This is a genomic window from Halorussus ruber (genome assembly GCF_004765785.1).
Classification (GTDB): Archaea; Halobacteriota; Halobacteria; order Halobacteriales; family Haladaptataceae; genus Halorussus; species Halorussus ruber.
On record NZ_SBIT01000001.1, the window covers coordinates 165,094 to 276,561 of the forward strand.

The following is a 111,468-nucleotide window of genomic DNA, read 5'->3' on the forward strand; positions in this document are numbered from 1 at the left end:
AAGCTACGTCAATCCGTGGACCGTCGTTCCAATTCGGCACGCCGATGTTCACGGTGAAGAAGGTCGATTAGTCGAGGCGACGACAGAAAAGGTAGCACAGGAGGCCGCCGGATATCTCGGCGTCGAATAAGTAACTACGGGGCCGCATACCCCCCGTCAACTTCCTCGGCCAATCCCAACAGCACCGCCCAGTCCAGCAGATACTCCACGCGCTCACCCCAAATCTCCTGCCACGAGTTCGGATTCTTGTGATGCTCCCACGTCGGGACCGCTCCTTTGAACTCCTCGAAGACCTCCTCGGCGGACAACGCCTCCTCGGCCTCCGCCAGAATCTCCAACAGCGCGGGAACCCCGAAGACGTTCTCCCGAAATTGCTCGCGCAGGTACGCCGGTTCGGGGTCACGGCGAATCCGGGCGGATCCCGACGATTTCTCCTCGGCAAGCCCCAGCGCCCGCAGGAAGGTCAGCCACGTCCGGGCTTGGTCCCGACTCTGGAGGTCGGTCCGGTCCAGCATCCGGGCACAGCAGTCGTCCTCGCTTCCGGGGACCAGCGGGACCGCGCGCTGGGCCTCCTCGACGAACGCCAGCGATTCCGGGGGTTCGGGAACCAGCTTGAATTGCATCGTATGTCACCTCGGTCGTAATCCGGCGGCTCAGATGCCGAAGCTCTCGGCCAGTAGCTCCTCGTCGCGCTCGCCGACGACGTAGGTGTCCCCGCCGACGACGTTGACGGTGGCCTGTGCGGGCGCGAAGACGCTCTCCTCGACCTCGTAGAAGTCCCAATCGACCGACTCGAAGATTTCGGCGAAGTGGGTGCCGTACTCGTCGTTCGCGGTCGAGACGATCTCGTCGAAGCGGTCGAACTCCTCGCGCACCGTGATGTGGACCTGCCCGCCGTAGGCAAGCGCGTCGTTGGTCCGGGCGATGGCGGCCTCCTCGTCGCCCGCCACGGGCGCGACCGGCGCAGAGCCGGTGACGCTCACGACGTCCAGCGGGTCGTAGCCCAGTTCCGAGAGGCGGAAGACGGCCATCTCGGCGGCGCGCGAGGCGATGCTCACGCTCCCCGCGAGGCTCGCGGTCGGGACGGAGGGCAGGAAGACGCTGCTCGGTTCGACGCCGGTCAGGTCCGCGACGTGGTCTGCGACGCTCGCGGTCGGGTAGTCGTCGCTCTCGACCGCCAGCACCGCGAACTCCGAGACGTCCTCGTAGCCCACGCGAGCGAACTCCTCTTCCTCGGCGACCAGCGCGCGTGCCGGACCGCTCCCGAGGCCCTCGAAGTCTTCGGTGGCGACCTCCCACCCGGCCTTCTGCGAGCAGAGGAGCGCCAGCGCGGGGTGGTCGCTGGTCAACTCGACGTGCTGGAGCGGTGCGCCCGCGACTTCGTCCATCCGGGACTGAACCGTGGCGAGGCCCGCGGTCTGCATCTCCACCAGCAGGAGTCCGGCCTCGACGCCGCCGTCGAACTCGTGCCCGAAGTCGAGGACGGTCGCCCCGTTCTCGAGTTCGCGCGCTCCGATGTCCAACTCCTCGGCGAAGTCGAGCGCCTCGTCGGCCAACTCCAACGCGTTCCGATTGAGACTGTCCATGGGCGTCGATTGGACGTCACCGCCTAAACCATTTATCAGTCAGTAGCGCGCGTCGTGGCGCGCGGTCCGAATCGCCGCTCCGTTCCCGACGAGATACGTAATCGGCGCGCCGACGTAATCGCCGTGCCGTCCGTCGTCGCCGTAGTAGGCCGCTCCCTGACGGAGTACCACGACGCGGTATCCGCCCCGAACAGATTCGACTTCCTGAACGCTACACTCGACGGTAATCTCGTCTACGGTCGTCCCGTACATCGAGTTGTACATCCGGCGCTCCTCGTAGGTAGCCGCGTATCGCTGGGCAGTCTCCTCGGTCCACGTCTCCGGCGGTTCCGGCGGTGATTTCGGACCGTCCGGTAGTTCGTGCTGTTTCTGCGGAAGGGGGTCGGAGTCGAGGCCGGTGTCGAGTTCGCACCGTCGGTAGTATTCGGTGATTTGGTCCGGTCTTCGCCGGTGCATCCGCCGAGGAGGACCGCGGCGGACCCGACCGCGATTCGCAGGAACTGTCGTCTGGCGGACTTCACGTTCGAGCGTTACTGCGAAGTAGTACGTGTCTTGTCGTCTTTCGAGTTACCGCTCCCGCTTTGCTTCCCGACCCAGCGCCTCCTCGACCGCGTCGACCTTCTCTTGCGCGCGTTGCTCGCGCGTGCGCTTATCATCTATTTTTAAGACGGTACTCACGCGGTCGCCGTCCACCGCCTCGTGGGCGGCCTGCGCGGCGGCGAACAACTCGTCCACCGAGTCGGCCTCGATGACGGTCCCCATCGGGTTCGTCTCGTAGGACACGTCGAACTCGTCGAGCGCGGCGACTGCCTTGGCGACCTCCTCGGCCATGCTCTCCTCGGTCACGGGCGCGACGCTGAGTAGTGCGATTACCGTCATGGTCGGACAGACGGGCCGAGCGCTCTAAGGCGTTGATGATGGACACATTGCTTCGACGGCGCGAGAAACAACTCGGTTGTATTATTGGATTTGATAATTGAAGACAGGATATAAATATCGGTGGTGATACCTCTCGCTCAGTAGCGATATGAAAGCCAGTCCGAGAGAAGTATTAGATAATCTAACTAAACGGGAAGCGGTGATGGCGCTCGCCCTTTCGATTTTACTCATCGGTGGTGCCGTCACGCCCGTTATCGCCGTCTCGACAACTACGGCCGGTGTTCCGGCAGTAGCGACCGAGACGACAGCAGTCGCACAGCAGTCGCAATCGAGTGAACATCCGGCGACGTTCTCGAACGCGGACGTAACGTCTGCGGACACGTCGTCAGCGACGGACCAACGTTTCCCCGCGAACGGAAGTGTCCGAAACGGGGCGATTCCGGAGAACGCGACGACGACGCAGGTGACGCTCGTCACGGGCCAGACCGTGACCGTCGCCGAAGTCGACAACCAGACCCGCTACCACGTCGACGCCGACGTGCCGATGCAGCGGATTTCGACCGACAACGAGACGTACATCTACCCCGAATCGGTCGATTTCGGCACGTTCGACCGAAGCCTCTTCGACATCGACTTCCTCGTCGAACAGAACCTCACCGACGAGAAGACCGACTCGATTCCGGTCATCGTGAGCGAGGCGGAGCGCGACCAGCGGAACGACGACGAGTACTTCGCCGCGAGCGCGGACGGAGCGGTCGACGTCCTGAGCGGCGCTCCCGCGGTTCGCCGAACCCGGACGTTGGCGAGCATCGGCGCGGCGGCCGGTGAGGTGCCGAAGTCGAGTGCGTCCACAGCCTACGCCCAACTCGCGTCGAGCGACGACGTGGGCAAGGTCATACTCGACGTGAAGTACAACGTCACTCTCGACGAGACGAACGACCGCGTCTCGGCCGGGCAGGCCCGAAGCGAGTACGGCGTCTCCGGCGAAGGGATTAGAGTCGCCGTCGTCGACACGGGAATCGACCAGAGCCACCCCGACCTCGAAGGGTCGGTCGTCGCGGAAAAGGAATTCGTGTACGACGGCACGTCGGCGGTCGCCGACGACCGGTGGGGGCACGGCACGCACGTCGCCGGTATCATCGCCGGTGACGGGACCGCCAGCGGCGGCAAGTACACGGGTATCGCACCGGAGGCGAGTCTCATCGACGCCAAAGTGTGTGATTTGAACGGCTGCCCGACATCGGCCATCGTCTCGGGGATGAACTACTCCGTGAACCAGAACGCCGACATCATCAGCATGAGCCTCGGCGGTCCCGCCGAGGCCGAGCGCTCGAACGACGCTTTCCTCGACGCAGTCGAACACGCCCGAGCGAACGGCGTGACGGTCGTCATCTCTGCCGGAAACGAGGGGCCGGGGTACGAGACTATCGGGTCGCCCGGCATCCACAAGAGCGCCATCACGGTCGGCGCGAGTGACAAGGACGGGAACATCGCCGGGTTCTCCTCGCGCGGCCCGACGCCCGTCGGGATGTACCTGAAACCCGACCTCGTCGCGCCCGGTGTGGGAGTGATGAGTACCGCGTCGGCAGAAGCCGGGTACGAGAGCGGCAGTTACGTCAGCTACAGCGGGACCAGCATGGCGGCCCCCGTGGTGAGCGGGACCGCGGCGCTGATGCTCCAAGAACACAAAGACTGGACGCCCTCGCGCGTCAAGAGCGCGCTGGTCAGCACGGCCGACCCGCTCGGTTCGCAGGACGTCTACACGCAAGGCGCAGGGCGACTGAACGCCGCGGACGCGATTGGGACAGACGTCGTGGTCGGCCCCGGAACGGTCGACTTCGGGACCTACGAGAGCGACAAAAACGACTCGAAAGTCATCACCGTCACGAACTTCGGTGAGGCGAAGACGACGCTCGACGCGACGGTAAGTGTCCAGAACATCGCTGGAGACACCTCCGCGAAGGTGACACTGAACAAGTCGAGTCTCACGCTCGCGCCGGACGAGAGCGCCGACGTGAAACTCAGCGTCGACACGGACGTCGCGGCTGGCGTCTACTCGGGTCGCGTCACGTTCGGCGGCGAGTACCACGCCATCTTCGGGTTCGTTCGCGCGAGCCAAGTCACGGTCGAGAAGACGCCGATAAGCGGCACCTCGACCGACGGCGACGACATCTGGCTGTTCGCAGATAACACCGGGCCGTTCAGCATGACGGGAACGGCCGGACTGAAGAACGTCTCGGATACCACCGCCACGTACACCATCGTCAGTCCGGGCGAGTACAACATCGTGTCCGACGGCGTGAACGAGAACACCGGACAGCCGATACTCCTCTCCCGCGATGTTACCCTCACCGGCGGCGAAACTGTCACGCTGGACGAGAGCAACACGGTCGAATACGACCTCGACACGACGGAAATCGAGGAGACGGTCCGAACTCGAATGGCCGACGTGATCGCTCGAAAACAGACTGCGTCTGGTGGCGGCTACACGCTGACTCGCAGTTCAGGCCCGTCAGAGACGACCGCGGTTCGGTTCTCGAAGGACGCCGACCTGAACGTCAGCGTCCACCGCCTCCTCACCGCGGGCGCGCCGAGTAGCGCCGAAGCCACCTCGCTCGACGCCCCGGCGCTGTACTACTTGGTGACCACCGACGCCAGCGTCACCGGGCCGAAAACGACCGACGTGGACGAGAGCCAGTTGGCGAGAAAGAACGTCACTTACTACCACAGTAACCGTTCCGCGACGTACAACGTCTCGATGACGACCGTGGGCGGGACGTGGTTCGACACGGCTTACGGCCACATCGTCGAAGGGAGCATCGGCGACACTCACGAGCAGACTATTTACCTCTCGCCGGAACACAACGAGGAGTCGGACTACGCGGCCGACGGCGACGGACGACTGCTCTACCACTCGATAGAGGCGAACGGAAACCGGAGTGCTGGCAACGAGTGGTACCTGAATTCCTCTTTCGGCCTCGGTCCCGTTCCCGAGGCTGGCGAGAGCATCTCGTTCGACTTCAATCGTCACCCGCTCTTCCCGCACGTCAACGCATTCTTCACCGATGCCTCGGACGGTGCGTGGCTGAACACAATCGTCAAACCCCAATCCGCGAGCGGCCCGGAGCTGTGGAACTACCGCGACACCACCGCCGACGAGATTCGGGTGTATCGAAACGGAGACCTCGCCTTTGAGACGTCTACGACGGACACAAGCTCCCTTGAGTTCGACACGGCGAAGCTCACCGACGGAGACGACGCGACCATCGAGGTCGTCTCGAACAACGACGCCACGCCGCTCTCGACCAAGTCGGTGACCGACTACAGCATCACCTACACCGACGGCGGCGACAACCGACCGCCGCTCCTCGACGGCGCGCGCGTCGAGTCGCTGAACGCGAACCACACGGTCACGCGCGACGAGGTCACCTTCCGGTTCCACACCTACTGGACGGACGACCCCGACATGACCGCCGACGTGTGGATGTCGCCCGGTAACGTCACGACCACGCCGTTCGAGGAGGAGAGCGACTGGAGGGAAGCCAGCGTCGAGCAGGTCGGACTGAACACCTACGAGGCCACGCTCCGGGTCGAGAACTACACCGGGCGGATGAACCTCGCGCTCCGGCTCGCCGACGAACACGGAAACGCGGTCGAGAACACGGTCTTCGACGCCTTCCGCGTCGAGAACACCAAGCCATCCGTGAGCGTGACGGGGGTCGGCGCGACCAAGAACCCCTCGACCGTCGAGTCGGTGGTCCGGACGACCGGACCGCTTCACGCGACGGCGACCGCGAGCGACTCGCCCATCGGACTCGACCGCGCCGCGTTCTTCCTCTCGGCGAACTTCACGAGCTACGGTACGTGGCTCCCGACGACCCAGCAGGACGGCACGTGGGTCACGTCGGCGGACCTCTCGTCGATTCCTGACGACGGGAACTACACGCTGTACGCGGTCGGTATCGACAAGGCGGGCAACTGGAAGATTCAGCGGGCCGATTCGACGGTCGTCGTGGACCGCCGCGCGCCGGACATCGGCGCGACGCTGAACCGGAAGAACACCAGCCACGGGTCGGTCACGATAACGTCTGACGAGGCGCTGGCCTCGAAACCGACCGCGACGGTCGAACTACCGGACGGCACGACGACGGACGTCGCTCTCCAGAAGAACGCCACGCGGCAATGGAACGGTACCTTCGAACTCGGCGAAGACGGCGGATACAACGTGACCGCGACTGGGTCCGACCTGACCGGAAATACCGGAACCGGAACTTCGTCGGCGAATATCACGACCGTCACCACGAAGGACAAGACTGTCACGGTGAAAGTCGAGGGGTCGGGGCTGTTCATCCAGTTCGAGACGGACACGGAGGTTAGCGACTCGTTCGTCACGATTACGGCGAGCCGGTCGAAGCTCGCGCCCCTCTCGCCGAACCTCAAGGGAATCAACTTCCTGAACGGGCAGTTGGGTCCGGAACTGAGCGACGCCCTCGACAACGCGATGATCGGGATTCCGGTCGAACAGTCCCGACTCCCCGAGGGCGTCTCGGCCGGACAGGCCAACATCAGCTACTACGACGAATCGACCGGCGACTGGAAGCTTCACAACACGACCGTCCGGAACGTCACGCTGTCGGACGGCACGAACGGAACCTACTGGACGACCAACGTCACGCACTTCTCGACCTACGGCGCAGTCGCCGACGACCAGACCGCGCCGACCCTCGAAACCAGCGTGACGCCGGGCGACACCGTGGACTACGGCACGTCGAACGCGACCGTCGAGTTCGACTACACCGACGACCTCACGGGCGTCAACGCGAGCGAGGTCGAACTCCGGTTCGAGGGCGAAGACGTTACCTCGACGGACGCCGCGACGATTACGAGCGAGTACGCCCGGTACAACGCCTCGCTCGACAACGGCGAGACCTACAACGCGACGGCCGTCGTCGTGGACGAAGCAGGCAACGAGGAGACGTTCACGACGCAGTTCTCGGTCGAAGGCGACACGGCACCGCCGACGGTGGTCGGCTCCATGCCGGGAGACGGCGCGAAGTTCGACAGCGACACCTCGTCGGTGGTTCTCAGCGTCATGTTCGATGACGAACGGAGCGGCGTCAACGTGTCCGCGCTCCGCGCGACGTTCGACGGGGCCGACGTCCTCGAAGCCGCGACCATCAACGACGGCACCGTCAGCTACGAGGCAACCGGACTGTCGAGTGGCGACCACGAGTTCTCGGTCTACCTCGAAGACGAGGCCGGAAACGGAAAGTGGCACACCGTCGAGTTCACCGTCGCCGAAGCGGAGAGTAGCGGCGGAGGCGGCGGTGGCGGCGGTGGTGGCGGCGGCGCGCCCCCGCCAGCGGTGCAGGATGAGGTTGTCGAGCAGAGCAGCACCTACGCCAAGGCGAAAATCACGAGCGCACGGTCCAACAATCCCGGCAAAGTCACCTTCGAGGGCGGCCTCGACGGCGGTGAAGCGACCTTCAGAGGGCTGACCGTTGAACCCAGCACCAACGACGCTCAGCCGCGGTTCTTCGTGGAAGCGGAGTCGAGCGAGTCCGCACCGGGTGTTCCGTCCTTCGAGCAGATGGGCCAGACGCTCGGCTACCTGACGGTGACGCCGACCTACATCAAGGACAACAAACTGAAGACCGTCGGGGTCACCTTCGGCGTGGACGCCGCGAAGACGGGGTCGCCGGAGAACGTCGCGCTCTACCACTACACCGAGGACACGTGGTCGCCGGTCGAGACGACGTTCCGCCAGAAGAAGGGCGGGTCCTACCGGTTCTACGCGCCCGCCGAATCCACCGGCACCTTCGCGGTCGGCCTCGACTCGGCGTCGTTCGAGGTCAGCGACGCGACGCTCAACGAGACCGACGTCGCGCCCGGCGACTCGGTCGCGGTGTCGGCGACCGTCGAGAACGTCGGGTCCGGCGAGGGCACCCACACGGTCGAGTTGACCGTGGACGGCGAAGTCGTCGCCACCGAGGAGGTGACGCTCTCCGCGGGCGAGTCCGCCTCCGTCGAGTTCGTCCGGACGTTCGGCGCGGGCGACCACGAGGTGGCCGTCGGGTCCGCCACCGCAGGGACGCTCTCGGTCTCGAAGGCGTCCGGCGAGAGCGGGATGAGCGACGACGAGAACTCCAAGACCAAGCAGGGCGGCAACTCCGGCACTTCCGGGTCCGGAATCCCCGGATTCGGACTGCCCGCGACGCTGGCGGCGCTGCTGGCGGCGCTCCTGTTCGCGCGACGGCGCGAGTAATCTCGCTCTCTTTTAGCGTCTTTTTCTGCTCGAAAATCCCGTCTCGATTAGGCGGGCGCGTCGGCGTCCTCGGGAAGCCACGTCTCGTGGAGGTGAACCCACTCGACGCCGTTGGGCGCGTCGTCCGCGGGCCGGAACAGCGCGCTACTCGTCCGACCCTCCCAGTCGCCGTCGCGGCGTTGCCACTCGTCGTAAGTCACGAGACGGCACTCCTCGCGCTCGACGCGCGTCCGGAGGTCGGTGACGCGAATCTCGAACGCCGGGTCGGAGTCGCCCGCCGCGCCGTGGCCCGCGCGCAAGTCGGCGCGAATCTTCTCGCCGTCGCGGCGCTCGCCCGACGGCGAGACGATTTCGAAGTCGTCGGGGAGGACGGCCTCCGCGCGGTCGTACTCGTCGCGGTCGGCGCGTCCGGCCAGCCACGCCTCGATGAACTCGTGAAACTCTCGGACCTCTCGCTCTGGGTCTGCTCGGTGGTTCACGAGGGTTCGTGCGCGCTCCTCGGCTTTAATCGTGGGTTCTCGGAGCGGGGCTGGTGAATGGGAGGGTTGGTCGAGGAGGCAGTAGGAATAGGTATAGATTTCTTAGGAAATTATAATTGTTTATCTTTGTACTACATATATTGCTCCGTGTTTCCAGAATACAATGGCAGTTACGTCTCACGACCGAATCGTCGAGGAGAACGCGGACGCCTCTGCGGGCAGTTACGGCGACAAAAGTCGAGCGATAGAAGCATCACTCGACAGTTAGCGTCTAAGAGAAGTGCGCTGTCGGGGATTTGAACTACGCCGAGACGGTCCTGCTCACCTCGTTGCGCGGGCGTGCGACTCGTCTACTTCAAATCCCCGTAGAACGATTTCACTTCGCGCGAGGGCGAGCGATATGAACGTCGCTCGCCAGCTTGCTTCAGTAGAAATGCGCTGGCGGGGATTTGAACCCCGGTTGCGACCATGGCAAGGTCACGTGATACCACTACACTACCAGCGCACGTGTTCGGTCTTCGTCTGCATTTCCAACAATGCCCGGCGAACAAATAAGGCTTCCGAAAGCAGACGGAATCGCCATACGGTGGCACGGTTCAATCCGCGGTTTCTGGAAAATCGGAGACGGGACGACGATCTCGTTTCGGCGGCGAGCGGCGGTCCGTGGCGGGGGACGACGGCCCGAGAGAGGGGCAGCCTCCTCGCACGCGCAAAGGAGGATATGACTCGACTCTCAGGAACTTGGAATGGGTCGGTCCTCCTCGCGGGCGGCGACTGGGAACGGATGGCACGTTTCAAGCTCCGATTTCCGCCGATACGAGCTTTGTGAGGCCATCGCAATCCCAGCGGAAAGCGGCACCCTTTTAAGACCTAAGCCGGTACGATTCGCTACAGTCTAGTGACGGGGCGTCGAAGCGGTATGGTATGACCGTCAGCGTACTCGTTCCGTCATCCCTCGTCCGGGAGGCCGAAGACAAGCGCGAGGCGACTCGCAAAATCGGCTACGTCGCCCGCGCGGCGACGGTGTTCCGGGCCGACCGCCTCGTGGTCTTTCCCGACCCCGACGGCGAACGGCGATGGGGTGGCGGGTTCGTAAGCACCGTACTGGAGTACGCCGCGACGCCGCCCTACCTCCGAAAGGAGGTATTCGGCAAGCGGGACGAACTGGAGTTCGCGGGCGTCCTACCGCCGCTCCGCGCTCCGTCACTGACCGGCTCCGAATCCGAGGGTTCGGGGTCGTTAAGACAGGGAATCGTGACCGAGGTCGGACCTGAAGGGCGCGTTCGGGTCAATTGCGGACTGCAACACCCGATTTCGCTCGTCGTGCCGCCAGAAATGGAGGTCGACGAGGGGAAGCGCGTAACCGTCAGGATCTCTTCGCGAAGTCCGGTCCGTGCGAAACTCGTAGACGAGCCCGTTTCGGGCTTGTCGGTGACGCGCATGGACCTTCCGGCGGCTCTCGACCGCGACGACGCGGGCGTTCGAATCGGAACGTCCCGCCACGGGGTCGAGTTGACGACCCGGCGGCTGACCGAACTGGTCGGCCGGACCGAGCGCGACGGTATGACCGTCGCGTTCGGTTCACCGGGTCGCGGCCTGCCGGAGATGCTCGACCTCCCCACGGACTCGCTGGCCGATACGTGGCCCGGCGACGGGGAGGACGAGGCGGACGCGGAGTCCGGAGTCGAACACGGCGCACCCAGCCGGTTCGACCTCTGGCTAAACGCGGTTCCGAATCAAGGCAGCGAGGTCGTGCGAACCGAAGAAGCGATGTTCGCCGCACTCGGCTGCCTGAACCTCAAAGAGAAGTGATACGATGCCAGAAACAAGCAGACCACGCAAAGGTTCGCTAGGGTTCGGCCCCCGCAAGCGCGCGACCAGTGAGGTTCCGCGCTTCAACTCGTGGCCCGAAGGAGACGGCAGTCCGTCCCTCCAGGGCTTCGCGGGTTACAAGGTCGGCATGACCCACGTGGTGATGGTCAACGACGAATCCGACTCCCCGCGAGAGGGGATGGAGGAGACCGTGCCCGTCACCATCGTGGAGACGCCGCCCATGCGAGCGGTCGCTCTGCGAGCCTACGAAGACACGCCGTACGGCAAGAAGCCGCTGACGGAAGTGTGGGGCGACGACTTCCACGACGACCTCTCGCGCACGCTCGACGTGCCGGAGGACTACGACGCAGACGCCGCCGAAGACGAACTTCGTGCGGCAGTCGAGGACGGCGACGTCGCCGACCTCCGCGTCGTCACCCACACCGTTCCGGACAACATCCCCAGCGTTCCGAAGAAGAAGCCCGACGTGATGGAAACTCGCGTCGGTGGCGGGTCGCTCGACGACCGCGTCGACTTCGCGCTGGACGTACTCGCGGACGGCGGGGAACACGACATGAACGAAGTGTTCCGCGCGGGCGAGTACATGGACGTGAGCGGCGTCACGAAAGGTAAAGGCACGCAGGGCCCCGTCAAGCGATGGGGCGTGCAGAAGCGAAAGGGCAAACACGCACGCCAGGGATGGCGGCGCCGAATCGGTAACCTCGGCCCGTGGAATCCGTCCCGCGTGCGTTCGACCGTGCCCCAGCAGGGTCAGACCGGCTACCACCAGCGCACCGAGCTGAACAAGCGTCTTATCGACCTCGGTGAGGGCGACGACATCAACGTCGACGGTGGTTTCGTCAACTACGGCGAAGTCGACGGCCAGTACGCGCTGGTCAAAGGCTCGGTCCCCGGCCCGGACAAGCGCCTCCTGCGCTTCCGCCCTGCCGTTCGACCGAAAGACCAGCCGCGCCTCGACCCCGAGGTGCGCTACGTAAGCACCGAATCCAACCAGGGATAAACTATGCAGGCAACAATCCGCAACCTCGACGGCGAGGAAGACGGCACGCTGGACCTGCCGGACGTCTTCGACAAGACCGTCCGGAAGGACCTCATCAAGCGCGCCGTCCTCGCCGCGCAGGCAAACCGCAAGCAGGACTACGGCGCGGACGACTACGCCGGGATGCGAACCTCGGCGGAGTCGCCCGGTAGCGGTCGCGGGATGGCCCACGTCCCCCGAACGAACGGTCAGGCCGCGCGAGTGCCACAGGCCGTCGGGGGTCGCAAGGCCCACCCGCCGAAAGAGGAGAAAGACCGAACGCTCGACATCAACACGAAGGAGCGCAAGAAGGCGATTCGGAGCGCCGTCGCGGCGACCACCGACGCCGACCTCGTCTCCGAGCGCGGCCACCAGTTCGACGACGACCTCGAACTGCCGCTGGTCGTCTCCGACGACTTCGAGGACCTCGTCAAGACCAAGGAGGTCGTCTCCTTCCTCGAAGCGGTCGGCATCGACGCCGACATCGAGCGCGCCGAGGAGAACAAGTCGATTCGCGCAGGACAGGGTACGACCCGTGGGCGCAAGTACAAGACGCCCAAGTCGGTCCTGTTCGTGACCAGCGACGAGCCGTCGAAGGCCGCCCGCAACCTCGCGGGTGCCGACGTGGCGACTGCTGGTGAGGTCAACGCAGAGGACCTCGCGCCCGGCGCGCATCCCGGCCGACTCACCGTCTGGACCGAGAGCGCAGTCGAGGAGGTGGCCGAGCGATGAGTTCGGTTATCGAGTACCCGTGGGTGACCGAGAAAGCGATGAACCAGATGGACTTCGACAACAAGCTCCAGTTCATCGTGGACCTCGACGCAGAGAAGCCCGAAATCCGCGAGGAAATCGAGAATCAGTACGAGGTCACCATCGAGAAGATCAACACGCAGGTCACCATGAACGGTGACAAGAAGGCCACGGTGACACTCTCGGAGGACGACGACGCGCAGGAAGTCGCCTCCCGAATCGGGGTGTTCTGACACATGGGACGACGAATTCAAGGACAGCGACGCGGGCGTGGCGGACCGACTTTCCGCGCTCCGTCGCACCGATACAAGGCGGACCTCACGCACAAGAAGCCCGAAGATGTCGACACCGTCTCCGGGACGGTCGTGGACATCGAACACGACCCGGCCCGAAGCGCGCCGGTCGCCGCCGTCGAGTTCGAGGACGGCGACCAGCGACTCATCCTCGTTCCCGAGGGTGTCGGCGTCGGCGAGACCATCCAAATCGGCGTCAGCGCCGAGATTAAGGAGGGCAACACCATGCCGCTGGCCGAGATTCCGGAAGGAGTCCCGGTCTGTAACGTCGAGCGCCAGCCCGGCGACGGCGGCAAGTTCGCTCGCGCCTCCGGCGTGAGCGCGAACCTCGTCACGCACGACCGCGACGCGGCCGTCGTGGAACTGCCCAGCGGCGAGGTCAAGCGCCTCTCGCCCGACTGTCGGGCGACCATCGGCGTGGTCGCAGGCGGCGGCCGAACCGAGAAGCCGATGGTCAAAGCGGGTAACAAGTACCACAAGATGAAGGCTCGCGGCACCAAGTGGCCGAACGTGCGCGGCGTGGCGATGAACGCCGTCGATCACCCGTTCGGTGGCGGTGGCCGCCAGCACCCCGGCAAACCGAAGTCCGTCTCGCGGAACGCACCGCCGGGACGGAAGGTCGGGGACATCTCGTCCCGACGAACCGGACGAGGAGGGAACTAACCCATGAGCGAAGGCGAATACCGAACCGGCCGTGAAGGTGAGTTCACCTACCGCGGCTACGACCTCGACGAGTTGCAGGACATGAGCGTCGACGAAGTCGCGGAACTGCTTCCCGCTCGCCAGCGGCGAACCATCGAGCGCGGTCTGTCTGCCCAGCAGGAGAAGCTGCTGGAGGAGGCCCGCGAGGCGACCGATGAGGGGTCGGCTAACGACCCGATTCGGACTCACCTCCGGAACATGCCGATTCTGCCGGAGTTCGTCGGCAAGACGTTCGAGGTGTACACCGGGCAGAGCTTCGAGCGCGTGTACGTCGAGCCCGAGATGCTCGGCCACTACCTCGGCGAGTTCCAGCTGACCCGCAAGTCGGTCGAACACGGACAGGCCGGTATCGGCGCGACCCGCTCCTCGAAGTTCGTGCCACTCAAGTAAACCATGGGAATCAGTTACAGCGTCGAGACCGACCCGGACACAACCGCCAAGGGGATGCTCCGGGAGCGGCACATGAGCCACAAGCACAGCAAAGCCATCGCCCGCCAAATCAAGGGCATGACCGCGGAGGACGCCCAAGAGTACCTTCAGGCGGTCATCGACGAGGAGAAGTCGGTGCCGTTCAAGTCCCACAACAGCGGCGTCGGCCACCGTAGCGACATCGACGGCTGGGACGCCGGTCGCTACCCCGAGAAGGCCAGTCAGGCGTTCCTCGACCTCATCGAGAACGTCGTCAACAACGCCGACGAGCAGGGCTTCGACGGCGAGTCGATGGAAATCATGCACGTCGCCGCCCACAAAGTCGGCGAGGTGCAGGGCCGCAAGCCCCGCGCGATGGGACGAGCCAGCGCGTGGAACACGATGGAAGTAGACGTCGAACTCGTACTCGAGGAGGTCGAAGAATAATGGCAGACGAACAAGAGTTCATTCACGACGGGCTTCAGCGGTCTCAGATCGACGAATTCTTCGCCGAGGAACTCGGCCGCGCGGGCTACGGTGGCATGGAAGTCGCCAAGACCCCGATGGGAACCCAAATCGTCCTCAAGGCCGAGAAGCCCGGTATGGTCATCGGTAAGGGCGGGAAGAACATCCGGAAGATCACCACGCAGCTCGAAGAGCGGTTCGACCTCGAAGACCCGCAAATCGACGTGCAGGAAGTGGACGAGCCGGACCTGAACGCCCGCATCGTCGCGGACCGACTCGCCAACGCGCTCGAACGCGGTTGGTACTTCCGGAAGGCCGGTCACACCACCATCGACCGCATCATGGACGCTGGCGCGCTGGGCGCCGAAATCGTCCTGTCCGGGAAGGTCACCGGGGCGCGTTCGCGCGTCGAGAAGTTCAACCGCGGCTACATCAAGCACAACGGCGAACCCGCCGAGGACATCGTCGACCACGGTCAGGGCGTCGCCGTCCTGAAGCTCGGCACCATCGGCGTGGACGTCAAGATCATCCCGCCGAACGCCAAGCTTCCCGACGACTTCGAAATCGAGGAGGGCGCGAGCCCCGAGGAAATCGTCCCGGAAGCCGTCGAGGCCAACGAGCAGGCTGGCGTCGAAGAACTCCTCGAAGAGCCGACCGACGAGGAACTCGAAGACCTCCGCGCCGAAGAGGAGGCGGGCGAGGAGCCTGCCGACGTCGGCGAGGAAGAAATCGACGAGGAGGTCGTCGAAGAGGTCATCGAGGACGAGACCGAAAGCGAAGAGTCGGCCGAGGAGGCCGAGTCCGACCAGTCGGTCGAAGAGGAACTCGACGAGCTCGAAGAGGAAGTCGAGCAGGAAGCCGAGGACCTCATGGACGAGATGGACAGCGAGGCCGACGAGGCCTCGGAAAGTTCGAGCGGCGACGAGCCGCGAGACGAGGAGGGTGAGGAATAATGGCGATTCTTCACACCGAGGAAATCCGCGACATGACGCCCGCAGAGCGGGAGTCTGAGCTGGAGGACCTCGAAACGGAACTCCTCAACGCGAAGGCAGTGAAGGCGGCCGGTGGTGCCCCCGAGGACCCCGGTCGATTCAAGGAACTGCGCCGGACCATCGCGCGAATCAAGACGATTCAGCGCGAGGAAGGCGACCTTGAAGACGAAGCAGCAGCAGAATAACTGAACCATGCCACTCACACCCGAGACGCTGACCCGACACGAACTCAACGGGCTTCCCGTCCGCGTCGTGGACGCGGCGAATCCGGACCTCGTCGGAATCGAGGGCCGGGTCGTCGCCGAGACGCAGGGAACCCTTAGTGTCGGGTCCGGCTCTCGGGTGCGGCAGGTGCCAAAGCAGGGCTCTACATTCGAGTTCGCGCTCACAGATGAATCCGCCGAGGCTGCGAAGGTCTCGGGGACCGCGTCCAAACGGGGGTCGGAAACTGCCGGAGTACGCTCCGGTCAGTCTGGCTCGTCCGGCGATACCCTATCGTCGGACTCCGGGGGATACCCCCGCGACTGCGAGGGCGTGGCCTACGTTACGGTGGATGGCGCGCGGCTGCTCTCACGACCCGAACTGCGCACCGAGAAGGCAGGTGACTCCACATGGCAACAGGACTGAACGTATCAGAACCGGAGGGAACCTGCTCCGACGAGAACTGTCCGTTCCACGGAACGCTTTCCGTGCGCGGCCAGACCCTCGAAGGAGAGGTTGCCTCCACCGACATGGACAAGACCGTGATCGTCGAGCGAGAGTACGACGTTCCGGTTCCGAAGTACGACCGGTACATGAAGCGCCGGTCCCGCGTTCCGGCACACGCGCCGGACTGTATGGAACTGGACGTCGGCGACACGGTTCGTATCGCAGAGACCCGACCGCTATCGAAAACGAAGAGCCACGTCGTCGTCGAGAAGTTCGAGACGACGCGGAGCTTCGGCGCGGGCGGCACCGAACAACAGGACGAAACGGAGGGCGAAGAATAATGGAAGCGCTCAAAGCCGACGTCACGCAGGGCCTCGAGAAGGGCTCGCTGCTGACCTGCGCCGACAACACTGGCGCACGCGAAGTCAAAGTCATCAGCGTCTCCGGCTACTCGGGCACCAAGAGCCGACACCCCAAGGCGGGTATCGGTGACAAAGTGACCGTCTCGGTCACGAAGGGTACCCCCGAGATGCGCCGTCAGGTGCTGGAGGCCGTCATCGTCCGCCAGCGCAAGCCCATCCGTCGTCCCGACGGCACCCGCGTCAAGTTCGAAGACAACGCGGCCGTCATCATCGACGACGTCGAGGAGCCGCGCGGGACCGAAATCAAGGGTCCCATCGCGCGGGAAGTCGCAGAGCGGTTCGGAAGCATCGCAAGCACCGCTACGATGATAGTATGACTAAGCAACCACGCAAACAGCGAAACAAGACCGAGCGCGCCTCGCTCCACGAGCGACACGAGCAGGTCAAGGCGACGCTCGCCGACGACCTCCGCGAGGAGTTCGACACCCGCAGCGTCCGCGTCAACGCGGGCGACACCGTCGAGGTCATGCGCGGGGACTTCGCCGGAGAGGAAGGCGAAGTGGCCAACGTCGACCTGCGAGATGCAGTCGTCCACGTCGAGGACGTGACCGTCGAGAAGGCAGACGGCGAAGAGGTCCCGCGACCGCTCGACGCGAGCAACCTTCGCGTGACCGACCTCGACCTCGAGGACGACCGACGCGAGGAGCGTCTCCGAGGTGAGAACGAATGACGAAGCACCAGAAACGACTCTCAGTTCCGAAGTCCTGGCCGGTCGAGCGAAAGACCGACACCTTCACCGTGAAGGCCGACTCCGGCCCGCACGGCGAAGACGGCGTCCCGCTGCTCATCATCCTGCGGGACGTGCTGGGATACGTCGATTCGCGGAAAGAGGCCCGCTACGCCCTCGAAGAGGGCACCGTCCTCGTCAACGGCGACGAGGGAGTGGCGGAGGACCGACCTATCGGCATGTTCGACATTCTCGCGTTCACCGAGCGCGAGGAGTACTACCGCGTCTTCCCCGACGAGGGCGGTCGGCTCGCGCTGACCGAAATCGACGCGGAGTCCGCCGACAGCAAGCTGGGCAAAATCGAGGACAAGACGATGGTCTCCGGCGGCAAGACGCAGCTCAACCTCCACGACGGGCAGAACCTCCTCGTCGAGGACGAGAGCGAGTACGGCTCCGGCGACTCCATCGTCATCGCCAACGAGGGCGACGACATCGTCGCTCACTTCCCCTACGAAGAGGGGAGCCTCGTGACCGCCGTTCGCGGTGCTCACGCCGGCGAAGTCGGCGAAATCACCGACATCACCGTCACGCCCGGTAGCGGGTCGAACAACGTCGAAGTCGAGACCGACGACGGCACCTTCGAGACGGTCGAGGAGTACGTCGTGGTCATCGACGAGAACTTCACGGGTGATGAGGAATGAGCGAAGCGGAAGCTGATTTCCACGAGATGCGAGAGCCGACCGTCGAGAAGGTCGTCGTCCACATGGGCGTCGGCGAAGGCGGCCGCGAACTCGCGGACGCCGAGGAAATCCTCGAAGACGTGACCGGCCAGCAGAGCGTGCGGACGCTGGCCAAGTCCACCAAGCCCGAGTTCGGCATCCGTCAGGGTGACCCCATCGGTGCGAAGGTGACGCTCCGCGACGAGGACGCCGAGGAGTTCCTCGAGAAGGCGCTGCCGCTCTCGGACATCGCGGCGCGCCAGTTCGACGACACCGGGAACTTCAGCTTCGGTGTCGAGGAACACACCGAGTTCCCGAGTCAGGAGTACGACCCGAACGTCGGCATCTACGGTCTCGACGTGACGGTCAACCTCGTCCGTCCGGGCTACCGAGTTAGCAAGCGCGACAAGGTCACGCGGTCGATTCCCTCGGGTCACAAGCTGACCCCCGAGGACGCCATCGCGTACCTCGAATCGAACTTCGACGTGGAGGTCAACGAATGAGTGAAAGCGAAACCGACTCCGAGGCGACCGGAGAACACGCCGGAAAGCGCACCGGCCAGACGGACGAGTGCCAGCGCTGCGGTCGAAAGCAGGGTCTCGTCGGCAAGTACGACATCAACCTGTGTCGGCAGTGTTTCCGCGAAATCGCCCGGAGCATGGGCTTCAAGAAGTATCGATAAACATGGCAGGAAACGATCCGCTGGCCAACGCGCTCTCGGGCGTCGACAACGCAGAGAGCGTCGGCCATCTGGACCACACGGTACAGCCCGCCTCGAACGAAATCGGCAGCGTACTCGAGGTCTTCTACGACCGCGGGTACATCGACGGCTTCGAGTTCGTCGACGACGGCAAGGCCGGTAAGTTCGAGGTCGAACTGAAAGGCGCTATCAACGAGTGTGGCGCGGTCAAGCCCCGGTATTCGGCCGGAGCAGACGAGTTCGAGAAGTGGGAGAAGCGGTTCCTCCCCGCCCGCGACTACGGGGCGCTCGTCGTCACGACCAGCCACGGCGTCATGAGCCACTACGAGGCCCGCGAACGGGGCGTCGGTGGGCAGGTCATCGCCTACGTCTACTAGAACAATGGCACGAACAGAACTAGAAATTCCGGACGACGTAACCGCGACCAAAGACCACCTCGACCTCAGCGTCGAGGGGCCCGAGGGTAGCGTCACGCGACGCCTCTGGTACCCCGACGTGTCGGTCGAAGTGGACGACGGTACCGTGGTTATCGAGAGCGAGGAGGAAGACGCCAAGACCAACGCGACCGTGGGCACGTTCGAGAGCCACGTTCGCAACATGTTCCACGGCGTGACCGAGGGCTGGGAGTACACGATGGAAGTCTTCTACTCCCACTTCCCGATGCAGGTCCGCGCCGAGAACGACGAGGTCGTCATCGAGAACTTCCTCGGTGAGAAGGCCCCGCGACGCACCGATATTCACGGCGACACGAGCGTCGAAGTGGACGACGAGGTTCTGCACCTGCGCGGACCCAGCATCGAGGACGTCGGCCAGACGGCCGCGGACATCGAGCAGCTGACCCGCGTTCAGGACAAGGACACCCGCGTCTTCCAGGACGGCGTCTACATCACCGAGAAGCCACAGACCGGAGGTGTCTAACGAATGGCAGACGACGAATCCCAGGAACTCGAAGACGTGAGCGGTGTCGGCCCGAGCAAGGCCGACGCGCTCCGCGACGCAGGCTTCGAATCCGTAGAGGACGTCAAGGCGGCGAGCCAGGACGAACTCGCGGAGGTCGAAGGCATCGGGAACGCCCTCGCGGCCCGCATCAAGGCCGACGTCGGCGGTCTCGAAGTCGAAGAGGAGACCGAAGCCGAAATCGAAGAGGAAGAGCCAGAAGAGCCGGAAGCCGAGGCCGAGGAGGTCGAGACCGAACTCCAGCCCCGCGGGCTGGTCGACAAGACCCCCGACCTCAGCGACCGAGAGGAAGAACTGCTGACCCAGCGCAAGCGCGTCGGCAAGCCGCAGTTCAACCGGCAGGACTACCACAAGAAGAAGCGGACCCCGACCTCGTGGCGACGCCCGCGCGGCCAGCTGTCGAAGCAGCGCCGCGGCGTCAAGGGCAAAGGCCCGACGGTCGAGGCAGGCTTCCGGACGCCCAAGGAAGTGCGCGGCAAGCACCCCAGCGGCTTCGAGGAAGTCCGCGTCCACAACACCGACGACCTCGAAGGCGTCGACGGCGACACGGAAGCGGTCCGCATCGCCTCGAAAGTCGGCGCTCGCAAGCGCGAGCGCATCGAGGAACAGGCCGAAGAACAGGGCATTCGCGTCCTGAACCCGACCTACGTCGAAGTGGAGGTTGAAGAATGAGCGACCTGAGCGCACAGAAGCGACTCGCCGCCGACGTGCTCGACGTGGGCCAGAACCGAGTCTGGTTCGACCCCGACGCGCAGGGTGCCATCGCGGAAGCGATTACCCGCGAGGACATCCGCGAGCTCGTCGAGGACGGCTCGATTCAGTCGAAGGAGAAGAAAGGCAACTCCCGCGGCCGCGCTCGCAAGCGGAAGGAAAAGCGCGACTACGGTCACCAGACCGGGGCCGGTACCCGGAAAGGGAAGTCGGGCGGCCGACAGCAGCGCAAAGAGGAGTGGCAGCAGACGATTCGCGCGCAGCGAACGAAGCTCCGCGAACTCCGCGCCGAAGGCGAAATCACGCAGTCTCAGTACCGAGACCTGTATGACAAGGCAAAAGGCGGGGAGTTCCGTAGCGTCCAGTACCTGCTGAACTACATCGAGAGTAACTACTAACCATGGCAACAGGACCACGATACACGGTGCCGATGCGCCGTCGCCGCGAGGTCCGGACTGACTACCATCAGAGGTTGCGCCTGCTGAAATCGGGCAAGCCCCGGCTGGTCGCTCGCAAGAGCAACAAGCACGTCAGGGCGCAGCTGGTCACGATGGGTCCCAACGGCGACGAAACGGTAACGAGTGCGTTCTCCGGCGACCTCGAAGACTACGGCTGGGAGGCCCCCACGGGCAATCTCCCCAGCGCGTATCTGACGGGGCTGCTGGCAGGAAAGCGCGCGCTCGAAGCCGGACTCGAGGAGGCTGTCCTCGACATCGGTCTCAACACCGCGACACCCGGAGGCAAAGTATTCGCAGTACAGGAAGGCGCAATCGACGCCGGGCTCGAAATCCCCCACAACGACAGCGTGCTGGCCGACTGGTCGCGCAACCGCGGCGAACACATCGCCGAGTACGCCGAGCAGTTGGACGAACCGCTCTACAGCGGGGACTTCGACGCCACAGAGCTACCCGAGCACTTCGACGAAGTGCGAGAAACCATCATGGAGGACTAACGTATGTGTGCAAACCACGACGGCTGGGAACCCCAGACCCGTCTCGGCCGTAAAGTCGCCGAGGGCGACATCGACACGATGGAGGACGCCCTCAACTCCGGCCTTCCGCTGAAGGAGCCGGAGCTTGTCGACCAGCTGCTGCCGGGGCTGGAGGACGAAGTGCTGGACATCAACATGGTCCAGCGCATGACCGACTCCGGCCGCCGCGTGAAGTTCCGCTGCGTCGTCGCCATCGGCAACCGCGACGGCTACGTCGGCTACGCCGAAGGTCGAGACGACCAGGTCGGCGGAGCCATCCAGAAGGCGATCGACATCGCCAAGCTGAACCTCATCGAGGTCAACCGCGGTGCAGGTTCGTGGGAGGACCGCTCCGAGCGACCGCACTCGCTGGCCCGTCGGACGAAGGGCAAGGCCGGAAGCGTCGAGGTCGAACTCATCCCGGCCCCGACCGGACTCGGCCTCGCCGCGACCGACACCGTCCGCAAGATTCTCGAACTCGGCGGCGTCGAGAACGCCTGGACCAAGAGCCACGGCAACACCCGAACCACGCTCAACCTCGCAAAGGCGACCTACAACGCCTTGGAGAACGCCGCGGAGTCCCGCGGCCCGCGAGGCCGGACCGACTACGGCGAGGAGGTGGCTGACTGATGAAAGCAGTCGTCCAGATTCGCGGTGAGGTAGACATGACCGGCTCGACGCAGGACACGCTGGAGATGCTGAACCTCCACCGCGTCAACCACTGCACGCTCGTGCCGGACACCGACGCCTACCGCGGCATGATCACGAAGGTCAACGACTACACCGCCTACGGCGAGCCGAGCGCGGACGTGCTGGAGACGCTCCTGCGCAAGCGCGCCGAACCCGAGGAGGGTGACGCCGACGTCGACGACGAGTGGGTCGCCGAGAACACCGACTACGACGACGTGAGCGCCCTCGCCGAGGCGCTGGTCGACGAGGAGACGACCCTGCGCGAGCAGGGCCTCTCGCCCGTCCTCCGTCTCCACCCGCCGCGCGGCGGTCACGACGGTATCAAGCACCCCACCAAGGAAGGTGGCCAGCTCGGCAAGCACACCACCGAGCAAATCGATTCGCTCCTGAAGGCGATGCGATAACCATGACGGACAAGAAACGACGACAGCGCGGCTCCCGCACGCACGGCGGCGGTAGTCACAAGAACCGGCGCGGTGCCGGTCACCGTGGCGGCCGCGGTCGCGCGGGTCGCGCCAAACACGAGTTCCACAACTACGAACCGCTCGGCAAGCACGGCTTCAAGCGACCGGAGAAGGTCAAAGACGACGTTCGCACCATCACGGTCCAGAAGCTCGACGAGGACGCGGCCCTGCTGGCCGCCGACGGTGACGCCGAAGCAACCGACGACGGTTACCGCCTCGACGCCCGCGACATCGTCGAGGACGGCTGGGAAGCAGACGCCGTGAAGGTGCTGGGAGACGGTCAGGTCCGTAACCAGCTCGAAGTCACGGCCGACGCCTTCTCCGCCAGCGCGGTCGAACTCATCGAAGAGGAGGGCGGCGAGGCCGTCCTCAGCGAGCGCGCCGAGGAAGCCGAGGACGAAGACGCCGACGACGAAGAGTAATCGCGGGGTTGCGGTCCCGTCTTTTTCGCGTTCTTTTTATCTGGGAGTCGAGGCTTTCTATCGGCCGAGATTGTGACGGTTCTGGCGATGGTCGAGTGAACGAGATTACTTTTCGGTCTGAGAATTACCGTCGGTCGTTCTATCGATTCGAATACTCCGCGAAGCGGCGTGCGGCCTCCTTGAATAGCACGATGATGGTAATCAGAACACCGACGAAAAAGAGCGGTACTAACGAATCGTCAGCCGGTGCCGTTCCGATGATGGTCAACTGAATAGCGAACGCCATCGACAGCGTATCTTTGCGTCGGGCATTTTGGGTAGACATAGCTACGGATCTGTATCCGAAACGAAAGTAATGTATCGAATACGTTCCGCTGTCGAAGACGAAACTCGGTCGTGCTTCGGTCATTTTTCGCGTTCTTTCTATCGGTGAGCCGGGCCTCCGTCGGCAGGAGGAGATAGAATTACATTACTTTAGGAACGGATTTCAATTCCTTCCAGATTGCAGAGTTATATCTCGTCGATCTCGTGCAGGAAGGTTTGGAACTCGACGGTGCGGCCGTCGGGGTCGTCGGCGAAGAACTGGTAGATTTCGTAGCGCTCGTTCTCGTGTGGCTCCTCGCGGACGCGCTCGCCGAGTCGCTCGTGCATCTCCTCGACGCCCGCCCGGTCGGGGGAGACGAACGTGACGATGCCCTCGGTGTCGGCCTCCTCGCGCTCGCAGAATCCCAGCAGTTGGTTGTCGTACTGCAGAATCGTGCAGTCGGGCTGTTCGAGCCACACGTCCGCGCCGACGGTCTCGGTGTAGAACCCGACGATGCGCTCCAAGTCGGTCGTGGCGAAGAAGGTAATCGCGCTCACGGGCGTTCGGTCGTCGGCAGGTGAGAAAAAACCGATGCTCGGAGACTAGTGACTATGGCCTCGAAAGCCCTCGCGCAGTTCACTTCATCTCGGAACTGTGAGAAAGAGATAGAGGACCGGAGGAACTGTGGTTTCGAAAGCCCTCGCGCGGTTCGCGGTCGCTCAGCAGGATATTTCGCGGGCGCAGTTCTGCGCCCGCGAAATAGTGGCCATGCTGAGACGACCACGTCCTTCGGACGCGAACCGCGCTCGCCCTTTCAGTCCGCCAAGGACGAGGGCTGTTCCACCGACCGAACCCAGTCGGTGGTTCCGCTACTCTCGACACCGATTGGCCAATCGCCGGTTTTCCTCCCGGTAATCGACGTGACCGCCGAGAAACGACCCCTTCCGGCGGTGAACGGTCGGCGCGTGTTAACCTGCGGGTCTACATCCCTTGATTTATGAACCCAGACGACCAGCAGGCGGACGGAACATCGCTCTCGGAGTCGGTATCTCGCCGCGCGTTTCTCGCCAGCGCGGGGGCGGTCGGCGCGATCGGACTCGCGGGAGCGCGGACCGCGACCGACACCGAGCGCCGCCAGCAGGACGAGGCCGCGATTCCCCCGCGACTCCCGAGCGCGCTCGACATCGACCCGGTCGAGGAGACGATTACGCTCCCGCTCTACCGAGGACAGGCACCCACGGGAGAGGTCTACTACGTCGTCTTCGAGACCAGCGACTTCCGGCAGGCCGGACAGCGCGGCCTCAACTGGTCGCCCAAACTCACCAACGCCCTCGGGACGAACGCGGTGCAGGACGGGGCCGGGCGACAGCCTCGCGCTCGCAACCGGGCCGACACGGCGGCGGGCGTGGCGTTCACCGCGACGCCGAACTTCGCGCTCGAACGGCAGGTCGTGCCCGGTCCCGATGGGTTCCCGCTCGGGGGCGGCACCAACCCCGGCGCGAGGAGCGACCGCTACACGCCGCTGTTCGTCACCCGCCGAGGAGTCGTCTACAACGCCCCGCACGTCGCCAACGACTCGGGCGAACACGACGCCGTGGTCGCTATCGACCGCGACGAACTGGAGGTCACCATGCGACTGACCGACGGCTTCTACGAGGGCGAGCACGTCCGCTACGTCAGCACCGAGGCCTCAGCGCCGGACATCGCCGCGCTCGAAGCCGCGACTTACGCGCCGGTGCTGAACGCGGCCCCGTCGGCGGGCGACCGGACCGCGGCGACCTCCGCCCGCGAACCGATTATCCCGGTCGTGAACGGCCCGATGGGGAGCGACAATCCGGACCGGCAGGGCCTGCGCTCGGCGGTTGCTGGCGAGGGGAGTCCGCTCAACGTGGTCGCCGAGGAGCAGACCTGCGGCGACCCGAGTTCCCGGGCCGACTGCGGCGCGCTGTTCTACAGTCCTCTCTGGGACGTGCATCCCGTCGAGTGGACCCGAGAGGCCATCGACGCCGACCAGCGCCGACGACTTACTAGCCATCAGGAAGCCGTCTCCGCCTTCCGGCAGGGGCAACTGGCCTCGGCCGCGCCGGACGGCGCGATGAACGAGCAACTCGGGGGCATCCGGGCGGCGGGCGCGCTGGTCAACTGCCCGCTGGTGCTGACCGGCGCGTGAGCCGACTCACCCCGCGCCGCGGGATTCGTAGGGATATTGAGAGCTATATGGGACAATTAGCGAGGCTTTTCCCACCGCGGTGAATCGCTCGAAACGTGGCGTGCGCGTCCCGTCGCGCCTCGAAATCCCCCACGTGGCACCTGTCATCTGCGCCCGACGCACGCCACAACCAGCCAGCCGATGCTCGTCGCTCGTTCGCTTTCCCGTCTCCCCTTTCCCGCAATTCCCTTTCGGCAGTTCCCCCTTTTCCGCATTCCTTTCGGCAGTTTCCTCTTTCCCGCGCTTCTGTCACCTCGACAATCCGACTACAAAATAAGGGTTGAACCGAGGTCTCAGTAGCTGTACTTCGTGTGCAGGCTCCCCGAGTCGTCGTAGAGGTAGCAGGTGTCGCCGCTGTTGTTCCAGATGTACGACCCGCCCCAGTAGAGGTCACTCGAGGAGTCGGTGCCGTCGCCCGAGTGGAGTCGGACTGTCTCGCCCGCGCCGAGCGAGAAGCCGTCGGGGAACTGGTAGCTGTTGCCCGCTTCGTCCTCGACGACCCAGCCGGTCATGTCCTGCCCGCTCGACCCCGTGTTCTCGAAGTCCACGTACTCGTCGTTGAGCGTCTCGCCGTCCTCGCTCAGGCTCTCGACGCAGATTTTCGAGTCGCAGGTGTTCGAGGGGTAGGTCTTCTCGGCGGCGAGGTTGTTCCCGTCGTCGTAGAGGTACGCAGTGTCGCTGTCGTTGTTCCAGACCGGCGACCCGCTGCCCCAGTAGAGGTCCGTCGAGGAGTCGGTGCCGCTTCCGGTGTGGACCCGAACCGTCTCGCCCGCGCCGAGCGAGAAGCCGTCGGGGAACTGGTAGGTGTAGCCCGCCTCGTCTTCGAGGGTCCAGCCGGTCATGTCCTGCCCGCTCGACCCGTCGTTTTTCACGTCCACGTACTCGTCGTTGAGCGTCTCGCCGTCCTCGCTGATGGTCGGAATCGAGAACGAGTAGTCCGAGGACGTGCCGGGCGTGTAGGCGTCGAACAGCGGGAAGGAGGTGTCGAAGACGGTCGTCTCGGGGACCTCCTGACTCGTGGCGACGCTGTTGGTGTCGTCCACGACTTGGTCGGCGTTGACCCGGAGGTCGGTTCCCAGACCGTTTGCGAGGTCGTTGATGTTGGCCCGCGCGTCGGCGGTGGTCTTGCCGCTGCCCATCAGGACGACCGCGCCGCCGTTCGAGACGAACGCGTTCAGGGTGTCGATTTCGGCGCTGGTGAACGACTCGGGCGGGGTCGTGACCACGACGGCCCGCGCGCCGTCGAGGTTCGCGCTGGAGAACTCGTTGATGCCCTCGAACGCGATATCCTGCCCTTCGAGGTAGCGCATGTAGTAGGCGGCGTCCTCGGCCGACAGCCCGTAGCTCGCGCCGAACTGGCCGTGGCCGCCGTCGATGAGCACGTCGCCGGAGGCGTCCGCGAGGTAGTCGATGAGGTTCGTCAGGAAGGGGTAGTTGCCGTAGCTCGACGTGTCGGTGCTGTAGCCCTCGTTCTTCTCGTAACCTTCGTCGATGAAGGGGCCGCCGACGACGCCGACGTTGGCGTCCTCGTCCACGGCCACGAGCGGGATGTCGCCGCTGTAGCTGTAGCCGCCGTCGAGGTACTGGGTCGCGGTGGTCTCGGCGTAGACCGGAACCCGCGAGTCGGCCACGCCGCCCGAGGAGGTCCGGACGCTGGCGGTATCGGGGAAGAACAGGTCGTCCACCGGGTTGTCGCGGATTTCGCTGGACTTGCTCGGGTCGCTCTCGGCCCAGACCTGCGTCCCGTCGGCTTTGGCGGCCTCCTCGGAGTCGATGAACTCCGAGTGGCGCGAGAACGACGAGTCGTAGACGCGAGCGTGACCGTTCTTCACGAGTTGGTGGTTGTAGGTGGCGTCTCGGGACCCGTCGCCGTTCTTGTCGTAGTCGATGTAACCCAGGATGCGGTCGAACACGTCCCGGACCGGTTCGTTGTCGTCGAAGTAGAGGTCCACCGTCTTGCCGAGCAGTTCGTCCTTCCCGAAGTTGGTGGCGTCGTCCGCCCTGGCTTCGAGATAGGTGTTGGACTCGATGCCCTCCCACTCTTGAATCCGCTCGTACTGGTCGTACTGCTCTTTCTCTGGCGTGTCGGTTCCGAGGATGCGAATGTTCTCGGTCGTGCCGTCGCTGAACTCGACCGTCACGGTGTCGCCGTCGGTGACGTCCTTGACCGGAACCGTGTAGGTCTTGTTCGGGTCGAGGCCGAGACCCTCGCGGTCGCCGAAGTAGGAGAACGCGGTGTTGAACTGGGTCGTGACGGGCTGGTAGTTCTCGCCCGCGTTCTGAATCTCGTCGGTGACTTGGTCGTCGTTGAACCGGAAGGCGAGTTCGAGGTAGCTGGCGAGGTCGTTGAGGTTCTGGGTCTCGTCGTAGTTGCCGTGGTCGGACTGGTCGTGGAGGAACAGCCAGCCGCCGTTAGCCACGAAGTCGCCGAGCGCGCTGAGTTCGCTCGACGTGAACGAGTCGCTGGGCGAGGTGATGACCGCGGCGTCCGCGCCCGAGAGGTCCGAGGCCAGCGACGTGGTCGCCTCGACCGTGTAGCCGTTGTTCTCGGCGTAGGACTCGAACTCCGAGAACTTCGAGAGGGTGTAGTACTGGCTGTGGCCCTCGTCGAAGAGGACGGTGCCCGACCCGCCGAGGGCGTCGTCCCAGACGTTGAGGAGGAACTCCTCGTTGCCCGTCTGCCAGTTAGTGTCGGAGTCGGTGACCAACATCGAGCCGAATCCGACGACGTTCCAGTCGCTCGCCACGACCGGAATCGGCGTGTCGTCGGGGTACGAGACGGCGTCGCCGTTCCCGTCGTCGTCTACGTTGTAGGCCGTGTCCTCGGCCCATACCGCGACGTACGAGTCGTTCGTCAGCGGACTGTTGTTCGCGTTCACGAGACTCGAACTGGAGTAGACTTCGAGTTCCGGAATCCGACCGGACGCCGCGCGGGTTCGTCCGGCGAGTTCGATACCTGCGGCCGAACTGCCAGTCGCGGCCGCGAGTGCTGACAGGAAAGTGCGTCTCCGCATGGATAAAAACCAATTAGCATTACACATAAATCATACCATACGTGAATATTGTTTCTATATATTTAGGTATTTTAACTTGAACGGGCATTCGACCCGAAGACGATGAATAACGACCGAACCGAGGAGTTGACTTGCTTCGAGTCCGTAGCGTCGAGCATGACCGAACCGAACGGCGGTGGTCGCTGATGGGCCGTAGCGAGAAGTTCCGATTCGGGGCCGCGCTCGCGCTCGGCGTGATGTTGCCGGGGTTACTCAAGTACTTCCTGACGACCGCGGGTTACGAGCAACTCGGGACCGCGGTCTGGGTCAGCGGCTACGCGACCGCGATACTCGTCATCTGGTACGTCTGGATTCGCCCGCTCGATTTGCAGGGTGCGACCACGTGACACGGGACTCGGGACGTTCGACGCGGACTGACACGGTTGACTGCCGTATAGCGGAACTTTAAAGGGTATTTCGGGGCGACTTTCGAACAAGGATGACACAGTTCGTACCACTGCCCCTCATCGACGACTTCCTCATCAACTACAACGTCGGGCAGGCGTTGCTGTTGTTGTTCGTCCTGTCGGTGCTGGCGGCAATCCCGCTCGGCTCCCGAAAGGTGCTGTCGTTGAACGCCATCACGTTCGGGCTGCTGTTCGTCGTCACCCCGGCGAGCCTCGCGCCCCTGCACTACAAGTTCCTCGGCATCGCGCTGCTGGTCGCCGCGCCCCTGCTGTACAGCACGGCCCGCCGGTAAACGACTCGACGTCACTTCGTTTCCGTTCGGACGTACTCGAATGCGACTCTGCCGTGTATCCTCAGCGATTCTCGAACACGTAGCCCGCTCCGGAGCGCCAGCCGTGAATTCACCGAGGCCGCGACCGAGCCTCCGGCGTCGAGGAGGCTCCTCCATCGGCGTCTGTGTGGAGACGATTCTGAGCCGCTGAGACGGCGGGGGAGAAAAGAGTCGAATCCCGCGAGGGCAATCAGTCGAGCAGTTCGCTGTTGAGGCCGTCGGTCTTCCCGTGCCAGTACGCCCGGAAGGCGAGGTAGCCGAAGAAGCCGAGCAGGCCGACCGTCGCGGCCGTCGCTACCAGTTCCATACCTCGACTTCGCAGAACGAACAGATAACGTTACTGTTCGGATTCCGGAGGTGTGTGGCGGGACAGATGATTGTATTCCGTTCTTTAGAACAACTGTACAAGTCTTAAAGACGTATTTTATTATGTTTGCGGGCAACCGAAGCGGGCGCTCGGTGCGACATTCCACCGGGGATGGAATAAAGGGGCCGGTCGCTTCAGGAAACGCTCACTACTACGGCCGTCGTAGCACTACGAGAAGCGGTCTCGTTGCCCCGACGAACTCCTAGTCACTCCTCTCGAAGCAGCGCAACGCTCAGCAACGTCTCCCCGCCCGTCACGGTCGCCTCTTGGGTCAGCGAGTACAGAATCCCGCCCCGGTCGGTCTCGGCGACTTGCAACTGTTCGTACGTCGTCGGGTCGTAGAGGACGCCGATGCGCTCGCCCGGTTCGACGCGCTCGCCGATTTCGCGGTCGGGGTCCGCCCGGAAGAGGCCCGAGTCGTCGGCGACGACCCGGCCGAGGTGGTTGCGCGCCAGCACCCGGTCGCCGTCGGCGTCGGGGTCGCCCGGCAGGACGCCGAGGTGCCGGAAGGCGCTGAGGGTGCCCTCGACGCCCGCCTCGACGGCGTCCTCCACGAGGTGCTTGTTGTGGGCCAGCTCGGGCGTGATGGTCGGGATGCCCTCGCGCGTGGCGGCGACTCGCAACTTCCCGCCGAAGTCGCGGGCGGCCCACTCGGGGTCGGCGTCCTCGCCCGCCTCCTCGCCCAGCAGGAGGTCGGTGCCGAACGCCTCCGCGAGGGCGCGACACTCCTCGTCGCCCTCCATGAACACCACGTGGGTCAGCATGTCGGCGCTCCCGGTGTGGAGGTCGATGACGGCGTCGGCGTCGGCGACGTACTCCCAGAGGTTCGCCGCCATGCGCTCGTGGAGCGTCCCCTCCGAATCGCCGGGCCAGACCCGGTTCATGTTCGGGTTGATACTGTCCAACTTCTCGGGCGTGGTGTAGGAGACGTGGTCGAACGTCAGCGGGTCGGCGACTGGGACGGCGACGACTCGCCCCGCGAGGTCTCCCTCGCCCGCGGTCAGTCGCTCGTGAACCCGCCGGAGGGTCTCGGTCCCGTTGATTTCCCGACCGTGCTGGGCGGCCTGCACGTAGACCGTCGGTCCCTCCTCGTCGCCGTCGTAGATATGAACTGTCGTCTGGATTTCGACGCCGGAGGGGAGCCGAGCGAGCGTGACGCGCTCTCTGGTGTGGTCCATGTGGGGTTCGTCTCGGGCGGGGGAGTTGAAGTTACCGTCCGATACGAGCTATTCGTCGTGCGTGAAGTTCCGCAGGAGGCGGTCGCCGAACGCGAGGACGAGCGCCGCCCCGACGAGGTTGAACACCAAGTCCAGCAAGGTGTCGCGCCTGCTGTAGGAGACCAGCAGGGGGTCGATGCCGATGCGCTCGCTGACCGCGTGGATGACGTACTCCAGCAGTTCCCAGACGACGCCAGCGACCGTGATGACGGCGAGGACTCGGGGTCGGGGATTCTTGCCACGGCGGTCGGCCGCGGCGTGGACGACCCCCGCCAGAAGCGACGAGGAGAGCGTGTGGGTGACGTGGTCCCACCACCACGTGTCGTCGTAGGGGCCGAGCATGCCGACGGCGTGGGCCAGCATGGCGACCGCGGCGTAGAGGCGTTGCCACGGCCGGAACTCCACGTCGCAGTGCCGTTCGAGGACGTCGGGGACGTAGGTCGCGGCGAACGCGAACACGGCGTTCACGATTGCGCCGGGATTTCGCTTGCGGAACCCCTCGCCGAACACGGCGACGATTCCGTACCTGACGACTCGCTCTACCGCCCGCAGAACCGCGGCCCGCGTGGTCTCCGTCATGCGTGTTGGCGGAAAGGTACGAACCGAGTAGGGAAATACTGTTCGTCGGGCGAACCCGAGAGCGGACGAGAAAGCGTCTGGAAGGAGAGCTTCTTACTCGTTCTGCTGGGCGTCAACCACAGCCACGCCAGCCAGATTCACGATGTCTTTCACCTCGTCGCCGCGCTGGATGACGTGGACCGGCTTGTCCATGCCGACCAGCATCGGGCCGATGGCGTCAGCGCCGCCCAGACGCTGGAGGAGCTTGTAGCCGATGTTGCCCGCTTCGAGGTTCGGGAAGACCAGCAGGTTCGCGGGGTCGTCGAGTTCCGAGAACTCGTAGGTGCCTTCGAGGATGTCCTCCACGACCGCGGTGTCGGCCTGCATCTCGCCGTCCACCGGGAAGTCCACGTCGGGGTCGGCCCGGAGCTTCTCGGCGGCCCGGCGGGGCTTGCGGGTGCCCTCGTTGTCCACGCTGCCGAAGTTCGAGTACGAGAGCATCGCCGCGCGGGGTTCGACGTTGAACCGGCGGGCGAGGTCGGCGGTGTGGCGGGTGATTTCCGCCAGCACCTCCTCGTCGGGGTCCTGATTCACCGTGGCGTCGGCGCAGAAGATGACCCGGTTCTTGAACGTCAGCATGTAGACCCCGGCGGCGTAGTCGGCGTCATCGGCCGTGCCGATGACTTGCAGGGGCGGCCGGAGCGCCGAGGGGTAGTGGTGTGTGAGGCCAGTCACCATCGCGTCGGCGTCGCCCTGCTCGACCATGACGCTCCCGAAGTAGTTGCTGTCCTTGCGCACGAGGTCCTCGGCCTCGCTCTCGGTGACGCCCTTGCGCCGCCGGAGCTGGTAGAGGCGCTTTCCGTACTCGTCGTAGTCGCCGGTCGCGGGGTCGGCGATTTCGGGAGTGAAGTCGAGTCCGAGGTCGGCCGCGGTGGCCTCGATTTCGTCGCGGTCGCCGATGAGAATCGGGTTGGCGATGCCCTCCTCCTGCATCTGGTAGGCGGCCCGAATCATCTTCTCGTCGTCGCCCTCGGCGAGCGCGACGCGCTTGGGGTCGGACTTGGCCTTGTTGAGGACCACGCGCATCATCTCGCGGGACTTGCCGAGGCGGGCCTCCAGCGTCTCGACGTACTCGTCGGTGTCCAACTCGCCCCGAGCGACGCCCGACTCCATCGCGGCCTCGGCGACGGCGGGCGCGACTTGGAACAGCACGCGAGGGTCCAGCGGCTTGGGGATGATGTACTCCGGGCCGAACTGAAGCGGTTGGTCGCCGTAGGCTTTGACCACAGCGTCGGGCACGTCCTGCTTGGCGAGGTCCGCGAGCGCCTCTGCGGCGGCAATCTTCATGTCCTCGTTGATTTCGGTGGCGCGAACGTCCAGCGCCCCGCGGAAGATGAACGGGAACCCGAGGACGTTGTTCACCATGTTGGGGTAATCGGAGCGCCCGGTCGCCATGATGACGGTGTCGTCGCGGGCCTCCTTGGCCTCCTCGTAGCCGATTTCGGGGTCGGGGTTCGCCATGGCGAAGATGATGGGGTCGTCGGCCATCGACCGGACCATCTCGGGGCTGACGATGCCAGCGACCGAGAGACCGACGAACACGTCCGCGGCCTCCATCGCGTCTTCGAGGTCGCCCTCCGGCACGTCGCGGGCGAACTGGGCCTTGTACTCGTTGACGTCGCCGTGTTCGGCCCGGTCCTCGGTGATGATGCCCGAGGAGTCGCACATGATGATGTTCTCCTTGCGCGCGCCGAGGCTGACGTAGAACCGGGCGGTGGCGATGGCCGAGGCCCCCGCGCCCGAGAAGACGATTTTGAGGTCTTCGAGGTTCTTGCCGTTGAGTTCCGTCGCGTTGAGCAGGGCCGCCCCGGAGATGATGGCGGTCCCGTGCTGGTCGTCGTGGAAGACGGGGATGTCCATCTCCTCGCGCAGGGTCTCCTCGATTTCGAAGCACTCGGGGGCCTTGATGTCCTCCAAGTTGATGCCCCCGAAGGTGGGTTCCATCGCCTTGGTCGTCCGGATGATGTCCTCGGCGCTCTCCTGGTCGAGTTCGATGTCGAAGACGTCGATGTCGGCGAATCGCTTGAACAGGACGCCCTTGCCCTCCATTACGGGCTTGGAGGCCTGCGCGCCGATGTCGCCCAGCCCGAGGACCGCGCTCCCGTTCGAGACGACGCCCACGAGGTTGCCCTTCGCGGTGTACTGGTAGGCGTCGTCGGGGTTCTCGTCGATGGCGCGGCAGGGCGCGGCGACGCCCGGCGAGTACGCGAGACTGAGGTCACGCTGCGTGTTCGTCGGTTTCGTCGTGGAAATCTCGATTTTTCCCGGCGGCTCCTCGCGGTGATAGTCGAGTGAGTCCTCGTCTAGTCCCATGGTCGGGGCAACCGTCCCCGAGCCTAAAAAGCTACCCGAAGGCGTCGAAATCTGTTTCGACAGACGACGAAAACACGGTGCTACGAGAGGGCAACGTCGGTGTCGCTAGCCGAATTTGCGAATGGAAGATCGATTTCCAGTCCATCGTAGACCAAAATCGGTTTCTTCGGACGTCCAGACCCACCTCCCTCGAACTCGATGACTCCGATGTCTTCGAGTTCGGCGAGATTCCTATGCACCTGCTTGTAGTCTCGTTCGACTATCTTCGCGGCTTGCCGGATGCTATCCGGTTCGTGTTCGGCGATTGCTTCGAGCAATTCCAAGTTCTTCTGGCTGAGAAGTCTACTCAAGTCGGCGTACGACTCGAAGTTCAGCACCGGCTGAGCGTCGTCGAGAGAAACGTCTTCTTCGGCCGCCTCGATGCGTCGGCGCGTTCGGTCGCGCAATTTGTCGCGTTCGCCGACGGTCACTTTGAGTTTGGGCATGATGGCTGTCACCTCTTTTGGCGTTCTACACCGATTTCGGCCAGTTCCATTCCTCGGGAGTCATCTCTCGGGCCTCGGCCTCGAACCTATCGTAGAGGTCTAACATTCCGGGAAAGTCGATGTATTCTACCTCGCCGCGAGTATGTCGTTCGTGGCCTTTCGTCCGTTCGTGGGCGTTATCGTATCGAAGGACAGTATCACCACGACCTTCCCGAGATGGAGACTGTAGTCCCACCCACTAGGATACTTGTCGTCCTCCGTTTTCCGAATGGTTACGTCCAGCACGTATCCACTCTCGACAGACTGCCAGTCTTCGATTACGGTGTAGCCCGCCATCCAGCATCCTATGTTGTTCGCTCCATAGGTATAAAGATAGGGTTCAATTCGACTCGTCTTCCTGCACCAACACGTCGGGCCGCTCCAGAATCGCGTCGTAGTCCCACGCGTCCACCGTCGTCGTGGGCCACTGCCCGGTGTCGGTCAGCACCTCGAATCCGTCTTCTGTCACGAGGACCGTGTCCTCGCTCTTCGCGCCCTGCACGGTCGGGTTCCACGCGTAGGCCATCGGAGTCGTGACCCCGGCGGAGTCGTCCATCTCGGGGGCGGCTATCCACTCCCGGCCCGCGAACCCGGCCGCGCCGCCCTGATGGTGGCGCTCCCACTCGTCGGCGAACCCGACGTGTTCGTAGGCGGCCTGCATCGCCTGAAAGACGCTCGTCGGGTCGCCCGACAGGCCCGCGATGGCTCGGGTCGCGCCGAGGGCGGTCACCTCCACGATGCGGGCGGCCTGATGGAGTTCGCCCAAGTGGTTCAGGTCCTCCTCGCTCGTCTCGGACTCGAACGCGACGGTCCGGGTCATGCTGGCGTGGAGGCCGTCGCGCTCGGTCGTGACCGAGACCAGCGCGTACTCGCCGAGTTCCGACTCGGTCGGGGTGTAGTGGCGGTACTTCCGGGCGCGCTCGGCCCCGCCGACCAGCGCCACGGGGACCTCGATGTCCCTGGCCGAGAGCGCGACCCGGAGCGCGGAGGCGACCTCTGATTCGATGTCACCGGGGCGGAGTTCCCGACAGACCGACTCGACCGCTTGGGCAGTTTCCCGGCCCAGTTCGCGGTACTTCTCGATGTCCTCCTCGGTCAAGGGCTGGCGCAGAGGAGAGGCCTCGACCGACTCCGCGCCCGGCACGTCGAAGTCCGCCGCGGCGGGTTCGGCGGTGCGGTCGGCGACGGCCTCGGCCAGCGACTGGTCGTACCAGTCGAACTCGGTGACTGGGAGGTCGTCGTCTGTGTCGGCCAACTCCTCGTCGCGCAGGCGGTCGGCCTCGATGTTGTTGGTCACGACTTCGAGGCCGTCGCCGTCGTAACCCACCGCCGCGACTCCCACGTCGCCCTCGCGGTCCACGACGTTGTTCCCGCCAGTCAGCCACGCGAAGGAGTTGGGTCGCGCGAACCAGACGGCTTCGAGGTCGTTCTCGGCGAGGTAGGCGTCGAGGCGTTCCTGCTTGGTCATACGTGGTCGCTCGTGGCCGACGGCCTTCAAGGGGTCGGCTTCGGTGAATCTTGGGCGGTCGAGTGGCGTCGTTTCTCGATCGATGGCTCGATGGCACATCCCACCGAACCGTTTCGTGAGGCGTTCCAAACCACAGTTCCGCGAAGGGAGGAAATATTTAGTTATCTCTTAGAAATAGAAACAACATTTTAGACTTGCTATATGATTCTCTACCTTGTTTATCCGTGTCTTTCACGAGGAGGGCGACAAACGAGTCAGTTCCCGACGGAGGACGGAGTCGGAGCCCCCGAATCAGACGAAAACCGACCCCGACCTCGCTACCAATTTTCACGCTCGCTCAGAAGCAGTCGAACAGACCTAAGTACGACCGGCCAAAACGTCCGCTAAGGGGAGTTCAAACCGTGAAAGTCCACACAATCCGAATCCGTGCGCCGGGAGGTGCCCGCTGATGGTCCGGTTCCGCCACCTCGCGGCGGTCACGACCGGCCTGACGTTCACCCTCATCCTGCTGGGCGTCTACACCGCCGCGATGGGCGCGGGCCTGTCGTGTTCGGCCCAGTGGCCGTTCTGTGACGGCGGCCTCGTCCCGCAGTCGTGGCCGAGTTTCGTCGAGTGGTTCCACCGCCTGATTGCGATGATTACCGGGTTCTTCATCATCGGGACCACCGTCGGGGCGTGGAAGTACACCGCCCAGAAGCGCATCCGAGGAGCGGCGACCCTCGCGCTGGCGGTCACGCCGATTCAAATCGTCCTCGGCGGCGCGACGGTCTTCGTCTACACCCCCACCGTGCAGGTGGCCCACCACGCCGCCGCGCTCGTCATCTTCGGGGCGCTGCTGGCCACGACGCTGTGGTCCTACGAAGCGGCGAGCGCGCCCGACTCGCAAACCGCCGACGCGACGGCGGGCTATCCGAGCGACGATTAATCGATTTTAGCGGCTCTTTGTTCCGAACCTGGACGTTTCTCGCCACGGTTATGTAGTATCGCGTAGACGTGAGTTCGGGGGAAAAACCATGGACATCGACAGGCGGTCGTTTGTCAAGGGGAGCGCAGGAATCGTCGGGGGACTCGCGTTGGGCGGGGTCTCCGGAGCGCAGGACCAAGGCGCGATTCAAATCGGCTCGGACATCCCGTACAAACCGTTCGAGTACCGCGAACGAGACGGGACGCTGGTCGGGTTCGACGTGGACATCGCGGAGGCCATCTTCGCCGGGGAACTCGACCGGGAGTACGAGTTCGTCCAGACCGGGTTCGACACCATCATCCCGAGTCTGCGGAACGGGAACTTCCGCATCATCATGTCCGCGATGACTATCAACGACCAGCGCGCCCAGCAAGTGGACTTCTCGGACCCGTACTTCGTCGCCTTCCAGACGGTGGCGATTCTGGAGGGGAGCAACATCCAGAGCCTCGACGACTTGAAGGGCGAGACGGTCGCGGTCCAGAAGGGCACGACCGGCGAGGGCGCGGCCGAGGAACTCAAACAGGAGTTCGGCGGTGACCTCACCATCGACAGCTACGACCAGATTACCGGCGCGTTCAACGCCCTGCTGAACAATCAGGCCGTCGCGGTCATCAACGACAACGCGGTCAATCTCCAGTACACGGAGGACCGACAGAGCGTCACCCTGCTTCAGGGCGAGGGACAGGCCGCCGAGGAGTTCGAGAGCGCGCCGCCCTACCTCACGCTGACCGTCGAGCGGTACGGCATCGCCTTCCGGCAGGACGACGACGAGTTCCGACAGCAGGTCAACGAGGCGCTCAACGCCGTCATCGCAAGCGGGCGGTACGCCGAGATATACACGGAGTACTTCCCCGGTGAGCCGCCTCAGAGCATCCTGCAACGCGGTCAAGGGACCACGACGGCCACGGGGAACGCGACCACGACTGGGAACGCGACCACGACCGGAAGCGAAACGACCACCGAGTGACTGACTTGGACGACCGACTCGACCCGCAGTTAGGTCATTTCGCAATTTTTGCGATTTTCTCGAACGTGGATCGTTATTTCTGAGCGTTCCGGACAGAATCGTCAGCGAATTTGGCTTCGGACACCGGAATCAAAAGGGGTAAATGCGTATACGATAAACGACAGCCTATCACACGCATGAAACGACGTACGTTCGTGAAGGGAACCGCCGGTGTCACCGGCGGACTGACGGTTGCAGGCTGTCTCGGCGGCTCCGGCGGCGGTGACGGAACCACCGAGGAGACGACCAGCGAATCGAGCGGCGAGGGCACGACCGGCGAGGACACGACCACCGAGGGAAGTGCCAGCGTCGAAGGACCCATCGTCATCGGTTCGGACATCCCGTATCCGCCGTTCGAGTTCCGCAAAGAGAGCGGCGAACTGACCGGATTCGACGTGGACATAGCGAAGGCCCTCTTCGAAGAGGAGATGGGGCTGGGCTACGAGTTCCAGCAGACCGGGTTCGACACCATCATCGGGAGTCTGAAGAACGATAACTTCCGCATCATCATGTCGGCGATGACCATCAACGACGAGCGCGCCGAAGAAGTGGACTTCTCGGACCCGTACTTTACGGCCTATCAGACCGTCGCCATCCTGAAAAACGGGAACGTCAGCAAACTCGAAGACCTCAAGGGCGAGACGGTCGCGGTCCAGAAGGGCACGACCGGCGAGGGCGCGGCCGAGGAACTCAAGAAGGAGTTCGGCGGCGACCTCACCCTCGACAGCTACGACCAGATTACCGGCGCGTTCAACGCCCTGCTGAACAATCAGGCGTCGGCGGTCATCAACGACAACACGGTCAATGCCAAGTACGTCAACGAGCAGGACGGCGTCGTCTTCCTCGAAGGCGAGGGCGAAGCGGCCGAGAAGGGCAAGAACGCCCCGCCGTACCTCACGCTGACCGTCGAGGAGTACGGCATCGCCTTCCGGCAGGACGACGACGACTTCCGAAAGCAGGTCAACGAGGCGCTGGCCGCCATCAAGGACAGCGGCCGGTACGACGAAATCTACGCAGAGTACTTCGAATCGTCCGGTAACTGACGACCGAAGCAGGTTTTTTGGTCGTTGACGACTCCGTGATACACAGCAATAATGGCGGGAACCTACTCAGACGAAACGACCGTCGAAGAACCCCAGACCGATAACGGACTGCTGACCGACCGGCGGGTGAAGTGGTTCGGTATCGCAGTCGCCGGGCTGTTCACGTCGGCGGTCCTCTACCTGTTGTACCGAATACTGACCGACTTCGTGGACTACGAGCTGATGCAGGCGGTGTTCCCGCGGTTCGTGGACGCCTACGTGCTGGTCCTTCAAATCTTCATCATCTCCAGCGTCCTCTCGCTCATCGCCGGGACGTTGGTGGGTCTGGGCCGGGTCTCCCGTACCAGATTCACTCGCTCGATAGCGACGGGATACGTCGAGTTCTTCCGCGGGACGCCCCTGCTGTTCCAGCTTTTCATCATCTACCTCGGCATTCCGGCCTTCTGGCGGAGTTCGCCACAACCCTTCCCCATCGAGAACTGGAGCTTCGCGGCGGCCGTCATCGGCCTGACGCTCAACCACGCCGCCTACTCCGGCGAGGCCATCAAGGGCGGCATCACGGCGGTCCCGGACGGCCAGATGGAGGCCGCCCGGTCGCTCGGTATGTCCTACATCGACTCGATGCGCGAGGTCATCCTGCCACAGGCCGCCCGAAATGCGCTCGCGGCGCTGGGCAACGACCAGGTCATCCTCGTGAAGGACACCTCGCTGTTGACCGTCATCGCGGTGCGCGAAATCATGAGCGTCTTCCGGAACGTCAACAGCAACACGTTCGACGCCTGGACCCCCATCGTGCTGGTGGCGCTGGCGTATCTGGCCATCACGCTCCCGCTGGGCAAAATCGTGCGCTATCTCGAACGCCGGTCCGCGTGGGGTGAGGGCCATGAGTAACGTCCCGGCCGTGGAGTTCGACGGCGTGGACAAGTACTTCGGCGAGACCCACGTCCTGAAGGACATCGACCTCGAAATCGAGGAGCAGGAGGTCGTCGTCATCATCGGGCCGAGCGGGAGCGGGAAATCGACGCTCCTGCGCTGCGTGAATCGGCTCGAGGAGATTCAGGACGGCGAGATTCGGATTCAGGGGACGGCCATCACCGACCCCGACGTGGACGTGAATCGCCTGCGCCAGCGCATCGGGATGGTGTTCCAGAGCTTCAACCTCTTCCCGCACAAGACCGCGCTGGAGAACGTCACGCTCGCGCCGACCAAGGTTCGGGGAGTCCCCAAGTCCGAGGCCACCGAGCAAGGACGCGACCTGCTCGAAGAAGTCGGCCTCGGCGACCAGGCCGAATCCTATCCGAACCAGTTGTCCGGCGGCCAACAGCAGCGAGTCGCCATCGCTCGGGCACTGGCGATGGACCCGAGCGTGATGCTGTTCGACGAGGTCACGTCGGCGCTCGACCCCGAACTCGTCGGCGAGGTGCTGGGTGTCATGCGGACGCTCGCCGACGAGGGCATGACGATGCTGGTGGTCACTCACGAGATGGGCTTCGCCCGCGAGGTCGGCGACCGCATCGTCCTGATGGCCGACGGCAACGTCATCGAGACCGGGCCGCCCGAGGAGTTCTTCCAGAACCCGGAGACCGACCGGGCCAAGCAGTTCCTCTCGCGCGTGAACTAGCGTCTGCGGTTCGCGAGTATCGTCTCCTTTTTTCGCCGATGGGGCGGGAAATGCCGAAATCGGTTTCCGTCTGAATCCGCCTATCACGGACAAGATGGCTCTCGAAAGCATCGACGCGGGCGTCTGGTCGCTCGTCCCCGCCGTGCTGGCGATTTCGCTGGCGTGGACGACCCGCGACGCCCTCATCGGGTTGTTCGTCGGCGTGGCGAGCGCGGGACCGGTCTACGGCGCGCTGAGGCCGGGGGCGGACGCGGTCGGCGTGCCCCCGGACTTCGTCGGTACTACCGCGGGCAACGCGCTCGGATTCCTCTTCGGGTTCAAGTTGATTCCGACGCTGGTGGCGACCGCACCGCTGTTCAGCGACGCGTGGTACGTCGAGAACGTCCTGCTGGCGATTTTCGCCATCGGCGGGATGATTGGACTGATGATTCGGGCCGGAGCGATTCGAGGCGTGCTGGAGGCCCTCGCTGACTGGGCCGACTCCCCGGCGGACGCAGAGAAGGCGGCCTACATCGCCGGAATTACAGTCCACATCGACGACTACTTCAACTGTCTGGTGGTCGGGTCGATGATGCGCCCGCTGACGGACAAGTACAACGTCTCGCGGGCGAAGCTGGCCTACTACGTGGACTCTGCGGGGAGTCCGGCGGCCCGCCTCGCCTTCTACTCGACGTGGGGCGCGGCGCTCATCGGGTTCATCGGCGGCGGCCTCACCGAGGCCCAAAAACAGGGCGTCCTGCCCGAGAGCATGGGCGGGTTCGTCAACGGGACCGGCGAGAGCGCGAGCGCCGTCACCGCCGAAATCTGGCCGCTGTTCTTCAACAGCCTCTTTTTCGGCTTCTACTCGTGGGTCGCGCTCGTCATCGCGGGACTGGTCGCGTGGCAGGTCTTCCCCAACATCTTCGGCATGGACCGCGAGGAGACTCGCGCCCGGAACGGCGGCGGTGTGGTCGGCGACGACCACGACCCCATGATCTCCGAGGAGATGGACGAGTACGAGATGGCTCCGACCGCCACGCCCGACTGGCGGAACTTCGCCGTGCCGGTCGCCACGATGATTCTGGTCGGACTGGGCGCGATGTTCTGGCGCGGGAGTCCGGTGGTCCACGTCCCCGGCAAGCCCGAGAACCTGCTGTTTTCGGTCGGCGGTTATCAGTTGATGGTTCCGCCAGCAGGTGCGTGGGCGTTCAACATCGGCGGCGTGAAACTCGGCCTCGCGGCCACGACGGCGCTGGTCGTCGCGTTCGTCCTCTACCGCCTCCGGGGCGACATCCCGAGCAACGACGACGCCACCGACGCGCTGGTCCGCGGGTTCAAGGGCATCTTCCTCGCGGCGCTCATCCTGACGCTGGCCTCCTCGATTCAGAACAGCGTCACGGTGCTGGGCATCGCCAACTTCGTCACCGACTGGTTCCAGAACGTCCCGGCGTGGATAATCCCGCTCCTCGTCTTCTTCTCTACCGCGGGCATCAGTTTCGCCGACGGGAGTTCGTGGTCCACCTACGGCATCATGTTCCCCATCGCCATCCCGGTGGCGTTCACGACCGGCGCGAACCTCCCGCTGGTGCTTGGCGCGGTGTTCAGCGGGGGTATCTTCGGCGACCACTCCTCGCCGATTTCGGACACGACCGTGCTGGCCTCCTCGACCAGCGGGAGCGACCACCTCGTCCACGTCCGGACCCAGATTCCCTACGCCGTCATCACCGCGGCCATCGCGGGCCTGCTGTTCCTGATTCTCGGGGTCGTGCTTCCGCAGGGCTTCGAGGTTATCCCGTACTGAGGCCGGGAGTCGAGGAGTCGCTCTTTTTTTGCCCGGCGGCGGCCGACCGACGCCGGGCGCGCTCGGTGGAACTTTTCACGAGAAGGCTCTCGGCGAACCAACCGCCAGCGAACGCCCGGCGAATCAACCACCGTGGGCGGGATGAAGGGGCCGCCCGGTCGCGGTCACGCGAACGAAGTGAGTCACGGAGCGACCGCGACCGGGTGGGCTTCAAGAAACGTTCACCACGACAATCCTGCGGTCGCACTCGTACGCGTGTTGCGGTCACACTCGTACTCGTGTCGAGACGGAGCACTTCCGACAAAGACAACAAAACAATTACTAAAGCAAGAAATTTACACTTCTGAAATATATATAATTCTCTAACGCTCGTCAGAACGCTTCTCGTCTTCGTCCTTCTCCGAATCCTCGCTCTCGTCACCCATCGGCAGCTCCTCCGTACTCTGGTTCGCCAGCGTCTCGTTGGCGACCTCCCGACCGATTTCGTCCTCGAACTGGTAGAGGTCGTGGGCCTGCGCGCTGAGGTTCCGGATGTGAGTCACGTTGATGTCGTTGGCGATGCGGACGGCCGTCGGCAGTCGCTCGGCGGCCCGCGCGGTCTGGTTGGCCCGCAACTCGACGGTCCGCGCCCGGACGACGAACTCCGACAGCGAGGCCCGGTACTGGCCTTCGGAAATCTCGTCGTCCGCCCGTCGCTCGGTGATGTTTTCCCGGACCGAGGAGAGCGCGTCGAGGTACGACTCCAGCGACTCGACCTCGTCGGCGACGACCGCGGCGCGCTGGGCAGAGGTCGTGGCGTTGTTCAGTCGCTCAGAGAGGGTCCGGTTCCAGAGTTCGCCCTGCAAGGAGGCACCCTGCGCGCCGACCGCTCCGGCGAGTTGCTGGCCCGGCGAGACGCCGGTCGTGGTCGAGTTGTTCTCGGTCGCGGTGTCCTCGCCCGGCCGGTCCGGTCGCTCCCGAGTGGTTTCGGCCTGTATCCCCAACTCCTCGTTCGACCGGTTCCGTTCGCTCGACCGGTTCTGCTCCGCTGACCGATTCTGCGCTGCTGACTCGTTCCCTTCCGTCGATTCGCTCTGCGCTTCTGGCTGACTCTGCGCTTCCGATTGGTTCCGTTCTGTCGAGTTGCTCTCGTCGTTCGACCGATTCTGTTCGCTCGACCGGTCCTGCGCTGCTGACTCGTTCTCCCCGTTGGACTGATTCTGTTCGTGTGACTGTTCCTGTCCCCAGAACTGGTCCGCTCCGCTCGTTCGCTGGTCCGCTCCGTTCGGTGACTGTCCCTCTCCGCCCATCGGATGCTGTCCCCCGTCGGCCGCGGCCGCCCCGGTCGCTCCGACCAGCGCGACCGCGGCGAGGAGGAAGACGAACGTCGGCCTCATTCGTCTGTTCACAGGGTTCCCACGGCCAATAAGCCGCCGTTACTGAACTCGGATTTAGCCGAATTAAGCTCGTTTCGGGGCGTCTACCGGCGCGACGCTCGTTTTCAGAACGTTAGGATTCCTGTTGTTCGGTGGCCAACGCGAGTACGTTCTCCCTACCGAGCCGGAAGCTCTCGATTTTGCCCTGCTCGCGCAGGCTCCCGACGACTTGGCTGGTCTTGGCCTCGGTCCACCCGAGTTCGTCCACCACGGCCTTCTGCTTGACCCGACCGCCCCGGCGCTCCAGCAGTCGGAGGACGCGCTCCTCGTTGCTCAGCAGGTCCTCGGGCGGTTGGTCGGCGGGTTCGGACGACTCGTTCTCGCGGGACCGGTAGAGCCACCACCCGCCGCCAGCGAGCGCGAGGACGCCGAGGCCGCCGACTGCGAGCGCCAGCAGTCCCCACGGCAGGCCCTCGGGCGGGTCGAACCACCCGGTTCCGGGCGTCGTGAGGACGATTCGAGGCTCGTTGCCCGCGAACTCGAGGGGGCCGCTCCAGACCACCGCCTGCTCGCGCTTCTCGTAGCCCGAGTCGGGTTCGGGTTCGATGGTGGTGGCCTCGTAGTCCTCGGGCCACTTCACCAGCAGTCGCGTCTTCTCGTTGAGAATCAGCCCCGACAGCGAGTCGCCGACGCGAATCTCGCCGCCGGAGGTCTCGGCGAACCCGTCCCACCGGAAGGAGTAGACCACGAGTCCGTACCGCTGGGGGAACTCCCGAATCTCGGCCCGGACCGAGTAGTTGCTCCCCGTCATCGCTCGGCCCGCGGACTCCTCGGCGCTCCGAATCGTGCTGTTCATCCGACCGACGAACTGCTGGCTGTAGCGTTGGGAGTTGTTCTCGATGTCGGACTTGTAGCTCCGGAAGGCCGCGGTCGTCTCGGGGTCGTCGAGTCGCGTCCGGTAGACCACCTCCCACCGGGCGGTTCCGTTCTCGTAGACGCTCACGTCGAGGACCACCGTATCGGGCGTGACCTGCTGCATCTGGCGAGCGGTCGCTGGCGTCGCTACCGAGTCCGCTGGCCGTTCGACGTTCGTCGGCGTCGTCGCCCTCGTCGAGGCCGCTGCAATCGCAGGCGCACCCACCGCGGCGGTAAGACAGAGCGCCGCGGCGACTAACGCGAACTGTCGCGCCCCCATTCGACTGTTATCTCCGGCCCCCAGCAAAAAAGAGATTGCGTCACTTTGGCTCGTCTTACCCGCCATCTCGTAGTTCCACGAGTCATTTCTTGTCGGTAGTCTCCGGTTACCCCGATTAGGAACGAGTTGGCGGTCTTAATCCGGGTTAATTCGACGCCAACCCGTCCTCAGGCTTTCCAATCGGCTTTCAGGGTTTCGGGGGTTGAAGCACCTGTCCGTGTTGCCGTAAATTGGCGAGACACCATGTCGAAGACGGAAACGCACACGGCTGACGCGGTGGAGTACGAGAGCGAGACACCCTTGCGCGTGCAAGCAGACTGGTCCGGCACCGAGACGCTCGACTCGGCGATTACCTGCGCCATCTCGCGGGCGACGGGGGTCTCGGTCCGAGAACTCGCGCCCCTCTACGAGTACATGGACCCCGACGCGCTCCACGAGTTCGTCGCGTCGATGCGCGACCGCGAGACGGAGACGTCCATCACCTTCCAGTACGAGGGCCACGACGTAACGGTCCGCGAGGATGGCGAGATTCTGGTCTGGCCCGCGAGATAAGTGCTCAGGAGAAGTCCCCGAGTCCGGCCTGCGACTCGTCGTCCCCGCTGGCCTCGGCCTCCGAGTCGTCCTCCGAACTCGCTTCGTCCGCGTCCGACTCGGCCGAATCGGATTCGGTCGGGTCGGACTCGGCGGCTCGACTCCCGTGACTCCCCTCGAACGCGCCCCCGGAATGCTCCACGGCCTCCTCCTCCCGAAGTTCCTCGGCCTCCTCGACGATGTTCTGGACCTTGTTCGTGGTCTTGCCGGACCCGGTGACGAACGAGACGTGTTCGGCTTCGAGGTCGTACTTCGCGGTCATCACGGTCGTCAACTCGCGGTCCTTGCAGTGGTGGGTCATCGCCGAGAGGAAGGGCAGTATCTCCCGCCGGGCGGTGGACATGCTCACGCCGTCGGTCTCGGCTATCTTCCGAGCCACGTAGTCGCGCTTGTTGCGATTCGCTTTCGAACTCCCGAGCTTTCGCCAGTAACTCGGCGGGCCGTAGCGCGTCCACCCGCCCTTGTCGCCCTGCCGGGCCGCCGCGACACCGCCAGCGATGTTGTCGCCCGCGTACCGCCACAGCGAGTAGTCCTGGGAGGCCCGAACTCGACCGAGCCACTTGTCGGCGTTCGACAGGAAGTCGTACGCGGTGGCTAACTCCTCGCCCTCGTAGTCTTTGGGCACGTTGTCCTCGACCCAGTTGAGCATGTCGTCGGGGGTCTCGTCCACGTCGTAGGACTGCTGTATCGCGCTCTGGGCGTCGGCCTCCTTGAACAGCACGTCGAGGAAGTCGAAGATGCCGCTGGTCCGGTCTCGGTCGCCCGTGACCTCGACGTCCTCTTTCGTGAGTCGCTCGCTGGTCTCGGCGATTGCCTGCAAGTCGTTGACCGCCGACCGGAGGTCCCCGTCGTTCTTGTCGGCGATGGCCCTCAGCGCGTCCTTCTCGTAGTCGATGCCTTCCTGCTTACAGATGTGGCGGAGCGCGGGCACGATGGACCGGGCCTGCACGTCGCGGAACTCGATGGTCTCGCAGTTGTTCCGCAGGGTGTTCGACATGTCGTAGAACTCGTTGGCGATGAGGACCATCGGTTGGCCCGACTCCTTGACGACTTGCGTGATGGCCTTCGACCCGCCCCTGTCGACGTTGCCGTGGAGGTTGTCGGCCTCGTCCATGATGACGAGTCGGCGGCCGATTTCGCCCTGCGCGGTCTGGGTCAGCGTTCCGCTCTTGGCGGCCTCTCCGGCGACCTTGTCCACCACGTCCGCGGTTCGGGTGTCGCTGGCGTTCAACTCGATGGTCGGCCACCCCATGTCGTTGGCCAGCGCGTGGGCCGCGGAGGTCTTGCCCACGCCCGGACTGCCGTGCAGGATTACCGCGTCCCGGTGGTTCTCCCACGTCTGGGCCCACTCCTTCAACTGGTCGCGGGCCTTGTTGTTCCCGCGAATCTCGGAGAGAGAGGAGGGCCGGTATTTCTCGGTCCAGTCGGTCATTGGCGGGTAGTAGGGAGGTAGGGAGTTTAGGGATTGCGGAGCCTTCGCACCGCCGAGAATCGCACCACAGCTTTTTCTCGCTGTCCGTGGTAGTATATCGCATGACTGATCCGCGTTCGGTAACGATGGACGACGAAGAGCGCGACAACTTCCTCGAACCCGGGGGCACGGGCGTCCTCTCGTTCGCACGGGGCGAGGAGTCGCCTTTCTCGCTCCCGGTGTCGTACGGCTACGACGTGGCCGAGGGCCACTTCTACTTCCGACTCGCGTTCGGGCCGGACGCCGGAAAGGCCGAGGTGGTCGAGGAGGGCGCGTCGGTGTCGTTCGTCGCCTACGCCGACACCGACTCGGGGTGGCGGAGCGTGGTCGCGTCGGGCGAGTTGAGCGAAATCTCCGAGGACGCGCTCGACCCCGAGGTCGGCGAGGCGATGCAGCGAATCGAACTCCCGCTAGTGGACGTGTTCGAGCGCAACCCCCGCGAGGTGAGCTTCCGGTTCTTCCGACTCGACCCCGAGGAACTGACCGGGCGAAAGGAGGCAGTCGCCGAGTACTAACCGGGCGAAAGGAGGCAGTCGCCGAGTACTAACCGGGCGAAAGGAGGCAGTCGCCGAGTACTAACCGACCGGCGAACTGCTACGGCAGGTGTTCGGAGACGAACCCGTGGCCGTACTGCTCGATGGCACGGATAATCGGCCGCGCCGAAATCCGGCGCACGATGGACTTCTCGGGCGGGCTGCTCCCGGCCAGCGAGGTCTTCCATCCGGTCTTCTCCTGCAGTCGGGACCGCTCGCGCTCGGCGGCCGCGACGGTCTCCTCGACAGGCATCGACTTCACGACCCCGTCGTGCATCAGCAGTTCGCCGTCCACGATGACGGTGTTCGCGTCGCCGCCCGTTATCGTGTTCGTGAGGAGCGACGGCAGGTTGCTGAAGGGTTCGTGTCGCCGCGCGTCCACGTCGAAGAGGACGACGTCCGCGCGCTTTCCGGCTTCGAGACTCCCGATTTCGTCGTCCATGCCCAGCGCGCGGGCGGCGTCGATGGTTAGCATCTTCACCAACTTGTAGGAGGACAACTGGTGGGCACCGTACTCGAAGTTCGCCAACAGTCGGGCGTGTTTTGCCTCCTGGATGATGTCCCAGCAGTCGAACCAGAAGGGGTCGTCCAGACCGAGCGCGACGTTCGCACCGGCCTCTCGGAGCGCCGGGAGCGGGAACCACGTCTGGGCACCGGCCCGGAAGTAGCTGTAGACGGTCGCGCAGTGGAGGACGTGGGCACCCGACTCCGCGATTCGGCGGGCGTCGTCCTCGTCGGCGTGGAGCAGGTGGGTCAGCAGGGTGCGCTCGTCGAGGAGGTCCAGTTCGTCGAGCAAGGCGATGGGGTCGTCGGCCCCGCTCGCGGCCGCCATCGTGTCGGCCTCCGGGGTGTCGTAGAGGTGGGTGTGGAGGCGCAGGTCGGGGTAGTATCGCCGGAGGTCGGCGACGCCCTCCCAGAGCTTGCGCGAACAACCGACCTCGCCGCCGGGGGCGATGCTGGCGGTCACGCGCCCGTCGTAGGTGTCGTGGTACTCCTCGATGAACGACCGGGCCTCGGCGAGTTGCTCCGCGGGCGACTCGGGCTTGAGCAGGTCGGCGAGTTCGGGACCGATGACGCCTCTGAGGCCGGACTCGCCCACCGCCTCCGCGCCGATTTCGGGCGTGAAGTCCATCGCGTTGACCGTCGTAATCCCGTTGGTCAGTTGCCGAAGGCAGGCGAGTTCCCACCCCGCCTCGAAGAAGGAGTCGCCGAGTTCCTTCTCCGCGTTGTGGTACAGGCTGATGGCCTCCCGCAGGAGGTGGTCGCCGTCGAGGTCACTGAACAGGCCGCCGACCAGCGCGAAGTCGGTGTGGCGGTGGGCGTCGATGAGACCCGGAATAGCGATCTGGCCGTCGGCGTCGATGACGCGGTCGGCGTCGGCCCGGCGGTCGGCCTCCTCGGTCGGTTCGACCGCGGTAATCTCGCCGTCCTCGACTCGGATGGTCCCCTCTCGCAGGATGCGGTTCTCCTCGTCCACGGTCACGACCGTCGCGTCGTGAATCACGAGTTCGCTCATCTGATAGTTCTGTCTCGGCTCACGTCGTCTCGACTAGAAAAAAGTTGTGTGTTTGATAAAACTGCGCTACCGGCTGTCGAGTCCGGACAACGCTTTTATTTCGCCCCTCCGACGCCCCTCCTATGTTTCCGGAGCGAATCGACACCGACCGTCTCCTGCTGGAACGGCTCTGTCACGAGAACGTGGATTCGCTCGCGCTCTACGACTGCTTCGCCGCGGGCGTCGCGGACGAGGAGGTCTTCGAGTACGTTCCCCAAGAACCGTGGCAGACGCCCAAGGAGGCCCACGACCGAATCGAGGACGCCGAGGAAGGGTGGCGGGATGGAACCGCGGCAGAGTACGTGGTCCGGCCGAAAGACGGCGAAGAGCGGGCCGGTGAAATCGCTGGCACGGCCCACCTCCACTGCGAGTGGGAGCGCCGAACCGGGAGACTCGGTCTGGTTCTGTGCAAGCCCTTCTGGGGCCGAGGCTACTCCGGCGAGCGCGCCGCGGCCCTACTGGAACTGGCGTTCGACCGCCTCGACCTCGAACTCGTGACCGCGGGCTACAACGAGGGCAACGAGAAGTCCGAACGCGCCATCGAGAAGTACGTCGAGCGATTCGGGGGGCAGTACGACGGCGTCCTCCGGAACTGGGTGCCGATGGGTGACGAAGTAGACGACCTGCACCGCTACACCGTCACGCGAGAGCAATGGAAGCAAGCCGTCGCATCCGAAAGAGACGACCAATCATGACGACCCAGCGATTCGACGTTCACGACCATCGCCACGCGCTGAAACTCCACAAGGACACGGGCAAGACGCAGTTGTGGGAGAACAAAAGAGAGTTAGCCTGCCCGGCCTGCGAGGAGGCCTTCTCGGACCTGCTCGTCTCCGAGAAGCGCCACAACAGCTTCAACCCGCCCGAGGGCCGGTTCTGCGTGGTCCGAGAGGAGGGCCGGATTCTGGTCTTCACTCACTGACGGCGGGGTCGGCGTCGTCCGCGCGGTCCGGCGAGTCTGCGTCGTCGGCCCGAGCGTTCGTCGCCTCGACGCGGTCGCCCAGTCGGTCCAGCGACGACCCGGCGACGACGTCCCCGCCCTTGAGGACCGCCTCGGGTTCGCCGAGCGCGGCGGTGTCTTCGAGGGGATTCTCGTCCAGCACGAGGAAGTCGGCGAACGACCCGGATTCGAGGGTTCCGGCCTCCTCCAGACCGACGACCTCCGCCGCGCGGCCGGTCATGGCGACGATGGCGTCCATCGGGTCCATCCCGTACTCGGTCATGAACGAGATTTCGGTGGCGTTCGCGCCGTGGTAGTTGAACGGCGTCCCGGCGTCGGTGCCCCCGACGATGTCGACGCCCGCCTCGACCGCGGCCTCGAACGACTCGATGTGGCGCTCGTAGACGGTGTGGGTTTTCTGGACGCTCTCGTCGGTGGCGTGGTCGGCGTTGCGCACGATTCGGTAGGGCGCGGAGAGCGTCGGGACCAGCACCACGTCCTCGGCCACGAGGAGTTCGATGGTCGCGGCGTCGAGGAAGGTGCCGTGTTCGATGGTGTCCACGCCCGCCCGAATCGCGGCCCGAGCGCCCTCTGCGCCGTGGGCGTGGGAGGCGACGTGGACGCCCCGGCGGTGGGCCTCGTCCACGAGGGCGTCCATCTCCTCTTGGGTGAACGCGGGGGAGTTGGGGTCCGTGCCGGGCGTGGTCACCCCGCCGGTCGCCATGAACTTGATGAACTCCGCGCCCTTCTTGACCTGCTCGCGGACCGCGCGTCGGCACTCTGTCGGGCCGTCTACCTCCCGGCCGAGGTGGTGGCCGTGCCCGCCCGTGATGGTGATGGAGCGACAGTTTGCGACCATCCGCGGGCCGGGCACGTCGCCGCGCTCTACGTGTTCGGCCAGCACCACGTCGAGGTCGCGCGCCCCCATCGCTCGGACGCCGGTGACCCCCGATTCGAGCGTCTCGCGGGCGTTCTTGGCCTCGGTCAGCATGAGTTCGCCGTCGCTCATCGCCACCACGTCGGCCACGCTGGCCTCGCCGGACAGCGAGAAGTGGACGTGAGCGTCCACGAGTCCGGGCACGACGGTCCTGCCCCCGAGGTCGTAGACTTCCTCGTCGTCTCCGGGTTCCGCGTCGCCGACCGCCTCGACCCGGCCCGACTCGGGGTCGAACCGAAGCGACGCCTCCTCGTACACTTCACCGGTCCCGTCGAGAATACGGGCGTCACGAACAATCATTTGTGGTATATTTCCCGTCCGTGGCCTTGAATCCCGCGGAGAGCGGCGATATTCTCACGGGATTTAAGACCGAACCAGTCGGTCGGCTGTCGAGAGGCCACAAGATACTCCACCCGTCGCTGGCAGGTGGCCGGTATGCCAACGACGCAAGACGCATCTGTGCGGGACGACGGTCTCGGTCTCGGCGGACTCCTCGCCCGCGGCGCAATCGGCGGTGCCAGCGCGTGGCTGGTCGGCTATCTGGTCGCGTACGTCTGGAAGGCCCAAGCCGTCTCCGAATCGCTCCGGGGCGTCGGCTTCGTCTCGGAACTGCTCGGCGGCGAGGCGATTCCGGCGTGGAAGGGCGTGACGTGGCTCTTCCTGAACGCCCACTTCGTCGCCACGCGGATTCCGACCATCGCGGGCGGGACCCGGACGACCAACTTCGTCACGGGCGAGGGCGGCTCGACGCTCCTGCTCGCGCTCCCCGCCCTGCTGTTGGTCGTCTCCGGCGCAGTCGCGGCCTACGGGAGAGGCGGTGGCCCCCTCGACGGGGCGAAAACCGGTGGGAGCGTCGTACTCGGCTATCTCCCGCTCTCGACGGGGGCCGCGTTCCTCACCTCCCACGCCATCGGCGACACGCAGGCGGCTATCTCGCCCGACCCCGTGACCGCGATTCTCCTCGCAGGCGCGGTCTACCCCCTCGTCTTCGGGAGCGTCGGCGGCGCGCTGACGGAAATCGCCGAGTAATCGGTGATTCGGACTTTATAAGCGCCAGCCACTCGCGGCCCAATCGCAGACCAACCGCCGTTCAACTGCGGTCCAACGGACCAGCGACTACCGATTACAGCGCGTGACGAGCGCGTTACGTCTCGTGTGCAAGTGCCTAACAGGCGAACCCAGACAAAACGTTCCCGCCCCGTTAAATGTTGTCTCAACTACTATTCGGTGATGGAAGTCTGGTGCGACTACTGCGAGGACGAACAGGAAGTCGTCAGAACGGTCTCGTGGCAACCCGACCACTGTGCGGTGTGCGGAAATCAGATAGAGACGTCGTAGCGAGTCGTTACTCCAACTTCCGAGCGACCATCTCGCCCCAGTGTTCGAAGCCGTGTCGCTCGTAGAACGCTCCCGCACGGTCGTTTTCGCGGTCCACGTCCAGCACTAATCGGTCGAGCGGGAGGTCCTGCTCCTCGGCGACTTCGACGGCGGCCGCCATCAAGTCGTCGGCGACGCCGGTACCGCGGTACTCCGGCCGGACGTAAATCTCGTTCAGCACCGCGGCGTCCCAAATCATCGCCAACTGCTGTGGCAGGACGAAGACGTAGCCAGCGAGCGCGTTCGTCTCGTTCTCGCTCTCGCCGACAGTCTCGCTTTCGCCGACGTTTTCGTCGTCTTGAGCATTCTCTTCGTTTCCTTCAGAATTACTATCCGTTCCCTCGACAATCTCTGCAACCGTCACGCACCGGGGATTGTGCTTCGTACACCAGAACACCCAGTCGAGGTATCGCTCGCCGTACTCGTTGGTGAGTTTCTCCTCGTAGACGGACTGCTTGTCGTCGCCGCCGGTGCCCGACCCGAGGCCCAGCTCGAAGGCGCGCTTGAGGTCCCAGAGGTCCTCGGGGTCGCGGTCCGGGTCGTAGGGTCGGAGTCGAACGTCGTTCCCCTCGGTCGCGGACTCGTCGCTCGTGTTCCCGTCGGTCATGGCTGGTGGTGGTCCGCGAAGGCGTTTAGCGGTTGCGAGTTCGGGGCGGACGAAACGCTACTCCCGCCGTCGCTCCATCCAGACCCGCATCCCGACCACCGAGTAGCCCGTCAGCGCGAGGAGCGCCCGCTCCCCGGTGTAGGCGATAGGGAAGAGTCGCTCGACCTGTTGCTCCTCAGCGCCCTTCTTCGGGTCGATGCCCGTGCTGTAGTGGGTGTTGTCGGTCGTGGGCGCGGGTTTCGAGTCGCCTCCGCTGGCACCGCCGCCGGAGCTACCGGCTCCTCCGGCGCTCCCGCCACCCGACGCGCCCGACCCGGCGTCCGGACCGGCGCTCGTGGCGGGGTCGGGCACGAGCGAGTCCACGAGGGCTTGGACGTCGACCGTCACCAGCGTCTGGACGAACCCCTCCGTGGTCGAGTAGAACACTTTGCCCGAGAAGGTGTAGAACCGGTCGTGGACCGGGTAGAGGAGGTTCGCGCCGTTGAAGAAGGCGTCGAGGCCGATGCCCGCGAAGGCGACCGCAACCACGCTGACCCACGCGACTCGGACGCCCCGGGGTCCCCACCGCGAGCGAAGGCGCGCCTCCTCGCGGTATCTCAGGTCCCACCAGAGGAGCGCACCCCCGAGGAGTGGCAACAGCAGAGTGTGGAAGGCCGCCCGGTGCGCGCCCTCTATCCAGAACCCGAGAAACACGTCGAAGTCCACCAGCGCTGTCGCCGCCATCACCACCGCCACCGCCTTCCCGTCGAAGTACTCGGCCAACAGCGCCGTCCCCACGAGGCCCGCGAGCGCGACGTGAACCACCGTCGATGGCATCTGCACCTACATGGGTTGTCAAGATGTATCAAGATTTGCCCTCGCGCGCTCGGCGACGAGCGAATCGCTACGCCCGCCACTCGCCGGGGCGACGTATCAGCCTCGCGGGCTGTTCGACGTTCGCCGAACCCCGATTTCGATACCCTTTTCCGCCAGACTCGCGCACACCGGACCATGACCGACGCCACCGACCCCCGCGAGGACCTCGCCGAGCGCATCGCGGGCGAAATTACCCTCTCGGAGGACCCCGGCGCGACCCTCCGCAAGTGGCGCACCGACTTCGGCGTCTCCCAGACCGACCTCGCAAATCACCTCGACGTCTCCTCGTCGGTCGTCAGCGACTACGAGTCCGGGCGGCGCGAGAGTCCGGGCATCGGCGTCGTGGCCCGCATCGTGACCGCGCTGTTGGACATCGACGAGCGCCGCGGCGGCGACCGCATCCGCCAGTACGCCAGAGTCCTCTCGGCGGGGTTCGAGAGCGACATCGTGAGCGACCTGCGGGAGTACCCCACGCAGGTCTCGCTCGACCGGTTCTACGAGACGGTGGGCGCGACCGAACTCTCGGAGGGCGACCAGCGCCACGTCACCGGCCACACCGTCATCGACAGCATCGAGGCCATCACGCGCCTCTCCAGCGAGGAGTTCTATCGCCTCTACGGCCAGAGTACGAGCAGGGCGCTGATGTTCACCAACGTCACGCGAGGCGAGTCGCCCCTCGTCGCCATGCGCGTGGTCAACCCGACGCCGAACGCGGTGGTCCTCCACGGCCTCGACCGCGAGGACCTCTGGGAACACGCCCCGAAGATGGCCCGCCTCGACGGCTTCTCGCTGGCGATTACGAACGAACCCATCGACGACGTGCTGAAGGCACTCCGGGAGTTTCCGTAATCGGACGGCCGCTCGACCGTAAGACGCCTCTCCGCGGACGGTCGCGTTCGAGCCGGGAAAGTGGTGGTAACTTCTCGCAAAGGTATTTCGATACAACGCCTTTTTCCGATTGATACACCTGGCCTCTCGGTATATCCGACCGTGATTCGGAATACCGAAAACGACGGTACTGACCTCGAAAGTGACACAGTGTTTCGAAAGGCCTCGACAAAGTCGGCCGCTTCACCGGATACCGGAGAATGAAGACGTGGTACCTTTTGGGCCTCGACGAGGGCTCGTGGTCGGACAGAATCCTGTTCTTCGTAGCGATGGCCGTGATGCTCGCTCTCGGCGGGTTGGGGTTCCTGAACCCGTCGTTACTGAGTAGCACGCTCACGGGCGCGAAGACGTGGGTTCTCGATTACTTCGGCTGGTGGTTCATCCTCCTCGGATTCCTCCTGCTCGTCGTCGTCCTGCTGATGGTGTTTTCCCGGTACGGGCAACTCCGAATCGGTGGTCCCGATGCCGAACCGGAGTTCGGCCTGTTCTCGTGGCTGTCGATGGTGTTCACCGTCGGGTTCGGTGCGTCCATTCTCATCTGGGGCGTCGCGGAACCCGTCTCCATCGTCACCAATCCGCCACCGAAGCCGTACCCGGTCCAAGGCGCGTCCGTGGAGTCGATGGCGCTGGCGTTCATGTTCGTTCACGAGGTGTTCCCCGGCCTGGCGATGTGGTACCTCCCGGTCGCAATGGCGTTCGGCATCATCGTCTACACCGACGGCGTCGGCGATTACAAGATAAGCTCGATGCTCACCGCCATCGTGGACGAGGACCGCATCCCGGGCCTCTACTGGGCGGTCGATTTGGCCGCGGTCGTCGCGACCATCGGCGGAATCTCGACGACGCTCGGGTTCAGCGCGCAGACGATGGCGGCCATCCTCGGCCGGGTGTTCGACCTCGAAGCGACGGTCCTGACGTACGCGGTCTTCGCGCTCATCGGGGTCGTCTTCCTCGGCGACGTCTGGCTCGGTCTCAGGAAGGGAATCCGCAACGCCGCCCGCGTGACCATGTTGTTCATCGGCATCTCGATGGCGCTGCTCGTCGTGGCGGGACCGACCGTCTTCATGTTCGAACTCGGTCTGGACGCCACGGGCGTCTGGCTCAGCGAGATGTTCCGCCTGATGCTCTACACCGCGCCGACGTCCGAGGGTAACTGGGCGGCCAACTGGACCGGATTCTGGTGGGCGTGGTGGGCCGCTTGGAGCATCTTCGTCGGCAGTTTCGTCGCCCGCGTCTCGAAGGGACGGACCATCCGCGAGATGTTCGTCGTACTCGTCGTGGTACCGACGCTGCTCACGTGGGTCCAGCATCTACTCATCGGCGGGTGGGTGCTCGCACCGGGGTACCAGCAACCGGTCGCCGGAGCCATGGCCGCTGCTGGCAAGCCCGCGGCCATCGCAAAGGCCCTGCAAATCACCTCCTTCGGGACGGTACTGGCGGTACTGTTCGTGTTCGTCATCGCGGGGTACATCGTCACCTCGCTCGACTCGGCGGTGTTCATGATCTCCGCGATCACGCTCGGCGACGAGAATCCCAACCCCCGAAACCGTGCGTGGTGGGGCGCGCTACTGGCCTTCTTCGGGATGATGTCGCTCGAACTCGAAGAGTTCGGCTCCATTCAGTCGCTCTCGGTCACGATGGCGCTTCCGTTCTCGATACTGCTACTCGTTATCCTGTACGGGAGTTACGTCGTCGCGAAGAGACACGTGCGGAACGACGGCGAGACCCACGTGGAGTCCGACACGTTCCTCACCCGACAGTCGGATTCGAGCGCGCCGAGCGACGACTGAAAGGACGTTTCGGAACGACACGCCCTCTCTACTGACGTTCGAGAAGCGGTGTCGGAACGAAGGGTAGACGGTGTCGGAAAGAAAGACGGGCGACGAGACCCCGAAATCTGAGACGGAACCGAGCGAACTACTCCACGTAGTCGTACAGACGCTCGTTCATCCGACCCGTGCCGGTGAACACGAACTCGCCGTCGGGGACCGTGAAGTCCTCCATCTCGATGGTCTTGTCGTGGTTGTGGCGGTCGTGGACGTTCTCGTACTCGTCGAAGGAGAGGTCGTAGCGGGCGGCGTTCTGCTCGTCGATGTTGAGCGCCTCGATTTCGTCTTTCCACCCCTCTTGGACGGTCTCGGCGTGGATTTCCGCCTGCGCGCCGGAGCCGTAGGAGCCGACGCCGAGCTTCCGTCCGGCGAGGTCGCGGCCCTCCTCGGCGGCCTGCTTCAGCGCGGCGGCGCGGGCGATGTGGACCGAACCGGTGTACCAGTTGCCGACCTCGCGGGAGATGGAGAGGGTCGGCTCGATGGTGGCGTCGTACCACTCGCGGTAGTCGTCGGTCGAGCTGAGTTCGTCCATGTAGTCGCGGATGGCCTCCTCGTACTCCTCGCGGTCCTCGAAGTCCTCCTCGCGGGGCTGGAAGCCGATTTCCTCGGCGAGTTCCTCCTCGATGGGCGTGCCCCGAATCATGTGGCGGTAGGCCAGCACCGCGGCCTTCCGGACCATGCCGGGGAAGGGCGTGTGGAAGGGGACGTAGGCGAAGTCCTCGGGGTGAGAGGCTCCGGCGACCGACTCGTAATCTTCGAGCGCCTCGCGCATCCGAGCCAGATACACCTGCATCGAGCGCTTGCCGTCCACGCTGGGGAACTGCTGGTTGGGCTTGAGGAAGTCGGTCTCGTCGGCCGAGCCGTAGCCCTGCTCGGCGGACATCTCGACGAGGTTGGGGTCCTCGGAGATGAGCATGGCGACCGCGCCAGCGCCCTGCGTGGCCTCGCCGGGGTCTCCTCGGGCGTAGAGCGCGGTGTCGGTCGCCACCACGAGCGCGGACCGACCGCGGTTCCGCCCCGCTTTAATCCAGTTGTATGCGTCGTCGAGGCTCTGAGTGCCCGCGATGCAGGCGAACTTGCGCTCGCCCTTGTTGGCGTGGTGGAAGTCCTCGTCGTAGACCTGTTCGAGACAGCCCGCGATGTACGTCGAGACGGGCTTGGAGTTGTCGAACGCCGACTCGGTCGCCACGTCGATGCGGCCGATGTCGTCGGGGGTTAGCCCCTTGCGGTCCATCAGGCGATGGGCCGCGTTCGCGCCCATCGTCACGATGTCCTCGTGGGCGTCGGGGAAGGAACTCGCGTGCAGGCCGAGTCCCTTGGTGTACTTCTCGGGGTCCTCGCCCTTCTCGGGCGCGAACGTCTCCGCGAGGTCGAGTTTGAGCTTCCCCGTCCAGATCTCGATGGCGTCGATACCGACGGCTGTCATGTATCCACATCGGACGACCGGATATAAGGTTTTGTCGATAGGGTCTTCGACGTGCGTCGAAGACAGTCAGCAGGACGACCGGCTCTGGTCGCTATCGTCGCCGTTCGCGGTGTCGGCGATTCGCTCGCATGCTCGGTTGCCTTCGCCGTCGCGCGCAATCAGCGTGACAGTGTAGTCGTCGCCGTACGCGCCCTGTTCCCGATACGTCTCGGACCCCGTGGCCCCCGAGTACGTCTCGACCGTCGAACCGGACTTGTTGACGTAGACGTTCACGGACTCGAGGTCGTCGTCGGTCACGTCCCACGATACGTCGAACTCGGCCGTGTCGCTCTGACCGCGACACTGACCGCCGGGGTTCCGGTCGCACGGGTCGCTCCGGTCGGTCACGTCGAACGACTGGACCGTCGGTGAAGCGCCGCCGTCTCCGCCGCCATCACCGGGGCCGTCTCCGCCACCGCCGTCACCCGGACCACCGACGCTGTAGACCTGCAAGTCGAACGTCAGGTTCTCCTTGGCCTCGGCGTCGAACTCGGCGTTCGGCACGTCCGCGATGCTCACGTTCACCTGCTCCTCGCGGGTGTTCCCGTCGAACTCGCCCGCCTCGAACTGGACCGTGACCTGCCCCTCCGAGTCGGTCTTGAGGTCTTCGAAGGACCGCTTCGATTCGCCCTGATAGACCAGCGCGTCGTCCGGTTCGTTCGGTTCGGTGGCGTCGATAGAGAGGTTCACCTTCGCTCCCGTGACCGGGTTGTTGTACCGGTCGCGGACCTCCACGACGAGTTTCTGGCTGGTACCCTCTGCCACGCTGGCGTCGTCGCCGCGAACGTCGGTGACGTAGTGGGGGCCGACCCCCGACACGTCGGTTCCGACGCCGACTTTCGCCATCTTCAGTTGGTAGACGCCGGGTTCCAGCACGACGCGGACGCGGTCGGTTCCGGCGTCTTCGACCGCGGCGACGTGCTTGTCGGGGTTGTCCCCGTCGGGGTCGAGTTCGCTGTCGAGGAGGTCCTCCCATTCGCTCACGCTCAGTTTCGTCGGGACGACCAGCGACAGGTCCTCGCTCTCCTCGTTCTCGACCGTCACGGTCCGAGCGGCCGGACTGACCGGCCGGAGGTTCACGCTCGCGGTTCCACTGCTCGCCTTCGAGAGGTCGCCGGTCAGCGCGACCAGCGAGACGGTGTTTCCGCGGACGAGTCGCTGACCTGCCACGACTCGGGTCGCGCCGTCGAACCGGTTGTAGAGGACGCCGTTCCGGTAGACGGTCGTCGGCGGGTTCTGGTAGACGTTGTAGTTGGGGTCGTAGGTCAGCCCTCGGCTCTGGAAGGTCCGAGGGTTTCCGTCCCAGTAATCGCCGGTCTCGCCGCTGGCCTTCGCGTTTTCGAGGCGAACCGGGGCGGACGAGGAGGTCCGAAGCGACCCCGAGGGCGGCGAGGGGTTGACGAAGAAGGCCCGAACCGGGTATCGGGTGCCGAGCGCAATCGAGGACGACCCGCCGCTTCCCGTCTCGGCGGTCCGGAGGAGTTCGTCCCGCAGGTCCTGCATCTGGCTCTGGACCTGCTGGTTGTGGTTGAACTCCACCTGCTCGTTCTGCTGGGGGACGACCGACGCCTGATACGTCGAGACCAGGACGATGAGAACCGCGAACAGCAGCACCGTCCCGATTTGGACCGTCACCCCGCGCTCGTCGGTTCGGAGTCGCACTACTCGCTTTCTTTCAGGGATAGTAGTTAAACGTAGCGCCTGCGCAGTCGGAATAGAGTCGGAAAAAGTCGGTCTTTCGACCGGCGACAGACGCTCAGGCCTCTTCGTCTTCTTCTTCGACCACTTCGGGGTCGCTCATCGCGCTCTGGAGGCTGTCGAGGCCGTTGACCCACTCGGTGACCAGACCGTATTCGAGGTCCTCGGTCACGGACATGTCGAGTTCCTCGCCGTCGATGATGCGCGTCCCGGCGGCCGCGACCAGTCCGAGCGCCGAGTCGAGGTCTTCGGCCTCCTCCGCGCGGCCAGCCTCGACGACGTACTCCTCGACGGCGGCCTCGTCGGCCGGGCCGTCGGCGACGTACTGCTCGGCGGCGTAGAAGACGCAGACCAGACTCGTCTGGACGCCGTCGATGAGCATCGCTTTCTCGTCGTTCTCGAAGTCCACTTCGTCGAGGACGACCTCTCGGATGTCGTTGAGTTCGTCCAGCGCCTCCTCCTCGTCCACGTCACCGTCGTCGTAGGCGGTGACGATTTTGGCGACCGCAATCGCCACGTCGTCTTGGAGATTGAGGAGGAGACGGGCCGAGTCCTCGTCTTCCGGGTCGATGTCCTCCTCTCGGATTCGGTCGAGCCAGTTCTGCCAGCGTTCGTCGGAGTAGAATTCTTCCGGAGGCGCGCTCATGTCTTTTCCGAGTGTTGCGCGCTTCATATGCCTTTCTCCTTTGGCCGCGCTACCGGTCGAATGTTTCTTCCGTGTTAAGGTCGTACACCCGTTTCGGCGTTTCTACGTGGGCGTTTCGGACGCCTTCGTCGTATCCCTGCTCCTGCATCCAGCGGACGCGCCGGGGGACCGTCTTGGGTCCCATGACCGCGCCGGGCCGGTCGGGGTCGTCCACGAAGTCGGTCTCCATCAGGAAGGGGTCGCCGCGCTCGACCGCGATTTCGAGGCGGTCCTTCTCGCTCATCACGCTCGGGGTCGGCCCCGCCAACTTCCCGCCCGCGTAGTGCTTGACGACTCTCGCTGGGTCGAGTCCGGCCTCCTCGGCCCACCCCGCGATGTCGGTCAGGTCCTCGCTGGCCTCGGTGTGAAGTTGGACCGCGCAGTCCCGTTGCGCGCCGAGGGCGAGTCCGTGCCGGAGGACCTCGTTCGAGGCCTCCCAGACCGCGTCGGTGGTGTCGTAGTGCGGTCGCCCGGTCTTGAGCGCGACGGCTTTCCCGTCGGCGACGTACTCCGCCGCGAGGTCGAGTCCGGCCTGCATCAGGTCGCGGGCCTCCGCCGCGGTGTAGCCCCGGTCGTCCACCAACTTCGAGACGAGTCCGGGGTGGACCCCGAGGACGGGCCACGCCCGACCGGGTAGCTCCTCGCTGGCGCGCTCCACCACGTCGATGGTGGTCTCGAAGACCGGGCGGAACTCCTCGCCGGTCTCGGGCTCGACGCCCAGCAACCACGAGGGCTTGTTGACGACGAGGAGGTGGGTGCCGCCGCTCCGCGCGAAGTCCTTCACGGCCTCGATGCCCCGGCCGTGGTCGGGGTCCAGATGCATGTGGTTGTCGAGTACCGGCGTGCCGAGGTCTTCGCTCATGGTCGTGGCTACGCCCGAGCGAGGAAAAACCTCGGCGATTCGGCTCGACTCGGCAGGGTCGGTGTCGCTACTGTGGTCGGGAGGATTGACGCAGAGAATTGTTATTCTTTGTTTAGAAAATATAATTCTATCTTTAAAATTTGTATATATTTCTCCAACACGCCCACGCGCTCGCGTGGCCGTGCAAGCGCAAAGAAATATACGAACGGGACGCTCGGGAGAGCGCCGCCAACTACCCCGCTTCGCTCGGTGCCACAGTCCACGCCCTCGGCGGACTGAAAGGGCGAGCGGGGTTCGCGCCCGAAAGGCGTGGTCGTCTCAGCGACCCCCATCTGCGCCGGGCGGTGTCTCACCGAACGAAGTGAGGTCGTTCGAAAGGCGAAGCCTTTCGTGATCACGAAAATCCCCGATTTTCGGACGATGACGGCTCGGAAGACGCGGTTTGTCTTCCGGTGCCGAGAGGCCCAGATATGTCGCTGAGCGACCGCGAACCGCGCGAGGGATTTCGAGGACGTTGCTGTCCAGTTTGCTCCTGCGGTGCCGAGCGCGAGAGCTTTCGAGGACGTTGCTGTCCCATCAATTCCTGCGGTTGAGTGCGCGAGGGCTTTCGAGATTACGGGGGAAACTGCTCATCTGAGCACTCTCCTCACACCTAGCGGGAAATTCAAGACCGCGCAGAACCCAAGACACGAGCATGGCAGACGACCCGCGGCGAATCCGGTCGCTCGCCGTCACCGCCGCCGACGTGGTGTCGGCCTACGAGGCCCGCCAGCGGAGTCCTCGCCTCCTCGTCCTTCGGGTGACGCCGCCGTTCTCCGGTCGGATGCGGGCGCGACTTCACGACCCCGGTCCCGCCGTGGCGGGCACGGACCCGCAGTCGGACCTCGACGCCGAGACCGGGGCGTTGCTGGTTCCTCCTCGGCGGTTCGTCTCCGAGGAGTCGATTCCCGAGTACCCCTCGCCCGACGAGACGGAGGACGCCCTTCGGGAGGACCCGGACGAGGAGTTCACGGTCGAGCGCCACCGCGAGCGCCACGTCGAGGCGGTCGAGGCGTGGCGCGAGGCCGTCGCGGACGCGATTTCGGGGTCGGTCGAGTTTCGGTTGGGCGAGAGCGAGACTTATCGGGTCGAGGTCAAGACGCTCGGGAAATCGTCCGAGGAGTGATTGCGGAATTGTGGTCTGGTCGCCGGTACGGGTTTCTGGGAGAGGAGCGGAAGTCGGTGATACGGACGAAGGTGACGGGAGCGGGAATGGGTAAAGTCGAAAGAAGCTAGCTATCGCCGAAGCCGAGGCGTCTCCCGCACCGCCACCGCAACCGCGGGCCACACCCTCCCCAACCGATTGCGTTGCTCGTCGCTTCACTCCTGCGCTACTCATCCCTCGCGCGGTTCGGCGCGGCGATAAACCGCCGCGCCAGCACGCGCCGGACAGAGAGTCTCATGAAGCGCGATTCTCCTGCGATTCGAGTCGCTCACTCTTCCACGACGTACGCCTCGTGGGCCGCGTTCCGGAGGGCGTCGGACCGGCCGTACTCGCCGGGCGCGATGGCGACGGTGCGGACCCCGTTGTGGGCCGCCTTCTCCAGCACGGGCTTGAAGTCGGTGTCGCGCGAGGCGATTGCCAGCACGTCGAGGCCCTCGGTCAGCGCGAACTCGGTCGCATCGACCGCCATCTTCACGTCCACGTCGCCGGAGGTCACCGTGACCTCGAAGCCCCGGGCCTCGGCGGCCTGAATCAGGCCCGGCGTGGCGTGTTCGTCCAGATAGAGTCTCGTCGTCACGAGTTGCCCGAGTTCCTCGGCGGCCTCGCGCACGTCGTCCAAGTCCACGTCGAACTCGTCTCGGAGGACGTTCGGCCCGTCGACGAACAGCGCGACGGTCGTCTCCTCGCCCCCGAGGAGCGAGCGTAGCGGTTGCATACCCTGCGGTAGCGGGCGTCCCGGTTTAGCGGTGCCGGTCCTGCCCCGACTATTACCAATTTTAATTCATATTCGTGTTGTTCTTTTCAACGATTTTCTAACAGGATTTCTAATTAATCAACTAACTCGAAACTCACTTTATTGCACGATATGATTAAGATTTAAATAATAGGGGTGCCTCGTGCAGAATGTCGCATGTCAGACGACAGCACACAGCGATTCGATCGTCGTACTTTCCTCAAAGCCACCGGTGCGGCCGGCGCGGCCGCCGCCGTCAGTGGTGTGAGTGCAGCAACCCCCGGCCGGGAACCCGGCCCCAAGGAGGACGAGGTCCTCGTCGGCGTCTCCGCGGGTCAGGGCGACATCGAGCAGAAGGTCGCCCAGTACGTCCCCGGCGACGCCGAGATCGTCCACAAGAACGAGAACCTGCGCTACGTCGCGGTCAAGTTCCCGAGTCAGGCCGCCGACAACGCCCAGCAGAACTTCATCGACGCCGTCACCTCGAAGGACGGCATCAAGTACGCTGAGGTCAACAAGACCCACCAGACCCAATTGACCCCGAACGACCCGCAGTTCGGCGACCAGTACGCGCCCCAGCAGGTCCAGTCCGACGACGCCTGGGACACCACGCTCGGTGACTCCAGCGTCACCATCGCCGTCGTGGACACCGGCGCGCAGTACGACCACCCCGACCTCGAGGGCAACTACAAGTCCAACCCCGGCTACGACTTCGTTGACAACGACAGCGACCCCTATCCGGACGTGCCCCAGGACGAGTACCACGGCACTCACGTTTCCGGCTGTGCCGCGGCCGTCGTGGACAACGGCACGGGCGTCGCCGGTCAGGGTAACTCCTCGCTCATCAACGGTCGCGCACTCGACGAGAACGGCTCGGGTTCGACCTCCGACATCGCCGACGCCGTCGAGTGGGCCGCCGACCAGGGCGCGGACATCATCAACATGTCCCTCGGTGGCGGTGGCTACACCGACACGATGAAGAACGCCGTCAGCTACGCGCTCGACAACGGTTCGCTCCCCATCTGTGCGGCCGGAAACGACGGCTCCGGCTCCGTCTCCTACCCCGCCGCCTACAGCGAATGCGTGGCCGTTTCCGCCGTCAACGACTCCGAGAACCTCGCTTCCTTCTCGCAGTACGGTGACAAGGTCGAGCTGTGTGCCCCCGGTGTGGACATCCTCTCGACCACGACCGAGACCCGCGGCTCCTACGAGAAGCTCTCGGGTACCTCGATGGCGACCCCCGTCACGTCCGGCGTCGCCGGGCTGACCCTCGCCAAGTGGAGCCTCACCGCCTCGGAGCTCCGGAGCCACCTCAAGAACACAGCGAAGGACATCGGTCTCTCCTCGGACGAGCAGGGTGCCGGTCAGGTCAACGCCTACAACGCTGTCACCACCGACCCCTCGGACGGCGGCGACGGCGGCGATGGCGGTGACGGCGGCGACGGCGACTCGACCTCCGACACGGTCAGCGGCACGCTGTCCAGTTCCTACGACTACGACGACTACGAGTGGAACTGGGAATACAGCTCGCCGAGCAAGGTCGAGGTCGTCCTCGACGGCCCCTCGGACGCGGACTTCGACCTCTACATCAACACGGGCACCACCGAGAACGCGACCCCGAGCGACTACGACTACGGCTCCTACTCCACCAACAGTCAGGAGTCCATCACCATCGACAACCCCGACGACTCGACGCCGATGCAGATCGACGTCGACTCCTACAGCGGCTCGGGCAGCTACGACCTCACCATCACCGAGTACCAGTAACCGACCGCTTCGGTCTGGTTGCTCCCATTTTTCTTTCGCGCTCGAACGCCCAGCGACTGCGTTGTCCGAATATCGCCCGTTGCGTCAAGTTATCGTATCTATTCTCGTTCGAGCAATTATCTATATGTCAGAATTAAATCCAGACATAAGCCAATATTTTATCTACAAAATAGCGCTTTTTAGTTACTATTTCTAAGTAAAATATTAATAGGCAGAGTCTAATGTATATCGTACCGCATGGCAGACAAAGACATGCAACATTTCGACCGTCGAACATTTCTGAAAGCAACCGGTGCGGCTGGCGCGGCCGCCGCGACTAGTGGCGTCGCAGCAGCGACGCCCGGCCGCGAACCCGGTCCGAAGAAGGACGAAATCCTCGTCGGCGTCTCCGCCGGTCAGGGCGACGTGGAGCAGAAGGTCGCCCAGCACGTGCCCGGCAACGCGGAAGTCGTTCACACGAACGACAACCTCCGCTACGCCGCCGTGAAGTTCCCCAGCTCGGCCAGCGAGAAGGCCAAGGCGAACTTCATCGACGCCGTCACCTCGAAGGACGGCATCAAGTACGCCGAGAAGAACAAGACTCACCAGACCCAGCTGACGCCGAACGACCCGCAGTTCGGCGACCAGTACGCACCCCAGCAGGTCCAGTCCGACGACGCGTGGGACACCACGCTCGGTGACTCCAGCGTCACCATCGCCGTCGTGGACACCGGCGCGCAGTACGACCACCCGGACCTCGAAGGCAACTACAAGTCCAACCCCGGCTACGACTTCGTTGACAACGACAGCGACCCCTATCCGGACGTGCCCCAGGACGAGTACCACGGCACTCACGTCTCGGGCTGTGCCGCGGCCGTCGTGGACAACGGCACGGGTGTCGCAGGTCAGGGTAACTCCTCGCTCATCAACGGCCGCGCACTCGACGAGAACGGCTCCGGTTCCACGTCCGACATCGCCGACGCCGTCGAGTGGGCAGCCGACCAAGGCGCGGACATCATCAACATGTCCCTCGGTGGCGGTGGCTACACCGACACGATGAAGAACGCCGTCAGCTACGCGGTCAACAACGGCGCGCTCCCCATCTGTGCGGCCGGTAACGACGGCTCCAGCTCCGTCTCCTACCCCGCCGCCTACGACGAGTGTATGGCGATTTCTGCGGTCGACTCCAACGAGAACCTCGCCTCGTTCTCACAGTACGGTTCCAGCGTCGACCTCGCCGCACCCGGCGTGGACGTGCTCTCGACCACGACCGAGACCCGCGGCTCCTACGAGAAGCTCTCGGGTACCTCGATGGCGACCCCCGTCACCTCCGGTGTCGCCGGTCTCACCCTCGCCCAGCACGACCTCACTAACTCCGAACTCCGGAGCCACCTGAAGAACACGGCGAAGGACATCGGCCTCTCCTCGGACAAGCAGGGCGCAGGTCAGGTCAACGCCTACAACGCAGTCACCACCACGCCCGGCGACGGTGGCGACGGCGGCGACGGCGGCGACGGCGGCGACGGCGGCGATTCGACCTCCACGACGGTCAGCGACTCGCTGTCCAGTTCCTACGACTACGACGACTGGGAGTGGAACTGGGAGTACAGTTCGCCGAGTCAGGTCGTCGTGGAACTGTCGGGTCCCACGGACGCGGACTTCGACCTCTACATCAACACGGGCACCACGGCCAACGCGACCCCGAGCGACTACGACTACGCATCGTACTCCACGAACAGTCAGGAGAAGATCACCATCGACAACCCCGACGACTCGACCGCGATGCAGATCGACGTCGACTCCTACAGCGGCTCGGGCAGCTACGACCTCACCATCACCGAGTACCAGTAATCCGACCGCTTCGGTCTGATTGCTATCTTTCTTTCGCGCGAATAGCAGAAGTCACCTGCTGAGGGCCACGGACGTTTAATGGCCGCGCCCGCCTATTCTGTGTATGGTCGCCGAGACTGGAATCGCCGCCGAACTAATCGACCTGTTATCGGTGTTCATCATCGCGGCAGGCGTCGGCGTCTTCGTCGCCAAAATCGGCCGATTTCCCTACACGATTGCACTCCTGCTCGCCGGACTCGCGGTATCGATTCTCGGAATCACCATCGATATCGAACTCTCTCACGACCTCATCCTGCTGGTGTTCCTGCCGCCGTTGCTGTTCGAGGGCGCGGCCACGACCGACCTCGAACACTTCCGGACGAACCTCTCGCACATACTGGTTCTCGCAGTCGTGGGGCTGATAACCGCGATTTTCTTACTGGGGGTCGCGGGCCACTACGCCTTCGGCTTCCCGTTACTCGTCTCGCTGCTGTTCGCGGCGATGATTCTGCCGACCGACCCGGTGTCGGTGCTGGCGCTGTTCGAGGAGTTGGGTGCGCCCGAGCGCCTGTCGGTGTTGGTCGAGGGCGAGAGCCTCGTCAACGACGGCGTGGGCGTCGTCATCTTCTCGACGCTGTTCGCGCTCGTCATCGAGTCCACCGAGGCCGGGACCGACCTCGCGGAACTCGTCACCCTCGAGACCATCGCGGCGGCCTCCGCCGATATCGTGGTCGCCAGCGCGGGCGGCGCGGTCGTCGGACTGGTCGCGGGACTCGCGGTGTATCAGGTCATGTACCGCCTCGACGAACACATGACCGAAATCGTGCTGACGCTCGTGCTGGCCTACGGGAGCTTCCTGCTGGCCGAACACACCCTGAGCGACGCAATCGGTGACTTCTACTTCAGCGGCGTCATCGCCACGGTGACCGCGGGCCTGCTCATCGGCAATCGGGGCGCGGAACACGCGATGAGCGCCCAGACCAAGATTTCGGTGTTCAACACGTGGGACACGGCGGCCTTCCTCGTCAACACCCTCATCTTCCTGCTCATCGGCGCGAAGACGCCCATCCATCAGGTGCTGACCCACGGCCGACTCATCCTGCTGGCCATCCCGCTAGTCGTGCTGGCGCGCGCGGCGGTGGTCTACCCCATCGCCAACATCGTCAACCGGTTCGTGAACCGACCGGTTCCCTTCGACTACCAGCACATCATGGTCTGGGGCGGGCTTCACGGCTCGATTCCCATCGCGCTGGTGCTTGGCCTGCCGCCGAACTTCCCGCACCTCGAGGAGCTTCGCGCGATGGTGTTCGGGGTCGCGGCGTTCAGCCTCGTCGTGCAGGGCCTGACGATGGGCAACGTGATGGGCGCGCTCGACATCGTGACGCGCTCGGACGCCGAGGAGCTGTACGAACTCCTCGTGGGCCGCGCTCGCGCGGTGGACGCCGCGCTCGAATCGGCCGATCGACTCCACGAGGCGGGCGAACTCTCCGCCAGCGTCTACGAGGACTTCCGCGGGGAGTACGAGCGCGAGAAGGAGGACCTCAACGAGGCCATCGCCCAACTGCTGGAGAACAACCCCGAACTCCGCCGCGAGGAACTCCTCGTGGGCGAGCGCCGGGTCCTCAAGCAGGAGAAGAGCGCCCTGATGGACGCGATGCGAAACGGCACCGTCAGCGACGACGTGGGCCACCGCCTCATCGAGGAAATCGACCTCAAAATCGACCGGGTCCAGTCGGGCGACAGCACGGTCACCGACCGCCCGGATCAGGAGGGCTACGAGGAGTTCTGGCGCTCGCAGGCCCAAGAGTACGGCCTCGAACTGCCCTTCGAGTCGGGGAAGCCGAGCGACGACTGAGGTGTCGAATCGGTCGTTCTCCGGTGACGTTCTGCTCCGGCGTGCGCTTCGATTGGATTTCGAGTCGGCGCGCGCTGGCGCGACCTCCGTGTCGCGCCATCGGCGTGCGAGGGACGACCGAGGGAGCGTAGCGGACGAGGGAGGAGGCTGGGGAGGACGAGGTGCGGGGCGGTGCGGCGGCGGTTGCGGTGACGCCTCGGCTCAAGCCTGAAACTAGCTCTCCTGTCTTTCTGTGTTCGAGGCCGGATGACAAAGACCACCATATATTTTCTAAACATACCAAATTATTTCTTTAACAATCAATTTCATTTCCCCTTTCTCGCGCTCTCCTGCCAAGGTTCAAATACGATACCGAACCAACTCGTCCCGACCGGCGCGCGGAACGCACCTGCCGGTCCGATACCATGACGAACTGCTACAACTGCGGTCACACCGGTACGTTCGTACTGCTCGTCCAATTCGCGCTCGCGGTCCCCGACGCCGACGCGCTCGACTCGAATCGGGCCGACGCCGACCGGGGCGATTCCGGCCCGAGCGATTCCGACCGCGCGCGGTCGGAATCGCTCGGGGACTGTCGCTCGGACCGAATCGACGGCGAGGCCGCCGACGCTGGCGGCCTCTCGCTCGCGGTTCAGTGTCCCGCCTGCGACAGCACCGACGTCGGCGTCTCGGCCGAGGACCTGCTGGCGCGCTATCGGTCGAGGACGACGTCGTAGCGGTCTCCGACCGCCGCGTCGCTTTCGGTACTGTCGTTGCTTTCAGTACTTCCACCGCTTTCGCCGACTCCGCCGCTTTCGCCGATTCCGCCGCTTTCGCCGACTCCGCCGCTCTCACCGGTCCAGACGACCAGCCGTGCGTCCGCTCCGCGTGCGGCGTCGGCAAGTCGTCGCTCTAGGAACTCGGCAATGCGCTCGCTCCACCACGACCGAATTTGGGCGCGCTCGCAGAGCCACACGGCTCGCGGGTCGCGCTCGGCGGTTAGCTCCGCCGCGCAGTCGGCGGCCGCGCCCGCGTCGCCGTCGTACTCGCGGACGGTCCGGCCGCTCGGGGCCTCGGCGGTCACGTACAGCGGCGGGCTTCCGCCGTCGAGGCCCACCGAGCGGGCGACCCCCGGCGCGACGGTCACGGTGTCGGGCGGCCGGGGTGGCGCGCTCGCTCCGCGAACCAGCGCAGTCCGAGCGCCGGTTTGGTCCAGCCGCGCACGGATTTGATTCATCCTCTTAGTCATTCGTGACTATTTTGCTGAAATAGCTGCTGTCGTATAAACATACCGATGCGTCCGACCGGAGAAAAGCAATCGCGCCTCGACAAGAGCGGCGGAGCCTCTCGACTCTCGCCAGAAACGGTCAGCACTCCTCGGCCTTTGACCCCCAACCTTCGACGGAAACAGTCGGAGGGCCGACGACGAGGCCGCGCTCGCCGTCTGGGGGTCTCGTGTAGACAGAACTATAAACACGGGCGACACGATTCGGAGTGAATGGAGTTCGACGTTCCCGACGACCGGACAGGGGTCGGTATCTTCGACCCGATCGAGAACGCTCGGTTCGAGTTGTACACGCCCGAACCAGTCGAACTCGAATCGGCCTCGACCGACCACTTCCACTTTCCGGTGACTCACGCGGTGAGATTCGACGCGACGGCGGTCGAGGTCCCGAAACTCGTCTCGACCGTGGTCCGGCGACACGACGGCGAGATGCTCGCCGACGCCACCGCGAGCGAAATCCAGACGTTCGGGAGCGGAACCTACCTCGTGGAACTCCAGAGTACGCCGATGAAACTCTACCTCACAGTCGACGGCCCGATGGAGGTCCACCCCGGCGAGACGTCGGTGACGGTCAAGTTCGGCCAGAACCGCCGCGTCCGGGTCGGCGCGCGGTCCTTCCACGAGCGCCCGGTCGGCACGATTACCGTGACCGACGACGTCGAGGACCTCATGGCGGCGATGTCGTACTTCGGGTCCGCGCTCAAGACGACCACCTGCGAGCGGTCGTTTCCGACCCTTCGGGGCCATCCGCCCCGCATCGAGCGCGGCGAGGCGTTCGACGTGCTGGACGACATCGAAAAGGCCGACACGAACGTCGAACTCGTCCTCCCGCCCGACCGGGAACACGTCTACCCGGCCGCCTCGCTTTCGTACTACCTCGGCGCGGAGGTCGTTCCGGGGACAGACCCGCGACTCGTGGCGGGCGACTTCGAGTACTCGCTGGCCGGTTCGGGTGGCTACGAGGCCACGGTGAATCGGGTCCTCAAGCAGGTGTTCTTCCTCGACTGCCTGACCCGGACCGAGGGCTACTACCCGGTCGAACTCCACGAGCGCGAGCAAGTCGAACCCGAGGTAGACCTCGATTTCGCGGGCCTCTACGACCGGCCGCTGGTCGAGCAGTTGCCGGAATATCTCTCGGTCCCCTTCGAGGTCCTCGAACCCCACCTGCTGGACTGGCATCTGACGACCGACATCGTGCCGGTGGCCGAGAACGTGGCGGCGCTTCCCTACTTCGCCGACGAACTCTCGCTGCTGCGGACGCCCGAGAATCCCGAGGCCAGCGCGGTCGAACCCGCGATGGAGAGTGTCGAGGAGTTCACCCGGGCCGCGGTCGCCGCGGGCGATTTCACCCGGAGCGCCAGCGCCGACGCCGACTGGGGCGACGACGAGATGTTTCAGGTCGACCCCGCCGAGACCGTCGAACACGCGTGGGTCGGCGAGGGCTATCCCATCAACGCCAACAAGGTCACCATCGACGCGCTCCACCGCGAGGCCGAGCGCACTCCGCCGGACGAGTCGGCCATCGAGGTCCACGTCGTCTGCAACGACCCGCGGATGGCCGAGGAGAACGCGGTCAGCGAGTTCTACGGCCTGCGCGATTTCGTGAACTACGACGTGACGATTCACGAGGAGACCACCGCAGCGGAACTCGCAAGCCTCCTCGAAGCGCCAGCCGACTTCCTGCACTACATCGGCCACGTGGACGAGGCGGGATTCCGGTGCGCCGACGGCTACCTCGACGCCGAGTCGCTCGATTCGGTGGGCGTCGAGGCCTTCCTGCTGAACGCCTGCCGGTCCTACGAGCAGGGCGCGACGCTGGTCGAGAAGGGGAGCCGCGGCGGCGTGGTCACCCTCGCCGAGGTGGTTCACTCCTCGGCGACGAAAATCGGCCGGGCGCTGGCGAGACTGTTGAATTCCGGTTTCTCGTTGCGCTCGGCGCTGAATGTTGCGAAGGAGGAAGTCGTGGTTGCTATCGAGTACGTTACTGTGGGGGATGGTGGTTTGACGCTGTGTGAGAATGATAGTGGTGCCCCTGTGAAGTTTCACGTTAATCAGCGTGAAAATGGCCCTCTGGTAGAGTACACAGTATACCTTAATTCCTCACATCGTATCGGTACCTTAACCCACTTTATCGCCGATAGCACGACTCACCATCTTGCTTCCGGTAAAGTCGGACCATTTCAACTGGATAAGGAAGAACTTGAGTCAATTCTTGATGAGGAACTAGAACCTGTCGAAGTCAACGGTGAACTTCGTTGGAGTAACGAAATCTCGGTTGCTGATTTTGAGTAATTCAAGGACCAGGGTTCATACCTGAGTGATTCGCCGCCGCATTTCCAGCCTGCGCCAAAACCAGACTCATCGTGAACAGGAAGCCAATCATTCGGGGGTGCCGTGCGAGTCGTTCGAGGGTTTCGCTCTGTGTCATGCATTCCGACACACCACCTGTCAGAAATTATAATTTTCTAAAGTATTCTAACCATGAAATATATGAGAAAAAGCCGATGATTTCAATTGAAGTAAATACTAAGTGGAAGTTAGAGCGAAAATGGTAAAAGTCTGTCTGACAGTCCCACACTCGAAGCTGCGCCGAAATTCGTCTTCCCGAGCGCCGGAAATTCCGGAAATTTTATCTTAGGCACGTGTGACGAAATAAGCGTATGACCGCAGAGCTACGGTTTCGCGGCGGCGGGACCAACCCCCGCTTCTCGAAGTGGCTCGCCAACCTCAAGCAGGTTGGGAGCAACATCCTCATCACGGGCGAGGTCCCCGACGCGGTCTCTGCGCGCGCTTCTCGGTCCTTCTTCGGACGCGAGGAGCGCCGGTTTCGAGTCCTCGGGCTGACCGACCAGTCGATTACCAGCGCCGAGGCCCGACTCCCCGACGAGACCTCCTCTGCGGACCCGACGACGTGGGTCATCGACCAGCGCCGTGGCGAGCGGTCGGTCCCCGCGACTGCGACGGGCGTCACCGACGAGTTGGACCCCTTGGAGACCGACGACGCCCGACAGCTCCGCGAGGAGATACAGACCGCCATCAGTTTCTACGACGAGCAAGCCGACGGTCTGGCCCCCGCGGAACTCCGCGTCGGCGTCGATTCGCTGTTCCCGCTGGTCGAGCGCGACCGCTCGGCGACCAAGCGCGTCCTGCGGACCCTCGGCGCGACAGTCCGGGACGTTCACGGCATGGCCCACTACCACCTCCGCGTGCCCGCCGACGCCGACGTCGTCGAGGACCTCATGCACCTGTTCGACGCTCGGGTCGAACTCCGCAAGCGACCTCGGCGAAACCCCGAACAGCGGTGGTACGCGCCCGAAATCGATGCCACGACGCCGTGGATGGAACTCTGACTGTCTGCCCGTCGCTCTCGGTCACTTCACGAACGTCTCGGGTTTCCCGTCAGTAACCGCCCAAGTATAGTCATTATCGTCTGGATAGCTAACAGTCCATAAAAGAGTCGGATAACAGGGTATACTTGATGAGCGACGACACAGAAGAGATACTCGGCACGACCAAAATTTCAGACCGCTGGCGCATCAGCCTCCTCGAGGCAGTCCGAGCGGAACTCGCGTCCGACGGCGCGGAAGTCGAGGAGGGCGACCTCCTCGTCTACAAGATGGTGGATGGAAAAATCGTCATCGAATTGGCGTAATCATCGAAGAAACGTTAGCTATTCCACCTCTTTTGGGAATATAGTCGAAATAGCTAAGAGTCCATAACAACACCGATACCGAAGACGGGCGTAGATGAGCGAAGAAGATTCCGATGAGAAAATACTCGGCACGACGACAGTCACCCAGCGATGGCGAATCAGTCTCATCAAGGCCGTCCGCGAGGAGTTCGCCGACGACGGTCTCGACGTAGAGGAGGGCGACCGCCTCGTCTACAAGCTTCGAGACGGCCAAATCGTCATCGAACCGGCCTGAGAGAGCGACCCGGTTCGAGTTCCAGTAGTTCACTAGTAATCGAGTAATTGTCGAGCGCCCGGAAGACAAAGCATTACGTACCGGGCGTACAACCCTTTCAGTATGACCCTTCGGAAGCCGCCACTGCGCGACGTTCACGCCGCCGAGGGAGCGACGTTTACCGAGTTCGGTGGGTGGGACATGCCCGTCGAGTTCGACTCCATCAAGGTCGAACACCGCGCGGTCCGCGAGGAGGCGGGCATCTTCGACGTGTCCCACATGGGCCAAATCGAGGTGTCCGGACCGGACGCCGACGAACTGATGCAGCGGCTCACCACCAACGACGTGAGCGAACTCGGTCACGGCGATTCCCACTACTCGATGATACCCGACGAGGAGGGGACGGTTCTGGACGACACCGTGGTCTACCGGCTTCCGGCCGACCACGACGCCGAGTTCCTCTTCGTACCCAACGCGGGCCACGACGAGCAGATGCACCAGCGCTGGACCGACCACCGCGACGAGTGGGACCTCGATGCGACGGTCCACAACGCCACCGACGAGTACTGCATGTACGCGATTCAGGGGCCGGACGCGCCGGACCTCGTGAACTCGGCGACCGACGACTCGGTCCTCGACATCTCGAAGTTCGAGGGCGAGTACGCCGAGTTCGCTGGCGCTGACTGCTGGACCGCCCGAACCGGCTACACCGGCGAGGACGGATTCGAAATCATCGTCCCGACCGACGACGCGGAGGCCGTCTGGGACTGCTTCGACTGCCAGCCCTGCGGCCTCGGCGCGCGCGACACCCTCCGGATGGAACAGGGCTTCCTGCTCTCCGGGCAGGACTTCGACGCCGAGGACAACCCCCGAAACCCCTACGAGGCGGGCGTCGGGTGGACGGTGAAACTCGACACCGAGTTCGTCGGCCGCGACGCGCTGGAGCAGGCCAAAGAAGAGGGCGTCGAAGAAGAGTTCGTCGGCATCAAACTCGTGGACCGCGGCGTCCCGCGCCACGGCTACGACGTGACCGACACCGACGACCACGTCATCGGCGAGGTCACCAGCGGGACGATGAGTCCGACCCTCGGCGAACCCATCGCGCTCGGCTACGTACCGACCGACTCCTCGGACCCCGGCACGGTCGTCCGTGTCGTGGTCCGCGGCCAGTCGAAAAAAGCTAAGATTGCGAGCACGCCATTCCTCAACGACGACCAATGAGCTTCGAAGTTCCCGACGACCGAAAGTATCTCGAATCGCACGAGTGGGTAGACGACGCGGACGACACCGCCAGAGTCGGCATCTCCGACTTCGCGCAGGACGAACTCGGCGACGTGGTGTTCGTCGAACTCCCGAGCGAGGGCGACGAACTCTCCGCGGGCGACGAGTTCGGCGTCGTCGAGTCCATCAAGGCCGTCTCGGACCTCTACTCGCCGGTCAACGGCACCGTCACCGCGGTCAACGACGCGCTGGAGGACCAGCCGGAACTCGTCAACGAAGACCCCTTCGGCGAGGGCTGGATGATGGAAGTCGAGCTTGCCGACGACAGCGGGCTCGACGAGTTGCTGAGTGCCGAGGAGTACCGAGAACAGATAGAATAGTCAGAACAGCGCGTCGAGTCAAATCGACGCCCAGCCGATGGTCAGGTCTCGACTCGGGACGTGCCATCGTTGCTTGCCGACTCGGTCGTTGTCGGCCGAGTCGTCCAACTGAATTTCTACGATAGCGTCCATATCGTCGGCAAACCGCTGTACCAAGTCGCTATCGTACGGTTTCGGCAGAATATAGTGTGCCATAGCGTCGTAGTCGCGGACGTAGCTCCCGACGATGCGGAGACACCGCCGAACGACGTCCTCGCCGTAGTGGTCGAGAAGCGGCTCTAGCGAGTCGATTCCTACCCGAAGGTCGGCCGGGTGGAGCGAGTCGGCTCGATTTGCGAACTCCTCGATAGCCTCGATTAGCGCGGCCTGAAGCCCGGCCAACTGCGGGTCGGCGATACGAGTCTCCTTGACGCCCGCGAGATCGACCGGAGTGGTCGGGTCCGCCGCGGCCGTGACCGACCGGAGCGCCCCGGCGTGATTGAGAACGTGGGTCGTCTCGCCGACCGGTCGCGGGGACTCGCTTGGGTCGGGAAGTCGCTCGGCGATGCTCTCGGGGGTGGCGTCCGTAACCGCCAGCGTTCGATAGCGAACCGCGTCGTCGTCCCCGAGCATCCGCGAACTCGTCTGGGTGAACAGTTCCCGCGGGGCGTCGCCGACGACGAGCAGATTACAGCCGGTGGACTTCAACTCGTTCAGAAGACTGAGAAAGCTCTGTAGGTCGTCGTCGGGGGGCGATTCGTCGGACCCGCGCTCGAAATCGCGGGGAGTTGGGGACGACATAGGTGTTGGTATGACTGTCATTTTCAGAGGAAAGGTATAAAATTTCCCTCTGAGTATCAGTAGATATAATAACGGTTCTTTCTCGTAAGCGAACATCTGGCTGAAATCTCAGCCACAAAGGCGAACTCCGAGGTTATTTGAGCACTGCAGGAAGTTGGACTATAGTAGAAAGTTGGAAGGTGCTACGTTCAATAACATCGAACAGGATGGCACAGTTTGACACTACGGTTTGGTCTCGTGTGACAGCCCTTGTCCTAGAAATTGCTTGGATATTCACACTAGCTTTAAATTATAGCGACATTGGGACTACCATTTGTTGCGCAAAGCCGGGGCCATAATTCACTTACTCAAGGTACCCACCACTCCAAACTAATGCTTGGTGAGAGATTAATGGATATTGATAGCTAGATATTTGTTCATTGAGATTGGAAAATGTAGTTACAACACTAGTATATTTGCCAACAGCGACGTAATACTTTTCGTCATTTAGAAAAGCAGGTTTAAAATTCGTCCCAAGCCCGTATCCTTGAGCAGGGTACGCATAGGGAATCACACTAATTTTCTGTGCATCCCTATCAATACTCTTGACATGGCATAGCGTTGGCATTCCACTTTCACATTGCGCCACAACAACACTAGGATTTCCGACAACCACGTATCTGTCACCAATCGAAGTGTATTCACGGATAATTTTCATCGCGGCCCCGATACCGAATCCGTAGTGAAGCAACCGAGCTAACGTCTCGCCAACCTCGACCGCGCCGGAGTTGAACAAGTCCGCGAGGCTCACGATGGCGGCGCTCGCTCCCGCCTTCACTAACTCGATGCCTTGATGATGCGACCGACAGCCATTCAGAAGCACAGTCGTCGCGTTGACTTCCTCGACAGTTCCGGCGTCCAGAACACCGTCCGGACACTCGAAACCCTGCCCGTCGATGTGGCCGATAAAGTGAAACACGTCGTGGTCCTCGGCGAACAACTCTCGTAACTCTCCGGTCGAGACGCCGACTTTGGAGGTCACGCTGGCCGGTACGTCGTCGCGGCTACCGTAGATTTCTCCGACCGACTCCCACTCCTCGCGCATCCGGTCGTCGTTGCAGACCACCGCGATGTCGATGGTCCCGTCGGATGGCTCGGGCGTCTCGTTGGTGAACGCCGCCTCGATAAGTTTCGTCCCGCGAGTCGGCGTGCCCTCGCCGACCCACGCCTGTTCGAGGGCGTCAACCTCCGGAAGCGTCACGTACTCGTCCAAGTCCGGAACGCCCGAGGCAGAGCCTCCCGACTCGCCGTCTCGACGCAGATTCGGAGCGTCTACCGACCGGACGAAATCCTCGCCTGCGGCGACCTGCTCGCTGGCACTCGGCCGCCGGAGAAACGACCCGAGCGCGTCGTCTAGCTCCTCGTTGATTTCGGACTGCTCCGCCGACTCGTCGCGCTCGACTTTCGGCCGCACCAGCGACAGGTCGTTGACGAGGTACGGCAGGAGTTCGCCCACTTCGGGGCCGGGGTTCCGCTCGGTGTGCGTGACGCGATGCCACGGCGAGGAGATGGCCTCGATTGCCTCGTCGGGCACCGAGAGATAGGTGGCGAGTCGCTCGGCGGGCGAGGCCTCGTAGAGGCCCGCGAAGTCCAAGTCTACGTCCGCGCGGGATTCGAGGACGTTCCGCTCGTGGAGTTCGTCGGGGTACAGACCCTCGGTCCTGACCACGCAGTCGAGGAAGAAGACGCGCTTGAGCAGGGTTTCTGTCGCGTCGGCGATTTCGGCCGGTTCGTCACCGAGATAGTGCGCGGCCCCGCTGTCGGCGGTGACGTGAGCGCCGTCGCCGGGAACGACCTCTGCGCCGAGATAGTACGCCAGCGGAGCCACGGTATAGACCGCCCAGTACTCAGACGGTACTGTTATCCGAATTCCCGTCTCGGGCACGTCGATGTCCGAAGGAACGTCGAGTTCGTCTCCGCGTTCGATGCGCGGCGGGTGTCCGCGCAACGTCGGCCACGCACGCTCTGGCGAGAGAGTCTTGAGCGCCGACGGGAACATCGAGACGGCTTTCATCATCGCTTCGGGGTCGTCCGGAACCGTAATAGTCTCCCCCGGCGCGCTGTGGTACGACCGCGCGCCGATTTCGATAGCGGCGTCGTCGCTAAACTCGAAGACGACCTCCTCAGTTGTCGCCTCGATGCGGACGCGACCCGAGACGCGCAGATACACTTTGATAGGTGAGTGGAGTTCCAGCAGGTAGTCGTCGTCTGCGAGTTCGTGTGTGGAGGGACTATCGACCGACCGCAACGGGTCGCCATCGGGCGTCCGAACGTCTACCGGGAGAAGATACGGAAGACGAATCTCGCCGACCGAAATCCGGCAGGCCGTCTCGACTGGAAAGGCAAACGGCTCAGTATCGGAAGGCGTCGGGTCTGCCGGTTCGTCCGTGCGGAGCGAGAAGTGGCGAGTTTCGACCGGGTCGATGATGTCGAGACCGGTCTCGTCGGACGGCACCTCGAACCTCGGATGAAGAGACATGGATTAGAACCCCTCGACTGTACGACGGTGGTCGCAGGCAGCCGTTAAAAACCCTCGGACGGATGACTCCTCGGCTCCGAGTCGTAAAAGTAGGTAACCGGAGAACGCAACCGAATACCTCCCAATTAAAACGGTACACTCCCTAGCCCCGACTACATGAGCGGACGACACGAGTCAGGGGAGCGCGGAAGTCCCTACGCGCCCCACACCGCCGAGGAGACCGAGGCGATGCTGTCGGCCATCGGCGCGGACGACGTAACTGAACTGTTCGACATCCCGGAGTCGGTCGTCTTCGACGGGGAGTTCGACATCGACGAGCGGACCGAGCGCGAGGCCGAGCGCCACGTCCGGGGCCTGCTCTCGCGCAACGACGACTTGACCGAGTTTCTGGGCCGAGGTCACTACGAGCACTACGTGCCATCGCTGGTGGACCACCTCTCGCTGCGGTCGGAGTTCCTGACCTCCTACACCCAGTACCAGCCCGAGATTACGCAGGGGTTCCTACAGGCGCTGTTCGAGTACCAGTCGATGCTCGTGGAGCTGACCGGACTGGGCATCGTCAACGCCTCGATGTACGACCACGCGACTGCGCTGGCCGAGGCGGCCCTGCTCGCGGCCCGCGTCCGGTCCACCGACGGCGACCGCGTGCTGGTGCCCGACTACCTCCTCGACCAGCGCCGGGACGTGCTGGAGAATTATACTGACGGGGCGGGCCTCTCGGTCGAGACGTTCGCCACCGACGACGGCAACGTCGATACCGACGCGCTCGCCGAGGCCATCGACGACGAGGCCGTGATGGTGTACGCCGAGAACCCGACCACGCGCGGGACCGTCGAGGAGAACGTGGAAGCCATCGGCGACCTCGCGGACGACCACGGCGCGCTGTTCTGCCTCGGCTCGGACCCCGTCGCGCTCTCGATTCTGCAGGAACCCGAGTCGGTCGGCGCGGACGTCGTGGTCGGCGACGCCGCCGCGCTCGGCCTGCCGACCGCCTACGGGATGGGACTAGGTCTCTTCGCCACGCGCGAGGACTTCGTGCGCCAAGTCCCCGGTCGCCTCGTCGGCGCGAGCGAGGACGCCGCCGACAACCGGACCTACACCCTGACGCTCCAGACCCGCGAGCAGCACATCCGCCGGGAGCGCGCCACGAGCAACATCTGCACGAATCAGGCGTGGGTCGCGCTCCGGACCGCCATCCACGCGGCCTACCTCGGTCCAGAGGGACTGGTCGATTTGGCCAACGACTGCGTGCGCCTCGCCGACGACCTCGCCGAGCGGTTGGACGGCATCAGCGGCCTCAAAGCGCCGGTCCACGACCGCCACCACTTCCGCGAGTTCGTCGCTCACACCGACCAGCCAGCCAAGGCCGTGGCCGAGGACCTCGAAGCCGAAGGGTTCGCGGTCCACGCGGTCGGCGACCACGAGGTACAGGTCTGCATCACCGACGCCAACGAACACGCCGCCGACGACCTCGTCGCGGCCTTCGAGGAGGTGGCCTGAATGAAGTACGACCAAGCACGCTGGACCGACGGCAAGACGATGGAGGGCGAAGACGCAGACGGGCAGTACGAACCCCTCCTCTCGGAGAAGAACAGCGAGGAGGTCGAAGTCGAGTCGCCGCTCCCCGACGAGCTGACCCGCGACAGCGTCGAACTCCCCGAACTCTCGGAGCCGGAACTCGCTCGACACTACACCCGGCTCTCCCAGATGAACTACGGCGTCGATTCCGGGCCGTACCCCCTCGGTAGCTGTACGATGAAGTACAACCCCAAGTTCACCGAGGACGTGGCCGCGCTCCCCTCCGCGGGGGTCCACCACGACCGCTCGGACCGGAGTCTGCAGGGGAGCCTCGCGCTGATGCACGGCCTTCAGGACTACCTCGCGGAAATCGGCGGCATGGACGCCGTGAGCCTCCAGCCGCCGGCCGGCGCGGCGGGCGAGTTCACCGGGATTCTGGTCGCCAAGGCCTTCCACGAGGCCAACGGCGAGGGCGACCAGCGCGACGAGATTATCGTCCCCGACAGCGCCCACGGCACCAACTTCGCCAGCGCGGCGCTCGCGGGCTACGAGGTCGTGGAACTCCCCTCGGGCGACGACGGCCGCGTGGACTTGGAAGCCCTCGAAGCCGCCGCGAGCGACCGCACCGCGCTGTTCATGCTGACGAACCCCAACACCTTGGGTCTCTTCGAGCGCGACATCGAGGAGATCGCCGACATCGTCCACGACGCGGGCGGCCTGCTCTACTACGACGGCGCGAACCTCAACGCCCTCCTCGGGCAGGCCCGACCGGGCGACATGGGCTTCGACATCATGCACTACAACGTCCACAAGACGTTCGCCACGCCCCACGGCGGCGGCGGTCCGGGCGCTGGCCCGGTCGGCGTCGTGTCTGACCTCGCGGAGTTCCTGCCCGCGCCCCGTGTCCGCGAGGTCGAGGACGGCGACGGGAAGTACGAACGCTTCGAGCCGGAATCGTCGCTCGGCAAGGTCCACGGCTTCGAGGGCAACTGGCTCGTCCTCGTGAAGACCTACGCCTACATCGCCCGCCTCGGCGACGAGGGGCTGACGGACGCTTCCGCGAAGGCGGTCCTGAACGCCAACTACCTCGCCAGCCAAGTCGATTACGAGGTCCCCTTCGAGCCGTTCCACCACGAGTTCGTCGCCAGCGCGGGCGACCAGGACGCCGCCGACGTGGCAAAGCGCATGCTCGACTACGGCGTCCACCCGCCGACGACCAAGTGGCCCGAAATCGTCTCGGAGGCCCTGATGACCGAACCCACCGAAATCGAGAACAAGGACACTCTCGACCAACTCGCGGAGGCGTTCAACGCGGTGGCGGCCGAGGACGACGAGACGCTGGCGAACGCGCCGAATCGGACGACGGCGCGGCGCATCGACCAGACCAGCGCGGCCCGGAACCTGCGGCTGTCGTGGCAGTCGCTCGACAGCGAGGAGTAACTGGGGCGTCGTTCGCTCTTAGACAACTAATTATTTGCTTTGGAATTGTTTTTCGTTTTTTGGTGATTGTGTAGTTGGTTTGTAGTGGGATGGTGGGTGCTGACGATGGTGAGTAGTCGGCGGTATCTGGAAGGTGTCGGCGTTCGGTAGTTGTCGGTGGCGTTGGATAATCTACTGCGAACAGAAGATGAGAGGAAACGAGACGAAACCGAAGTTACGCCAGAGCTAGCTACTTCCGAAGCACGACTGCGACGACGAAGACAGCCACCGAGACGAAGCTAGCTACTTCTGAAGCCTAGGAGTCACCGCACAGCACCGCTCCGCACCGCGACCGCGGGCCACGTCCTCCCCAACCGATTGCGCTTCTCGGTCTCCGCGTTGCTCCGACCTGCGATGCTCATCCCTCGCGCGACGATGGCGCGAGATGAACTCGCCAGAAGACAACCCGCGTCTTCCGAGCCGTCGTTCGCGTCCGCTCACGACGACGCGCCAGCGCGCGCCGACCGCGACAGCACCGCCACCGCTCCGCGGCCTCTCCGAAACCCACGACTGGAAGATTCCCAAATCGCAGTCACCTCGAAAACTCCGAAAACTCCAAAATGCCAGAACCAGCGTCGAAAAACAGCGACTCGCCTCACAGAACCGTCGAGAGTTCGGCCTTGATGTCCTCGGGTTCGAAGGGCTTGGTCACGTAGCCGTCGGCACCCGCCTTGACCGCCTGCTTCATCTTGCTGTTCTGGTCCACGCTGGTCACCATCACGATGGTCGGCGGGTTGTCGCTGGACTTGATGCGGTCGGTCGCCTCGACCCCGTCCATCTCGGGCATCATGATGTCCATCGTAATCGCGTCGGGGCTGTGCTTGTCGTACAGTTCGACCGCCTCGACGCCGTTTTTCGCCTCGCCGACGACGTTGAACTCGTCGCCGACCGCTTGGCGAATCATCGTCCGCTGGAAGTCGCTGTCGTCCACGATGAGCAAATCGGGAGCCATTCGTTACTCGTAACCGGGTATCTATCAGGACATAAGTATTTCCCGTTCGACTTGCGGCGGTCGGTCCACGGGCGCGGTCGGTCCGGGTCGCTCGCGCTTCCAGAATCCTTTTTCCCGTCCGAGGAGTCGCCCACTCCATGCGCGAACTCTCGCTGAACGACCTGCCCAAGCACTCGCCGTGGCCCGGCCGCCTCCTCGGGGGCGACGACTGGGACGACCAACCCGGCCACGGCGGCGTCGGCGTCGAAGCCTACGACGAGGTCTACGCCAACCTGCTGGCGATGGCCCGCGAGAACCCCGACGCCGACTTTCGGGACATCCAGCAATCGGCCAACCACTACGCCGAGGAGAGTCCGGTCGCCGTCTCGCGCGCCGAGGACCTCTTCCTCGTGGACGTGGACGAGAAACAGGAGCTACAGGACGAGGCCACGGTGGCCTCGCTCGCGGGACTCCTCGACGGCGGCGAGACGGTCGTCTCGCTCGGCTGCGGCTGGGGCTACGAACTCGGCGTCCTCGCGGAGGCCTACCCCGACTGCGAGTTCGTCGGCGGCGACCCCGCGGAGAGCGGCGTGGCGCTCGGCCGGGAACTGTTCGGCGACCACGACCGCATCCGAGTCGGCGAGTTCGACTTCCGCGACGACGAGTGGACCCTGCTGGAGGAGGCCCTCGAAGCCAGCGAGAGCGACGACGAGGAGGGCAAGAGCGACGATGTGGTCCTGTTCACGCAGGGGTCGCTGACCGCGCTCCCGAGCGTTCGGGACGTCGTCACCGAGACGCTGGCGAAGTACGCCGACCGCGTGAAGGCCGGGGTCCACCTCGAACACGTCCGCGAACTCCACCCCGAGGAGACCCTGCTGGGGCTTCTCAGGCGACGGTATACGGACACCCGGAACTACAACGATGACCTGCTTGCATCGCTCCAGACCGCCGCGGGCATCGAAATCGCCACCGCGACCTACGACGTGGTCGGCGGGAATCCGCTCCATCCGCTCTCTGAGATTCGCTGGGAACCGGTGTGAATCGAGGGATGGAGACGACAGGAGGCACCTACCAGAGTCGCCAACCACGGATTTCGCTCGGTTCGATAGTCTACGTCCTTGGCGGACTGAAAGGGCGAGCGCGGTTCGCGGTTGTCGTGAGCGAAGCGAACGACTGCTCGGCGGACGCGGTTTGTCCGCCGGTGGCCGAAGGCCATGGTCGTCTCAGCGTGGCCCTATTTCGCCCGCGCAGAACTGCGCGGGCGAAATATCCCGGTGAGCGACCGCGAACCGCGCGAGGGCTTTCGAGACTGCGTTGCTGTCTCTGAAGTTTGGTTGAGTAGTACCGGAGAGAAGAAGAGTTAGAAGAAAAGAGCTAGCTTCAGGCTTGAGCATCGGCGTCTGCCGCAACCGCACAGCATGGCCCTCACACCTCCCCAACCTCCTGCGCTACTCCCTTCGGTCCGTTGCTCGTCCCTCGCGCGGTTCGGCGCGGTCACGAGAGACCGCGCCAGCGCGCGCCGAGTCGAAAACTGAACGAGAGCGTTATTCGAGGAAGGTCACGTCGGTCGCCTTGCTCTCGATTTCTTCTTCGAGGTGATTACGGAAGTCCTCGACATCCACGTCGTCACGCGAACGCTCCTGTCGGTCGCGCACGGAGATGGTCCCGGCTTCCTCCTCGTCGTCGCCGACGATGAGCATGTAGGGGACGTTGTCGTCGTGGGCCTGCTGAATCTTCTTGCCGACCGTCCACGACCGGTCCTCGATTTCGACCCGGAAGTCGCCGAGGTACCGGTTCTGAAGCTGCTTGGCGTAGCCGATGTTGTCGTCGCTGACCGGCAGGATGCGGACCTGCTCGGGCGCGAGCCACGTCGGGAACTTGCCCTTGAAGTGTTCGATGATGATGCCCATGAATCGCTCGAACGTGCCCAGCAGCGCGCGGTGGACCATCACCGGGCGGTGTTCGTCGTTGTCCTCGCCGACGTAGGTCAGGTCCAGTCGCTCGGGGATGTTGAAGTCGAGTTGGACCGTGCCGATGGTCCACTCCCGTCCGATGGCGTCCACGGCGTTGATGCCGATTTTCGGCCCGTAGAAGGCGGCCTCGCCCTCCTCGACGTCGTAGTCGAGACCTTCCGAGGAGAGAGCGTCCTTCAGCGCGCCGGTCGCCTGCTCCCAGATTTCGTCGCTCCCGACCGCGTCGTCGCCCTTCGTCTCCAGTTTGTACTGCACGTCGAGGTCGAAGTGGCCGTAGATGTCGTCGATGGCGTCGAGGACGGCCAGAATCTCGTCCCGAATCTGGTCCTTCCGGATGAAGGCGTGGCCGTCGTCCTGCGTGAACCCGCGGACGCGGAGCAGGCCCGAGAGTTCGCCCGACTGCTCGTTGCGGTAGCAGGTGCCGAACTCCGAGAACCGGACCGGCAGGTCACGGTAGGAGTACTGTTGGTCGTCGAAGACGTGGGCGTGGTTCGCGCAGTTCATCGGCTTCAGGCCGTACTCGGTGTCGTCCTGCTCCCACGCGAACATCTCGCCCGACTCCTTGAACGTGTCGTAGTGACCCGTGGGCTTCCAGAGTTCCGCCTTGTTCAACTCGGGCGTCCAGACCTCGTCGTAGCCCAGTTCGTCGTTCTTCGTCCGGATGTAGTCCTCCAGCTCGCGCCGGATGGTCATCCCGTTGGGGTGGTAGTGGGCGCACCCCGGCGAGTGTTCGGGGATGGAAAACAGGTCCATCTCTCGGCCGATTTTGCGGTGGTCGCGCTCCTCGGCCTCCTCTCGGCGCTGGATGAACTCCTCCAGTTCTTCCTCGGTCTCGAAGGCCGTGCCGTAGACCCTCGTGAGCATCTCGTTGTCCTCGTCGCCGCGCCAGTAGGCCCCGGAAATCGAGAGCAGGGCGAACCCGCCGATTTCGCCTGTCGATTCGACGTGCGGCCCCTTGCAGAGGTCCTCGAACTCGCCCTGCTGGTAGAAGGAGATGGACTCCTCGTCTGCGGCCTCGTCGTCCAGAATCTCGCGCTTGAACTCGTTGTCCTCGTAGACCTCGAAGGCCTCGTCGCGGGAGCGCTCGAATCGCTCGATGTCGAGGTCCTCGTCGATGATGTCGTAGGCCTCGTCTTCGATTTCTTCGAGGTCCTCCTCGTCGAGTTCGACGCCGTAGATGTCGTAGTAGAAGCCGTCGTCGGTCCACGGGCCGATGGTGAGTCGGGCCTCGGGATAGAGTCGCTGGAGGGCCTGCGCGAAGACGTGGGCCGCCGAGTGGCGGAGTACGTCGAGGTACTCGTCGCTGGAGGGCGTGACGATTTCGAGTTTCGCGCCCTCGTGGAGTTCGCTCGCCTTGTCCACGAGGTCACCGTCCACGACCCCGGCGACGGTGTCCCGGCCGAGACCGGGACCGATTTCGTACGCCGCGTCCTCGACCGTCGCACCCTCCTCGAGTTCGAGTTCGGAACCGTCTGGAAGAACGACCGTAATCTGGCTCATGTTTCGTTTAGGGTTCCGGCGAACTGATAACGCTTTCTAAGCGTGTGTTAGCGTGCCATCGGTCCTCGCCGCCGTCGCGTCGATGTCGAATCTGACCGCGTTCGCGGCGCTTGCGCCCGTCGAGCGTTACGCCGTCACGACTTCCAAGAGCGCAAAGGCGCTCGCCGCTATTTCCACCGCCACCCTCAATTCTGTATATCGGTATAAGATTTATTCGTCCGGGTGGCGTCGGCGTCGAGCCGTTCGAATCAGAGAAGCGTCGATAGAAACAAGACGAAGTCTTCGAGCGGAAAATCGCGTCAGGCTTCGGTCGAGTCGATGTTGCCGTCGATCTGCACGAATCGGAAGTCGCACTCCGGACAGCCCCACTTGGTCTTCAGACCGAGGTGGAGGTTCGTGCTGGCGGTGCGGTAGAACGTTCGCTCGGTGCCACACTGGGGACAGTCGTGGTCGAGTTCCTGAGCCATGTTCGAACGTCGAAGCGCGCGGCATTTGAGGATACTGATTCGAGACGCCGATTCCCGGCTCGGTTCTGGCCGAGGAGGTGACAGTCGGCTCCGAATCGACCGCACGGTGGCCGGAAAACCCCGACCGAGAAGGTCATGAACCGTATTCCGATATACTAATTCTGTGCAGGCGAGTTCGGTTCGTCGGCGTCGGGCGGCGTCGAGTTCGATGCTGCGGGCTTCTCGTCGGAAGCGTCGACTCGAGCGGGCGCTATCGTAACGTGGTTCCGACCTTACCGGACCATATCGGATCCGTGACGGCCTCTAAGCACCATTACAGCTAGGGTGTTAGATAATGACAAAGTCCGCGAACGTCGTTCGGGGGACATGGAAGCCAGAGACGCGCTCGTAGTCGTCCTCTCGATACTCATGGTAACGTCAGTTCTCACGGCCCCGGTCGGTGTCGCGTCCGCGTTTCACGGAGGGTCATCCGCGGCGGCGACGAACCCACGTTCAACCCGGGTATCGGCGGTCCGAACGACGTAATCGTCAGCAACTCGACGCCAGTCGTCTATCAGGGCGAGTCGGACATCGACTACGAGCTACCGAGCGGGGAGGCGGTCGCTCCGGGCCGACTGGTCGGCGCGTCGGGTAACGCCGAAGGGCAGGTCCTCCAACTGCCGATTCCGCAGGATAAAGCGGTTGGCCAGTACACGCTCGGCGGGCAGTCCGATCGGGGAGTCGAGGTCCAGACCCCCGCGTCACGGAGTTCTCGCTCGTCAACGAACGCGGATTCGACGTGAAGGGCGCGAACGTAGAGGACGACGAGACGATTCTGGTCGAAGCCAAGTGGAACTTCAAGAAGGCCGAAGACCTCTCTCGTCGTCCGGAACGAGCGCGGCGCGGACATCACCGACGAAGTTCTCACGTCGGCCGAGGACCTGTCCGCGGCGCAGGAAGCCCGACTCAGCGGTCCCTACGCCACGTACCCCGAGAAGATCGGCGCAGTCGGCGAACGCGACACCGGCACCGGCATCGAGTACTTGCAGGGCCTCGGCCAGTTCAGCAGAGCGGAACTCCAGAACTCGTCTCGGCTCGGCACCGCCTACTGGGCGCTCGACCTCAGCGAGGTCGGTCCGGGCAACGTCACCGTCTCGGTCGAGGGGTGGGACACCCTCAACTTCGGCCCGGCGTCGCGGTCCGCGACGATTCGAGTGACTGGCGAGACCGAAACCTCGCTGGGTCTCGGGTCCGAGGAGGCCACTCGCGGCCAGCGCGTCGGGTTCTCGGTCCGGAGTTCGGCGGTCGGCGCGGTCCACAACGTCACCATCGACAGCGACGACTTCAGCGACGACGAGGCCGACGCTCGCGTTTTCGAGACCGTCAACGACGTCATCGCCCGCGGGACCGCGGACACCGACAACGGGAGCGCCTCGGGCAACCAGACGAACGCGAGCGTGCCAGCCGAGAGGCCGCCGAATCATCGGTAGCACAGGTAGTTCACCGGAGGAGACACCCGTCATCACTTCACCCGGCACCAATTTCTTGCCCGCGGAAACCGAACCGCTCTGCGTGACAATCGAACTCTACGCGCTCGACGCCTGTCCCTTCTGCGAGACGGTCCACGACGCGCTGGAGGACCACGGCGTCGAGTACGAGACTCAGTGGGTCGAACCGCTCCACTCCGACCGCGACGAGGTCAAGCGCGTCAGCGGCCAGCGCGACGTGCCGGTGCTGGTAGACCACGAGGCGGGCGTCACGATGGCCGAGAGCGAGAAAATCGTGGAGTACGTCGAGACCTCGCTCGCGTGAAACGGCTGTCGGTCGTTCGGGGCGGGAACTAAGTAGCGTCCGGGGCTACGCACTGGCATGAAAATCTACACCGGTCGCGGTGACGAGGGGCAGACTGACCTCCGAGACATGTCCCGCGTCTCGAAGGCCAGCCCCCGAATCGAGGCCTACGGCACGGTAGACGAGGTCAACGCGCTCGTCGGGCGAATCCGACCCACGGGCCACGACGACGTGGACGACCACCTGCGGGAGATTCAGAACCACCTCCACGTCGTGCAGGCCGACTTCGCCAACCCGGACCCCGACGAGGGCGACCCCGTGGTCCGCGAGGAACACGTCGAGCAACTCGAAGACTGGATTGACGCCTACGACGACGAACTCGAACCCCTCGAATCGTTCATTCTGCCCGGCGGGAGCGACTCCGGCGCGCGACTCCACCACGCCCGGACTGTCTGCCGCCGCGCCGAGCGCCGCGCGGTGGCGCTGGAGGCCGACGAGGACATCAACGACACCGCCGTCACCTACCTGAATCGGCTCTCGGACGCCCTGTTCGTCCTCGGTCGCGTGGTCAACCAGCGCGACGGCGTGCCCGAGGAGTCGCCGACGTACTGAGTCGCCGACGTACTGAGCCGAGTTTTCGGCGGTCGGGCGGTGGCGAACCGCTTCGACTCGCCGACGGGCGATTCGTGCGAACCTTTACCACAGACGAGGTCGTGTTCTAGCCGAGTCGTCGGTCGAAGCTCGGCGAAAGGAGGTGAACGATGCCCAAGATAGAATGCGAGAACTGCGGACGGAAAGCCACGTTCGGCCGGGACGGTCAGGAGTCGCGCGTGCCGATGCGATACTGTCGGCGCTGTGGCGACGAACTTCCGCCCCGCGAGGAGTGGTAAGTACCGCCCGTTCAGCCACTCGTTCGACGCTGCGCTCGTTCTAGTAGCAACGAGGTCATCAATTAAATGAGCAAACAGATAGAAATCGTCCAGTCTGATAGTCGCCAGCAGGCCGAGAGTTCCGCTAACAACCGAATCGAGGAGTACGAGGAGAACGGCTTCGAACTCGCCGACCAGGAGGTGGCGCTCGGACGCAACGGCGTGACGCTACTCCTCGTCTTCGAGAGCGTCGAGTGAGGGCGGGTCGAATTGGCCAGTCTGCACAACTGTTACCCGTGTACATACCCAAGTCGATAGTATGGAGAGGCTCCGTCGGCGAGACGAGCGCGACGAAGCGGAGGTAACGGACGAGAAAACGGGCGGGCGGCGGACCTGTCCGGAGTGTGACTCCGTCGATCTCGTCAAGAGTGCCGACGAGACCGAACTCACCTGCGAGGACTGCGGCCTGATTCTCGAAAACGAGACCATCGACCGAGGCCCCGAGTGGCGCGCCTTCGACAGCCAGGAGCGCGATAGCAAGTCCCGCGTCGGCGCACCGACGACCAACACGATGCACGACAAGGGCCTCACCACGTCCATCGACTGGAAGGACAAGGACGCCTACGGCAACTCGCTCTCCTCGAAGAAGCGAAGCCAGATGCACCGCCTGCGAAAGTGGCAAAAGCGCATCCGGACCAAGGACGCGGGCGAACGCAACCTCCAGTTCGCCCTCGGCGAAATCGACCGCATGTCCTCGGCGCTGGGCGTCCCGCGGTCGGTCCGGGAGGTCGCCTCGGTCATCTACCGGCGCGCGCTAAACGAGGACCTGATCCGAGGGCGCTCCATCGAGGGGACCTCGACTGCCGCGCTGTACGCCGCCTGCCGGAAGGAGGGCATCCCCCGCTCGCTGTCGGAGGCCGCGGAGGTCTCCCGCGTCGAGCGCAAGGAGATCGGCCGGACGTATCGCTATCTCTCCCAGCAACTCGGTCTGGAGATGCGTCCCGTGGACCCCAAGCAGTACGTCCCCCGCTTCTGCTCCGAAATCGGACTCAGCGAGGAGGTAGAGGCCAAGACGAACGAGATCATCGACGCCACCGTCGAACAGGGTCTGCTCTCGGGCAAGTCGCCCACGGGCTACGCGGCCGCCGCCATCTACGCCGCCTCGCTGCTCTGCAACGAGAAGAAGACCCAGCGCGAGGTCGCCGACGCGGCCCAAGTCACCGAAGTCACCATCCGGAACCGGTATCAGGAGCAGATAGAGGCGATGGGCATCCACGACGAGCCGCCCGAGCGCTGAAGACTCGGCGACCACCACGTTCTGCTGCTCGGTATCTCTCCGGAACCATCCCTACCGTCTCCGAAAGCGTCCGCCAGCGCGTCGCCGAGACCGATACGTTAATTCTCCCTCGCTTCCATGCTACAGATAACCATGCGGATACGCGAGTGGCAGGACATCGTCGAGGACGTGGTCGAGAAGGACGTGGACCCCGAGGGCTGGCGGGCGGTCGGCGGCTCGCGCGCCGGAGGAGTCGGCGAGGACCTGTATCTGGGCCACCCGCGAGGCGGCGTCTACCTCCTCAAGACCTACGCGAAGAACCCCTACGAGGTTCAGGGCGTCGGCACGCGGGTCGCCCGGAAACTCGACGACGAAATCGGCTCGTTCCTCCCCGAGAAGGAGACCGAGGGGCGCTTCGCGGTCCAGAATCCGCCCGAGGACGAGTCCGACGCCGAGGAGAAGGCCCGCCACCTCGAAGAGGTCGTCAAGGCCCACGCCGACGCGCCGACCACGCCCAACGACTTCTTCGACGACGTGATGGACGCGATGGACAGTCCGGCGTTCGGCCCCATCGACTTCGACCAGTACGGTCGCCCCGACCCGGCAGACGAACTCTCCGAGCGATTCGAGGAGGCCGAGGACCTGCTCAACGAGGAGTTGGAGGACCTCATCGAGGACGCCGAAGTCGGCAAGGGCTTCCAGTAGCATTTTTTATTCGCTGTCGCCCGGGCCGATTCGGCGATATCGCCCGAGACGAGTACCCTTAAGCGAGTTCGCCGACACCGATGTTGCATGAACCCGACCGAGACCGTCGAGGAGTACTACGAGGCGCTCCGGCGGGGCGAACCTCTCTCGCCGTACTTCGCCGAGCGCGAGGACGCGGTGAAGTTCGGCGTCAGCGAGCGTCTCGCGGGCTACGAGGCGATTTCCGAGGGGCTCCGCGAGCAGACTCGGACCACCGAGGACTGGCGAGTCGAGAGCCGGAATCTGGGAGTGGTCGTCCGCGATTCGGTGGCGTGGTTCACCGACGACGTGGCGCTGTCGTGGACTGCTTCGGAGGGGGCCGACTCGGAGGCCGAGCAGGAGACTCGCTACTCCTTCGACACGCGGTGGAGCGGCGTGCTGGAGCGGGAATCGAGTGACGACGAATCGAGTAGTGGCAAATCGAGTAGCGGCAAATCGAGTAGCGGCGAATCGAATAGCGACGAATCGAGTAGCGGCAAATCGAGTGGTGACAGCGAGGAGCCACGCTGGCGGTTCGTCCAGATGCACGTCAGCGCGCCCCACGAACTCTAACGATGGTCGGGCCGCCATCTGCCGAGGAGAAGCGCGACTCGATGAATCGCCTCAAAGTCGGCATCGTCGTCATCGTCGGCCTGTCGGCCGGTCTCATCACGATGTCGGGCGGCGGGTCGATGATGGAAGTCGCCATCGCCGTCGTCGCGGGGTCGCTCGTCGGCGCGGCGCTGCTGGGCTATCTGGTCTACATCACGTAGAAGTCGCCCGGGATGTTGTCACCGGATTTCAGGGGTTAACCCGCGCCAGCCAGCGGTCCGGGTCGTCGAGTTCCGCGTCGGTCGGCAGGTTCTCCGGTCGGTCCCAGACCACGCTCGCGCCTTCGATGCCGCGCTTGGCGGCCACCGCGTCGAAGAAGGCCTTGCCGCGCTCGTACTGGCGGCGCTTGAGACCGAGGCCGAGCATCCGCCGGAGGAGACGCGAGAGGGGGTCGCCGCCCTGTCTCCGAGCCTCCATCTTCTCGCGGAGGTCGGCGTACTCGTCGTCGAACGCGCCGTCCATCAGGAGTTCGGCGTAGCCCTCGACCGCGGTCATCGCGGCGTCGAGTTCCTTGAACGCCTCGCGGTCGAGGTGCCCGCCCGCCAGCGCCTCGATGCCCGACTCCATCCGGGATTCGAGGTGGTCCGAGAGCCACGGGGCCGCGCCGAACTCGGCGGCGTGAGTCACCTCGTGGAAGGCGATCCAGCGCCGGAACCGGTCGTAGTTCACGTCGAGTTCGCGGGCGATGCGCTCGATGTTCGGCCGGACGAAGTACAGCGCGTGTTCGTCGCCGTCGGCGAGCAGCAGCGGGTCGTACTGCCCGAGGACGTTCTTGGCCAGCACCGTCAGCATCACCGACATCGTGCCGGTGTTGATGGTCCGGGCGACGCCGGGCATGGCGACCGGCCCGTGCTCCTCGACGGGTTCCATCACGCGCCGGAAGGTGTCGATGTTGGCGTCGATCCAGTGGTGGCGGTTCTGCACCTCGATGGTCTCGGGCACGTCGAAGTCGGCACCGGAGACCTCGCGGACCCTGCTCCGGGCGTCCCGCACGTCGGCGGCGTAGCCTTCTTTCTCGGTCTCGGACAACGCGAGCGAACCGGGGGGTGTCGATGCCTTGGCCGCCTCGGCGACCGCCATCCAGTCGATAGGACCCTCGCCCGACGCGTCGGCGATTGCCCGGACGCTACGATAGATGCTCACGGATTCGCGTTGGGGACCGACGGTCAAAATCTTTCTGCCGAGTTCCGGGGTTTGGGTCCTGTTTCGGTTGTCTCGCCGTGTCTCGGGTAGTCTCGTGGTGTCTCGAGTGGTCTCGTTGTGTCTCGGGTAGTCTCGTGGTGTCTCAAGTGGTCTCGTTGTGTCTCGGGTAGTCTCGTCGCGCTTCGAGTGGTCTCGTCACGTTTCGGGTGGTCTTCTCGCGTGTTCGATTTCGTTCTCGCGCCCACACCACCGTCGCGGATGTAAGAGGAAATGATGGGCGGGGTGGGTGGACAGCCGGAGACGAACCGGCGACACTACCGTCGCGGATGTATCTCTCGTCGGCGGTGTCGAGAACGTTGGAAAAGCTATATCTGGCTTTACGGGCCTATTATTCGAGAATATGCGATATTTACATCCGCGACGGTGGTGTGTGTTTCTCGGATAAACCTATTATTCGTTACAGACGCGACGTGGGGGTGTCACTCGTTCTCTATTACATCTCTTTCACGAGTGTCTCCTCGTTCTCCTTCGTTCACCTAGTTTTCTTACCTAGTCTAGATGGTTACTTATAAAGGCAATAATTACATTGTCTATAAATACGTATCGAGGGTGGAAAGAAAACTGAGTGTATATTTCCAGTGGTTGTGTAATTCTCTCGGCACGAGTACCCTTCCAATCGTTCTCGAATCGATAGTTCGGGTACCGCCGCCGACTCCCGTCCTCGACACCCACCCTCCGGCCCTCGCCTTACATCCGCGAGGGTGGTGTCTGTCCCGTTACCAAAATCCACCGTCCGCCAACGCCCTCCTCGAGCGTCCACGACGGCACTCCGCGAGCGTCCACGATGGCACTCCGCGAGCGTCCACGACGGAAAACATCCGCGAGGGTACTCTCAGCGCCGGTCGTGCCGAACCGTCGGTCGATAGCCCGGGGCGTCACTCGACGGCGGGATACATCCGCGACGATACCCCCTCCATTTATATTCTGAAGTGCGAAGCAAGGGCCATCAGATGGCTACCGACGACGACGTAGACCGCGACCCCCTCTTCCGGTACGACGAGCCGATATTCGCCGACGAGGACCTCTTGCGCATCTCCCACCTCCCCGGTCCGAACCGCATCGTCGGGCGCGACGAACACATGCAGAAGGTGGCCGAGGCGCTCAACCCCGCGATTTTCGGCCAAGAGCCGACCCACCTGTTCATCTTCGGCAAGACCGGGACCGGCAAGTCGCTCATCTCTCGAAGCGTCTCCAAGCGCGTCGAGGACGAGGCCGAGAACGAGGGCGTCGAGGTCGAAACTGCGTTCATCGACTGCGGCGAGCAGACCACCGAGGCGTCGGTCATCAAGACCGTCGGCCGGGAACTCAACGACCCCAACGAGACCGGAATCACGGTGCCCCAGCGCGGTCTGGGCACCGGCGACTACTACGACCGACTCTGGCAAATCATCGACGCCTGTAGCGACGTGGCGCTGGTCATCCTCGACGAAATCGACATGCTCGAAGACGACGAGGTCCTTCGAAAACTCTCGCGCGCGGGCGAGAACCGCCGCGTCACCGACTCGACCATCGGCATCATCGGCATCTCGAACAAGATCGACTTCCCCGACGAACTCAACGAGCGCGTCAAGTCGAGCTTCGCCCACGACGAACTGGTGTTCCCGCCCTACGACGCCCACCAGCTCGTGGACATCCTCCAGAACCGCGCAGACGCCTTCCGCGACGGGGTGCTGTCGGACGACGCGATTCCGCTCACCGCCGCCCTCGCCGCGCAGGAACACGGCGACGCCCGAAAGGCGATCGACATCCTCCGGAACGCGGGCCGAATCGCCACCAAGCAGGAGGACGAGGAGGTCACCGAGGAACACGTCTACGCCGCCAAGGAGAAGACCGAGGCCGACCGATTCGCCGAACTCATCGAAGGTGCGCCCACGCAGGCCAAGGCCATCCTGCTCGCGCTCACCCTCCTGACCGAGAACAAGCCCCGCGACCAGTTCCCGACCCAGCAGATCTACCGCCAGTACCAGACCATCGCGGCGGACCTCGACATGGACGCCCTCTCCGAGCGCCGCGTGCAGGAAATCCTCCAAGAGCAGGACTTCCTCAACGTCATCAACTCCGAGACGAAGGGCCGGGGTCGAGGCCGGGGCGTCCACACCAAACACCGACTCCTCGAAGAGCCAGAAATCGTCAAGAAGGTTCTCAACCGGGATTCCCGCATCGCGGACCTCGGTATCTGAGGGCGCTCTCTCTCTCGGCATCTGAGGACCTCTGCTCCCGATATCTCCGGACGCTCTCCTTCGATATCTCCGGACGCTCTCCTTCGATATCTCCGGACGCTCTCCTCGAATCGGCAGACACGCAGTTCTCGCTCCTCGAAGCCACGCCAGCAACCCCGGATGAATATAAGGCACATATTATTCTAACTAAGGTATTTTAGACATATCGGGACAGAACTTATACGTGAGAACGTCGGCTTTTCGTCCATGTCAACAACAGCGACGTGGAGCGACCCCAACGACTGTCCGTTCTGCGGGAGCGAGCTTCAGAACCCCGGTGCGGGCTTCATCGACCACATCAGCGAGAATCCCGACTGCGAGGACGGCTTCGAGACGTGGCGGAGCAACATCAACGACGACATCTGCGCTGGCTGGTCCGGATAGACGCCGACTCTTTTCACGTCGGTTGCGGATACAACTTCTGAGAGACGGGTGTGTGGTCATTAATCTCGTTCTCAGAGTCCTCGTTTCTGCTCCTCGACAACCGTGAACGTGGCCCGTTTTGGCACGAGAATAATAGGCAACCTTATACAGATTATAACGAATTAGTGAAAATTATAGGAAGACTCTTACGTCCGTTTCGGCTACCGACTCCCACGATGAAGTGCCCCCAATGCAGCGGCGAACTCGTCGCCGCGCAAGGCTACGAAACGTGTTCGAAGTGCGGTCACATCCCGCCCCACGGCGCGGACTGACGGTCAGTCTCACCGGCCCTCAAGTGGTCGGGCCACCGTGACCGCCTACTCGAAAACAGCATCGCCTCGACAACCATTCCGAGTTTTCCGCCTTCCATCACCGCCCTCCAGCAGACGCTACCCCCAGCAGACGCCACCTTTCACCTGACACCGCCTTCCAACAGACGCCATCTTTCACCTGACACCGCCTTCCAACAGACGCCGCCCTCCGACAGACACCACCTTCCAACAGACGCCGCGCTCGACGCAATGATTTTTCTACCATCGGGCGCTACGACGCACTCGTGAACGTTCGGGGAGACGTCGTCGAAGCCGGTGAAGTCCGAACCGTCAGCACGCAGTACGGCGAGAGCGACCTCGCCGAGGTCACGGTCCGCGAGGAGGACGGCCTCAAGCAGGTCACCCTCTGGGGCAAGTGGACCGAGAGCGCCGACCTCCTCGAACCGGGGATGGAACTGCTCGTGACCGACGTGGAGGCCGAGGAGTATCAGGGCGAAACCACCTACCAGACGAGCAAGGATTCGTACGTCGTGGTCGAACCCTCCTTCCTCGTGGACGTGACCGACATCCGGTCGTGGGTCCAGTGCCCGCGGATGTACTACCTCAACAAGCTGTCGGGAATCCCGCTCGCGTACCCCGTGGTCAAGGGGACAATCGTCCACGAGGTCTTCGGCGACCTGCTCCGGGGCCGCGATTTGGACGAGTCCATCGACGAGCGCGTCGAGGAGGCCGGACTCGAACTCGGCCTCCTCGGCCGGGAGCGCGAGGAAGTCGCCGAGGAGGTCCGCCAGAACGCCGCGGCAATCGAGGGCTGGCTGGCACAAGGCGCGCTCACCGAGGGAGACAATTGGCGAAGCGAGCAGACGCTCATCAGCGAGCGATTCGGCATCAAGGGTCGGGCCGACGCGCTCCGGCGCGGGATGCCGGTCGAACTCAAGACCGGCAAGAATCTCAAACGCGACCCCAGATTTCAGGACAAGATTCAGGCGGCGTGCTACGCGCTCGTCCTCCAAGAGAAGGGCGTCCCGGCGAACACCGGCACCCTGCTCTACACGAAGAACTCGGCGCTCGACCGGACCGAGGAGGACGGCGACCTCTCGCCCGCCAAGGAGTTCTCCATCGGCGACGGCCTCCTCGATTTCGTCGTCCGCACGCGAAACGAAATCGCGGCGATGGAGTACCACGTCACGGAATCCGACCACGACCCCACCAAGAGAGGCGACGAGGGGGAACCCGACGAGTATCCGGGCGTCCCGACCGGCTACGAGGCCGACGCCACCTGCGAGTACTGCTTCGAGCAGGATACCTGCATGGTGGTCTCGGGCCGTCTGAATCAGGAGTCGAAGGCGGGCCAAATCGGCACCGCGATTCCCGAGGAGGAACGGAAGTACTTCGACCGCAACTACCGACTCATCGAGGAGGAGCGCCGGGCGACCCACGCCGAGTACGCCAAACTCTGGGAGCAGACCGCGGCGGAACGGGCCGACGACGACCGCGCGCTCATCGACCTCGAACCCACGGACCGCAGGCAACTCGACGGCGGCCGGTGGGAGATGCGCGCCGAGCGGACCGGCGGCGCAGTCTCGAAGATTCGGGAGGGCGACGTCGTCCTCGCCAGCAACGGCGACCCCGTGAACGGCCACGCGGAACTGGCCCGCGTCGAGCGACTCGACGAGGAAGTCGTCGTCACGGCCGACGAGCCGGTCGAACTCCGACGCCTCGACGTGTACCCCTCGGAACTCTCCGCGGACCGGATGCTCACGGCCCTGCACGACTCCCTGCTCAAGGGCGACAAGCGCCGGAAAGACGTGCTGTTCGGCCGCGAGGACCCCGAATTTCGAGACGACCGCGAGACCTTCATCGACAACAACGAGGCCCAGAACGACGCGGTGAACCTCGCGGTGAACGCCGAGGACCTCGCGCTGGTCCACGGCCCGCCGGGCACGGGCAAGACCTACACCATCGCTCGGACCATCCGCGCTCTCGTGGAGCAAGGCGAGGCGACTCCGTCGCCTCGAAACGGAGGCGGTGAAACCGCCGGAGGGGGCAATCGGGTCCTCCTCTCGGCGTTCACCAACCGCGCGGTGGACAACGCGCTCGAAGCCCTGCGCGAACAAGGCTTCGAGGACATAGTCCGAGTGGGAACGGAAAGTGGCGTCCGCGAGGACATGCAAGACTTGCGGCTCGAACAGGCTGGCGACCCGGGCGAGCGCCTGACAGAACTGCGCGAGGCCAGCGTGGTGGCGGCGACCACGGCGACCTGCGGGTCCCGAATCATGCGCGAGCAGTCGTTCGACGCCGCGCTGGTGGACGAGGCTTCGCAACTCACCGAACCCGAGACGCTCGCGGCGGTGAACTTGGCCGACCGGTTCGTCCTCGTGGGGGACCACCAGCAGCTGCCGCCTGTGGTCCGCACCGAGAACGACCTCTCGACCTCGCTGTTCGAGCGCCTCATCAACGAGTACCCCGAGGCGGGCGTGATGCTCGACCGCCAGTACCGGATGAGCCAGCGGATTCAGGCGTTCGCCTCCCGCGAGTTCTACGACGGCGCGCTCCGCCCGGCCAGCGGCGAGGTGGCGGGCCAGCGACTCGCCGACCTGCCGGACGTCGCCGCGGACGAGTTGCCCGACGACCTGCGAGGGCGCGGCGGCGTCTCGTTCGTGAACCCCGGCGGGCACACCGACGGGAACACCAACCCGGTCGAGGCCGAGCGCGTGGCCGAGGTGGTCGAGTCCTTCCTCGGTGTGGGCGTCGAACCGGGCGAAATCGGCGTCATCGCCCCCTTCCGCGCGCAGGTCGCCGAAATCGGCCGCCGAGTCGCAGAGGGCGTCACGGTCGATACGGTGGACCGCTTCCAGGGGTCGAGCAAGGAGGTCATCGTGGTGTCGTTCGTCGCCACCGAGAACCTCGACAGCCCCATCTTCGAGGACTACCGCCGGGTGAACGTGGCGCTGACCCGCGCGAAGAAGTCGCTCGTGCTGGTCGGCGACGAGGAGGCCCTGCGGAGCGACGACCTCTACTCGCGGATGGTCGATTGGGCGCAGTAGGCCGGTCGCGCGGAGTCGCTACCGACCGGCAAAGAAATAAATAGTTATCTCGAAGGTTTCGAAATGTTTACCTGGGGAATAACTTTGGTTCTGTTGCCCCTGGAAACGTTTTCTCCTCCCGGCGCTACGTTGGCGAAGTGACGGTTTAGCGCGGCCGTGACCTCGGGAACCGAAAATCGCGCGCCCGACTCCAGCACTCGACTCCGATGCCGGACCCCGATTCGCGGCGAGTCTGCCGGATTCGGAGTCTCCTCGAAATCGCCGTCTCCGGCCGTTCGGCTCTGTCGAGTGTGTTCGAGACGTTTGCGTCACGGGTCGGTGTGTGGACGACTTCCATCCGCAGTTGGGTTCCAGAAACTTTCCTCGTTGAGCATCTTCCGGTACGTTTAAGCCTTTGACGGGTGCCGCTAATGATATGAGTGGACGACCGCTCGACGTGCTGGAAGCCTCTCTCGACGAGGAGGTTACAGTGCAGTTGAAAGGCGGCGACGAGTACGAGGGAATCCTGACGGGCTACGACCAGCACATGAACCTGGTTCTGGAGGACACCGAGGAGGAAGACACAACCATTATACGCGGCGATAACCTCGTGTCGATAAGCCCATGACTGGAGCAGGAACCCCGAGCCAGGGGAAGAAGAACACGACCACCCACACCAAGTGCCGTCGCTGTGGTGAGAAGTCGTATCATACGAAAAAGAAAGAGTGTTCGAGTTGCGGCTTCGGCAAGTCCGCCAAGCGCCGCGACTACGAGTGGCAGAGCAAGTCCGGCGAGTAAGCCGCGACGCATCTGCGGTCTCCCTTCTCTCTGCGAAGTTTTGTCGAGTAGCGGTGCGTGTGTCCTTTTGAATCGGTAGTCTCGGAGAAGTTATGAAATAGACAGTTGGAACAGATTCGTGATGAACGTTTCTTGAAGCCCCCGCCCGGTCGCGGTCGCTCAGCGACATATCTGACGGACGTAGTTGCGTCAGATAGGGGTCGCTGAGACGACCACGCAAGCGCGACCGGGCGGCCCCTTCATCCCACCCGGTGGTTTGTCAGTCGGGCGTTCGCTGGCGGTTGGTCAGTCGGGCGTTCGCTGGCGGTTGGTCAGTCGGGCGTTCGCTGGCGGTTGGTCAGTCGGGCGCGTTCTGGTGGAACGGATCACCGAGCGCGCGCTGGTCGGAAGTGACACCGGGCGAGGAAACGCCGAGTTCCGACGCGGGCGTCGGAACTCGGCGTAGACGTGAGTTTCCAGCGCGCCAACTGGAAGTATGCGTGTTCGTGCATACTTTTTGGCTCTGCCGGAGAAAAGTCGGCACGATAGCGAGGGTTTTTACTACGGTGGCGCAGTACCACCGACCATGCCAGACGGCCGGGACGCGGCCCCAAGTGGTCCGACCGAGAACGCAAATTCGGGACTCGAAACCGATTCGGGACCCACCGAAACCCCTTCGGAACGCCCAGCGGAGGTCCTTTCGGGGCCGACCGAGAAGTGCGGCGTCGTCGGCGTCTCGCTCACCGAGCGGGACGCCGCGCGGCCGCTCTACTACTCGCTGTACGCCCTCCAGCACCGCGGGCAGGAGTCGGCGGGCATCGTCACCCACGACGGGTTCCAACAGCACAGCCACGTCGAGATGGGCCTCGTCGGCGACGCCTTCGACCAGTCCGACATCGAGGAACTCCGCGGAAGCGCGGGCATCGGTCACGTCCGGTACCCGACCGCGGGGAGCGTGGACAAGTCCTGCGCCCAACCGTTCACCGTCTCCTTCCGGAGCGGCGCGCTGGGACTGAGCCACAACGGCAACCTCGTCAACGCCGAGGAGGTCCGCGACGAGTTGGCCGCGCAGGGCCACGCTTTCACCTCCGACGGCGACACCGAGGTCATCGCTCACGACCTCGCGCGAAACCTCTTGGAAGCGGACCTCGTCCGAGCGGTCAAGCGCACCATGGGCCGGATTCACGGCTCGTACTCGCTGACCATCATGCACGACGACACCGTGCTGGGCGTGCGAGACCCGCAGGGCAACCGCCCGCTCTGCATCGGCGAACTGGACGACGGCTACGTCCTCGCCAGCGAGTCGGCGGCCATCGACACCCTCGACGGCGAACTCGTCCGCGACGTGCGCCCCGGCGAACTCGTCGTCCTCCAACCCGGCGGCGAGGGATTCGACTCCTACCAGCTGTTCGAGCAAGAGAACACTGCTCACTGCTTCTTCGAACACGTCTACTTCGCCCGCCCGGACAGCGTCATCGACGACAAGTTGGTCTACGAGGCCCGGCGCGACTTGGGCCGCAAGCTCTGGGAGGAGAGCGGCATCGACACCGACGTGGTAATGCCGGTGCCCGACTCCGGCCGGGCGTTCGCCGGGGGGTACGCGGAAGCGGCCCAAGCGGACGGCGCTGGTGTCGAGTTCGCCGAGGGCCTGATGAAGAACCGCTACGTCGGGCGCACCTTCATCATGCCGACCCAAGACGAGCGAGAGCGAGCGGTCCGCCTGAAGCTCAACCCCATCAAGTCCACCGTCGAAGGTAAGACCGTCACGCTCATCGACGACTCCATCGTCCGGGGAACCACCTCGACCCAACTCGTCGCGCTCCTCAAGGACTGCGGCGCGGAGGAGGTCCACATGCGCATCGGTGCCCCGCCAATCGTCGCGCCCTGCTACATGGGCATCGACATGGCGACCCGCGAGGAGCTCATCGCCGCGGGCAAGTCGGTCGAGGAAATCGGCGGCGAAATCGAGGCCGACAGCCTCGCGTACCTCTCGACCGAGGCGGTCGCCGAGGCGCTGGACGCCGAGCAGTCGGACCTCTGCATGGGGTGCGTGACCGGCGAGTACCCCTACGACATCGACGGCGAGGAGACCGACCGCCAGGTGTCTCGGCCCGAAATCGGCTCCTCGGCCGACGACTGACGAGACCGCTCGGAGATTTCAGTTTCATCGGGTACGAAAATAATTTTTCGGCGGCGCGCCTGTGGGAAATTACACCATGCGCGAAGACGACGATTCCAGCGTCCACTGGGCCGAGATGGACCGGCGCGGCTTCATCAAGACGACCGGCGCGACCGCCGGGACGATTGCGGTCGGCGCGACTCCCGCCAACGCGGGGTCCTATTCGACGACCGACCTGACGATTTCGTCCCACGACGGGACCGACCTCGCGGCGACCCTCTACGAACCCGACGACGGCGACGCCCACGAGGCGGTCCTGATGACCCACGGTTGGGGGTCGGACCGCAAGTCGGCACGGGTCACCGAGAAGGCGAAGCTCTACGCCTCGAACGGTTACGTCGTGCTGACCTACGACTCGCGCGGGTTCGGCGAGTCCGGCGGCGAAGTCGGCCTCGACGGCCCCAAGGAGGTAGACGACGCCTCGACTCTCGTGGACTGGCTGGCGGGCCGGGACAACGTCCTGACGGACGCCTCGGGCGACCCCAAAGTCGGGATGGACGGCTATTCGTACTCGGGCGGGATTCAGTTGCTCGCGGCGGCCAACGACGACCGCATCGACGCCATCGTCCCCCGAATCACGTGGAACGACCTCGAATACGCGATGGCTCCTCACGGCGTCGTCAAAATCGGCTGGCTCACGCTCCTGCTGGGGATGGGCGGCATCAAGTCGTGGGACTTCGAGACCGGGACCGGACTCGACGAAGACCTCTGGGACTGGTACCTCGACGCGGCGTGGACCAACGAACTCTCTCAGGACGCCGAGGACGCCTTCGCCGAGCGGTCGCCCGCCAACCAGATTTCGAACGTGAACGCCCCGACTTTCCTGATTCAGGGCTGGGACGACACCCTGTTCAAGCCGGTCGAGGCGCTCCGGACCTACCGGTCGCTGCAGGACCGAGGCGTCGAGACTCGCATCTGTTTCTACGAGGGCGGTCACGCGCTGGAGGGTCTCGACCGAACCCAGAGCGAAATCGACTACCTCAACGGCCTCGCGCTCGACTGGATGGATCGCCACGTCAAGGGCAAATCGACCGACGTGCCCCAAGCCACGATGTACCTCAAGCAACCCGACGCGTGGCGGACCCACGACCAGTTCCCGCCCGGAGACGTGTCGGACGCGACGCTGAAACTCAGCGAGACCGCCAGCGGCGACGACACCTACCTCGAAAAGGACATCTGGTGGTGGAACGACACCGAGTACCGATTCGACTGGGAGGCCGGGTCGGACTTCGAAATCGTCGGCGCGCCAGAACTCGACATCTGGGTCTACCCCACAGGGCCGGAAGAGCGCCTCTTCTTCAACTTCTATCACACCGACGCCGACGGCCACACCAAGATGATAAACGACATGGGCGAGACCTACCGCGTGGAGGGCGAAGCCCAGTACCACAAAATATCGGTTCAGTTCTCGCCCATCCAGCGATTCCTGAAAGAGGGCGAGACCATCAGCCTCGGGGTCAGCATCTCGAACCCCTTCTACTTCGACTCGCGGGAGTCCGAGGGAACGTACATCATGCACTCGACCGACTACCCCTCGCAGTTCACGCTCCCGATGCGGAGCGTCTCGGACACTCACACCGTCGAGAAGGACCTCTCGGTCGGCGACGAGGTCCACGTCTCGGTCGAGAATCTGGCGGTCCGAACCGGCCCCGGCACGAGTTACGACTCGAAGAAGCAGAAGCACGTCTACTCCTCCGGGCAAATCGTGGACGGTCCCACGTCCGCCGACGGCGCGACGTGGTGGCAGGTCGAGTACTACGAGGACGACGGCGGGACGACCGGATGGTCCCAGCAGGTCGGCCTCGACACCGGCGCGCGCAACTCCGAGCGCCTCTCTATCGGCGACCGGGTCGAAGTCGACACGGACTCGACCCGACTCAACATCCGCGAGGGTCCCGCGACGAGTTACACCGCCATCGACGCCGCCGACAGCGGCGACCGCGGCCGAATCGTCAACGGGCCGGAGTGGGCAGACGGCTACGTCTGGTGGAAAGTCGAGTACGACGGCCACGCCGAGGGCTGGTCGGCACAGGACTGGCTGAAACTGGTCTGACCGGCGGAATCTCGCGGGCACAACGGTTAATCCCTCTCGGACCGTGGCTCACGAGGATGGCCGAGCGTCACGACCCGCCAGACCGACCGGCGGCCCGCGAGAGCGAGACCGACTCCGAGAGGAGGGCCGACCCTGAGAGGGAGACCGAGGACGGAAACGACGAGCCTCGCCCGCAGGGCCAACTCCGGTGGGTACAACTCCGCGAACCGAAACACGCGCTCGAACTCGGTCGGAACGGCCGCGTCCACGCCAGCCACTTCCACGAGCGGTACGACTCGTGGGAGGTCCTGCTGGAGACCTACGAGGGCGAGGTCTGAAATCTACGGAGCGCGGTCCGAGCGAGGAGAAAGCCCCGCCGAGCCACCGAAAGAAGGGCACTCCTCCCCGCTTCTAGACATTCTGGTTCTTTACCTGAAAATATTTATAATTATTAAATAAATATGTGTGTGCCGACAACTTGGAGCGCCGGAAACCCGCGCCCCGCCTCAGAACAGGTAGAGCATGAGGTAGACGACCACGCCGAGCGCGAACGAGGTCAGCCACAGCGAGGCGGCGACTCGGCCGATGGTCGGGTGCTTCGTCGCGCCGAGTTCCGACGCCGGGCGGGTCAGCCCCAACAGCAGGACGTAGTAGAGCAGGGGGATGCAGACCACCGCGAGCAGGACGTGAATCCCCAGTATCGGGTAGTAGACGAACTGCTCGACGAACGCTGGACCCTCGAACGGCGTCGGCCCGAGGAGCGCCACGCGGTAGAGGTACAGCGTCAGGAACACCGCGAACAGGCCGACGCCCGCGAGCATCCCCTTGCGGTGGCGCTCGACTTTCCCCTGCCGAATCCACCGCCACGAGGCCCCAATCGTCCCGAACGCCACGACGCTGACGACGGCGTTGATGTGCGGAATGGCCGCGAGGAAGACCTCGGGAGCGCGCGGGAGCGTTCCGGCGGGGACCACGCGGAGCGCGGCCGCGAACACCAACGCGAGCGAGACGACTGTCAACAATCCGGTTACCGCGGGGACGTGGCGCTCGACGAATCGTTGCATGGGTGGGCCTAAGGGGCGGACCGAAATACACCTTGCTGTGTGGTCGCCGCTTCGCGCGGTGTGTTGACGCTTCTCTCTCCACCTCCTCTTCGGGGCGTACTTTCCCACCGCCCGCGGCGTGTGGGGCCGTGCCGCCCCGGAGTTGAAACGAAAGGCATTTTATCTGGGTAGCGTCTACAAAGAAATGCAGAGAAAGACACCGCGAGCGTGGGTAGCCAAGCTAGGCCAACGGCGCAGCGTTGAGGGCGCTGTCCCGTAGGGGTCCGCCGGTTCAAATCCGGTCCCACGCATCGCAAGCGCGGGTTTCCCGCGATATTCGAGGCGGCCTCGCCGCCGAGGACGATGCAGGTGGAGTCCCTTGGGACTGCACCCACGCACAATTCCTTCCGAACGCTAACCTTCGAGCGACAGCCGTGTCCTCGGTCGAGAACGCTATTCCTGCTCCAGTCTCGCGCTCGTCGGACAGAACTGTATCGTCGCAAGTCGCCCCGAGGCGACCTTCCGGACCGCCTCGACCCGGTACGTCCGGGTCGGAGAAACCACGGCGTGCGGGCCGACGAGGAGCGTCGTCGGTTCGGCTCCGACTCGGACCGCGAGTGCCTGATACATCCTCGTCCGCTCGCGTTCGGGCGTCGTCTGTTCGCAGTCCGGCCGCCGGACGAACGTCGCTCCTCGACAGGCGTGGTCGCGCGGCAGGAGGCCGGCGGTCAGAACGTCGGAGTCGGACAGCGTGTCGTCGGAGTCGGAAACAGAGCGGGCGGCGGGCGTTCGGTCGAAGTCGTTCACTACGCGGCGGTTCCACCGAGAGGCGGATAAACCGTGACGACGGTTTACTCCCGAACGGATTTTCGGGCCGAAAACGCGACCGATGAACGGTTCTGTCGCGGTCCGAACGGTTCGCGCGCCGCGGAAAGCGCCGATTACAGTCCCTCGAACTCCCGCACGTCCTCGCGCCAGTCGTCGGGAATCGGCCGCGAGGACTTGGTCTCGCTGTCGACCGCGACCAGCACCGTCTCGCCGGTCGCCGCGACGGCCCCGTCGGCGCGGACCTCGTACTCCATCGGGAGCGAGGAGTTGCCCAGTTCCGGCACGCGCACGCCGACCGTCACGTCGTGGTCGATTTCGACCGGTCGCCGGAAGTCGATTTCGAGGGTCGCCAGCACCGACTCGATTTCCCGGAGCGGGACGTCCAGCACCTCCTCGAAGTAGGCCACGCGGGCCTGCTCGAAGTAGGAGGCGTAGACCGCGTTGTTCACGTGCCCCATCGTGTCGAGGTCTCGGTAGCGAACGTCCACGTCGGTCGTGAAGGAGTAGTCGCTCATCGTCGGTACTGGGAGGTCGGTGTAGTTCGGTCTGTCGTTTCCGGCGAGGGCTTCGTTTTTGGGTCGGGAGTCGAGTAGAGAACAGGTTGCGAAGTGCCAAGTCGGGAAGGACGCCAAAGGGGAACCGGTAGCGAATCGGAGACGCGAGCGCGCGAGAAGCTAGCTACAGGCTTGAACACAGGAGTCTACCGCCCCGCACCGCGACCGCGGTCCTCACACCTCCCCAACCTCGTGGCCACGCAAGGCGGCCACGTCCCTCGCACGTCGATGGTGCGACACGAGGTCGCACCAGCGCGCGCCGAGGCGGTGGGGTCCGTTCCTCACGACACCTCGAAATCACTCTTCGCCGTAGCTCTCCCGGAGGTAGGCGTCGATGTCGCCGACGAGTTCGGCGTCGTAGGTCCAGAACCCCCGGAAGGAGTTCGGCCCGGACGCGACCTCCTCGGCGAGGAGCGCGCAGGCCTGCCGGTCGTCGCCCCCGCCGTCGAAGACGACGAACCAGTGGGCGGCGATTTCCTCGGCCTCCTCGGCGTGGACCGTCGCGTTCTCCGTCTCGGAAATCGACTGGGCGGTGGTCCGGTCCGGTCGGGCGTAGGCGTGAACGTCGAGGTCGGATTTCGAGGCGATCGACTCGTATCGGTCGCGCTCGGTCGCAAACCGCGAGAGGGTCTGGAAGCCGCTTCGGAGGGTGCCCCGGCCCTGCCGGTAGGCCCGGTCCTCGATTTCGCGGGTCGCCGCGAGGAGCTTTCGCCTGTCGAAGGAGACGAAGGTGGTGTCCGCGAGCAGGTTCATCGGGAGCCGAACCCCCTCGTTGGGTCCGAAACCGACCTCGCCCGGCGAGACGAACTCGCGGACCGCGCTCCGGGCGAGGCTTCCGACGAACTCGCCGTCTCTGGTCACGACGACGAACCCGCCCGAGCCGTCGTCGGGGAGCGGTTCGTGTTCGACCGTGACGTTGCGCGTCTCGAAGTACCGTTCCAGCGTCTCGTCCGGGGCGGGCGCGAACACCGTAATCGTCCGGCGATACGACGCGACTTCGTCCACGAACTCTCGGAGCATCATTCGTCGTTGGGTTCCTTTTCGTTGCCCGACTCCCGTCGGTCGGAGTGGTCTGGCTCTCGGTCGGCGAGTCGCTCGTAGACCAGCGACTTCTCCAAGATGGCGTCCGCCATTTCGGGCAGGGACTCCGCGGTGACGGTCTTCGAGTCGAAATCGTACCGAACCAGTCCGGCGTCTTCGAGCGCCGGGAGGTCGGCGTGGTGGAGCGAGACCATCACGCGCTGTCGGTCTTCCGGGGTCACGATTTCGGGGTCGGCCGCCCGGGCCTGCGTCCAACTCGCCACGACCGTCGCCAACTCCGCTAGCGTCGCTGTCTCTCTGTCCTGCAGGTAGTAGAGCGCGTAGCGACAGTTGCTCCGTCTGAGGGCGTCGAACAGTTCGCTGACCGACTCAGCGGGGCCGTCCGGTCGGTCCTCGACCATCGTCGTGTGTTCTTGCGGCTTGGTGACAATGAGTGTTCGGTGTTCGAATCGGCTACCCGTAGGTCTCACGGAGGTAGGCGTCGATGTCGCCGACGAGTTCGGCGTCGTAGGTCCAGAACCCCCGGAAGCGCCCCGAGTCGGGAGGGTCCTCCTCGGCGAGGAGCGCGCAGGCCTGCCGGTCGTCGCCCCCGCCGTCGAAGACGACGAACCAGTACGCGCCGATTTCGGTGGTCGGGTCGGCTGTGTCGCTCTCCTCGCCGCTCTCTCCGTCCACGGCGTGAATCGTCACGCCCGACACGTCCGGCGACCAGTCGCGCTCGCCGTAGACGTGAACGTCGAGGTCTGATTTCGCGGCGAGGGTCTCGTACACGTCGCGCTGGGCCTTCAGCGCCTGTAGCGCCTGAAACCCGGTTCGGAGGGTGCCCCGGCCCTGCCGGAAGGCCCGGTCCTCGATCTCGTGTGCCATCACGACGAGTTGGCCCTTGTCGAAGGAGACGAAGGTGGTGTCCGCGAGCAGGTCGAGCAACGCTCGCATCGCCTCGCTCGGGGCGGACTTGGCGTCTGCGGCGGTCGGCGAGACGAGGGTCCGGATTGCGGCCGCGTCGACGCTCCCGACGAACTCGCCGCCCTCGGTCACGACGACGAACCCGCCCGACCCGTCGTCCGGGATGTCCTCCTGCTCGACGGTCACGTTTCGAGTCTCGAAGTGGGATTCCAGCGCGTCGTAGCGCTCCGGCGCGAACACGGTGACTCTCTTCCGGCGCTCGGCGACGCCGTCGAGGAACTCGCGGAGGCTCACGGTCACTTCCCGGTCCGCCACCCGAAGCGCCGCTCTTCGGGCCGGTCGGGCGCGTCCCGTTGCTGTTCGAGAGAGGTGTCGAGAGCCGCCTCGACGATTTCGGGAAGCGACTCGACCGACACGTCGCCGGTCTCGGGGTCGTAGCTGACGAGGTCAGCTTTCGTGAGTTCCGGCAGGTGAGCGTGGTGGAGCGCGACCAGCAGTCGCTCGCGCTCCTCGGTCGTGACGACTCGACTCGCGTCCCCGCGGGTTCCGAGCCACCCGGCGAGTATCGTCGCCAACTCCGCTATCGTCGCGGTCTCCCTGTCCCGCAGGTAGTAGAGCGCGTAGCGTCGATGCACGTCCGAGAGGACCCGAAACGCCGCATCGACCTCGGCGGCCGTGTCGGTGTTCGCCGAGTCAGAGTCCGAGGAGTCGGCGTCCGTCGAGTGAGAGTCCGACGAGTCGATGTCTGGTCCGTCGGAGGTCATAGTCGAGTCGAATACGACACGAAAGACCATTAACCATTCGGCAGCGGTAAGACCGGTCGCTGGCGGAGCGACTGTTGCGGTAGTGGTCGGCGGGAAGTGGTAGTGGTAGTCCGCGGGAAGCGCCAGTGGTGATTGACGACAGGAGGCGGTGGTCGGAAGGAGCGGGTACCGACGGAATGTGAACGACAAGCGGGGTATTCAAATGCGTCGTGCCCTAACTGGTTGGTATATGGCTAAGTACTCGACTGGCGGGTCGTCCGGCGGCGGTGGCGGCGGCTCGTGCGAACTCTGCGGGAAGTCGAGCGACTCGCTGACCGAGGCCAACGTGGCCGGAGCGCAGTTGCAGGTCTGCTCGGAGTGCGCGTCGCACAACGACAACGCCAAGACCGACTCCGAGACCGACCGCGAGCGCGAACGCAACCGCAAGGCGGCCCAGAACACCGCCAAAGCGAGTGGCGTCTACGACGGCGATTCGAGTCGCTGGGAGGAAGAGGGCACCAACTACGACGACGACCCGCTCCCGTATCTGGTCACCGACTACGGCGAGAAGGTAGAGCGCGCCCGCCAGGACGCTGGCCTCCAGCGCGACGAACTCGCCGAGGAGCTGGAAATCTCCGAGAACGACCTGCTGGCGGTCGAACAGGGCCGCGCGAATCAGGCCAACGTCGCCGGGTCGCTGGTCGAGGCGCTCGAAGACCGCCTCGACGTGCAACTGGCCGAGGAGCGGTGAGCTTTCTCGCGGACTACTGACCCCGCTCCGTCGTTGGTTGCGCGGTCCTCGCTGTCGATTGCGACGGTATCATTCAGCAGAGAGAAACAATATTGTTTGGTAAGGAATTGTATATAATACTTTAACCACGATGTACGTTTTCATATCGTCTCGATGTGCCAGTAGAGATACCGACGTGCGAACTCGTGGCGGTGGTCGAACCCGCAGTTCGGACACCCGAACCCGCTCGTCTCGTCCTCGACGACCGGATAGACGTACCCACAGTCGTTTTCGCACTCGGTGCCGCTGTACGTCTCGGCGAACGCCGCCGAGACCTCCTGATAGTCGTGGTCCTTCAGATGCCGCCGTCCGTCGCGCTTCAACTCCTCGACGGCCTCCGACCGCAGTACGGCATCGCAAGCGGGGCAATCGAATCGAAAGTCCGTCTCGAATGGGGTTTCTACGGTCATCTCATCCGACGAGGACGGCCAGAAGGTCGTCGAGCAGTTCGCCGCCACGATACCGGACGGTGTCGGTCCCCGAGTCGAGTTCGACCACGCCGTCGTCCGCCAATCGCGGCAGTATCCTGTGGTGGAGTCCGACTGCCACGCGGTCGCGGTCGAGAGCGTCCGGGTCACGAGCGAGGACGCGGTCGGCGAGGTCGTCGGTCGATAGCTCAGTCCCGACTGTCGTGTACAACGTTTCGAGGACGTAGCGCCGCCGCTGGTTACCGAGCAGGTCGAACGCCTGATTGAGCGTCCTGTCGTCCATCGCACTCACGTTCGGTCCGCCGTTCCATTCTTCCAACTCTCCCTCTGAATCAGCGTTAGACACACCTACGCTAGCCGCCCGATACGGAAAACCTTAAGAGATTTTCACTAAAGAACGAGTTTTGATTAACTGGGTGAAGTGCCTCGGGGTCAAACCCCGAGGCTTCCTGTTTCCACGACACGCTTTGCAGAGTCCACGAGGGAATCCACAGGGAGCGCAGTCTCCGCAGGCGTGGATTCGGCCTCTCCCACTCCTACTCGGTGGCGACAGAGCATCTGACCGTCCGTGTTTTTGGACTCTAAGCCAGACGCAGATTACGTCGTCACACCTTCTTGTTTGAAGTATTTCGACTTAATGGTTTGGTTCACGAGTTGTCGGCTTCATCCACGGGGTCAAGCCCCGTGGCATTCGCCTCGCACCACCTGTAAACTCCTTTGCTCGGGCGGCGAGTCGGTTCAGTCGGATTTCTGCGACTCCCACAATCTTATTCACGCCGTCCGTGGTGGGTCGGGGTATGGACATCGGTGTACTCACAGTCCCGCTCGGCGGACAGTCGCTGGACGACGCGCTGGCGTACCTCCACGGCATCGGAGCCGATGCCGTCGAACTCGGATGCGGGGGTCACCCCGGCGACGACCACCTGCCCCGCGAGGAGTATCTGGACAACGACGAGGCCCGGAACCACCTCTTCGACCTCCTCGACGAGTACGAGATGCGCATCTCGGCGCTGGCGACCCACAACAATCCGCTCCACCCCGACGACGAGACCGCCGAGGAGGCCGACACCGAACTCCGAGAGGCCATCGAACTCGCCGACCAGTTGGACGTGGACGCGGTGACGTGCTTCTCGGGGCTTCCCGCGGGGAGTCCGAACGACGAGACGCCCAACTGGATTACGGCCCCGTGGCCCGGCGAACACGCCGAGGCCCACGAGTACCAGTGGGAGGAGGTCGCCATCCCCTACTGGTCGGACATCGCCGACCACGCCGCCGACCACGGCGTCGATGTCGCCATCGAGATGCACCCCAACATGCTGGTCTACGAACCCTCGGGCATGC

General features: G+C 64.3%; 116 protein-coding genes, 2 tRNA genes and 2 pseudogenes (2 of these 120 cut by a window edge). 76 read left to right on the forward strand and 44 right to left on the reverse strand.

The window, feature by feature from the left end; translation table 11 throughout:
- Positions 1-130: the 3' portion of a hypothetical protein gene (locus EPL01_RS05365; RefSeq protein ID WP_135824229.1), read on the forward strand. The gene continues 200 nt to the left of window position 1, outside the view; 130 of the gene's 330 nt are visible here — the last part of the coding sequence; its start codon lies beyond the left edge, outside the window; it ends in the stop codon at positions 128-130.
- Between the two features lie 4 nt (positions 131-134).
- Here the strand turns inward: EPL01_RS05365 and EPL01_RS05370 are convergent, their stop codons facing one another.
- From EPL01_RS05370 to EPL01_RS05385, 4 genes are all read right to left on the reverse strand, one after another.
- On the reverse strand, positions 135-623 hold the full coding sequence (locus tag EPL01_RS05370; protein ID WP_135824230.1) for a double winged helix-containing putative transcriptional regulator: 489 nt from the start codon (positions 621-623) through the stop codon (positions 135-137).
- Between the two features lie 30 nt (positions 624-653).
- Positions 654-1,586, reverse strand: coding sequence for a methenyltetrahydromethanopterin cyclohydrolase (mch, locus tag EPL01_RS05375; protein ID WP_135824231.1), 933 nt, complete (start codon positions 1,584-1,586; stop codon positions 654-656).
- Between the two features lie 39 nt (positions 1,587-1,625).
- Positions 1,626-2,042, reverse strand: coding sequence for a hypothetical protein (locus tag EPL01_RS05380; RefSeq protein WP_135824232.1), 417 nt, complete (start codon positions 2,040-2,042; stop codon positions 1,626-1,628).
- 111 nt (positions 2,043-2,153) lie between these two features.
- Complete coding sequence (locus EPL01_RS05385) at positions 2,154-2,465, reverse strand: MTH1187 family thiamine-binding protein (protein ID WP_135824233.1); 312 nt, start codon at positions 2,463-2,465, stop codon at positions 2,154-2,156.
- Between the two features lie 202 nt (positions 2,466-2,667).
- Here EPL01_RS05385 and EPL01_RS05390 point away from each other — a divergent pair, with 202 nt between their 5' ends.
- A complete protein-coding gene (locus EPL01_RS05390) occupies positions 2,668-8,730 on the forward strand; it encodes a S8 family serine peptidase (RefSeq protein ID WP_168215818.1) in 6,063 nt (2,020 codons plus the stop codon).
- Between the two features lie 47 nt (positions 8,731-8,777).
- On the opposite strand, the gene EPL01_RS05395 is transcribed toward EPL01_RS05390, so the two are convergent.
- Both EPL01_RS05395 and EPL01_RS05400 read right to left on the reverse strand, forming a co-directional pair.
- Positions 8,778-9,209 (reverse strand): hypothetical protein, encoded by a 432-nt coding sequence (locus EPL01_RS05395; RefSeq protein WP_135824235.1) that lies wholly within the window; start codon positions 9,207-9,209, stop codon positions 8,778-8,780.
- A gap of 434 nt (positions 9,210-9,643) precedes the next feature.
- Positions 9,644-9,714, reverse strand: a tRNA-Gly gene (locus EPL01_RS05400).
- A 419-nt stretch (positions 9,715-10,133) separates the two neighbouring features.
- Here EPL01_RS05400 and EPL01_RS05405 point away from each other — a divergent pair.
- From EPL01_RS05405 to EPL01_RS05520, 24 genes are read left to right on the forward strand one after another with little or no spacing between them, the layout of a single operon-like run.
- Positions 10,134-11,021: a putative RNA uridine N3 methyltransferase gene (locus EPL01_RS05405; RefSeq protein ID WP_135824236.1), complete on the forward strand. Its 888-nt coding sequence runs from the start codon at positions 10,134-10,136 to the stop codon at positions 11,019-11,021.
- Between the two features lie 4 nt (positions 11,022-11,025).
- Positions 11,026-12,042: a 50S ribosomal protein L3 gene (locus EPL01_RS05410; protein ID WP_135824237.1), complete on the forward strand. Its 1,017-nt coding sequence runs from the start codon at positions 11,026-11,028 to the stop codon at positions 12,040-12,042.
- 3 nt (positions 12,043-12,045) lie between these two features.
- The gene (rpl4p, locus tag EPL01_RS05415; RefSeq protein ID WP_135824238.1) at positions 12,046-12,792 is read left to right on the forward strand and encodes a 50S ribosomal protein L4; all 747 of its coding nucleotides are present in this window, start codon (positions 12,046-12,048) and stop codon (positions 12,790-12,792) included.
- Positions 12,789-13,043, forward strand: coding sequence for a 50S ribosomal protein L23 (locus EPL01_RS05420; protein WP_135824239.1), 255 nt, complete (start codon positions 12,789-12,791; stop codon positions 13,041-13,043). The genes rpl4p and EPL01_RS05420 overlap by 4 nt, the downstream gene beginning before the upstream one ends.
- 3 nt (positions 13,044-13,046) lie before the next feature.
- Positions 13,047-13,766 (forward strand): 50S ribosomal protein L2, encoded by a 720-nt coding sequence (locus EPL01_RS05425; protein ID WP_135824240.1) that lies wholly within the window; start codon positions 13,047-13,049, stop codon positions 13,764-13,766.
- A gap of 3 nt (positions 13,767-13,769) precedes the next feature.
- A complete protein-coding gene (locus EPL01_RS05430; RefSeq protein WP_135824241.1) occupies positions 13,770-14,195 on the forward strand; it encodes a 30S ribosomal protein S19 in 426 nt (141 codons plus the stop codon).
- Positions 14,196-14,198: 3 nt separating this feature from the next.
- Positions 14,199-14,660 (forward strand): 50S ribosomal protein L22, encoded by a 462-nt coding sequence (locus EPL01_RS05435; RefSeq protein ID WP_135824242.1) that lies wholly within the window; start codon positions 14,199-14,201, stop codon positions 14,658-14,660.
- Positions 14,660-15,631, forward strand: a complete 972-nt coding sequence (locus EPL01_RS05440; RefSeq protein ID WP_135824243.1) for a 30S ribosomal protein S3 — start codon at positions 14,660-14,662, stop codon at positions 15,629-15,631. Before EPL01_RS05435 ends, EPL01_RS05440 begins: the two co-directional genes overlap by 1 nt.
- Positions 15,631-15,855, forward strand: a complete 225-nt coding sequence (rpmC, locus tag EPL01_RS05445; protein ID WP_135824244.1) for a 50S ribosomal protein L29 — start codon at positions 15,631-15,633, stop codon at positions 15,853-15,855. Before EPL01_RS05440 ends, rpmC begins: the two co-directional genes overlap by 1 nt.
- Positions 15,856-15,862: 7 nt before the next feature.
- Positions 15,863-16,297: a ribonuclease P protein component 1 gene (locus EPL01_RS05450; RefSeq protein ID WP_135824245.1), complete on the forward strand. Its 435-nt coding sequence runs from the start codon at positions 15,863-15,865 to the stop codon at positions 16,295-16,297.
- Positions 16,282-16,659, forward strand: coding sequence for a 30S ribosomal protein S17 (locus EPL01_RS05455; RefSeq protein ID WP_135824246.1), 378 nt, complete (start codon positions 16,282-16,284; stop codon positions 16,657-16,659). The genes EPL01_RS05450 and EPL01_RS05455 overlap by 16 nt, the downstream gene beginning before the upstream one ends.
- Positions 16,659-17,057, forward strand: coding sequence for a 50S ribosomal protein L14 (locus EPL01_RS05460; protein ID WP_135824247.1), 399 nt, complete (start codon positions 16,659-16,661; stop codon positions 17,055-17,057). The genes EPL01_RS05455 and EPL01_RS05460 overlap by 1 nt, the downstream gene beginning before the upstream one ends.
- Positions 17,054-17,410: a 50S ribosomal protein L24 gene (gene rplX / locus EPL01_RS05465; RefSeq protein ID WP_135824248.1), complete on the forward strand. Its 357-nt coding sequence runs from the start codon at positions 17,054-17,056 to the stop codon at positions 17,408-17,410. The genes EPL01_RS05460 and rplX overlap by 4 nt, the downstream gene beginning before the upstream one ends.
- Positions 17,407-18,108, forward strand: coding sequence for a 30S ribosomal protein S4e (locus EPL01_RS05470; RefSeq protein WP_135824249.1), 702 nt, complete (start codon positions 17,407-17,409; stop codon positions 18,106-18,108). Before rplX ends, EPL01_RS05470 begins: the two co-directional genes overlap by 4 nt.
- Positions 18,105-18,629, forward strand: a complete 525-nt coding sequence (locus EPL01_RS05475) for a 50S ribosomal protein L5 (protein WP_135824250.1) — start codon at positions 18,105-18,107, stop codon at positions 18,627-18,629. The genes EPL01_RS05470 and EPL01_RS05475 overlap by 4 nt, the downstream gene beginning before the upstream one ends.
- Positions 18,626-18,808 carry a 30S ribosomal protein S14 gene (locus EPL01_RS05480; RefSeq protein ID WP_135824251.1) on the forward strand — a complete coding sequence of 61 codons (183 nt, stop codon included), beginning with the start codon at positions 18,626-18,628 and terminating at the stop codon, positions 18,806-18,808. The genes EPL01_RS05475 and EPL01_RS05480 overlap by 4 nt, the downstream gene beginning before the upstream one ends.
- A gap of 2 nt (positions 18,809-18,810) precedes the next feature.
- Positions 18,811-19,203 (forward strand): 30S ribosomal protein S8, encoded by a 393-nt coding sequence (locus EPL01_RS05485; RefSeq protein WP_135824252.1) that lies wholly within the window; start codon positions 18,811-18,813, stop codon positions 19,201-19,203.
- Positions 19,204-19,207: 4 nt separating this feature from the next.
- Positions 19,208-19,744 carry a 50S ribosomal protein L6 gene (locus EPL01_RS05490; RefSeq protein WP_135824253.1) on the forward strand — a complete coding sequence of 179 codons (537 nt, stop codon included), beginning with the start codon at positions 19,208-19,210 and terminating at the stop codon, positions 19,742-19,744.
- Between the two features lie 3 nt (positions 19,745-19,747).
- Positions 19,748-20,455: a 50S ribosomal protein L32e gene (locus EPL01_RS05495; RefSeq protein ID WP_135824254.1), complete on the forward strand. Its 708-nt coding sequence runs from the start codon at positions 19,748-19,750 to the stop codon at positions 20,453-20,455.
- Positions 20,452-20,892, forward strand: coding sequence for a 50S ribosomal protein L19e (locus EPL01_RS05500; RefSeq protein WP_135824255.1), 441 nt, complete (start codon positions 20,452-20,454; stop codon positions 20,890-20,892). The genes EPL01_RS05495 and EPL01_RS05500 overlap by 4 nt, the downstream gene beginning before the upstream one ends.
- A 2-nt stretch (positions 20,893-20,894) precedes the next feature.
- Positions 20,895-21,446 (forward strand): 50S ribosomal protein L18, encoded by a 552-nt coding sequence (locus EPL01_RS05505; RefSeq protein WP_135824256.1) that lies wholly within the window; start codon positions 20,895-20,897, stop codon positions 21,444-21,446.
- Positions 21,447-21,449: 3 nt separating this feature from the next.
- Complete coding sequence (locus tag EPL01_RS05510; RefSeq protein WP_135824257.1) at positions 21,450-22,094, forward strand: 30S ribosomal protein S5; 645 nt, start codon at positions 21,450-21,452, stop codon at positions 22,092-22,094.
- A complete protein-coding gene (gene rpmD, locus EPL01_RS05515) occupies positions 22,094-22,558 on the forward strand; it encodes a 50S ribosomal protein L30 (RefSeq protein ID WP_135824258.1) in 465 nt (154 codons plus the stop codon). Before EPL01_RS05510 ends, rpmD begins: the two co-directional genes overlap by 1 nt.
- Before the next feature lie 2 nt (positions 22,559-22,560).
- Positions 22,561-23,040, forward strand: a complete 480-nt coding sequence (locus tag EPL01_RS05520; RefSeq protein WP_135824259.1) for an uL15m family ribosomal protein — start codon at positions 22,561-22,563, stop codon at positions 23,038-23,040.
- A gap of 510 nt (positions 23,041-23,550) precedes the next feature.
- Here the strand turns inward: EPL01_RS05520 and EPL01_RS05525 are convergent.
- A complete protein-coding gene (locus EPL01_RS05525) occupies positions 23,551-23,901 on the reverse strand; it encodes a VOC family protein (protein ID WP_135824260.1) in 351 nt (116 codons plus the stop codon).
- 440 nt (positions 23,902-24,341) lie between these two features.
- On the opposite strand from EPL01_RS05525, the gene EPL01_RS05530 reads away from it, so the two are divergent.
- Positions 24,342-25,514, forward strand: a complete 1,173-nt coding sequence (locus tag EPL01_RS05530; protein ID WP_135824261.1) for a hypothetical protein — start codon at positions 24,342-24,344, stop codon at positions 25,512-25,514.
- 332 nt (positions 25,515-25,846) lie between these two features.
- Here EPL01_RS05530 and EPL01_RS05535 read toward each other — a convergent pair whose 3' ends face one another.
- Complete coding sequence (locus EPL01_RS05535) at positions 25,847-28,567, reverse strand: DUF4350 domain-containing protein (protein WP_135824262.1); 2,721 nt, start codon at positions 28,565-28,567, stop codon at positions 25,847-25,849.
- A 185-nt stretch (positions 28,568-28,752) separates the two neighbouring features.
- Here EPL01_RS05535 and EPL01_RS05540 point away from each other — a divergent pair, with 185 nt between their 5' ends.
- Both EPL01_RS05540 and EPL01_RS05545 read left to right on the forward strand, forming a co-directional pair.
- Positions 28,753-28,953 (forward strand): DUF7996 family protein, encoded by a 201-nt coding sequence (locus tag EPL01_RS05540; protein WP_135824263.1) that lies wholly within the window; start codon positions 28,753-28,755, stop codon positions 28,951-28,953.
- A 92-nt stretch (positions 28,954-29,045) separates the two neighbouring features.
- Positions 29,046-29,306 (forward strand): DUF8006 family protein, encoded by a 261-nt coding sequence (locus EPL01_RS05545; RefSeq protein WP_135824264.1) that lies wholly within the window; start codon positions 29,046-29,048, stop codon positions 29,304-29,306.
- Between the two features lie 612 nt (positions 29,307-29,918).
- Here EPL01_RS05545 and EPL01_RS05550 read toward each other — a convergent pair.
- The 6 genes and pseudogenes from EPL01_RS05550 to EPL01_RS05575 form a co-directional block, all read right to left on the reverse strand.
- Positions 29,919-30,890: a succinylglutamate desuccinylase/aspartoacylase family protein gene (locus EPL01_RS05550; RefSeq protein ID WP_135824265.1), complete on the reverse strand. Its 972-nt coding sequence runs from the start codon at positions 30,888-30,890 to the stop codon at positions 29,919-29,921.
- 48 nt (positions 30,891-30,938) lie between these two features.
- A complete protein-coding gene (locus tag EPL01_RS05555; protein WP_135824266.1) occupies positions 30,939-31,508 on the reverse strand; it encodes a DUF2238 domain-containing protein in 570 nt (189 codons plus the stop codon).
- Between the two features lie 93 nt (positions 31,509-31,601).
- Complete coding sequence (locus EPL01_RS05560) at positions 31,602-33,860, reverse strand: NADP-dependent malic enzyme (protein WP_135824267.1); 2,259 nt, start codon at positions 33,858-33,860, stop codon at positions 31,602-31,604.
- Between the two features lie 80 nt (positions 33,861-33,940).
- A complete protein-coding gene (locus EPL01_RS05565) occupies positions 33,941-34,345 on the reverse strand; it encodes an HVO_A0114 family putative DNA-binding protein (protein ID WP_135824268.1) in 405 nt (134 codons plus the stop codon).
- Between the two features lie 25 nt (positions 34,346-34,370).
- Positions 34,371-34,681, reverse strand: a pseudogene (locus tag EPL01_RS05570) (toxin-antitoxin system TumE family protein).
- A 43-nt stretch (positions 34,682-34,724) separates the two neighbouring features.
- Positions 34,725-35,852, reverse strand: coding sequence for a M24 family metallopeptidase (locus EPL01_RS05575; protein WP_135824269.1), 1,128 nt, complete (start codon positions 35,850-35,852; stop codon positions 34,725-34,727).
- A gap of 448 nt (positions 35,853-36,300) precedes the next feature.
- On the opposite strand from EPL01_RS05575, the gene EPL01_RS05580 reads away from it, so the two are divergent.
- The 6 genes from EPL01_RS05580 to EPL01_RS05605 all read left to right on the forward strand — a co-directional run bounded on the left by EPL01_RS05580 (position 36,301) and on the right by EPL01_RS05605 (position 42,266).
- Positions 36,301-36,777 (forward strand): COX15/CtaA family protein, encoded by a 477-nt coding sequence (locus EPL01_RS05580; protein WP_135824270.1) that lies wholly within the window; start codon positions 36,301-36,303, stop codon positions 36,775-36,777.
- Positions 36,778-36,871: 94 nt separating this feature from the next.
- Complete coding sequence (locus EPL01_RS05585; RefSeq protein WP_368279172.1) at positions 36,872-37,783, forward strand: transporter substrate-binding domain-containing protein; 912 nt, start codon at positions 36,872-36,874, stop codon at positions 37,781-37,783.
- Positions 37,784-37,959: 176 nt separating this feature from the next.
- Entirely contained in the window at positions 37,960-38,865 is a 906-nt protein-coding gene (locus EPL01_RS05590) for a basic amino acid ABC transporter substrate-binding protein (RefSeq protein ID WP_135824272.1), read from the forward strand.
- A 51-nt stretch (positions 38,866-38,916) separates the two neighbouring features.
- Complete coding sequence (locus EPL01_RS05595; RefSeq protein ID WP_135824273.1) at positions 38,917-39,756, forward strand: amino acid ABC transporter permease; 840 nt, start codon at positions 38,917-38,919, stop codon at positions 39,754-39,756.
- Positions 39,749-40,486, forward strand: coding sequence for an amino acid ABC transporter ATP-binding protein (locus EPL01_RS05600; protein WP_135824274.1), 738 nt, complete (start codon positions 39,749-39,751; stop codon positions 40,484-40,486). Before EPL01_RS05595 ends, EPL01_RS05600 begins: the two co-directional genes overlap by 8 nt.
- A 94-nt stretch (positions 40,487-40,580) precedes the next feature.
- Positions 40,581-42,266, forward strand: coding sequence for a Na+/H+ antiporter NhaC family protein (locus EPL01_RS05605; protein ID WP_135824275.1), 1,686 nt, complete (start codon positions 40,581-40,583; stop codon positions 42,264-42,266).
- A 362-nt stretch (positions 42,267-42,628) separates the two neighbouring features.
- Here the strand turns inward: EPL01_RS05605 and EPL01_RS05610 are convergent, their stop codons facing one another.
- Both EPL01_RS05610 and EPL01_RS05615 read right to left on the reverse strand, forming a co-directional pair.
- Entirely contained in the window at positions 42,629-43,642 is a 1,014-nt protein-coding gene (locus EPL01_RS05610; RefSeq protein WP_135824276.1) for a putative sodium/potassium/calcium exchanger, read from the reverse strand.
- A 112-nt stretch (positions 43,643-43,754) separates the two neighbouring features.
- A complete protein-coding gene (locus tag EPL01_RS05615) occupies positions 43,755-44,816 on the reverse strand; it encodes a helix-turn-helix transcriptional regulator (protein ID WP_135824277.1) in 1,062 nt (353 codons plus the stop codon).
- A gap of 243 nt (positions 44,817-45,059) precedes the next feature.
- Between EPL01_RS05615 and EPL01_RS05620 the strand changes: the two genes are divergently transcribed.
- Positions 45,060-45,368: a HalOD1 output domain-containing protein gene (locus EPL01_RS05620; protein WP_168215819.1), complete on the forward strand. Its 309-nt coding sequence runs from the start codon at positions 45,060-45,062 to the stop codon at positions 45,366-45,368.
- Positions 45,369-45,372: 4 nt separating this feature from the next.
- On the opposite strand, the gene EPL01_RS05625 is transcribed toward EPL01_RS05620, so the two are convergent.
- A complete protein-coding gene (locus tag EPL01_RS05625) occupies positions 45,373-46,839 on the reverse strand; it encodes a replication factor C large subunit (RefSeq protein WP_135824278.1) in 1,467 nt (488 codons plus the stop codon).
- Between the two features lie 101 nt (positions 46,840-46,940).
- Between EPL01_RS05625 and EPL01_RS05630 the strand changes: the two genes are divergently transcribed.
- Positions 46,941-47,393 (forward strand): pyridoxamine 5'-phosphate oxidase family protein, encoded by a 453-nt coding sequence (locus tag EPL01_RS05630; protein ID WP_135824279.1) that lies wholly within the window; start codon positions 46,941-46,943, stop codon positions 47,391-47,393.
- Positions 47,394-47,472: 79 nt separating this feature from the next.
- On the opposite strand, the gene EPL01_RS05635 is transcribed toward EPL01_RS05630, so the two are convergent.
- Positions 47,473-48,927, reverse strand: coding sequence for an amidohydrolase family protein (locus EPL01_RS05635; protein ID WP_135824280.1), 1,455 nt, complete (start codon positions 48,925-48,927; stop codon positions 47,473-47,475).
- Positions 48,928-49,049: 122 nt separating this feature from the next.
- Between EPL01_RS05635 and EPL01_RS05640 the strand changes: the two genes are divergently transcribed.
- The gene (locus EPL01_RS05640) at positions 49,050-49,661 is read left to right on the forward strand and encodes a GNAT family N-acetyltransferase (RefSeq protein WP_135824281.1); all 612 of its coding nucleotides are present in this window, start codon (positions 49,050-49,052) and stop codon (positions 49,659-49,661) included.
- Positions 49,658-49,888: a DUF7385 family protein gene (locus tag EPL01_RS05645; RefSeq protein WP_135824282.1), complete on the forward strand. Its 231-nt coding sequence runs from the start codon at positions 49,658-49,660 to the stop codon at positions 49,886-49,888. The genes EPL01_RS05640 and EPL01_RS05645 overlap by 4 nt, the downstream gene beginning before the upstream one ends.
- On the opposite strand, the gene EPL01_RS05650 is transcribed toward EPL01_RS05645, so the two are convergent.
- A complete protein-coding gene (locus tag EPL01_RS05650; RefSeq protein WP_135824283.1) occupies positions 49,878-51,143 on the reverse strand; it encodes a metal-dependent hydrolase family protein in 1,266 nt (421 codons plus the stop codon). The two genes, EPL01_RS05645 and EPL01_RS05650, sit on opposite strands and share 11 nt — an antisense overlap.
- A gap of 135 nt (positions 51,144-51,278) precedes the next feature.
- On the opposite strand from EPL01_RS05650, the gene EPL01_RS05655 reads away from it, so the two are divergent.
- On the forward strand, positions 51,279-51,872 hold the full coding sequence (locus tag EPL01_RS05655) for a DUF7978 family protein (RefSeq protein ID WP_135824284.1): 594 nt from the start codon (positions 51,279-51,281) through the stop codon (positions 51,870-51,872).
- 316 nt (positions 51,873-52,188) lie between these two features.
- On the opposite strand, the gene EPL01_RS05660 is transcribed toward EPL01_RS05655, so the two are convergent.
- Complete coding sequence (locus tag EPL01_RS05660) at positions 52,189-52,827, reverse strand: GNAT family N-acetyltransferase (RefSeq protein ID WP_135824285.1); 639 nt, start codon at positions 52,825-52,827, stop codon at positions 52,189-52,191.
- Between the two features lie 57 nt (positions 52,828-52,884).
- Positions 52,885-53,643, reverse strand: coding sequence for a metal-dependent hydrolase (locus tag EPL01_RS05665; RefSeq protein ID WP_135824286.1), 759 nt, complete (start codon positions 53,641-53,643; stop codon positions 52,885-52,887).
- Between the two features lie 174 nt (positions 53,644-53,817).
- Between EPL01_RS05665 and EPL01_RS05670 the strand changes: the two genes are divergently transcribed.
- Together EPL01_RS05670 and EPL01_RS05675 are read left to right on the forward strand one after the other, a co-directional pair.
- Positions 53,818-54,531 carry a helix-turn-helix domain-containing protein gene (locus EPL01_RS05670; RefSeq protein WP_135824287.1) on the forward strand — a complete coding sequence of 238 codons (714 nt, stop codon included), beginning with the start codon at positions 53,818-53,820 and terminating at the stop codon, positions 54,529-54,531.
- A gap of 239 nt (positions 54,532-54,770) precedes the next feature.
- Positions 54,771-56,360 carry a BCCT family transporter gene (locus EPL01_RS05675; RefSeq protein ID WP_135824288.1) on the forward strand — a complete coding sequence of 530 codons (1,590 nt, stop codon included), beginning with the start codon at positions 54,771-54,773 and terminating at the stop codon, positions 56,358-56,360.
- Between the two features lie 127 nt (positions 56,361-56,487).
- Here EPL01_RS05675 and hmgB read toward each other — a convergent pair whose 3' ends face one another.
- From hmgB to EPL01_RS05695, 4 genes are all read right to left on the reverse strand, one after another.
- Positions 56,488-57,825 carry a hydroxymethylglutaryl-CoA synthase gene (hmgB, locus tag EPL01_RS05680; RefSeq protein ID WP_135824289.1) on the reverse strand — a complete coding sequence of 446 codons (1,338 nt, stop codon included), beginning with the start codon at positions 57,823-57,825 and terminating at the stop codon, positions 56,488-56,490.
- A 66-nt stretch (positions 57,826-57,891) separates the two neighbouring features.
- Complete coding sequence (locus tag EPL01_RS05685; RefSeq protein WP_135824290.1) at positions 57,892-59,526, reverse strand: hypothetical protein; 1,635 nt, start codon at positions 59,524-59,526, stop codon at positions 57,892-57,894.
- 94 nt (positions 59,527-59,620) lie between these two features.
- Entirely contained in the window at positions 59,621-60,208 is a 588-nt protein-coding gene (locus EPL01_RS05690) for a DUF2150 family protein (protein WP_135824291.1), read from the reverse strand.
- Between the two features lie 49 nt (positions 60,209-60,257).
- Positions 60,258-61,109 (reverse strand): TatD family hydrolase, encoded by an 852-nt coding sequence (locus tag EPL01_RS05695; protein WP_135824292.1) that lies wholly within the window; start codon positions 61,107-61,109, stop codon positions 60,258-60,260.
- Positions 61,110-61,803: 694 nt separating this feature from the next.
- Between EPL01_RS05695 and EPL01_RS05700 the strand changes: the two genes are divergently transcribed.
- A complete protein-coding gene (locus EPL01_RS05700) occupies positions 61,804-62,274 on the forward strand; it encodes a DUF8009 family protein (RefSeq protein WP_135824293.1) in 471 nt (156 codons plus the stop codon).
- Between the two features lie 307 nt (positions 62,275-62,581).
- Here EPL01_RS05700 and EPL01_RS05705 read toward each other — a convergent pair whose 3' ends face one another.
- Positions 62,582-63,028 carry an NYN domain-containing protein gene (locus tag EPL01_RS05705; protein WP_135824294.1) on the reverse strand — a complete coding sequence of 149 codons (447 nt, stop codon included), beginning with the start codon at positions 63,026-63,028 and terminating at the stop codon, positions 62,582-62,584.
- A 195-nt stretch (positions 63,029-63,223) separates the two neighbouring features.
- On the opposite strand from EPL01_RS05705, the gene EPL01_RS05710 reads away from it, so the two are divergent.
- The 4 genes from EPL01_RS05710 to EPL01_RS05725 all read left to right on the forward strand — a co-directional run bounded on the left by EPL01_RS05710 (position 63,224) and on the right by EPL01_RS05725 (position 69,193).
- Complete coding sequence (locus EPL01_RS05710; protein ID WP_135824295.1) at positions 63,224-64,813, forward strand: S8 family serine peptidase; 1,590 nt, start codon at positions 63,224-63,226, stop codon at positions 64,811-64,813.
- A gap of 237 nt (positions 64,814-65,050) precedes the next feature.
- On the forward strand, positions 65,051-66,643 hold the full coding sequence (locus tag EPL01_RS05715; RefSeq protein ID WP_135824296.1) for a S8 family peptidase: 1,593 nt from the start codon (positions 65,051-65,053) through the stop codon (positions 66,641-66,643).
- A gap of 103 nt (positions 66,644-66,746) precedes the next feature.
- Positions 66,747-68,477 carry a cation:proton antiporter gene (locus EPL01_RS05720; RefSeq protein ID WP_135824297.1) on the forward strand — a complete coding sequence of 577 codons (1,731 nt, stop codon included), beginning with the start codon at positions 66,747-66,749 and terminating at the stop codon, positions 68,475-68,477.
- 404 nt (positions 68,478-68,881) lie between these two features.
- Positions 68,882-69,193: a hypothetical protein gene (locus EPL01_RS05725; protein ID WP_135824298.1), complete on the forward strand. Its 312-nt coding sequence runs from the start codon at positions 68,882-68,884 to the stop codon at positions 69,191-69,193.
- Here EPL01_RS05725 and EPL01_RS05730 read toward each other — a convergent pair.
- Positions 69,169-69,693 (reverse strand): hypothetical protein, encoded by a 525-nt coding sequence (locus EPL01_RS05730; protein ID WP_135824299.1) that lies wholly within the window; start codon positions 69,691-69,693, stop codon positions 69,169-69,171. The genes EPL01_RS05725 and EPL01_RS05730 overlap by 25 nt on opposite strands.
- A gap of 261 nt (positions 69,694-69,954) precedes the next feature.
- Here EPL01_RS05730 and EPL01_RS05735 point away from each other — a divergent pair, with 261 nt between their 5' ends.
- Positions 69,955-72,033, forward strand: a complete 2,079-nt coding sequence (locus tag EPL01_RS05735; protein WP_135824300.1) for a hypothetical protein — start codon at positions 69,955-69,957, stop codon at positions 72,031-72,033.
- Between the two features lies 1 nt (position 72,034).
- Here EPL01_RS05735 and EPL01_RS22715 read toward each other — a convergent pair whose 3' ends face one another.
- Positions 72,035-72,169, reverse strand: coding sequence for a DUF7503 family protein (locus tag EPL01_RS22715; RefSeq protein WP_449272269.1), 135 nt, complete (start codon positions 72,167-72,169; stop codon positions 72,035-72,037).
- Between the two features lie 232 nt (positions 72,170-72,401).
- Between EPL01_RS22715 and EPL01_RS05740 the strand changes: the two genes are divergently transcribed.
- The 5 genes from EPL01_RS05740 to gcvH all read left to right on the forward strand — a co-directional run bounded on the left by EPL01_RS05740 (position 72,402) and on the right by gcvH (position 75,247).
- Positions 72,402-73,091 (forward strand): DUF7504 family protein, encoded by a 690-nt coding sequence (locus EPL01_RS05740; RefSeq protein WP_135824301.1) that lies wholly within the window; start codon positions 72,402-72,404, stop codon positions 73,089-73,091.
- A gap of 128 nt (positions 73,092-73,219) precedes the next feature.
- Entirely contained in the window at positions 73,220-73,393 is a 174-nt protein-coding gene (locus EPL01_RS21480) for a hypothetical protein (RefSeq protein WP_168215820.1), read from the forward strand.
- A 94-nt stretch (positions 73,394-73,487) separates the two neighbouring features.
- Positions 73,488-73,667: an AbrB/MazE/SpoVT family DNA-binding domain-containing protein gene (locus tag EPL01_RS05745; RefSeq protein ID WP_135824302.1), complete on the forward strand. Its 180-nt coding sequence runs from the start codon at positions 73,488-73,490 to the stop codon at positions 73,665-73,667.
- Positions 73,668-73,769: 102 nt separating this feature from the next.
- Positions 73,770-74,867: a glycine cleavage system aminomethyltransferase GcvT gene (gene gcvT / locus EPL01_RS05750; RefSeq protein ID WP_135824303.1), complete on the forward strand. Its 1,098-nt coding sequence runs from the start codon at positions 73,770-73,772 to the stop codon at positions 74,865-74,867.
- On the forward strand, positions 74,864-75,247 hold the full coding sequence (gene gcvH / locus EPL01_RS05755; protein WP_135824304.1) for a glycine cleavage system protein GcvH: 384 nt from the start codon (positions 74,864-74,866) through the stop codon (positions 75,245-75,247). Before gcvT ends, gcvH begins: the two co-directional genes overlap by 4 nt.
- Before the next feature lie 18 nt (positions 75,248-75,265).
- Here the strand turns inward: gcvH and EPL01_RS05760 are convergent, their stop codons facing one another.
- Both EPL01_RS05760 and EPL01_RS05765 read right to left on the reverse strand, forming a co-directional pair.
- Positions 75,266-76,027, reverse strand: coding sequence for a DUF7504 family protein (locus EPL01_RS05760; protein ID WP_135824305.1), 762 nt, complete (start codon positions 76,025-76,027; stop codon positions 75,266-75,268).
- A gap of 343 nt (positions 76,028-76,370) precedes the next feature.
- A complete protein-coding gene (locus tag EPL01_RS05765; RefSeq protein ID WP_135824306.1) occupies positions 76,371-78,521 on the reverse strand; it encodes a hypothetical protein in 2,151 nt (716 codons plus the stop codon).
- A gap of 180 nt (positions 78,522-78,701) precedes the next feature.
- Here EPL01_RS05765 and gcvPA point away from each other — a divergent pair, with 180 nt between their 5' ends.
- Positions 78,702-80,045 carry an aminomethyl-transferring glycine dehydrogenase subunit GcvPA gene (gcvPA, locus tag EPL01_RS05770; protein ID WP_135824307.1) on the forward strand — a complete coding sequence of 448 codons (1,344 nt, stop codon included), beginning with the start codon at positions 78,702-78,704 and terminating at the stop codon, positions 80,043-80,045.
- The gene (gene gcvPB / locus EPL01_RS05775; RefSeq protein ID WP_135824308.1) at positions 80,046-81,503 is read left to right on the forward strand and encodes an aminomethyl-transferring glycine dehydrogenase subunit GcvPB; all 1,458 of its coding nucleotides are present in this window, start codon (positions 80,046-80,048) and stop codon (positions 81,501-81,503) included.
- 634 nt (positions 81,504-82,137) lie between these two features.
- On the opposite strand, the gene EPL01_RS05780 is transcribed toward gcvPB, so the two are convergent.
- On the reverse strand, positions 82,138-82,494 hold the full coding sequence (locus tag EPL01_RS05780) for a response regulator (RefSeq protein ID WP_135824309.1): 357 nt from the start codon (positions 82,492-82,494) through the stop codon (positions 82,138-82,140).
- Between the two features lie 137 nt (positions 82,495-82,631).
- On the opposite strand from EPL01_RS05780, the gene EPL01_RS05785 reads away from it, so the two are divergent.
- Positions 82,632-83,513 carry a class I SAM-dependent methyltransferase gene (locus EPL01_RS05785; RefSeq protein ID WP_135824310.1) on the forward strand — a complete coding sequence of 294 codons (882 nt, stop codon included), beginning with the start codon at positions 82,632-82,634 and terminating at the stop codon, positions 83,511-83,513.
- Between the two features lie 504 nt (positions 83,514-84,017).
- Here the strand turns inward: EPL01_RS05785 and thrS are convergent.
- Positions 84,018-85,946 carry a threonine--tRNA ligase gene (gene thrS / locus EPL01_RS05790; RefSeq protein ID WP_135824311.1) on the reverse strand — a complete coding sequence of 643 codons (1,929 nt, stop codon included), beginning with the start codon at positions 85,944-85,946 and terminating at the stop codon, positions 84,018-84,020.
- A 299-nt stretch (positions 85,947-86,245) separates the two neighbouring features.
- Positions 86,246-86,413: a DUF7838 family putative zinc beta-ribbon protein gene (locus EPL01_RS21485; RefSeq protein WP_168215821.1), complete on the reverse strand. Its 168-nt coding sequence runs from the start codon at positions 86,411-86,413 to the stop codon at positions 86,246-86,248.
- 1,022 nt (positions 86,414-87,435) lie between these two features.
- Between EPL01_RS21485 and EPL01_RS05795 the strand changes: the two genes are divergently transcribed.
- The 9 genes from EPL01_RS05795 to EPL01_RS05825 all read left to right on the forward strand — a co-directional run bounded on the left by EPL01_RS05795 (position 87,436) and on the right by EPL01_RS05825 (position 91,824).
- Positions 87,436-87,882 (forward strand): hypothetical protein, encoded by a 447-nt coding sequence (locus EPL01_RS05795; RefSeq protein ID WP_135824312.1) that lies wholly within the window; start codon positions 87,436-87,438, stop codon positions 87,880-87,882.
- A gap of 82 nt (positions 87,883-87,964) precedes the next feature.
- Entirely contained in the window at positions 87,965-88,204 is a 240-nt protein-coding gene (locus EPL01_RS05800) for a glutathione S-transferase N-terminal domain-containing protein (protein ID WP_135824313.1), read from the forward strand.
- 57 nt (positions 88,205-88,261) lie between these two features.
- Positions 88,262-88,795 carry a cob(I)yrinic acid a,c-diamide adenosyltransferase gene (locus EPL01_RS05805; protein ID WP_135824314.1) on the forward strand — a complete coding sequence of 178 codons (534 nt, stop codon included), beginning with the start codon at positions 88,262-88,264 and terminating at the stop codon, positions 88,793-88,795.
- A 149-nt stretch (positions 88,796-88,944) separates the two neighbouring features.
- Positions 88,945-89,073, forward strand: coding sequence for a hypothetical protein (locus EPL01_RS22375; protein WP_281275334.1), 129 nt, complete (start codon positions 88,945-88,947; stop codon positions 89,071-89,073).
- A 66-nt stretch (positions 89,074-89,139) separates the two neighbouring features.
- Complete coding sequence (locus EPL01_RS21490; RefSeq protein WP_168215822.1) at positions 89,140-89,310, forward strand: hypothetical protein; 171 nt, start codon at positions 89,140-89,142, stop codon at positions 89,308-89,310.
- 61 nt (positions 89,311-89,371) lie between these two features.
- Complete coding sequence (locus EPL01_RS05810) at positions 89,372-90,349, forward strand: transcription initiation factor IIB (RefSeq protein WP_135824315.1); 978 nt, start codon at positions 89,372-89,374, stop codon at positions 90,347-90,349.
- A gap of 132 nt (positions 90,350-90,481) precedes the next feature.
- On the forward strand, positions 90,482-91,033 hold the full coding sequence (locus EPL01_RS05815; protein ID WP_135824554.1) for a hypothetical protein: 552 nt from the start codon (positions 90,482-90,484) through the stop codon (positions 91,031-91,033).
- 87 nt (positions 91,034-91,120) lie between these two features.
- Positions 91,121-91,624, forward strand: a complete 504-nt coding sequence (locus EPL01_RS05820) for a nuclear transport factor 2 family protein (protein WP_135824316.1) — start codon at positions 91,121-91,123, stop codon at positions 91,622-91,624.
- A 2-nt stretch (positions 91,625-91,626) separates the two neighbouring features.
- Complete coding sequence (locus EPL01_RS05825) at positions 91,627-91,824, forward strand: hypothetical protein (protein ID WP_135824317.1); 198 nt, start codon at positions 91,627-91,629, stop codon at positions 91,822-91,824.
- Positions 91,825-91,852: 28 nt separating this feature from the next.
- Here EPL01_RS05825 and EPL01_RS05830 read toward each other — a convergent pair whose 3' ends face one another.
- Entirely contained in the window at positions 91,853-92,806 is a 954-nt protein-coding gene (locus tag EPL01_RS05830; RefSeq protein ID WP_135824318.1) for a zinc-dependent metalloprotease, read from the reverse strand.
- A 1,010-nt stretch (positions 92,807-93,816) separates the two neighbouring features.
- Here EPL01_RS05830 and EPL01_RS05835 point away from each other — a divergent pair.
- From EPL01_RS05835 to EPL01_RS05865, 8 genes are all read left to right on the forward strand, one after another.
- The gene (locus EPL01_RS05835; protein ID WP_135824319.1) at positions 93,817-95,046 is read left to right on the forward strand and encodes a Cdc6/Cdc18 family protein; all 1,230 of its coding nucleotides are present in this window, start codon (positions 93,817-93,819) and stop codon (positions 95,044-95,046) included.
- A gap of 246 nt (positions 95,047-95,292) precedes the next feature.
- A complete protein-coding gene (locus EPL01_RS21495) occupies positions 95,293-95,469 on the forward strand; it encodes a DUF7501 family protein (RefSeq protein ID WP_168215823.1) in 177 nt (58 codons plus the stop codon).
- 595 nt (positions 95,470-96,064) lie between these two features.
- The gene (locus EPL01_RS05840; RefSeq protein WP_135824320.1) at positions 96,065-98,827 is read left to right on the forward strand and encodes an AAA domain-containing protein; all 2,763 of its coding nucleotides are present in this window, start codon (positions 96,065-96,067) and stop codon (positions 98,825-98,827) included.
- A gap of 415 nt (positions 98,828-99,242) precedes the next feature.
- Positions 99,243-99,434 (forward strand): LSM domain-containing protein, encoded by a 192-nt coding sequence (locus EPL01_RS05845; protein ID WP_135824321.1) that lies wholly within the window; start codon positions 99,243-99,245, stop codon positions 99,432-99,434.
- On the forward strand, positions 99,431-99,604 hold the full coding sequence (locus EPL01_RS05850) for a 50S ribosomal protein L37e (RefSeq protein WP_128476151.1): 174 nt from the start codon (positions 99,431-99,433) through the stop codon (positions 99,602-99,604). Before EPL01_RS05845 ends, EPL01_RS05850 begins: the two co-directional genes overlap by 4 nt.
- 565 nt (positions 99,605-100,169) lie before the next feature.
- Positions 100,170-101,723, forward strand: coding sequence for an amidophosphoribosyltransferase (gene purF / locus EPL01_RS05855; protein WP_135824322.1), 1,554 nt, complete (start codon positions 100,170-100,172; stop codon positions 101,721-101,723).
- A gap of 76 nt (positions 101,724-101,799) precedes the next feature.
- Positions 101,800-103,815, forward strand: coding sequence for a CocE/NonD family hydrolase (locus tag EPL01_RS05860; protein ID WP_135824323.1), 2,016 nt, complete (start codon positions 101,800-101,802; stop codon positions 103,813-103,815).
- A gap of 56 nt (positions 103,816-103,871) precedes the next feature.
- Positions 103,872-104,132 carry a hypothetical protein gene (locus EPL01_RS05865; RefSeq protein WP_135824324.1) on the forward strand — a complete coding sequence of 87 codons (261 nt, stop codon included), beginning with the start codon at positions 103,872-103,874 and terminating at the stop codon, positions 104,130-104,132.
- A gap of 168 nt (positions 104,133-104,300) precedes the next feature.
- Here the strand turns inward: EPL01_RS05865 and EPL01_RS05870 are convergent, their stop codons facing one another.
- The gene (locus EPL01_RS05870; RefSeq protein WP_135824325.1) at positions 104,301-104,858 is read right to left on the reverse strand and encodes a DUF420 domain-containing protein; all 558 of its coding nucleotides are present in this window, start codon (positions 104,856-104,858) and stop codon (positions 104,301-104,303) included.
- A gap of 205 nt (positions 104,859-105,063) precedes the next feature.
- Here EPL01_RS05870 and EPL01_RS05875 point away from each other — a divergent pair.
- Positions 105,064-105,148, forward strand: a tRNA-Leu gene (locus tag EPL01_RS05875).
- 142 nt (positions 105,149-105,290) lie between these two features.
- On the opposite strand, the gene EPL01_RS05880 is transcribed toward EPL01_RS05875, so the two are convergent.
- The 6 genes from EPL01_RS05880 to EPL01_RS05905 form a co-directional block, all read right to left on the reverse strand.
- Complete coding sequence (locus EPL01_RS05880) at positions 105,291-105,644, reverse strand: hypothetical protein (protein ID WP_135824326.1); 354 nt, start codon at positions 105,642-105,644, stop codon at positions 105,291-105,293.
- Positions 105,645-105,778: 134 nt separating this feature from the next.
- Positions 105,779-106,180 carry an acyl-CoA thioesterase gene (locus tag EPL01_RS05885; RefSeq protein WP_135824327.1) on the reverse strand — a complete coding sequence of 134 codons (402 nt, stop codon included), beginning with the start codon at positions 106,178-106,180 and terminating at the stop codon, positions 105,779-105,781.
- 336 nt (positions 106,181-106,516) lie between these two features.
- Positions 106,517-107,239, reverse strand: coding sequence for a DICT sensory domain-containing protein (locus EPL01_RS05890; protein ID WP_168215824.1), 723 nt, complete (start codon positions 107,237-107,239; stop codon positions 106,517-106,519).
- Positions 107,239-107,661 (reverse strand): DUF7344 domain-containing protein, encoded by a 423-nt coding sequence (locus tag EPL01_RS05895; protein ID WP_135824329.1) that lies wholly within the window; start codon positions 107,659-107,661, stop codon positions 107,239-107,241. Before EPL01_RS05895 ends, EPL01_RS05890 begins: the two co-directional genes overlap by 1 nt.
- Before the next feature lie 52 nt (positions 107,662-107,713).
- The gene (locus EPL01_RS05900) at positions 107,714-108,481 is read right to left on the reverse strand and encodes a DICT sensory domain-containing protein (RefSeq protein ID WP_135824330.1); all 768 of its coding nucleotides are present in this window, start codon (positions 108,479-108,481) and stop codon (positions 107,714-107,716) included.
- Positions 108,463-108,930, reverse strand: a complete 468-nt coding sequence (locus tag EPL01_RS05905) for a DUF7344 domain-containing protein (protein ID WP_135824331.1) — start codon at positions 108,928-108,930, stop codon at positions 108,463-108,465. The genes EPL01_RS05900 and EPL01_RS05905 overlap by 19 nt, the downstream gene beginning before the upstream one ends.
- A 229-nt stretch (positions 108,931-109,159) precedes the next feature.
- Between EPL01_RS05905 and EPL01_RS05910 the strand changes: the two genes are divergently transcribed.
- Entirely contained in the window at positions 109,160-109,660 is a 501-nt protein-coding gene (locus tag EPL01_RS05910) for a helix-turn-helix domain-containing protein (protein ID WP_135824332.1), read from the forward strand.
- 140 nt (positions 109,661-109,800) lie between these two features.
- Here the strand turns inward: EPL01_RS05910 and EPL01_RS05915 are convergent, their stop codons facing one another.
- The 3 genes and pseudogenes from EPL01_RS05915 to EPL01_RS22685 form a co-directional block, all read right to left on the reverse strand.
- Positions 109,801-110,109, reverse strand: a complete 309-nt coding sequence (locus EPL01_RS05915) for a hypothetical protein (protein WP_135824333.1) — start codon at positions 110,107-110,109, stop codon at positions 109,801-109,803.
- 1 nt (position 110,110) lies between these two features.
- Positions 110,111-110,473 carry a DUF7344 domain-containing protein gene (locus EPL01_RS05920; protein WP_135824334.1) on the reverse strand — a complete coding sequence of 121 codons (363 nt, stop codon included), beginning with the start codon at positions 110,471-110,473 and terminating at the stop codon, positions 110,111-110,113.
- 86 nt (positions 110,474-110,559) lie between these two features.
- Positions 110,560-110,670: pseudogene (locus EPL01_RS22685) on the reverse strand (RNA-guided endonuclease InsQ/TnpB family protein); the annotation flags it as partial.
- Between the two features lie 254 nt (positions 110,671-110,924).
- Between EPL01_RS22685 and EPL01_RS05925 the strand changes: the two are divergent.
- A protein-coding gene (locus tag EPL01_RS05925) for a sugar phosphate isomerase/epimerase family protein (RefSeq protein ID WP_135824335.1) crosses the window boundary here: on the forward strand, positions 110,925-111,468 show its 5' portion. The gene runs 425 nt beyond the window's last position; the window shows 544 of its 969 coding nt (coding positions 1-544); the start codon lies at positions 110,925-110,927; its stop codon lies off the right edge, out of view.

Coding starts and splice junctions, on each gene's coding strand:
- EPL01_RS05370 (WP_135824230.1), bottom strand. CDS start 623: ATGCAATTCAAGCTGGTTCCCGAACCCCCGGAATCGCTGGCGTTCGTC.
- mch (WP_135824231.1), bottom strand. CDS start 1,586: ATGGACAGTCTCAATCGGAACGCGTTGGAGTTGGCCGACGAGGCGCTC.
- EPL01_RS05380 (WP_135824232.1), bottom strand. CDS start 2,042: ATGCACCGGCGAAGACCGGACCAAATCACCGAATACTACCGACGGTGC.
- EPL01_RS05385 (WP_135824233.1), bottom strand. CDS start 2,465: ATGACGGTAATCGCACTACTCAGCGTCGCGCCCGTGACCGAGGAGAGC.
- EPL01_RS05390 (WP_168215818.1), top strand. CDS start 2,668: ATGGCGCTCGCCCTTTCGATTTTACTCATCGGTGGTGCCGTCACGCCC.
- EPL01_RS05405 (WP_135824236.1), top strand. CDS start 10,134: ATGACCGTCAGCGTACTCGTTCCGTCATCCCTCGTCCGGGAGGCCGAA.
- EPL01_RS05410 (WP_135824237.1), top strand. CDS start 11,026: ATGCCAGAAACAAGCAGACCACGCAAAGGTTCGCTAGGGTTCGGCCCC.
- rpl4p (WP_135824238.1), top strand. CDS start 12,046: ATGCAGGCAACAATCCGCAACCTCGACGGCGAGGAAGACGGCACGCTG.
- EPL01_RS05420 (WP_135824239.1), top strand. CDS start 12,789: ATGAGTTCGGTTATCGAGTACCCGTGGGTGACCGAGAAAGCGATGAAC.
- EPL01_RS05425 (WP_135824240.1), top strand. CDS start 13,047: ATGGGACGACGAATTCAAGGACAGCGACGCGGGCGTGGCGGACCGACT.
- EPL01_RS05430 (WP_135824241.1), top strand. CDS start 13,770: ATGAGCGAAGGCGAATACCGAACCGGCCGTGAAGGTGAGTTCACCTAC.
- EPL01_RS05435 (WP_135824242.1), top strand. CDS start 14,199: ATGGGAATCAGTTACAGCGTCGAGACCGACCCGGACACAACCGCCAAG.
- EPL01_RS05440 (WP_135824243.1), top strand. CDS start 14,660: ATGGCAGACGAACAAGAGTTCATTCACGACGGGCTTCAGCGGTCTCAG.
- rpmC (WP_135824244.1), top strand. CDS start 15,631: ATGGCGATTCTTCACACCGAGGAAATCCGCGACATGACGCCCGCAGAG.
- EPL01_RS05450 (WP_135824245.1), top strand. CDS start 15,863: ATGCCACTCACACCCGAGACGCTGACCCGACACGAACTCAACGGGCTT.
- EPL01_RS05455 (WP_135824246.1), top strand. CDS start 16,282: ATGGCAACAGGACTGAACGTATCAGAACCGGAGGGAACCTGCTCCGAC.
- EPL01_RS05460 (WP_135824247.1), top strand. CDS start 16,659: ATGGAAGCGCTCAAAGCCGACGTCACGCAGGGCCTCGAGAAGGGCTCG.
- rplX (WP_135824248.1), top strand. CDS start 17,054: ATGACTAAGCAACCACGCAAACAGCGAAACAAGACCGAGCGCGCCTCG.
- EPL01_RS05470 (WP_135824249.1), top strand. CDS start 17,407: ATGACGAAGCACCAGAAACGACTCTCAGTTCCGAAGTCCTGGCCGGTC.
- EPL01_RS05475 (WP_135824250.1), top strand. CDS start 18,105: ATGAGCGAAGCGGAAGCTGATTTCCACGAGATGCGAGAGCCGACCGTC.
- EPL01_RS05480 (WP_135824251.1), top strand. CDS start 18,626: ATGAGTGAAAGCGAAACCGACTCCGAGGCGACCGGAGAACACGCCGGA.
- EPL01_RS05485 (WP_135824252.1), top strand. CDS start 18,811: ATGGCAGGAAACGATCCGCTGGCCAACGCGCTCTCGGGCGTCGACAAC.
- EPL01_RS05490 (WP_135824253.1), top strand. CDS start 19,208: ATGGCACGAACAGAACTAGAAATTCCGGACGACGTAACCGCGACCAAA.
- EPL01_RS05495 (WP_135824254.1), top strand. CDS start 19,748: ATGGCAGACGACGAATCCCAGGAACTCGAAGACGTGAGCGGTGTCGGC.
- EPL01_RS05500 (WP_135824255.1), top strand. CDS start 20,452: ATGAGCGACCTGAGCGCACAGAAGCGACTCGCCGCCGACGTGCTCGAC.
- EPL01_RS05505 (WP_135824256.1), top strand. CDS start 20,895: ATGGCAACAGGACCACGATACACGGTGCCGATGCGCCGTCGCCGCGAG.
- EPL01_RS05510 (WP_135824257.1), top strand. CDS start 21,450: ATGTGTGCAAACCACGACGGCTGGGAACCCCAGACCCGTCTCGGCCGT.
- rpmD (WP_135824258.1), top strand. CDS start 22,094: ATGAAAGCAGTCGTCCAGATTCGCGGTGAGGTAGACATGACCGGCTCG.
- EPL01_RS05520 (WP_135824259.1), top strand. CDS start 22,561: ATGACGGACAAGAAACGACGACAGCGCGGCTCCCGCACGCACGGCGGC.
- EPL01_RS05530 (WP_135824261.1), top strand. CDS start 24,342: ATGAACCCAGACGACCAGCAGGCGGACGGAACATCGCTCTCGGAGTCG.
- EPL01_RS05535 (WP_135824262.1), bottom strand. CDS start 28,567: ATGCGGAGACGCACTTTCCTGTCAGCACTCGCGGCCGCGACTGGCAGT.
- EPL01_RS05540 (WP_135824263.1), top strand. CDS start 28,753: ATGGGCCGTAGCGAGAAGTTCCGATTCGGGGCCGCGCTCGCGCTCGGC.
- EPL01_RS05545 (WP_135824264.1), top strand. CDS start 29,046: ATGACACAGTTCGTACCACTGCCCCTCATCGACGACTTCCTCATCAAC.
- EPL01_RS05550 (WP_135824265.1), bottom strand. CDS start 30,890: ATGGACCACACCAGAGAGCGCGTCACGCTCGCTCGGCTCCCCTCCGGC.
- EPL01_RS05555 (WP_135824266.1), bottom strand. CDS start 31,508: ATGACGGAGACCACGCGGGCCGCGGTTCTGCGGGCGGTAGAGCGAGTC.
- EPL01_RS05560 (WP_135824267.1), bottom strand. CDS start 33,860: ATGGGACTAGACGAGGACTCACTCGACTATCACCGCGAGGAGCCGCCG.
- EPL01_RS05565 (WP_135824268.1), bottom strand. CDS start 34,345: ATGCCCAAACTCAAAGTGACCGTCGGCGAACGCGACAAATTGCGCGAC.
- EPL01_RS05575 (WP_135824269.1), bottom strand. CDS start 35,852: ATGACCAAGCAGGAACGCCTCGACGCCTACCTCGCCGAGAACGACCTC.
- EPL01_RS05580 (WP_135824270.1), top strand. CDS start 36,301: ATGGTCCGGTTCCGCCACCTCGCGGCGGTCACGACCGGCCTGACGTTC.
- EPL01_RS05590 (WP_135824272.1), top strand. CDS start 37,960: ATGAAACGACGTACGTTCGTGAAGGGAACCGCCGGTGTCACCGGCGGA.
- EPL01_RS05595 (WP_135824273.1), top strand. CDS start 38,917: ATGGCGGGAACCTACTCAGACGAAACGACCGTCGAAGAACCCCAGACC.
- EPL01_RS05600 (WP_135824274.1), top strand. CDS start 39,749: ATGAGTAACGTCCCGGCCGTGGAGTTCGACGGCGTGGACAAGTACTTC.
- EPL01_RS05605 (WP_135824275.1), top strand. CDS start 40,581: ATGGCTCTCGAAAGCATCGACGCGGGCGTCTGGTCGCTCGTCCCCGCC.
- EPL01_RS05610 (WP_135824276.1), bottom strand. CDS start 43,642: ATGAGGCCGACGTTCGTCTTCCTCCTCGCCGCGGTCGCGCTGGTCGGA.
- EPL01_RS05615 (WP_135824277.1), bottom strand. CDS start 44,816: ATGGGGGCGCGACAGTTCGCGTTAGTCGCCGCGGCGCTCTGTCTTACC.
- EPL01_RS05620 (WP_168215819.1), top strand. CDS start 45,060: ATGTCGAAGACGGAAACGCACACGGCTGACGCGGTGGAGTACGAGAGC.
- EPL01_RS05625 (WP_135824278.1), bottom strand. CDS start 46,839: ATGACCGACTGGACCGAGAAATACCGGCCCTCCTCTCTCTCCGAGATT.
- EPL01_RS05630 (WP_135824279.1), top strand. CDS start 46,941: ATGACTGATCCGCGTTCGGTAACGATGGACGACGAAGAGCGCGACAAC.
- EPL01_RS05635 (WP_135824280.1), bottom strand. CDS start 48,927: ATGAGCGAACTCGTGATTCACGACGCGACGGTCGTGACCGTGGACGAG.
- EPL01_RS05640 (WP_135824281.1), top strand. CDS start 49,050: ATGTTTCCGGAGCGAATCGACACCGACCGTCTCCTGCTGGAACGGCTC.
- EPL01_RS05645 (WP_135824282.1), top strand. CDS start 49,658: ATGACGACCCAGCGATTCGACGTTCACGACCATCGCCACGCGCTGAAA.
- EPL01_RS05650 (WP_135824283.1), bottom strand. CDS start 51,143: ATGATTGTTCGTGACGCCCGTATTCTCGACGGGACCGGTGAAGTGTAC.
- EPL01_RS05655 (WP_135824284.1), top strand. CDS start 51,279: ATGCCAACGACGCAAGACGCATCTGTGCGGGACGACGGTCTCGGTCTC.
- EPL01_RS05660 (WP_135824285.1), bottom strand. CDS start 52,827: ATGACCGACGGGAACACGAGCGACGAGTCCGCGACCGAGGGGAACGAC.
- EPL01_RS05665 (WP_135824286.1), bottom strand. CDS start 53,643: ATGCCATCGACGGTGGTTCACGTCGCGCTCGCGGGCCTCGTGGGGACG.
- EPL01_RS05670 (WP_135824287.1), top strand. CDS start 53,818: ATGACCGACGCCACCGACCCCCGCGAGGACCTCGCCGAGCGCATCGCG.
- EPL01_RS05675 (WP_135824288.1), top strand. CDS start 54,771: ATGAAGACGTGGTACCTTTTGGGCCTCGACGAGGGCTCGTGGTCGGAC.
- hmgB (WP_135824289.1), bottom strand. CDS start 57,825: ATGACAGCCGTCGGTATCGACGCCATCGAGATCTGGACGGGGAAGCTC.
- EPL01_RS05690 (WP_135824291.1), bottom strand. CDS start 60,208: ATGAGCGCGCCTCCGGAAGAATTCTACTCCGACGAACGCTGGCAGAAC.
- EPL01_RS05695 (WP_135824292.1), bottom strand. CDS start 61,109: ATGAGCGAAGACCTCGGCACGCCGGTACTCGACAACCACATGCATCTG.
- EPL01_RS05700 (WP_135824293.1), top strand. CDS start 61,804: ATGGCAGACGACCCGCGGCGAATCCGGTCGCTCGCCGTCACCGCCGCC.
- EPL01_RS05705 (WP_135824294.1), bottom strand. CDS start 63,028: ATGCAACCGCTACGCTCGCTCCTCGGGGGCGAGGAGACGACCGTCGCG.
- EPL01_RS05710 (WP_135824295.1), top strand. CDS start 63,224: ATGTCAGACGACAGCACACAGCGATTCGATCGTCGTACTTTCCTCAAA.
- EPL01_RS05715 (WP_135824296.1), top strand. CDS start 65,051: ATGGCAGACAAAGACATGCAACATTTCGACCGTCGAACATTTCTGAAA.
- EPL01_RS05720 (WP_135824297.1), top strand. CDS start 66,747: ATGGTCGCCGAGACTGGAATCGCCGCCGAACTAATCGACCTGTTATCG.
- EPL01_RS05725 (WP_135824298.1), top strand. CDS start 68,882: ATGACGAACTGCTACAACTGCGGTCACACCGGTACGTTCGTACTGCTC.
- EPL01_RS05730 (WP_135824299.1), bottom strand. CDS start 69,693: ATGAATCAAATCCGTGCGCGGCTGGACCAAACCGGCGCTCGGACTGCG.
- EPL01_RS05735 (WP_135824300.1), top strand. CDS start 69,955: ATGGAGTTCGACGTTCCCGACGACCGGACAGGGGTCGGTATCTTCGAC.
- EPL01_RS22715 (WP_449272269.1), bottom strand. CDS start 72,169: ATGACACAGAGCGAAACCCTCGAACGACTCGCACGGCACCCCCGAATG.
- EPL01_RS05740 (WP_135824301.1), top strand. CDS start 72,402: ATGACCGCAGAGCTACGGTTTCGCGGCGGCGGGACCAACCCCCGCTTC.
- EPL01_RS21480 (WP_168215820.1), top strand. CDS start 73,220: ATGAGCGACGACACAGAAGAGATACTCGGCACGACCAAAATTTCAGAC.
- EPL01_RS05745 (WP_135824302.1), top strand. CDS start 73,488: ATGAGCGAAGAAGATTCCGATGAGAAAATACTCGGCACGACGACAGTC.
- gcvT (WP_135824303.1), top strand. CDS start 73,770: ATGACCCTTCGGAAGCCGCCACTGCGCGACGTTCACGCCGCCGAGGGA.
- gcvH (WP_135824304.1), top strand. CDS start 74,864: ATGAGCTTCGAAGTTCCCGACGACCGAAAGTATCTCGAATCGCACGAG.
- EPL01_RS05760 (WP_135824305.1), bottom strand. CDS start 76,027: ATGTCGTCCCCAACTCCCCGCGATTTCGAGCGCGGGTCCGACGAATCG.
- gcvPA (WP_135824307.1), top strand. CDS start 78,702: ATGAGCGGACGACACGAGTCAGGGGAGCGCGGAAGTCCCTACGCGCCC.
- gcvPB (WP_135824308.1), top strand. CDS start 80,046: ATGAAGTACGACCAAGCACGCTGGACCGACGGCAAGACGATGGAGGGC.
- EPL01_RS05780 (WP_135824309.1), bottom strand. CDS start 82,494: ATGGCTCCCGATTTGCTCATCGTGGACGACAGCGACTTCCAGCGGACG.
- EPL01_RS05785 (WP_135824310.1), top strand. CDS start 82,632: ATGCGCGAACTCTCGCTGAACGACCTGCCCAAGCACTCGCCGTGGCCC.
- thrS (WP_135824311.1), bottom strand. CDS start 85,946: ATGAGCCAGATTACGGTCGTTCTTCCAGACGGTTCCGAACTCGAACTC.
- EPL01_RS21485 (WP_168215821.1), bottom strand. CDS start 86,413: ATGGCTCAGGAACTCGACCACGACTGTCCCCAGTGTGGCACCGAGCGA.
- EPL01_RS05805 (WP_135824314.1), top strand. CDS start 88,262: ATGAAAATCTACACCGGTCGCGGTGACGAGGGGCAGACTGACCTCCGA.
- EPL01_RS22375 (WP_281275334.1), top strand. CDS start 88,945: ATGCCCAAGATAGAATGCGAGAACTGCGGACGGAAAGCCACGTTCGGC.
- EPL01_RS21490 (WP_168215822.1), top strand. CDS start 89,140: ATGAGCAAACAGATAGAAATCGTCCAGTCTGATAGTCGCCAGCAGGCC.
- EPL01_RS05810 (WP_135824315.1), top strand. CDS start 89,372: ATGGAGAGGCTCCGTCGGCGAGACGAGCGCGACGAAGCGGAGGTAACG.
- EPL01_RS05815 (WP_135824554.1), top strand. CDS start 90,482: ATGCGGATACGCGAGTGGCAGGACATCGTCGAGGACGTGGTCGAGAAG.
- EPL01_RS05820 (WP_135824316.1), top strand. CDS start 91,121: ATGAACCCGACCGAGACCGTCGAGGAGTACTACGAGGCGCTCCGGCGG.
- EPL01_RS05825 (WP_135824317.1), top strand. CDS start 91,627: ATGGTCGGGCCGCCATCTGCCGAGGAGAAGCGCGACTCGATGAATCGC.
- EPL01_RS05835 (WP_135824319.1), top strand. CDS start 93,817: ATGGCTACCGACGACGACGTAGACCGCGACCCCCTCTTCCGGTACGAC.
- EPL01_RS21495 (WP_168215823.1), top strand. CDS start 95,293: ATGTCAACAACAGCGACGTGGAGCGACCCCAACGACTGTCCGTTCTGC.
- EPL01_RS05845 (WP_135824321.1), top strand. CDS start 99,243: ATGAGTGGACGACCGCTCGACGTGCTGGAAGCCTCTCTCGACGAGGAG.
- EPL01_RS05850 (WP_128476151.1), top strand. CDS start 99,431: ATGACTGGAGCAGGAACCCCGAGCCAGGGGAAGAAGAACACGACCACC.
- purF (WP_135824322.1), top strand. CDS start 100,170: ATGCCAGACGGCCGGGACGCGGCCCCAAGTGGTCCGACCGAGAACGCA.
- EPL01_RS05860 (WP_135824323.1), top strand. CDS start 101,800: ATGCGCGAAGACGACGATTCCAGCGTCCACTGGGCCGAGATGGACCGG.
- EPL01_RS05865 (WP_135824324.1), top strand. CDS start 103,872: ATGGCCGAGCGTCACGACCCGCCAGACCGACCGGCGGCCCGCGAGAGC.
- EPL01_RS05870 (WP_135824325.1), bottom strand. CDS start 104,858: ATGCAACGATTCGTCGAGCGCCACGTCCCCGCGGTAACCGGATTGTTG.
- EPL01_RS05885 (WP_135824327.1), bottom strand. CDS start 106,180: ATGAGCGACTACTCCTTCACGACCGACGTGGACGTTCGCTACCGAGAC.
- EPL01_RS05890 (WP_168215824.1), bottom strand. CDS start 107,239: ATGCTCCGAGAGTTCGTGGACGAAGTCGCGTCGTATCGCCGGACGATT.
- EPL01_RS05895 (WP_135824329.1), bottom strand. CDS start 107,661: ATGGTCGAGGACCGACCGGACGGCCCCGCTGAGTCGGTCAGCGAACTG.
- EPL01_RS05905 (WP_135824331.1), bottom strand. CDS start 108,930: ATGACCTCCGACGGACCAGACATCGACTCGTCGGACTCTCACTCGACG.
- EPL01_RS05910 (WP_135824332.1), top strand. CDS start 109,160: ATGGCTAAGTACTCGACTGGCGGGTCGTCCGGCGGCGGTGGCGGCGGC.
- EPL01_RS05915 (WP_135824333.1), bottom strand. CDS start 110,109: ATGACCGTAGAAACCCCATTCGAGACGGACTTTCGATTCGATTGCCCC.